111 protein-coding genes (2 of these 111 cut by a window edge) are annotated in these 113,203 nt (G+C 59.4%); 88 read left to right on the top strand and 23 right to left on the bottom strand.

Going from position 1 to position 113,203, the window contains the following annotated elements:
- The 8 genes from QZR14_RS05350 to QZR14_RS05315 all read left to right on the top strand — a co-directional run.
- Position 1, top strand: partial view of a response regulator gene (locus QZR14_RS05350; protein WP_250607461.1) — a 1-nt sliver only. Its footprint begins 1,001 nt before the window's first position; only 1 of the gene's 1,002 nt is visible here; its start codon lies beyond the left edge, outside the window; its stop codon straddles the left edge of the window (only 1 of its three bases is visible, at position 1).
- 312 nt (positions 2 to 313) lie between these two features.
- Positions 314 to 1,409, top strand: a protein-coding gene (prfB, locus tag QZR14_RS05345; protein ID WP_311996061.1) for a peptide chain release factor 2 whose coding sequence is annotated in 2 segments (ribosomal slippage) — positions 314 to 385 and positions 387 to 1,409 — 1,095 coding nt in all. Because the reading frame shifts where the segments join, the coding sequence is not laid out codon by codon here.
- Between the two features lie 111 nt (positions 1,410 to 1,520).
- Complete coding sequence (gene lysS / locus QZR14_RS05340) at positions 1,521 to 3,023, top strand: lysine--tRNA ligase (RefSeq protein ID WP_194933266.1); 1,503 nt, start codon at positions 1,521 to 1,523, stop codon at positions 3,021 to 3,023.
- Positions 3,024 to 3,128: 105 nt separating this feature from the next.
- Positions 3,129 to 3,839: a TetR/AcrR family transcriptional regulator gene (locus tag QZR14_RS05335; protein ID WP_250608233.1), complete on the top strand. Its 711-nt coding sequence runs from the start codon at positions 3,129 to 3,131 to the stop codon at positions 3,837 to 3,839.
- A 151-nt stretch (positions 3,840 to 3,990) separates the two neighbouring features.
- Entirely contained in the window at positions 3,991 to 4,545 is a 555-nt protein-coding gene (locus QZR14_RS05330) for a hypothetical protein (RefSeq protein WP_311996060.1), read from the top strand.
- Positions 4,546 to 4,596: 51 nt separating this feature from the next.
- The gene (locus tag QZR14_RS05325; RefSeq protein WP_311996110.1) at positions 4,597 to 5,847 is read left to right on the top strand and encodes a flavohemoglobin expression-modulating QEGLA motif protein; all 1,251 of its coding nucleotides are present in this window, start codon (positions 4,597 to 4,599) and stop codon (positions 5,845 to 5,847) included.
- A gap of 166 nt (positions 5,848 to 6,013) precedes the next feature.
- Positions 6,014 to 6,919 (top strand): alpha/beta hydrolase, encoded by a 906-nt coding sequence (locus QZR14_RS05320; protein ID WP_311996059.1) that lies wholly within the window; start codon positions 6,014 to 6,016, stop codon positions 6,917 to 6,919.
- Positions 6,916 to 7,245, top strand: a complete 330-nt coding sequence (locus tag QZR14_RS05315; RefSeq protein WP_128615722.1) for a hypothetical protein — start codon at positions 6,916 to 6,918, stop codon at positions 7,243 to 7,245. Before QZR14_RS05320 ends, QZR14_RS05315 begins: the two co-directional genes overlap by 4 nt.
- 251 nt (positions 7,246 to 7,496) lie before the next feature.
- Here QZR14_RS05315 and QZR14_RS05310 read toward each other — a convergent pair whose 3' ends face one another.
- From QZR14_RS05310 to QZR14_RS05295, 4 genes are all read right to left on the bottom strand, one after another.
- A complete protein-coding gene (locus QZR14_RS05310) occupies positions 7,497 to 9,461 on the bottom strand; it encodes a hypothetical protein (RefSeq protein WP_311996058.1) in 1,965 nt (654 codons plus the stop codon).
- Positions 9,462 to 9,661: 200 nt separating this feature from the next.
- On the bottom strand, positions 9,662 to 10,450 hold the full coding sequence (locus QZR14_RS05305; protein ID WP_123452004.1) for an OmpA family protein: 789 nt from the start codon (positions 10,448 to 10,450) through the stop codon (positions 9,662 to 9,664).
- A gap of 55 nt (positions 10,451 to 10,505) precedes the next feature.
- Positions 10,506 to 10,910, bottom strand: a complete 405-nt coding sequence (locus QZR14_RS05300; protein WP_093436697.1) for a DUF4398 domain-containing protein — start codon at positions 10,908 to 10,910, stop codon at positions 10,506 to 10,508.
- Between the two features lie 364 nt (positions 10,911 to 11,274).
- On the bottom strand, positions 11,275 to 11,619 hold the full coding sequence (locus QZR14_RS05295) for a pilin assembly protein (RefSeq protein WP_250608241.1): 345 nt from the start codon (positions 11,617 to 11,619) through the stop codon (positions 11,275 to 11,277).
- 213 nt (positions 11,620 to 11,832) lie between these two features.
- Between QZR14_RS05295 and ppc the strand changes: the two genes are divergently transcribed.
- From ppc to QZR14_RS05255, 8 genes are all read left to right on the top strand, one after another.
- A complete protein-coding gene (gene ppc / locus QZR14_RS05290) occupies positions 11,833 to 14,463 on the top strand; it encodes a phosphoenolpyruvate carboxylase (protein WP_311996057.1) in 2,631 nt (876 codons plus the stop codon).
- A gap of 10 nt (positions 14,464 to 14,473) precedes the next feature.
- A complete protein-coding gene (locus tag QZR14_RS05285; protein WP_311996056.1) occupies positions 14,474 to 14,764 on the top strand; it encodes a hypothetical protein in 291 nt (96 codons plus the stop codon).
- Positions 14,764 to 15,411 (top strand): adenylate kinase, encoded by a 648-nt coding sequence (adk, locus tag QZR14_RS05280; protein WP_311996055.1) that lies wholly within the window; start codon positions 14,764 to 14,766, stop codon positions 15,409 to 15,411. Before QZR14_RS05285 ends, adk begins: the two co-directional genes overlap by 1 nt.
- An 87-nt stretch (positions 15,412 to 15,498) precedes the next feature.
- Positions 15,499 to 16,173 carry a tRNA (adenosine(37)-N6)-threonylcarbamoyltransferase complex dimerization subunit type 1 TsaB gene (tsaB, locus tag QZR14_RS05275; protein ID WP_311996054.1) on the top strand — a complete coding sequence of 225 codons (675 nt, stop codon included), beginning with the start codon at positions 15,499 to 15,501 and terminating at the stop codon, positions 16,171 to 16,173.
- A gap of 221 nt (positions 16,174 to 16,394) precedes the next feature.
- A complete protein-coding gene (locus tag QZR14_RS05270) occupies positions 16,395 to 16,703 on the top strand; it encodes a hypothetical protein (protein WP_123452015.1) in 309 nt (102 codons plus the stop codon).
- Positions 16,703 to 17,563, top strand: a complete 861-nt coding sequence (locus QZR14_RS05265) for a DUF72 domain-containing protein (protein WP_311996053.1) — start codon at positions 16,703 to 16,705, stop codon at positions 17,561 to 17,563. The genes QZR14_RS05270 and QZR14_RS05265 overlap by 1 nt, the downstream gene beginning before the upstream one ends.
- Positions 17,564 to 17,595: 32 nt before the next feature.
- On the top strand, positions 17,596 to 18,417 hold the full coding sequence (locus QZR14_RS05260; RefSeq protein WP_311996052.1) for an isocitrate lyase/PEP mutase family protein: 822 nt from the start codon (positions 17,596 to 17,598) through the stop codon (positions 18,415 to 18,417).
- Between the two features lie 2 nt (positions 18,418 to 18,419).
- Entirely contained in the window at positions 18,420 to 19,112 is a 693-nt protein-coding gene (locus QZR14_RS05255; protein WP_250608255.1) for an extensin-like domain-containing protein, read from the top strand.
- A 3-nt stretch (positions 19,113 to 19,115) separates the two neighbouring features.
- On the opposite strand, the gene QZR14_RS05250 is transcribed toward QZR14_RS05255, so the two are convergent.
- Positions 19,116 to 19,736 carry an energy transducer TonB gene (locus QZR14_RS05250; protein WP_311996051.1) on the bottom strand — a complete coding sequence of 207 codons (621 nt, stop codon included), beginning with the start codon at positions 19,734 to 19,736 and terminating at the stop codon, positions 19,116 to 19,118.
- Positions 19,737 to 19,828: 92 nt separating this feature from the next.
- Between QZR14_RS05250 and QZR14_RS05245 the strand changes: the two genes are divergently transcribed.
- A complete protein-coding gene (locus tag QZR14_RS05245; protein ID WP_284677008.1) occupies positions 19,829 to 20,611 on the top strand; it encodes a class I SAM-dependent methyltransferase in 783 nt (260 codons plus the stop codon).
- Between the two features lie 132 nt (positions 20,612 to 20,743).
- Here QZR14_RS05245 and QZR14_RS05240 read toward each other — a convergent pair whose 3' ends face one another.
- The gene (locus tag QZR14_RS05240; protein ID WP_095119312.1) at positions 20,744 to 21,379 is read right to left on the bottom strand and encodes a TetR/AcrR family transcriptional regulator; all 636 of its coding nucleotides are present in this window, start codon (positions 21,377 to 21,379) and stop codon (positions 20,744 to 20,746) included.
- 94 nt (positions 21,380 to 21,473) lie between these two features.
- Here QZR14_RS05240 and QZR14_RS05235 point away from each other — a divergent pair, with 94 nt between their 5' ends.
- From QZR14_RS05235 to QZR14_RS05225, 3 genes are all read left to right on the top strand, one after another.
- Positions 21,474 to 22,586 (top strand): efflux RND transporter periplasmic adaptor subunit, encoded by a 1,113-nt coding sequence (locus QZR14_RS05235; protein WP_311996050.1) that lies wholly within the window; start codon positions 21,474 to 21,476, stop codon positions 22,584 to 22,586.
- A gap of 6 nt (positions 22,587 to 22,592) precedes the next feature.
- Positions 22,593 to 25,661 carry an efflux RND transporter permease subunit gene (locus tag QZR14_RS05230; protein WP_311996049.1) on the top strand — a complete coding sequence of 1,023 codons (3,069 nt, stop codon included), beginning with the start codon at positions 22,593 to 22,595 and terminating at the stop codon, positions 25,659 to 25,661.
- 1,051 nt (positions 25,662 to 26,712) lie between these two features.
- Positions 26,713 to 26,970 (top strand): DUF6124 family protein, encoded by a 258-nt coding sequence (locus QZR14_RS05225; RefSeq protein ID WP_160038485.1) that lies wholly within the window; start codon positions 26,713 to 26,715, stop codon positions 26,968 to 26,970.
- A 60-nt stretch (positions 26,971 to 27,030) separates the two neighbouring features.
- On the opposite strand, the gene QZR14_RS05220 is transcribed toward QZR14_RS05225, so the two are convergent.
- The 3 genes from QZR14_RS05220 to plsB are packed head-to-tail and all read right to left on the bottom strand — an operon-like array spanning position 27,031 to position 30,716.
- Positions 27,031 to 27,720, bottom strand: a complete 690-nt coding sequence (locus QZR14_RS05220; RefSeq protein WP_311996048.1) for a DUF4197 domain-containing protein — start codon at positions 27,718 to 27,720, stop codon at positions 27,031 to 27,033.
- 40 nt (positions 27,721 to 27,760) lie between these two features.
- A complete protein-coding gene (locus tag QZR14_RS05215; protein WP_250603031.1) occupies positions 27,761 to 28,159 on the bottom strand; it encodes a YbaY family lipoprotein in 399 nt (132 codons plus the stop codon).
- Between the two features lie 55 nt (positions 28,160 to 28,214).
- Positions 28,215 to 30,716: a glycerol-3-phosphate 1-O-acyltransferase PlsB gene (gene plsB / locus QZR14_RS05210; RefSeq protein WP_311996047.1), complete on the bottom strand. Its 2,502-nt coding sequence runs from the start codon at positions 30,714 to 30,716 to the stop codon at positions 28,215 to 28,217.
- Positions 30,717 to 30,954: 238 nt separating this feature from the next.
- Here plsB and QZR14_RS05205 point away from each other — a divergent pair, with 238 nt between their 5' ends.
- A complete protein-coding gene (locus tag QZR14_RS05205) occupies positions 30,955 to 31,164 on the top strand; it encodes a cold-shock protein (protein WP_007908870.1) in 210 nt (69 codons plus the stop codon).
- 91 nt (positions 31,165 to 31,255) lie between these two features.
- On the opposite strand, the gene QZR14_RS05200 is transcribed toward QZR14_RS05205, so the two are convergent.
- The 4 genes from QZR14_RS05200 to QZR14_RS05185 all read right to left on the bottom strand — a co-directional run bounded on the left by QZR14_RS05200 (position 31,256) and on the right by QZR14_RS05185 (position 36,462).
- A complete protein-coding gene (locus tag QZR14_RS05200; RefSeq protein ID WP_250603034.1) occupies positions 31,256 to 31,633 on the bottom strand; it encodes a hypothetical protein in 378 nt (125 codons plus the stop codon).
- Positions 31,634 to 31,708: 75 nt separating this feature from the next.
- Positions 31,709 to 32,518 carry a putative RNA methyltransferase gene (locus tag QZR14_RS05195; RefSeq protein ID WP_311996046.1) on the bottom strand — a complete coding sequence of 270 codons (810 nt, stop codon included), beginning with the start codon at positions 32,516 to 32,518 and terminating at the stop codon, positions 31,709 to 31,711.
- A complete protein-coding gene (dapE, locus tag QZR14_RS05190) occupies positions 32,518 to 33,669 on the bottom strand; it encodes a succinyl-diaminopimelate desuccinylase (RefSeq protein WP_311996045.1) in 1,152 nt (383 codons plus the stop codon). The genes QZR14_RS05195 and dapE overlap by 1 nt, the downstream gene beginning before the upstream one ends.
- A 204-nt stretch (positions 33,670 to 33,873) precedes the next feature.
- The gene (locus QZR14_RS05185) at positions 33,874 to 36,462 is read right to left on the bottom strand and encodes a glycosyltransferase (RefSeq protein WP_311996044.1); all 2,589 of its coding nucleotides are present in this window, start codon (positions 36,460 to 36,462) and stop codon (positions 33,874 to 33,876) included.
- Between the two features lie 214 nt (positions 36,463 to 36,676).
- Between QZR14_RS05185 and tcdA the strand changes: the two genes are divergently transcribed.
- A complete protein-coding gene (gene tcdA / locus QZR14_RS05180; RefSeq protein ID WP_250603038.1) occupies positions 36,677 to 37,495 on the top strand; it encodes a tRNA cyclic N6-threonylcarbamoyladenosine(37) synthase TcdA in 819 nt (272 codons plus the stop codon).
- A gap of 115 nt (positions 37,496 to 37,610) precedes the next feature.
- Here tcdA and QZR14_RS05175 read toward each other — a convergent pair whose 3' ends face one another.
- The 4 genes from QZR14_RS05175 to QZR14_RS05160 all read right to left on the bottom strand — a co-directional run bounded on the left by QZR14_RS05175 (position 37,611) and on the right by QZR14_RS05160 (position 40,778).
- Positions 37,611 to 38,015 (bottom strand): SufE family protein, encoded by a 405-nt coding sequence (locus QZR14_RS05175; protein ID WP_311996043.1) that lies wholly within the window; start codon positions 38,013 to 38,015, stop codon positions 37,611 to 37,613.
- Positions 38,012 to 39,217: an aminotransferase class V-fold PLP-dependent enzyme gene (locus tag QZR14_RS05170; RefSeq protein ID WP_311996042.1), complete on the bottom strand. Its 1,206-nt coding sequence runs from the start codon at positions 39,215 to 39,217 to the stop codon at positions 38,012 to 38,014. The genes QZR14_RS05175 and QZR14_RS05170 overlap by 4 nt, the downstream gene beginning before the upstream one ends.
- A gap of 131 nt (positions 39,218 to 39,348) precedes the next feature.
- Complete coding sequence (dapD, locus tag QZR14_RS05165; RefSeq protein ID WP_011332675.1) at positions 39,349 to 40,383, bottom strand: 2,3,4,5-tetrahydropyridine-2,6-dicarboxylate N-succinyltransferase; 1,035 nt, start codon at positions 40,381 to 40,383, stop codon at positions 39,349 to 39,351.
- A gap of 32 nt (positions 40,384 to 40,415) precedes the next feature.
- Complete coding sequence (locus tag QZR14_RS05160; protein WP_003222107.1) at positions 40,416 to 40,778, bottom strand: ArsC family reductase; 363 nt, start codon at positions 40,776 to 40,778, stop codon at positions 40,416 to 40,418.
- A 292-nt stretch (positions 40,779 to 41,070) separates the two neighbouring features.
- Between QZR14_RS05160 and QZR14_RS05155 the strand changes: the two genes are divergently transcribed.
- A complete protein-coding gene (locus QZR14_RS05155) occupies positions 41,071 to 42,702 on the top strand; it encodes a Na+/H+ antiporter (RefSeq protein ID WP_311996041.1) in 1,632 nt (543 codons plus the stop codon).
- Positions 42,703 to 42,748: 46 nt separating this feature from the next.
- Here the strand turns inward: QZR14_RS05155 and dapC are convergent, their stop codons facing one another.
- Genes dapC through map form a run of 3 tightly spaced genes read right to left on the bottom strand, consistent with a single transcriptional unit; the run spans position 42,749 to position 47,518 of the window.
- Positions 42,749 to 43,948 carry a succinyldiaminopimelate transaminase gene (dapC, locus tag QZR14_RS05150; RefSeq protein ID WP_311996040.1) on the bottom strand — a complete coding sequence of 400 codons (1,200 nt, stop codon included), beginning with the start codon at positions 43,946 to 43,948 and terminating at the stop codon, positions 42,749 to 42,751.
- A gap of 43 nt (positions 43,949 to 43,991) precedes the next feature.
- Positions 43,992 to 46,694, bottom strand: coding sequence for a [protein-PII] uridylyltransferase (locus QZR14_RS05145; RefSeq protein WP_250603084.1), 2,703 nt, complete (start codon positions 46,692 to 46,694; stop codon positions 43,992 to 43,994).
- Positions 46,695 to 46,735: 41 nt separating this feature from the next.
- Positions 46,736 to 47,518 carry a type I methionyl aminopeptidase gene (map, locus tag QZR14_RS05140; RefSeq protein ID WP_250603086.1) on the bottom strand — a complete coding sequence of 261 codons (783 nt, stop codon included), beginning with the start codon at positions 47,516 to 47,518 and terminating at the stop codon, positions 46,736 to 46,738.
- 373 nt (positions 47,519 to 47,891) lie between these two features.
- Between map and rpsB the strand changes: the two genes are divergently transcribed.
- From rpsB to ispD, 23 genes are all read left to right on the top strand, one after another.
- Positions 47,892 to 48,629, top strand: a complete 738-nt coding sequence (gene rpsB, locus QZR14_RS05135; RefSeq protein WP_003222119.1) for a 30S ribosomal protein S2 — start codon at positions 47,892 to 47,894, stop codon at positions 48,627 to 48,629.
- Between the two features lie 190 nt (positions 48,630 to 48,819).
- On the top strand, positions 48,820 to 49,683 hold the full coding sequence (gene tsf, locus QZR14_RS05130; protein WP_250603088.1) for a translation elongation factor Ts: 864 nt from the start codon (positions 48,820 to 48,822) through the stop codon (positions 49,681 to 49,683).
- A gap of 208 nt (positions 49,684 to 49,891) precedes the next feature.
- Positions 49,892 to 50,635, top strand: a complete 744-nt coding sequence (gene pyrH / locus QZR14_RS05125) for a UMP kinase (RefSeq protein ID WP_003222124.1) — start codon at positions 49,892 to 49,894, stop codon at positions 50,633 to 50,635.
- The gene (gene frr, locus QZR14_RS05120) at positions 50,632 to 51,189 is read left to right on the top strand and encodes a ribosome recycling factor (RefSeq protein ID WP_047291868.1); all 558 of its coding nucleotides are present in this window, start codon (positions 50,632 to 50,634) and stop codon (positions 51,187 to 51,189) included. The genes pyrH and frr overlap by 4 nt, the downstream gene beginning before the upstream one ends.
- A gap of 14 nt (positions 51,190 to 51,203) precedes the next feature.
- Entirely contained in the window at positions 51,204 to 51,959 is a 756-nt protein-coding gene (gene uppS, locus QZR14_RS05115) for a polyprenyl diphosphate synthase (RefSeq protein ID WP_250603091.1), read from the top strand.
- Positions 51,959 to 52,765, top strand: coding sequence for a phosphatidate cytidylyltransferase (locus QZR14_RS05110; RefSeq protein ID WP_311996039.1), 807 nt, complete (start codon positions 51,959 to 51,961; stop codon positions 52,763 to 52,765). The genes uppS and QZR14_RS05110 overlap by 1 nt, the downstream gene beginning before the upstream one ends.
- Entirely contained in the window at positions 52,762 to 53,952 is a 1,191-nt protein-coding gene (gene ispC / locus QZR14_RS05105; protein ID WP_311996038.1) for a 1-deoxy-D-xylulose-5-phosphate reductoisomerase, read from the top strand. Before QZR14_RS05110 ends, ispC begins: the two co-directional genes overlap by 4 nt.
- Before the next feature lie 54 nt (positions 53,953 to 54,006).
- A complete protein-coding gene (rseP, locus tag QZR14_RS05100; RefSeq protein ID WP_250603097.1) occupies positions 54,007 to 55,359 on the top strand; it encodes a sigma E protease regulator RseP in 1,353 nt (450 codons plus the stop codon).
- A 74-nt stretch (positions 55,360 to 55,433) separates the two neighbouring features.
- The gene (gene bamA / locus QZR14_RS05095) at positions 55,434 to 57,809 is read left to right on the top strand and encodes an outer membrane protein assembly factor BamA (protein WP_250603099.1); all 2,376 of its coding nucleotides are present in this window, start codon (positions 55,434 to 55,436) and stop codon (positions 57,807 to 57,809) included.
- Positions 57,810 to 57,854: 45 nt separating this feature from the next.
- Positions 57,855 to 58,358, top strand: a complete 504-nt coding sequence (locus QZR14_RS05090; RefSeq protein ID WP_007908849.1) for an OmpH family outer membrane protein — start codon at positions 57,855 to 57,857, stop codon at positions 58,356 to 58,358.
- A 3-nt stretch (positions 58,359 to 58,361) separates the two neighbouring features.
- Positions 58,362 to 59,417 carry a UDP-3-O-(3-hydroxymyristoyl)glucosamine N-acyltransferase gene (gene lpxD, locus QZR14_RS05085; RefSeq protein ID WP_250603101.1) on the top strand — a complete coding sequence of 352 codons (1,056 nt, stop codon included), beginning with the start codon at positions 58,362 to 58,364 and terminating at the stop codon, positions 59,415 to 59,417.
- A 106-nt stretch (positions 59,418 to 59,523) separates the two neighbouring features.
- The gene (fabZ, locus tag QZR14_RS05080; protein WP_003222142.1) at positions 59,524 to 59,964 is read left to right on the top strand and encodes a 3-hydroxyacyl-ACP dehydratase FabZ; all 441 of its coding nucleotides are present in this window, start codon (positions 59,524 to 59,526) and stop codon (positions 59,962 to 59,964) included.
- Positions 59,961 to 60,737 (top strand): acyl-ACP--UDP-N-acetylglucosamine O-acyltransferase, encoded by a 777-nt coding sequence (gene lpxA / locus QZR14_RS05075; RefSeq protein ID WP_311996037.1) that lies wholly within the window; start codon positions 59,961 to 59,963, stop codon positions 60,735 to 60,737. Before fabZ ends, lpxA begins: the two co-directional genes overlap by 4 nt.
- 2 nt (positions 60,738 to 60,739) lie before the next feature.
- On the top strand, positions 60,740 to 61,870 hold the full coding sequence (gene lpxB, locus QZR14_RS05070; RefSeq protein ID WP_311996036.1) for a lipid-A-disaccharide synthase: 1,131 nt from the start codon (positions 60,740 to 60,742) through the stop codon (positions 61,868 to 61,870).
- Between the two features lie 11 nt (positions 61,871 to 61,881).
- A complete protein-coding gene (rnhB, locus tag QZR14_RS05065) occupies positions 61,882 to 62,508 on the top strand; it encodes a ribonuclease HII (RefSeq protein ID WP_038357914.1) in 627 nt (208 codons plus the stop codon).
- Between the two features lie 76 nt (positions 62,509 to 62,584).
- On the top strand, positions 62,585 to 66,106 hold the full coding sequence (gene dnaE / locus QZR14_RS05060; protein WP_250603108.1) for a DNA polymerase III subunit alpha: 3,522 nt from the start codon (positions 62,585 to 62,587) through the stop codon (positions 66,104 to 66,106).
- Positions 66,107 to 66,245: 139 nt separating this feature from the next.
- A complete protein-coding gene (locus tag QZR14_RS05055) occupies positions 66,246 to 67,193 on the top strand; it encodes an acetyl-CoA carboxylase carboxyltransferase subunit alpha (RefSeq protein ID WP_108225216.1) in 948 nt (315 codons plus the stop codon).
- Positions 67,194 to 67,315: 122 nt separating this feature from the next.
- Positions 67,316 to 68,644 (top strand): tRNA lysidine(34) synthetase TilS, encoded by a 1,329-nt coding sequence (tilS, locus tag QZR14_RS05050; protein ID WP_311996035.1) that lies wholly within the window; start codon positions 67,316 to 67,318, stop codon positions 68,642 to 68,644.
- A gap of 274 nt (positions 68,645 to 68,918) precedes the next feature.
- The gene (locus QZR14_RS05045) at positions 68,919 to 70,550 is read left to right on the top strand and encodes a CTP synthase (RefSeq protein ID WP_093436570.1); all 1,632 of its coding nucleotides are present in this window, start codon (positions 68,919 to 68,921) and stop codon (positions 70,548 to 70,550) included.
- 5 nt (positions 70,551 to 70,555) lie between these two features.
- Complete coding sequence (gene kdsA, locus QZR14_RS05040; protein ID WP_123452079.1) at positions 70,556 to 71,401, top strand: 3-deoxy-8-phosphooctulonate synthase; 846 nt, start codon at positions 70,556 to 70,558, stop codon at positions 71,399 to 71,401.
- Positions 71,402 to 71,558: 157 nt separating this feature from the next.
- A complete protein-coding gene (eno, locus tag QZR14_RS05035) occupies positions 71,559 to 72,848 on the top strand; it encodes a phosphopyruvate hydratase (protein WP_003222156.1) in 1,290 nt (429 codons plus the stop codon).
- Between the two features lie 171 nt (positions 72,849 to 73,019).
- On the top strand, positions 73,020 to 73,298 hold the full coding sequence (gene ftsB / locus QZR14_RS05030; protein WP_007908838.1) for a cell division protein FtsB: 279 nt from the start codon (positions 73,020 to 73,022) through the stop codon (positions 73,296 to 73,298).
- Positions 73,295 to 74,002, top strand: a complete 708-nt coding sequence (ispD, locus tag QZR14_RS05025) for a 2-C-methyl-D-erythritol 4-phosphate cytidylyltransferase (protein WP_311996034.1) — start codon at positions 73,295 to 73,297, stop codon at positions 74,000 to 74,002. Before ftsB ends, ispD begins: the two co-directional genes overlap by 4 nt.
- 140 nt (positions 74,003 to 74,142) lie before the next feature.
- Here ispD and QZR14_RS05020 read toward each other — a convergent pair whose 3' ends face one another.
- Positions 74,143 to 75,039, bottom strand: coding sequence for a LysR substrate-binding domain-containing protein (locus tag QZR14_RS05020; RefSeq protein ID WP_311996033.1), 897 nt, complete (start codon positions 75,037 to 75,039; stop codon positions 74,143 to 74,145).
- 116 nt (positions 75,040 to 75,155) lie between these two features.
- Between QZR14_RS05020 and QZR14_RS05015 the strand changes: the two genes are divergently transcribed.
- The 8 genes from QZR14_RS05015 (at position 75,156) to rpoS (ending at position 82,391) form a co-directional block, all read left to right on the top strand.
- Positions 75,156 to 76,268 (top strand): S-(hydroxymethyl)glutathione dehydrogenase/class III alcohol dehydrogenase, encoded by a 1,113-nt coding sequence (locus QZR14_RS05015; protein WP_007908835.1) that lies wholly within the window; start codon positions 75,156 to 75,158, stop codon positions 76,266 to 76,268.
- 95 nt (positions 76,269 to 76,363) lie between these two features.
- Positions 76,364 to 77,209 (top strand): S-formylglutathione hydrolase, encoded by an 846-nt coding sequence (gene fghA / locus QZR14_RS05010; protein ID WP_311996032.1) that lies wholly within the window; start codon positions 76,364 to 76,366, stop codon positions 77,207 to 77,209.
- A 43-nt stretch (positions 77,210 to 77,252) separates the two neighbouring features.
- A complete protein-coding gene (ispF, locus tag QZR14_RS05005) occupies positions 77,253 to 77,726 on the top strand; it encodes a 2-C-methyl-D-erythritol 2,4-cyclodiphosphate synthase (RefSeq protein WP_038979164.1) in 474 nt (157 codons plus the stop codon).
- Positions 77,723 to 78,781 (top strand): tRNA pseudouridine(13) synthase TruD, encoded by a 1,059-nt coding sequence (gene truD / locus QZR14_RS05000; RefSeq protein ID WP_311996031.1) that lies wholly within the window; start codon positions 77,723 to 77,725, stop codon positions 78,779 to 78,781. The genes ispF and truD overlap by 4 nt, the downstream gene beginning before the upstream one ends.
- Entirely contained in the window at positions 78,769 to 79,518 is a 750-nt protein-coding gene (gene surE / locus QZR14_RS04995; RefSeq protein ID WP_311996030.1) for a 5'/3'-nucleotidase SurE, read from the top strand. Before truD ends, surE begins: the two co-directional genes overlap by 13 nt.
- A gap of 41 nt (positions 79,519 to 79,559) precedes the next feature.
- On the top strand, positions 79,560 to 80,195 hold the full coding sequence (locus QZR14_RS04990; RefSeq protein WP_172828219.1) for a protein-L-isoaspartate(D-aspartate) O-methyltransferase: 636 nt from the start codon (positions 79,560 to 79,562) through the stop codon (positions 80,193 to 80,195).
- Positions 80,196 to 80,407: 212 nt separating this feature from the next.
- Entirely contained in the window at positions 80,408 to 81,277 is an 870-nt protein-coding gene (locus QZR14_RS04985) for a peptidoglycan DD-metalloendopeptidase family protein (protein WP_250604202.1), read from the top strand.
- Positions 81,278 to 81,383: 106 nt separating this feature from the next.
- Positions 81,384 to 82,391 carry an RNA polymerase sigma factor RpoS gene (rpoS, locus tag QZR14_RS04980; protein ID WP_250603125.1) on the top strand — a complete coding sequence of 336 codons (1,008 nt, stop codon included), beginning with the start codon at positions 81,384 to 81,386 and terminating at the stop codon, positions 82,389 to 82,391.
- A gap of 624 nt (positions 82,392 to 83,015) precedes the next feature.
- Here rpoS and fdxA read toward each other — a convergent pair.
- Entirely contained in the window at positions 83,016 to 83,339 is a 324-nt protein-coding gene (fdxA, locus tag QZR14_RS04975) for a ferredoxin FdxA (RefSeq protein ID WP_007908827.1), read from the bottom strand.
- A gap of 163 nt (positions 83,340 to 83,502) precedes the next feature.
- On the bottom strand, positions 83,503 to 86,085 hold the full coding sequence (mutS, locus tag QZR14_RS04970) for a DNA mismatch repair protein MutS (RefSeq protein ID WP_311996029.1): 2,583 nt from the start codon (positions 86,083 to 86,085) through the stop codon (positions 83,503 to 83,505).
- Between the two features lie 211 nt (positions 86,086 to 86,296).
- Here mutS and QZR14_RS04965 point away from each other — a divergent pair, with 211 nt between their 5' ends.
- The 34 genes from QZR14_RS04965 to QZR14_RS04800 form a co-directional block, all read left to right on the top strand.
- Complete coding sequence (locus tag QZR14_RS04965; RefSeq protein ID WP_123374600.1) at positions 86,297 to 87,031, top strand: XRE family transcriptional regulator; 735 nt, start codon at positions 86,297 to 86,299, stop codon at positions 87,029 to 87,031.
- Between the two features lie 512 nt (positions 87,032 to 87,543).
- Positions 87,544 to 87,945 carry a tail fiber assembly protein gene (locus QZR14_RS04960; protein ID WP_250603129.1) on the top strand — a complete coding sequence of 134 codons (402 nt, stop codon included), beginning with the start codon at positions 87,544 to 87,546 and terminating at the stop codon, positions 87,943 to 87,945.
- Positions 87,946 to 88,044: 99 nt separating this feature from the next.
- Positions 88,045 to 88,620, top strand: coding sequence for a DUF642 domain-containing protein (locus QZR14_RS04955; protein ID WP_007908819.1), 576 nt, complete (start codon positions 88,045 to 88,047; stop codon positions 88,618 to 88,620).
- 108 nt (positions 88,621 to 88,728) lie between these two features.
- Entirely contained in the window at positions 88,729 to 89,067 is a 339-nt protein-coding gene (locus QZR14_RS04950) for a phage holin family protein (protein WP_250603131.1), read from the top strand.
- 70 nt (positions 89,068 to 89,137) lie between these two features.
- Positions 89,138 to 89,659 (top strand): hypothetical protein, encoded by a 522-nt coding sequence (locus QZR14_RS04945; RefSeq protein ID WP_311996028.1) that lies wholly within the window; start codon positions 89,138 to 89,140, stop codon positions 89,657 to 89,659.
- A gap of 3 nt (positions 89,660 to 89,662) precedes the next feature.
- Complete coding sequence (locus tag QZR14_RS04940; RefSeq protein WP_250603135.1) at positions 89,663 to 90,271, top strand: phage baseplate assembly protein V; 609 nt, start codon at positions 89,663 to 89,665, stop codon at positions 90,269 to 90,271.
- Between the two features lie 14 nt (positions 90,272 to 90,285).
- The gene (locus tag QZR14_RS04935) at positions 90,286 to 90,618 is read left to right on the top strand and encodes a phage baseplate protein (RefSeq protein WP_250603137.1); all 333 of its coding nucleotides are present in this window, start codon (positions 90,286 to 90,288) and stop codon (positions 90,616 to 90,618) included.
- Positions 90,615 to 91,610 carry a baseplate J/gp47 family protein gene (locus QZR14_RS04930; protein ID WP_311996027.1) on the top strand — a complete coding sequence of 332 codons (996 nt, stop codon included), beginning with the start codon at positions 90,615 to 90,617 and terminating at the stop codon, positions 91,608 to 91,610. The genes QZR14_RS04935 and QZR14_RS04930 overlap by 4 nt, the downstream gene beginning before the upstream one ends.
- A complete protein-coding gene (locus tag QZR14_RS04925) occupies positions 91,607 to 92,242 on the top strand; it encodes a phage tail protein I (protein WP_160056257.1) in 636 nt (211 codons plus the stop codon). The genes QZR14_RS04930 and QZR14_RS04925 overlap by 4 nt, the downstream gene beginning before the upstream one ends.
- Complete coding sequence (locus tag QZR14_RS04920; protein WP_311996026.1) at positions 92,243 to 94,090, top strand: phage tail-collar fiber domain-containing protein; 1,848 nt, start codon at positions 92,243 to 92,245, stop codon at positions 94,088 to 94,090.
- A gap of 9 nt (positions 94,091 to 94,099) precedes the next feature.
- Complete coding sequence (locus tag QZR14_RS04915; protein ID WP_311996025.1) at positions 94,100 to 94,645, top strand: DUF4376 domain-containing protein; 546 nt, start codon at positions 94,100 to 94,102, stop codon at positions 94,643 to 94,645.
- Between the two features lie 96 nt (positions 94,646 to 94,741).
- On the top strand, positions 94,742 to 94,927 hold the full coding sequence (locus tag QZR14_RS04910) for a hypothetical protein (protein WP_095050422.1): 186 nt from the start codon (positions 94,742 to 94,744) through the stop codon (positions 94,925 to 94,927).
- A 2-nt stretch (positions 94,928 to 94,929) separates the two neighbouring features.
- Positions 94,930 to 96,096, top strand: a complete 1,167-nt coding sequence (locus QZR14_RS04905) for a phage tail protein (protein ID WP_095119266.1) — start codon at positions 94,930 to 94,932, stop codon at positions 96,094 to 96,096.
- Positions 96,096 to 96,602, top strand: a complete 507-nt coding sequence (locus QZR14_RS04900) for a phage major tail tube protein (protein ID WP_204895009.1) — start codon at positions 96,096 to 96,098, stop codon at positions 96,600 to 96,602. Before QZR14_RS04905 ends, QZR14_RS04900 begins: the two co-directional genes overlap by 1 nt.
- Positions 96,603 to 96,774: 172 nt before the next feature.
- The gene (locus tag QZR14_RS04895) at positions 96,775 to 97,356 is read left to right on the top strand and encodes a phage tail assembly protein (protein ID WP_250603147.1); all 582 of its coding nucleotides are present in this window, start codon (positions 96,775 to 96,777) and stop codon (positions 97,354 to 97,356) included.
- A 129-nt stretch (positions 97,357 to 97,485) separates the two neighbouring features.
- Positions 97,486 to 99,702, top strand: coding sequence for a phage tail tape measure protein (locus QZR14_RS04890; protein WP_311996024.1), 2,217 nt, complete (start codon positions 97,486 to 97,488; stop codon positions 99,700 to 99,702).
- Positions 99,702 to 100,085 carry a phage tail protein gene (locus QZR14_RS04885; RefSeq protein WP_311996023.1) on the top strand — a complete coding sequence of 128 codons (384 nt, stop codon included), beginning with the start codon at positions 99,702 to 99,704 and terminating at the stop codon, positions 100,083 to 100,085. Before QZR14_RS04890 ends, QZR14_RS04885 begins: the two co-directional genes overlap by 1 nt.
- Complete coding sequence (locus tag QZR14_RS04880; RefSeq protein ID WP_250603153.1) at positions 100,078 to 100,290, top strand: tail protein X; 213 nt, start codon at positions 100,078 to 100,080, stop codon at positions 100,288 to 100,290. The genes QZR14_RS04885 and QZR14_RS04880 overlap by 8 nt, the downstream gene beginning before the upstream one ends.
- Positions 100,291 to 100,299: 9 nt before the next feature.
- On the top strand, positions 100,300 to 101,331 hold the full coding sequence (locus QZR14_RS04875; protein WP_250603155.1) for a phage late control D family protein: 1,032 nt from the start codon (positions 100,300 to 100,302) through the stop codon (positions 101,329 to 101,331).
- 140 nt (positions 101,332 to 101,471) lie between these two features.
- Positions 101,472 to 102,056, top strand: a complete 585-nt coding sequence (locus tag QZR14_RS04870; RefSeq protein WP_250603157.1) for a phage tail terminator protein — start codon at positions 101,472 to 101,474, stop codon at positions 102,054 to 102,056.
- Entirely contained in the window at positions 102,053 to 102,232 is a 180-nt protein-coding gene (locus tag QZR14_RS04865) for a DUF2635 domain-containing protein (protein WP_093436496.1), read from the top strand. Before QZR14_RS04870 ends, QZR14_RS04865 begins: the two co-directional genes overlap by 4 nt.
- Complete coding sequence (locus QZR14_RS04860) at positions 102,232 to 103,728, top strand: phage tail sheath subtilisin-like domain-containing protein (RefSeq protein ID WP_250603159.1); 1,497 nt, start codon at positions 102,232 to 102,234, stop codon at positions 103,726 to 103,728. Before QZR14_RS04865 ends, QZR14_RS04860 begins: the two co-directional genes overlap by 1 nt.
- Positions 103,729 to 103,795: 67 nt before the next feature.
- Positions 103,796 to 104,143, top strand: a complete 348-nt coding sequence (locus tag QZR14_RS04855) for a phage tail tube protein (protein WP_085697365.1) — start codon at positions 103,796 to 103,798, stop codon at positions 104,141 to 104,143.
- Positions 104,140 to 104,436: a phage tail assembly protein gene (locus QZR14_RS04850; protein ID WP_007908778.1), complete on the top strand. Its 297-nt coding sequence runs from the start codon at positions 104,140 to 104,142 to the stop codon at positions 104,434 to 104,436. Before QZR14_RS04855 ends, QZR14_RS04850 begins: the two co-directional genes overlap by 4 nt.
- 130 nt (positions 104,437 to 104,566) lie before the next feature.
- Entirely contained in the window at positions 104,567 to 106,552 is a 1,986-nt protein-coding gene (locus tag QZR14_RS04845; protein ID WP_311996022.1) for a hypothetical protein, read from the top strand.
- Positions 106,539 to 107,774, top strand: a complete 1,236-nt coding sequence (locus QZR14_RS04840; protein WP_250603163.1) for a DNA circularization protein — start codon at positions 106,539 to 106,541, stop codon at positions 107,772 to 107,774. Before QZR14_RS04845 ends, QZR14_RS04840 begins: the two co-directional genes overlap by 14 nt.
- Positions 107,775 to 107,777: 3 nt before the next feature.
- Positions 107,778 to 108,824: a phage baseplate assembly protein gene (locus QZR14_RS04835; RefSeq protein ID WP_311996021.1), complete on the top strand. Its 1,047-nt coding sequence runs from the start codon at positions 107,778 to 107,780 to the stop codon at positions 108,822 to 108,824.
- Between the two features lie 114 nt (positions 108,825 to 108,938).
- Positions 108,939 to 109,448, top strand: a complete 510-nt coding sequence (locus tag QZR14_RS04830; RefSeq protein WP_311996020.1) for a phage baseplate assembly protein V — start codon at positions 108,939 to 108,941, stop codon at positions 109,446 to 109,448.
- Positions 109,448 to 109,846, top strand: coding sequence for a phage GP46 family protein (locus QZR14_RS04825; RefSeq protein WP_093436478.1), 399 nt, complete (start codon positions 109,448 to 109,450; stop codon positions 109,844 to 109,846). The genes QZR14_RS04830 and QZR14_RS04825 overlap by 1 nt, the downstream gene beginning before the upstream one ends.
- Positions 109,836 to 110,882, top strand: coding sequence for a baseplate J/gp47 family protein (locus QZR14_RS04820; RefSeq protein ID WP_250603169.1), 1,047 nt, complete (start codon positions 109,836 to 109,838; stop codon positions 110,880 to 110,882). Before QZR14_RS04825 ends, QZR14_RS04820 begins: the two co-directional genes overlap by 11 nt.
- Positions 110,870 to 111,469, top strand: coding sequence for a YmfQ family protein (locus tag QZR14_RS04815; protein ID WP_095112473.1), 600 nt, complete (start codon positions 110,870 to 110,872; stop codon positions 111,467 to 111,469). Before QZR14_RS04820 ends, QZR14_RS04815 begins: the two co-directional genes overlap by 13 nt.
- A 14-nt stretch (positions 111,470 to 111,483) precedes the next feature.
- On the top strand, positions 111,484 to 112,365 hold the full coding sequence (locus QZR14_RS04810) for a gp53-like domain-containing protein (RefSeq protein WP_311996019.1): 882 nt from the start codon (positions 111,484 to 111,486) through the stop codon (positions 112,363 to 112,365).
- A gap of 17 nt (positions 112,366 to 112,382) precedes the next feature.
- On the top strand, positions 112,383 to 112,802 hold the full coding sequence (locus tag QZR14_RS04805) for a tail fiber assembly protein (protein WP_311996018.1): 420 nt from the start codon (positions 112,383 to 112,385) through the stop codon (positions 112,800 to 112,802).
- 70 nt (positions 112,803 to 112,872) lie between these two features.
- A protein-coding gene (locus tag QZR14_RS04800; RefSeq protein WP_311996017.1) for a phage tail protein crosses the window boundary here: on the top strand, positions 112,873 to 113,203 show its beginning. Its footprint extends 827 nt past the window's final position; only the first 331 of its 1,158 coding nucleotides appear in the window; the start codon lies at positions 112,873 to 112,875; its stop codon lies beyond the right edge, outside the window.

The following is a 113,203-nucleotide window of genomic DNA, read 5'->3' as shown; positions in this document are numbered from 1 at the left end:
ACGGCTTTCCCCTCACCCCAGCCCTCTCCCCGAGGGAGAGGGGGCCGACGGAGGTGTCTGGCGCTGTACATCGACCTGATCGAACGAGTCGATTATGGATCTTCAAGCTTGGCAGTTCCGGATTCGGCAAGGCCATTTCAGGTCGGCGTACCTCCCGAATATCCCCCAATCGGTCCCCTCTACCTCTGGGAGAGGGTTAGGGTGAGGGCACAAGGGTTTAATGATCCCCACACCCGCCAGACGGGCTGCCGTGACAGCCTGATTACGTTATACTCGCCGGCTTTCAAAAGTTCGCCAACGAGTGCTGCCCGTCATGGAAATCAACCCGATCCTGAACACCATCAAGGACCTGTCCGAGCGCTCCGAAACTATTCGGGGGTATCTTTGACTACGATCAAAAGCATGAGCGTCTGACCGAAGTCAATCGCGAGCTTGAAGATCCGAGTGTCTGGAACAAACCTGAATACGCCCAAGAACTGGGCCGCGAGCGCGCTGCGCTGGCGCAGATCGTCGATACCCTCGATGAACTGAACGGCGGTCTGGCCGATTGCCGTGACCTGCTGGACATGGCCGTCGAAGAAAACGACGAAGGCGCAGTGGGCGATGTCGTCGCCGAGCTGGCCCGTCTCGAGGAAAATCTGGCCAAGCTGGAATTCCGCCGCATGTTCAGCCATGAAATGGACCCGAACAACGCGTACCTGGACATCCAGGCCGGTTCCGGCGGCACCGAAGCCCAGGACTGGGCCAACATCCTGCTGCGCATGTACCTGCGCTGGGCGGATAAACGCGGTTTCGACGCGACCATCATGGAACTGTCGGCCGGTGAAGTCGCCGGCATCAAAGGTGCGACCGTGCACATCAAGGGCGAATACGCCTTTGGCTGGCTGCGTACCGAGATCGGCGTGCACCGTCTGGTGCGCAAGAGCCCGTTCGACTCCGGCAACCGTCGCCACACCTCGTTCTCTGCGGTTTTCGTCTCGCCAGAGATCGACGACAAGGTGGAAATCGAAATCAACCCGGCAGACCTGCGGATCGACACCTATCGTTCCTCCGGTGCCGGTGGTCAGCACGTAAACACCACCGACTCGGCCGTACGTATCACCCACGTACCGACCAACACCGTGGTCAGCTGCCAGAACGAACGTTCCCAGCACGCCAACAAAGACACCGCCATGAAAATGCTGCGGGCCAAGTTGTACGAGCAGGAAATGCAGAAACGCAACGCCGCGTCGCAAGCGCTGGAAGACACCAAGTCCGACATCGGCTGGGGTCACCAGATTCGCTCGTACGTGCTCGATGCGTCGCGGATCAAGGATCTGCGCACCAACATCGAACGCAGCGACTGCGACAAGGTACTCGACGGCGATATCGACGATTACCTGGAAGCCAGCCTGAAATCGGGGCTGTAAAAGACGCACACAGGATCGCTGCTGCAACGCGATCCCTGTAGGAGCCAGCCTGCTGGCGATCCCCGGGCTGCAAGGCCCGGGGGCAACGAACCTGATGGAATATCTAAAGACATGAGCGACCAACAACTCGACCCGCAAGCCCTGCAACAGGAAGAAAACTCCCTGATCGCGCTGCGCAAGGAAAAGCTGGCTGCCGAGCGCGCCAAGGGCAACGCCTTCCCGAACGACTTCCGCCGCGACAACTACTGCGATGCTCTGCAAAAACAGTACGCGGACAAGACCAAGGAAGAGCTGGCAGAGGCTGCAATCCCGGTCAAGGTTGCCGGTCGCATCATGCTCAACCGTGGCTCGTTCATGGTGATTCAGGACATGACCGGTCGCATCCAGGTCTACGTCAACCGTAAAACCCTGTCCGAAGACACCCTGGCCGCGGTGAAAACCTGGGACATGGGCGACATCATTGCCGCCGAAGGTACGTTGGCGCGTTCCGGCAAGGGCGACCTGTACGTTGAAATGACCAGCGTGCGCTTGCTGACCAAGTCGCTGCGCCCGCTGCCGGACAAGCACCACGGCCTGACCGATACCGAACAGCGCTATCGTCAGCGCTACGTTGACCTGATCGTCAACGAAGACGTGCGCCAGACCTTCCGCGTGCGTTCGCAAGTGATCGCGCACATCCGCAGCTTCCTGATGAAGCGCGACTTCCTTGAAGTCGAAACGCCGATGCTGCAGACCATTCCGGGCGGCGCCGCAGCCAAGCCGTTCGAAACCCACCACAACGCGCTGGACATGGAAATGTTCCTGCGTATCGCGCCAGAGCTGTACCTCAAGCGTCTGGTCGTTGGTGGTTTCGAGAAGGTCTTCGAAATCAACCGCAACTTCCGTAACGAAGGCGTTTCGACCCGTCACAACCCTGAATTCACCATGTTGGAGTTCTACCAGGCGTACGCCGACTACGAAGACAACATGGACCTGACCGAAGAACTGTTCCGCGAACTGGCGCAACTGGTGCTGGGCAGTACCGACGTGCCGTACGGCGACAAGGTGTTCCATTTCGGCGAGCCGTTCGTGCGTCTGTCGGTGTTCGACTCGATCCTCAAGTACAACCCTGAGCTGACCGCCGATGACCTGAACGACATCGACAAGGCCCGCGCCATCGCCAAGAAGGCCGGCGCCAAGGTGCTGGGCTTCGAAGGTCTGGGCAAGCTGCAGGTGATGATTTTCGAAGAGCTGGTCGAGCACAAGCTGGAGCAGCCGCACTTCATCACTCAGTACCCGTTCGAAGTGTCGCCGCTGGCCCGTCGCAACGACGACAACCCGAACGTCACCGACCGCTTCGAGCTGTTCATTGGCGGCCGTGAAATCGCCAACGCCTACTCCGAGTTGAACGACGCGGAAGACCAGGCCGAGCGCTTCATGGCGCAGGTGGCCGACAAGGACGCTGGCGACGACGAAGCCATGCACTACGACGCTGACTTCGTCCGTGCGCTGGAGTACGGCATGCCGCCAACGGCCGGTGAAGGTATCGGCATCGACCGTCTGGTGATGTTGCTGACCAACTCGCCGTCGATCCGCGATGTGATCCTGTTCCCGCACATGCGACCGCAAGCGTAAACGTTTCAGTTAAAAAGCCGCCTAAAACAGGCGGCTTTTTATTGCCTGTCTGGTACAAATGTATCAATTGGTTAATTTTGCAATAGCAGAGGAAGTTCTGTCGTGATGGGTGCAATAGCTCAAGAGGGTGCAGCGGGTATCGCCACTGCGGTCGCTGAAAGTGTTCAGTACCAGGGTCGCAAGGCCAGCCGACAGGGCAGTGAGCAGCGTCGACAGGACATTCTCGACGCGGCGATGCGCATTGTCGTGCGTGACGGCGTGCGTGCCGTGCGCCACCGCGCGGTGGCGGCCGAGGCCGGAGTGCCGCTGTCGGCGACCACCTATTACTTTAAGGATATCGACGATCTGCTCACCGATACCTTCGCCCAGTATGTCGAGCGCAGCGCGGCGTACATGGCCAAACTGTGGATCAACAACGAAGGTCTGCTGCGCGAGATGGTGGTCAGCGGCGACGGCAGCCCCGAGTCGCGCTCGCAACTGGCCGACGACATTGCGCGGTTGATGGCCGACTACGTGCATCGTCAACTGGTCAACCGTCGCGAGCATTTGATGGCCGAGCAGGCGTTCCGTCAGGAAGCGTTGCTCAACCCGCGTCTGGCGATTCTGGTGCGTTCACATCAGCAGATTCTGTTGCAGGGCACTTGCCAGTTGTTTCAGGTATTGGGCTCGCGTGAACCGCAACAGGATGCCAAGGTGTTGACGGCGATTATCGGACGGATGGAATATCAGGGCCTGCTCAATGCCGAGCCTTTGGCCGAAGAGGACATGCTCGGCATCCTGACGCGCTATATGCACCTGGTGCTCGCGTCGGTGTAACGCAATCGTTGCCGCCTGACGCCGATCCCAATGTAGGAGCTGCCGAAGGCTGCGATCTTTTGATCTTGCTTTTAGAGACCAAGATCAAAAGATCGCAGCCTTCGGCAGCTCCTACAGGGGAAAGGTGTTTCAGATTCATAGGGAGTTTTGAATGAAAGCCTGGCGTGGCGTGCTGATCGCCTTGTCGTTCCTGCTGCTCAGTGGCTGTCTGGTGACCTTCAAGGAGCCATTGGCCGCCAGTGACCCGGCGCCCAAGGGCCTGCTCGGCAAATGGTCGAGCACCAATGCCTGGGGCGAGCCGATGAATCTCGAGCTGACGCGACTGGGCAATAGCCGCTACCAGGCCGTGACCTATTTCAAGGCCAAACCCCACGAACGCGAAGCCTATCCCTTCACCGTGTCGCGTCATGGCAGCCGCTGGTATCTGTCGGCGAAGGTGCCGGCGCGCTTCGGCGGCCACTTCACCATCGCCGGTTTCGAGCTCACCGATAAACGCGAACTGGTGGTCTACAACCTCGATCTCGAGCAGATCAATCAAGCAATCAAACAGAAAACCCTCGACGGTCAGGCTTTCCAGACCGACGATGGCGACGGCGTGCAAGTCGACAGCAACCTCGACCAGGTCTTTGCTTACCTCGACGATCCGGCCAATTCCGATGTCTTCGTTGAAGCCGTGCGTTACCAGCGTCAGGCCAGCGGCAAATAATTCAGTTTTCTACAGGAGTTCCGGGTGGACGATTACCAGCAGACGATACGCATGTTGTCCGATCGCATTGTGCTGGCGCAGACACCGATTCGCGTCCTCGATGCGGTGAAGTGGGACGAGAACATTCGCAAGGGCTTTCTCAAGGCCAAGGGCAAGGAAATGCCCGCCGTCGATCGCGACTACTACCTCAATCGGCCGCTGACCTTCGATTCGAGCAAGGTCAAACTGGAATTCCAGAACATCGAGCGCGACATTACTCGCCAGCTCGGCCAGTTCAACCCGGTCGGGCAGATCATGCGGCGCATGTGCAAGGAATACCGCATGGTGGTGCGCATGCTCGAAGCGCGCGGCACCGAGGATTTCGGCCTGATCTCGCAAGAGCTGTACGGCGCCGCCTCCGATGCGTTTCACGCTGGCGACCCGACCTTGGCCGACCTCGGCTTGATGATGTCCGACTACCTGAACAACATCGATGGCCGTGGCGATCTGAAGGACGAGCCGAAGATCCTCACCGCCAAGGACGCCGTGCATCTGCTGCAAACCCGTCTGAACAAAGTCTTTGGCGAGGCCGAGGAAACCATCCGCGTCTTCGAGTCCGACGGCATCGTTGCTGACGCAGCGGCGGGCGCTGACTACATCAAGATCCGCACCGACGCGATGTTCAACAACCGCGACGTGCGCGCGCTGGAAGTCCACGAAGGTCTGGTGCACGTCGGCACCACGCTCAACGGTTTGAACCAGCCGATCTGCACCTTCCTGTCCAAAGGCCCACCGTCGTCGACGGTGACCCAGGAAGGCCTGGCGATTTTGATGGAGATCATCACCTTCGCCTCCTACCCGAGCCGCCTGCGCAAACTGACCAATCGCACCCGCGCCATTCACATGGTCGAGGAGGGCGCCGACTTCCTGCAGATCTTCGAGTTCTTCCGCGAGCAGGGCTTCGAGATGGCGGAAAGTTACGGCAACGCCAGTCGGGTTTTCCGTGGCTCGACGCCGACCGGTCTGCCATTCACCAAAGACTTGTCCTACCTCAAGGGCTTTATCATGGTTTACAACTACATTCAGTTGGCCGTGCGTAAGGGCAAGCTTGAGCAGATTCCGTTGTTGTTCTGCGGCAAGACCACGCTGGAAGACATGCGTACCTTGCGTCAGTTGGTGGATGAAGGATTGGTGGTGCCACCGAAGTACCTGCCGGATCAGTTCCGCGATTTGAATGCGTTGTCGGCGTGGATGTGCTTCTCCAACTTCCTCAACCATTTGAGCCTGGACCGGATCGAAGCCGACTACTCCAATATCCTTTGACCCGAACACAATCCCCTGTGGGAGCTGGCTTGCCAGCGATTGCATTCTGTCAGTCAATATTGATGTTGGCTGACCCACCGCCATCGCTGGCAAGCCAGCTCCCACAGGGTTATTTGTTTTTCTCTGAATCGTTTGTTTGCCAATTTCCTTCGCGAGGTTTCACCGGATGAGAATCCTCGGCATCTTTTGCCTGCTCCTGACCCTTGGCGGTTGCAGTTCCCTGTTGTTCTACCCCGAACCCGGCCAGATTTTCACCCCGGAAAAAGCCAAACTCGAATACCGCACTGTCACCCTGGTCACGGCCGATGGCTTGAAGCTCAACGCTTGGTGGCTAGCGGCTAAACCCGGCGTCGAGGTCAAAGGCACCGTCCTGCATTTGCACGGCAACGGCGGCAATCTGCCGATGCACTTGGGCGGCAGTTGGTGGCTGCCGAAAAACGGCTATCAAGTGCTGCTGGTCGACTATCGCGGTTATGGCTTGTCCGAAGGCAAACCGAGCCTGCCGGCGATCTATCAGGACATCGACGCCGCGTTCGCCTGGCTGGACAAGGCGCCCGAGGTCAAAGGCAAGCCGCTGATTCTGCTCGGCCAGAGCCTTGGCGGTTCGATGGCGGTGCATTGGCTGGTGCAGCATCCCGAGCGGCAGAAACAGCTCAAGGCTTTTGTGCTCGACGGCGTGCCCGCCAGTTACCGCAGCGTCGGCCAGTATGCGCTGAGCACCTCGTGGCTGACCTGGCCGTTCCAGGTGCCGCTGTCGTGGCTGGTGCCCGATGGCGACAGCGCGATCAACTCGATGCCGCAACTTAACGGTGTGCCGAAACTGATTTTTCACAGCATCGACGATCCGCTGGTGCCGCTGTCCAACGGCATTCGTTTGTATCAAGCGGCGCCGCCGCCGCGCGTGCTGCAACTGACCCGTGGCGGCCATGTGCAAACCTTCGGCGACCCGGTGTGGCGCCAAGTGATGCTGCGCTACCTCGACGATCCCGAGCACTTCAACGGCCTGCGCCGCCTCGGCGAAATCCCCAATTACCCGCAACCTCCGAATTCTGAAGACGAGAGTCCGCAATGACTGAAGAACGTAACGCCATCCCGCTGATCATCACCGGTATCTGCAGCATCCTCGGCACCGTCGGGGCGCTGTGGTACTACGGCTACCTGCACTTCGCCAAACCCGAGGATGCGTTGCTGCTCAACGAATTCACCATGCTCAAGACCGTGCCGGGCGAAGACTACAAAGTCTCCCTCGACCCGGCGCCGCAAGTGGCGCAGTGCATTGATGGCGTGCTGGTATTGTTCGATACCGAGCAGAAAGGTTTGACCGGTGTGTTGATCAACGCACAGAAAAAAGCCGTGCGTTGCATGGGTGAGGAGACTCCGCAGAAGCTGGAGGAGTGATTCTGCAGGACCAGCCCTCACCCTAACCCTCTCCCAGAGGGAGAGGGGACTGATCGAGTTGTTCTTGCGAGTTACGCCGACCTGAAAGATTGCGTTGATTATGGATTCGGCGAAGTACTTTCAGGTCGACGCCGCTACTGAACACCCCCCATTCGGCCCCCTCTCCCTCGGGAGAGGGCTGGGGTGAGGGGCCGCGATTTCAGCTCCCACCAAAAAAGCCTCGCCATCTTTGAACGACGGACCTTCTACCGCTAAGGGCCGGCTGTCACCGTGATTTTTCGATTAGCACTCCATGGCGAGCGCTTACCGTCGATGCTTTGCCATGCCGTCATGGAAAAAGTTCCCGGAGGTAAGCTCCAGACACTTCGCACCGACCAGTTGCCATAGGCATCGGCGTCTGTTTCCGCCAGTACCTCGTAAGGGCCGTAGACCTTGGACACACGGATATGTGCGCCCGGAAGAGCTTTGCCGGAGAGCAGAGGGTTTTGACCGCTGTCACTACCCTCTAGTGGGGTTTCTATGACTGGCGCGTCGAGCGTATCAATTACCTTGATTGTTCGATTGGCACTCCACGGCGAGCGCTTACCATCAATGCTTTGCCAGGCTGTCATGGAAAAAGGCCCTGAGGGTAAGGTCCAGACACTTCGCACTGACCATTTGCCATAGGCATCAGCGTCTGTTTCCGCCAGTACTTCGTAAGGGCCGTAAACGCGGGTTACGCGAATATGGGCGCCAGGCAATGCTGTGCCTGAAAGCAAAGGGTTGTAACCGGAGTCAGTGTTTTCCACTGGCGTAGAGATAACCGGGGGAGGCACATCCACGATATCAACAACGTTGAATAAACGCTGCTCGGACGGCCCCGAGACTCTGTCGCCAAAGTACTGCCGAAGCACAAGTGCATTGGAGCCTGACGGCCTATCGGTAGGAGCGGTTATTGACCACCTGCCTTGTACATCCGCGATAGCTGTTGCGAAGAAACTCTCCGGGGTTGCGGCTTCTGCTACCTTGATCGTTGCTCCCGGTCGCGCCGTTCCAGTGATCAAGGGTTTCAGCGTTGTTGTAGCGTTCTGCTCGGGTGTCATGACCAGTGGTGGCACGACTGTCGTTGTGCAATACGGGAGGCCTTGTCCATTGATTGCAATTGCGAGCGATGCACCAGCCTTATCCGTCGCACAGACTTTGACTTTGATTTTTGCCGTCGCGTCTTCCAGCGTCCTTCCTGGCTGCAGGGTAGGATCGTCCGTTGTGGCAGTCTCTGGCGTGGCATCCAGTTGTACGTTGCGCACTGTCCCGTTCAATGACGAGTATCTGACCCAGACGCCGGTCACGCGATTATCGGTGGCGGCAAATTCATTGAAGGGTGTCGGTTGGCGGTACTCAAGCGTTATCAACTGCGGTTCTGTCGGTCGATTGAGAAGGTAAAGTTGAGGTCCCGCCCCTCCAAGTACGCCCAGTCGATACAGACCTGTCTTGTTGATCACGGCGGCTTGTGAGTCATCTAGCCAGCCGGAAAACCATCGGTTAATTGCCGGATAGAGTGTTGCGCCGCCAGATACTGAATCTCCAGTATCACCATACCCTACCTGCTTGCACTCTTCAGGAGCCTGAACAATGTCGTTACTCACCGCACATTTGGTATAGGTGCCACCATGTAGGTAACCCAGATTGTGGCCGAATTCGTGCTTCCAGACATGCGGCGAGCCCGGCATACCTTTAACCCAAATCCAGCTTCCCGGCACAGTAGCGATTGCGCCCCCGCCACAAGGAACAGCTACAAACAAGAACGCAAAAGCGGCAGGATCAATGTTCTGTGCAAGTGCCGCCTTGCGCCCCGCATCAAGACTGCCTGAGGCACTACAGGTCACAGGTTTCGGGCCGAAATCAGCTTCAATTTGTGTGCCCTCCAGTTTCAGCTTATTGCCTGACGCGGACAGGATATAAGAGCGCAAGGAGTTCCAGTGCGTTGAGACGGTTTGCTCAGCAATTTTTTTGGTGTCCAGGCCCGGCTCGCCAGACCAGTGCCCGACCACCAGTAATACCTTTTGAAAGCCTGTGATCGGACGTGTTCTCACGGGAACGAGCGCTTCAGGATCGGTGCTGATGATCATGTCATCCGGATCGAGTAATCGTTCAGCTTGGGGCGGCGGGTTACTCCAGCTATTCGCTGCATGTATTAGTGTCGACAACAACCCGATAGCGATGAGTGATTGTTTCATTGGCGGCTTCCTTGTCATGGGAGGGATGACAGGTAACAGCCTCTTCTACGAAAGCATCCTCGTCTACTGTCAGAGTTGACAGTAGACATCGCTTTCTTAAGGTGAAAAGCCTCATGGATATTGAGCAATCACATTTCACACTCGCATGAAAAAGCCCCGCCTGATCACTCAGGCGGGGCTTCTGTGTTACTGCGTGGGGCTTAGTTCGAGCTGACCGCCGAACGTGGCATCACTGGCTGGTTGTCGTTGGAAATGGTCACTTCCACACGACGGTTCATCGCACGGCCGGAAACGCTGCCGTTATCGGCAACCGGATATTCCTTGCCATAACCCTGGACCACGATGCGCGAAGGATCTACGCCCATCTTGATCAGCGCAACCTGCACCGAAGTCGCACGACGCTCAGAAAGCGATTGGTTGTACGAAGCAGCACCGGTGCTGTCGGTGTAACCCTCGACAATTACTTTGCGATCCGGGTTTTCCTGAAGGAACTGCGCCAGTTTGTTGATGTTCACCAGACCGCTGGATTTCAGGTCGGCCTTGTTGGTGGCGAACAGCACGTCACCAAAAGTCACCAGCGTACCGCGATCGGTCTGCTTGGCATTCAAGCTGTCCTGCAGCTGTTTGATCTGCTGATCACGCGCATCCAGACGCGCCTGGGCACGTTGGGCGGCGGCGTTCTTCAGATTGTTTTCAGCGGTGCGCAGGGCGATGGTCTGCTTGGCCACCTCCACACGCTGGTTGGTCAGGTAAGCCAGTTGGTCAACCTTGGCCGCGTCTTGCTTGTCCAGGTAAGCCTTGTCGGCCTTGTCCAGGTAATCGCTGGCGTCTTTGGTTTCCAGCGCCGCGACTTTGCTCGCTTGCGGGTTGGCTTGCAGGCCGGCGTAGTTGGTGCGCGCCTGCTCCAGGTTCGGGTTAGGCGGGGTGGAGCAGGCAGCCAGAGCAACGCTTGCAGCGAGGAGAGCGGGAATCATCAATTGCTTACGCATAATTTGTCGTCCTTTCTATCGGTAAGAGATTCAGCTTTGCGGTCGGGATGCGCGCTTACTGCACGGTGCGCTGACTTTCCTGACGCAGTTCCTGAACACCTTTCTGGGAATCCTTCACAGCCTGTTCGGCTTTTGCTGCCTGAGCCTTGCGTTCAGCGACGCGAGCGTCCCACTCGGCTTGCTCGGACAGGATGCGAGCTTCGTCATACTTCTTGTCGTGCATGGCGATTTCAGCTTGTTTCAGTTTGTCCTGCGCTTGCTTCATCTCGACGGCAGCAAACTCGGTACCGCCGGCGCTGACAGCGCTGTTCACAGCCGACTGGGTCACGGCGTACTGCTCGGTTGGTGGGTTACCGGCGCAACCGGCCAGTACGAAGCTGGTGCCGATGGCCAGAGCGGCCAGTTTCAGACCGCGCAGGTGGGTAAACGAGGTTTGGTTTTTCATGGTCTTCAACTCCATTAGGCATCTCCTGAAAACAACTGAATCCATCCTGGTCGAGGAGCCGAAAGCATCGCTTGTCAACGCGAATTGAAACGCTCGTTCCAGGCGTGGTTACTGGTTCCGACCGGCGGGATTTTTCAAAAGTTCAGAAAAGATGGCCTATCGCCAAAAAAAAATTTGACCGAATGGACAAGGCTCTGGGACGGGAACTTTGGCGGGATGGAGTGGTACGCGCGGGTAAAAACAACGTGATTCTTGAGGGGAAATACGGTCCTGTGGGAGCTGGCTTGCCAGCGATGGGGCCGTCAGATTCAATACCACGGTGACTGAACTGACGCCATCGCTGGCAAGCCAGCTCCCACAGGTTTAAAGCAATTGGGTGTCAGTGTTTCTGTTTGTCGGCAGTGGCCGAGAGGTCATGCAAATGCCGGCGCGAAAGGGCCAGAAAACGCGGGGTCGGCCCGACGTCTTCGTACAGCGGATCACCTTCTTCATCGGTCGCCACCACGGTCGACCCCTTCACATACGGCAGGCTTGCCTCAAATTCCTCAAGCGCCGCGCCAATCAGTTCCCCAAGCAGTTCTTCAACATGACGTTTGGGGTACATCTCGGTAATCGCTGCCAGACGCGCAGCGGCTTCAACGTCCAGATGAATCGCGTAGCCAGTGTCGGTCAGGCGACCCTTGGCGTTTTCTTCCCAATGCTGGGCGAGTTCACGAATTTTCATGATGACCTCATTTCGCACCTGCTCATGGCAGGTCTGGGTGAGTGTCCGGCAGTGCCGGCGACAAGCCGTTGTGCGGCTTACTGTTGAGACTAGCTTTCACGCACAAGGTTTAACGTCCCTTCGTCGGCTGCTTGTAAGAAGCGTCGTAGAGCGGCACTCTCTAGGTCATGCACTCGTTTCTAAGCCGTCCGGATTACTGCTGGGGAATTGCTGATGACCGATATTGATGCACGCTTGCGCGAAGACGTTCACCTGCTCGGAGAGCTGCTGGGCAACACCATTCGAGATCAATACGGCGAGGCCTTCCTCGACAAGATCGAGCAGATACGCAAGGGCGCCAAGGCTGACCGGCGTGGCTCGATGGACGCCGAACTGAGCGCCAGCCTCAATCAATTGAGCGAAGACGAATTGCTCCCGGTGGCGCGGGCGTTCAACCAGTTTCTCAATCTGGCGAACATCGCCGAGCAATACCAGTTGATTCATCGGCGCGAGGAGTCGCAACCGGCGCCGTTCGAATCCCGTGTACTGCCGCAATTGCTCGCGCGTTTGCGCAATGAAGGCCACAGCGCCGAATCATTGGCGCGGCAACTGGCGCGGCTGGAAATCGAGCTGGTGCTGACCGCGCACCCGACCGAAGTCGCGCGGCGCACGCTGATCCAGAAGTACGACGCCATCGCCGGGCAACTCGCCGCGCAGGACCATCGCGACCTGACCACAGCCGAACGCGAACAGATTCAAAACACCCTGCAACGTCTGATCGCCGAAGCCTGGCACACCGAAGAAATCCGCCGCACGCGCCCGACGCCAGTCGATGAAGCCAAGTGGGGTTTCGCGGTGATCGAACATTCGCTGTGGCAAGCGATCCCCAACCATATGCGCAAGGCCGACAAGGCGTTGTATGAAGCGACCGGCCTGCGCCTGCCGCTCGAAGCTGCGCCGATCCGCTTCGCGTCGTGGATGGGCGGCGACCGTGACGGCAACCCCAACGTCACCGCTGCAGTGACCCGCGAAGTGTTGCTGCTGGCGCGCTGGATGGCCGCCGATCTGTACTTGCGCGATGTCGATCATTTGGCTGCCGAACTGTCGATGCAGCAGGCCAGCGATGCCCTCAAAGCCAAGGCCGGCGACAGCGCCGAACCCTATCGTGCGGTACTCAAGCAACTGCGTGAACGCCTGCGCGCCACGCGCAACTGGGCACACGCCGCGCTGACTGCACCAACGCCAGCGCCGGCCGATGTCTTGCACAACAACCGCGACCTGCTCGATCCACTGGAGCTGTGCTTCAACTCGCTGCACGAGTGCGGCATGGGCGTGATCGCTGATGGTCCGCTGCTCGATTGCTTGCGTCGGGCGGTGACCTTCGGCCTGTTCCTTGTGCGTCTGGATGTGCGCCAGGATTCGTCGCGCCACAGTTCGGCGATGACTGAAATCACCGATTACCTCGGCCTTGGTCGCTATGAAGACTGGGATGAAGAGCAGCGCATCAGCTTCCTGACCCGCGAACTGAGCAACCGCCGGCCATTGCTGCCAGCACATTTCAAACCGTCCGCCGACACCGCCGAAGTGCTCAACACCTGCAAGGAAATCGCAGCCGCACCGGGCGCTTCGCTCGGTTCCTACGTGATCTCCATGGCCGGTGCAGCTTCCGATGTGCTCGCCGTACAACTGCTGCTCAAAGAGTCCGGCGTGCTGCGGCCGATGCGCGTGGTGCCACTGTTTGAAACCCTCGCCGACCTCGATAACGCCGGGCCGGTGATGGAGCGCTTGTTGCTGCTGCCGGGTTACCGCGCACGGCTGCAAGGCCCGCAGGAAGTGATGATCGGTTATTCCGACTCGGCAAAGGATGCTGGCACCACGGCGGCGGCCTGGGCGCAATATCGTGCGCAGGAACGCCTGGTGGAGATCTGCCGCGAGCAACAAGTCGAACTGCTGCTGTTCCACGGTCGCGGCGGCACCGTGGGCCGTGGCGGTGGTCCGGCGCATGCGGCGATTCTGTCGCAACCGCCAGGTTCGGTGGCGGGACGATTCCGCACCACCGAGCAGGGGGAAATGATTCGATTCAAATTCGGCCTGCCGGACATCGCCGAGCAAAATCTCAATCTGTATCTGGCGGCGGTGCTTGAGGCGACATTGCTGCCGCCTCCACCGCCAACGCCCGAATGGCGTCATCTGATGGATGAATTGGCAGCTGATGGTGTCAGCGCTTATCGCCAGGTCGTGCGGGAAAATCCGCAATTCGTCGAGTACTTCCGCCAGTCCACTCCAGAGCAGGAATTGGGTCGCTTGCCGCTCGGCAGTCGCCCAGCCAAACGCCGCGCCGGCGGCATTGAAAGCCTGCGGGCGATTCCGTGGATTTTCGGCTGGACACAAACGCGGCTGATGCTGCCGGCGTGGCTCGGCTGGGAATCGGCGTTGAGCAAGGCGCTGGAGCGCGGTGAAGGCGAGTTGCTTGGGCAGATGCGCGAGCAGTGGCCGTTCTTCCGCACCCGTATCGACATGCTGGAGATGGTGCTGGCCAAGGCTGACGCGGATATTGCGCTGTCCTACGATCAGCGTCTGGTCGAACCAGATCTGCTGCCATTGGGCGCGCAGTTACGCGACCTATTGTCGCAGGCGTGCACCGTGGTGCTCGGCCTGACCGGGCAGTCGCAGCTGCTGGCACATAGCCCTGACACCCTTGAATTCATCCGTTTGCGCAACACCTACCTCGACCCGCTGCATCTATTGCAGGCCGAACTGCTGGCCCGTTCGCGGCAGCAGGATGTCGAGCAGGGCAGCCCGGTGGAACAGGCGTTGCTGGTGTCTGTGGCGGGGATTGCCGCCGGTTTGCGAAATACCGGCTAACGTTTTTGTCGTGGCGCGCGGCACCGGCAACCTGCACCGGATGCCGCTTTGCCTGACGGCGGAAAGTGCCGCCAGGCGACAGTTAATGATGGGGTTGCGACTTGGGTTACCGCGTCGCAAGGTGGCGGGGGGCGCCGGTTTCTCCGACTTTTGGCGTCTTGTGTGGGCGCAGCCTGCTGTGTATCTTGATCAGCCTTTGGCCGTTTGTGCGGCCACGACCCGTATTTTCAGGATTCGTCCCAAGCGGCGAATCCCTTGTTTTGTAAAAGCTTTTTATAAAAAAATTGAGGAGCACATCTAATGCGCGTCATTCTGCTGGGAGCTCCCGGGGCCGGTAAAGGTACTCAGGCTAAGTTCATCACCGAAAAATTCGGCATTCCGCAAATCTCCACCGGCGACATGCTGCGTGCAGCGGTCAAGGCTGGCACGCCACTGGGCGTTCAAGCCAAGAGCATCATGGATGCCGGCGGCCTGGTGTCGGATGACCTGATCATCGCACTGGTAAAAGATCGTATCGCTCAGCCTGACTGCGCCAACGGCTTCCTGTTCGACGGCTTCCCGCGCACCATTCCGCAGGCTGAAGCACTGGTTACCGCCGGCGTCGAGCTGGACGCTGTGGTTGAAATCGCTGTTGAAGACGAAGAAATCGTTCAACGCATCGCCGGTCGTCGTGTTCACGAAGCCAGCGGCCGCGTTTACCACATCGTCTACAACCCGCCGAAAATCGCTGGCAAAGACGACATCACCGGCGAAGAGCTGGTACAGCGCAAGGACGATACTGAAGAAACCGTGCGTCATCGCCTGTCGGTTTACCATTCGCAGACCAAACCGCTGGTGAAGTTTTACAAAGAGCTGTCGGCTGCCAACGGCAAACCGAAGTACAGCCACGTTGAAGGTGTTGGCTCGGTTGAAGCGATCACCGGCAAAGTGCTTGAAGCACTGAGCTAAAAAAACGCTTCATCTTCTACGGCCCGCTTGCGGGCCGTAGTTGTTTATACTGACGCCCTTTTTCCCACACCTGTTTTGGAAACATCGATGAGCACCTTGCTGGCCCTGGACACCGCGACTGAAGCTTGCTCCGTTGCCTTGCTGCATGACGGCAAGGTCACGAGCCATTACGAGGTGATCCCGCGCCTGCACGCGCAGAAGCTGCTGCCGATGATCCAGCAATTGCTTGCAGACGCCGGCACCACGTTGCAGGCGGTCGATGCGATTGCTTTCGGTCGTGGGCCGGGTGCGTTTACCGGTGTGCGGATCGCCATTGGCGTGGTGCAGGGGCTGGCGTTTGCGCTCGATCGGCCGGTGTTGCCGGTGTCCAACCTCGCGGTGCTGGCGCAGCGTGCGTTGCGCGAGCACGGTGTGAGCCAGGTCGCAGCGGCCATCGATGCGCGGATGGATGAGGTGTATTGGGGCTGCTACCGCGAGACGACAGGGGAGATGCGTCTGGTTGGCGCTGAAGCGGTGTTGCCACCGGAAGTCGCCGCGCTGCCGGCTGATGCCAGTGGCGACTGGTTCGGTGCTGGCACGGGTTGGGGCTATGGCGAGCGTATTGCGGTCAAACTGACGGGCTCCGACGCCGGCATGCTGCCCCACGCTGAAGACTTGCTGACTCTGGCGCGTTTTGCCTGGGAGCGCGGTGAGTCGATCCCGGCGGATGACGCGCAACCGGTTTACCTGCGCGATAAAGTCGCCACCCCCAAGGCCCGCTGAGCCTTTAAAAGATCGCAGCCTTCGGCAGCTCCTGCAGGGATCACATTCCAACTGCAGGAGCTGCCGAAGGCTGCGATCTTTTGATTTTCAAAACACCAATCGTCAGTTTCCGCCCCTCGCTTTAAACCTTTTGCGCTTTATGTGTTCTAGTTATCACTCGGCAGTTTGCTAAGTCGGTCAAGTGCCGCTAAATTGCCATCATCGATACCGAGCATGAAATTATGCGTATAGACGGCCTCTCCTCTCAGTCCTACCCCATCAAGCGCAAGCCTCGCAAAGGCAATGCAGCGCTGGATGAATCCGTCGACGATATCGACGGCGAGCTGGAATTCCCGACTGAAGCGCAATTGGCCGCCCGCGCTGCCAAAGCCTCGGCACAACGCCTGAGCAATCTGCCTGCCCGTCAGCAAGACATGATCTATCACCGTGCGATGAAAAAGAGTGTAGCGATGGCCCTCGCCAGCTACCTGAGCACTGCCGGTTTTGTCGATTGGGATGCAGACGTGCTGGGCCTCGATCTGTACATCTGATGGATCTGCCTTACTACCTCGGTTGCCCGTCCTGGAGCGAAAACGCCTGGCGCGAGTATCTGTACCCGGTAGATGCCAAAACCTCCGAATTCCTCGGTCTCTATTCGCAAGTATTCAACGCCGTTGAAGGCAACACGACCTTCTACGCCAGCCCGTCGCCCGCCACAGTGCAGCGTTGGGCCGAGGTCATGCCCGAGCACTTTCGTTTCACCGCCAAATTCCCCGGCGACATCAGCCATAGCGGTGATCTGCGCGATCAACTGACCGCCGCCGAGACCTTCCTGCAATTACTCAAGCCCCTCGGTGAACGCGTTTCGCCGCTATGGCTGCAACTGTCGAAAAGCTTTACGCCGCAGCGGCTACCGGAACTGACGGCATTCATTGATGCGCTGGATTGCCCGTTGGCAGTGGAAGTGCGCCATGAACAGTTCTTTGCCAAGGGCGAGAGCGAACGTCTGCTTAATCGCCTGCTGCTGGACCGAGGCGTGGAACGCATCTGCCTCGACCCGCGTGCGCTGTTCAGTTGCTTGTCGACCGAATCCTCGGTGATCCACGCGCAATCGAAAAAGCCGCGAGTGCCGACGCGCCCGGCAGCGTTCACCCAGTTTCCGCAAGTGCGCTTCATTGGCCATCCTGAGCTCGAGGCCAACGACACGTTCCTGCTGCCGTGGGTGGCGAAAATCGCCGAGTGGATCGAAGAGGGGCGCACGCCGTACATCTTCCTTCATACGGCCGACAACCTGTTGGCTGCAAAGCTGGCGCAACGTTTTCACGCACAACTGATGCAACGTTTGCCTGGCCTGCCAGCGCTGCCTGAGCTATACAGAGAACCCGCCGCGGAGCAACTTGGCCTGCTCTGAGGCGGATTTTTTTCCTGCTCAGGAGCCTGCCGATGGATGCCCAAGCCCGTAAAGCCCACGCCTTCAAAGCCCTGCATGAACGTCCGGGGATTTTCGTCATTCCCAATCCGTGGGATGCCGGGTCGGCAAAAATGCTCGCCAGCCTCGGCTATCAGGCCCTCGCGACCACCAGCGCCGGTTATGCGTTTTCCCAAGGCAAGGCCGATGGCGCGCTGAGTCTTGATGAGACCTTGGCCAATGTCCGCGCCATCGTCGCCGCTACCGATCTGCCGGTGGCGGTGGATCTGGAAAACGGTTTTGCCGATGACCCGGGCGAGGCCGCGAAAAGCTTGCTGCGTGCTGCCGAGGCCGGCGCAGTCGGCGGTTCGATCGAAGACGCCACGGGCCGCGCGGATGCGCCGATCTATTGCTTCGAACACGCCGTGGCGCGCATCGAAGCCGCCGTCGCCGCTGTGCGCACGCTGCCATTCCCATTCATCCTCACTGCGCGTGCGGAAAACTATCTGCACGGCAATCCCGATATCAACGACACCATTCGCCGCTTGCAGGCCTTCGCCGAGGCTGGCGCTGACGTGTTATACGCGCCGGGTTTGCGCAACGCCGAAGAAGTACTCGCCGTGGTGCGCGCGGTGGCGCCGAAACCGGTCAACGTTTTGATGTCCGGCGGTTTGAAACTGACCGTGCAAGAGCTGCAAGAAATGGGGGTGCGGCGTATCAGCACCGGTTCGGCGCTGGCGTTGGCGGCGTTCGGTGAGTTCTTCCGCGCCGCTGAAGAGATCCAGCATTCCGGCACCTTCGGCTTTACCGCGCAGTCGATGCCGTACGCCAAGGCCAATCAATTCTTCAAGGGCTGAGCATGGGGCGGTGGATTGCGCTTACCGTGCTGCTGATCATTGGCGGTGCGTTGATCAGTGTCTGGCGCGGTTGGCTGGACGTGCCGCCCGAGTGGAATCCGTGGGCGCCGCTGGATGTGCAGGCCTCGCCCAACTGGCTGACCGGCTACAAACTGATGCGCTTACGCAGTGACCCCGAACTCTGTGCCCAGGCCTTGAGCAGTTCCGATCTGCGCGTTACACGGCAAGCCGATAGTCCCGACGCCAAGTGCCCGCTGATCGGCGCCTTGCGTGTGCAGGGCGGCGAGGTGGCGCTGAGCAGCAGTTTCCTCGCCAGTTGTCCGTTGGCGGTGGCTTACGCGATGTTTGAACAACACACGCTGCAACCCGCCGCACAATCCGTTTACGGGCAGAAGGTCGCGCGGATAGATCACCTCGGCAGCTTCGCCTGTCGCAATGTCTACAACCGCGAAAGCGGGGCGCTCAGTCGCCATGCCAGCGCCGCTGCTCTGGATATTGCCGGGTTTCGCCTGGCGGATGGCCGCACGGTCAGCGTGCTCAAGGACTGGCCGAAGCAAAATCAGGACGCGCAGTTTCTGCGTCAGCTGCGCGATGGCGCCTGCGAGGCGTTCAGTGTGGTGTTGAGTCCGGATTACAACGCCGCCCATCGCAATCACTTTCATGTCGATGTCGGACGCTGGAGCGTGTGTCGCTGAGGGTCAGGCGGCGAGACGCAGGTTCTGCAGAACGATCGGGCGCGCCCAGCCGTTATCGAAGTCCAGGGCTTTCTGTTGCTCGACGATTTCTTCCGGCGGGAACGGCGGGTAAGGCTTCTGCAGCAGATCCAGATCGAATTCGGCAATCGGCAAGTACAGCGGCTTCTTCTGCGGCGCCGGGCCAGGCTCTGGAACGGGTTGACCATTGTTGATCACTACCGGGCGCACCCAGCTGCTGTCGAAATCCTGTTGGGCTTGCTGAGCCTTGAGTTCTTCTGGCGGGAACGGTGGGAATGGCTTGTCCAGCAATTCCATTTCAAATTCGGCGATCGGCAGGAACAATGGTTCTGGCGGACGCACTTCGGTTTCCACCACATCGCACTCGCGCTGGCTGACGATGTGCGCGTGCAACTCGCTGCCGATGGTCGGCTCTTCCGGGCTGCTCAGGTCAACCGGCGGAAATGTACCGCAGGCAGGCACCACTTCACTCGTCTGTTCGGCCATCGCCTGGGCAAAGAAATCCTGCCACAGGTGACTGACGCCGCTCAGTGCTTGAGTGTTGTGACGGCTAAAGTCGCCATGGGGCGAGATGTAGCCAATCGATGTGGGAAGAATGCCTGACATTTTTTTCGGTTGACGCTCAGCTCTGGCAAAATGCGCGTTGAATGAATTATCGGCGGTTTTTGCCGATCCTTGAATTTTTGAGCGTGTTTTCCATGATCGAGCAACCTGCGGCCTGCCGCATCCATGTCGAAGCCCTCGGCGCGACGTTTGAAGCGCAAGCCGAGCAGTGGGCTGAACGCCTGGGATTGCCGCGTGAAGTGGCGGACGGCGAGTTTGCCTTGCAGGTTGGCGAGCAGGGTTTGCAGCTGCAGCAGCTCGGCCCGGACGCACCGGGGCCGGTGCGGGTCGACTTTGTTGAGGGCGGCGCGGCACATCGGCGTTTATACGGCGGCGGCAGTGGGCAGATGATCGCCAAGGCTGTCGGCATCGCTCAAGGTGTGCGCCCGCGAGTGCTGGATGCCACGGCGGGGTTGGGCAAGGATGCGTTCGTGCTGGCGAGCCTCGGTTGCGAGATGAGCCTGATCGAGCGCCAGCCGCTGATTGGCGCGTTGCTGGAGGATGGTCTGGCGCGGGCGGCGGAAGATTTCGACGTGGCGCCGATTGTGGCGCGGATGAAATTGCTCAAAGGCAATTCCATCGAGGTCATGCAGAACTGGGAAGGTGAGCCGCCGCAGGTGATCTATCTCGACCCGATGTTTCCGCATCGCGAGAAGACCGCACTGGTGAAGAAGGAAATGCGTTTGTTCCGGCCGCTGGTGGGCGATGATCCGGATGCACCGGCGCTGTTGCAGGCCGCTTTGGCCCTGGCCACGCACCGAGTAGTGGTCAAGCGCCCGCGCAAGGCGCCGTGTATTGATGGGCCGAAACCGAGTCATGCGCTGGATGGCAAATCCAGCCGCTATGACATTTACCCGAAGAAAGCGCTCAAGGCTTAATACCGAGTCGCGCCAATCGCTGGCAAGCCAGCTCCCACAGGGTTCAGTGGTGTGCACAGAATTTGTGATTACACCCGAATCCTTTTGGGAGCTGGCTTGCCAGCGATGGCGTCAGTGCCGACGCCGCAGAAATCAGGGCCGATAGGCGCGCATAAACAACGCTACAACTTCCTGCACATGGCTTTCCGCTGCCTCTTCAGTCAACGGCTCACCACAGCCATACAACAATCGAAAATTCCCCGCACCCTTGATCAGGCAAAAGAAATGTTCGGCGGCATTGCGCGGCAGATCGATGCTCAGCGCGCCGGTTTCGTGAATGCGCGTCAACAACCGCTCCATCCCTTGCACCATGCGCTGCGGACCCGCCTCGAAGAAGATCAGCGACAGCTTCGGATCCTGACTGCCCAGCGCCATGATCAAGCGGTGCAGATTCACCGATTCATCACTGTTGATCAGGTGATGAAAGCCGCGCGCAATGTTCAGCAACACATTTTCCACGGCAATGCCTTCGGGCAATTCGAAGAACAATGGCGGTAATTGCTCCTCGCATTTGGCCACCACGGCGGCGGAGAACAGCGTCTCCTTGTCGTTGAAATGGCTGTACACCGTCAGCTTCGACACGCCCGCCTCGCTGGCCACCGCGTCCATGCTGGTGTTGGCGTAGCCATGACTCAGAAAAAGGATTTTCGCCGCGTCGAGGATTGCCTGGCGCTTGGCCAGATCCTTGGGGCGGCCCGGACCGTTTGGAGCTGAAAGATTGTTCGACATTCTTCGCTTTTAATACTGGACTGGTGAGTTTGCTATTAATAACATACCCGCCAGTATAATTATTCCAAGCACCATTAGCGAAAGGTCCGTCACCATGTTCCGTCATGCACTGCACCTCACGTGGCCCTTTGCGTTGCCAGTCAGTCTGGCGTTTTTGTTGTCCGCATGCGGTCAGGAAGAGGCGACGCAAGTCACCGTGCGACCGGCCATGGTGGTGCAGCCAGAGCCTTCGGCACAGGCCATGGAAAGTTATCCGGGCGAGGTGCGCGCCCGCTATGAGCCCGATCTGGCCTTCCGCATTGGCGGCAAAGTCAGCCGACGACTGGTCGATGAAGGTCAGCGCGTGAAGGCTGATCAGCCACTCGCCGAACTCGATCCGCAGGACGTGCGCCTGCAACTGGAAGCCACCCGCGCCCAGGTCGCTGCCGCCGAAGCCAATCTCAATCTGGTGCGTGCCGAGCGTGATCGCTACAAGACCTTGATGGATCGGCAGATGGTCAGCCGCTCGGCTTACGACAATGCCGAAAACCTTTACCGCTCCGGTGAAGCCCGCCTTAAACAGATCAAAGCTGAATTCAACGTGTCGACCAATCAGGCCAGTTACGCGGTGCTGCGTGCGCCGCAGGATGGCGTGGTGGCCAAGCGTTCGGTGGAAGTCGGTCAGGTGGTTGCCGCTGGGCAAACGGTGTTTACCCTCGCCACCGACGGCGAGCGCGAAGTGCTGATCAGCCTGCCGGAACAAAGCTTCGGGCGCTTCAAGGTCGGTCAGCCAGTGACGGTCGAGCTGTGGACGCAACAGAACCAGCGCTTTGCCGGGCAGATCCGCGAACTGTCGCCCGCCGCCGATCCGCGCTCGCGCACCTTCGCCGCACGCATCTCCTTTACCAGCGGCAAAGTCCCGGCCGAACTGGGCCAGAGCGCCCGGGTGTTTGTGCAATCGGCCGACAGCGTTTCCCTCTCGGTGCCGCTCTCGGCACTCACTGCCGAAAACGGCGCGACCTACGTCTGGGTCGTCAGCGCCAACAATACTTTGAAGAAAACCCCGGTACGCATCGGCCCGTTCGGCGAGAAAACCGTGCCGGTGCTCGAAGGCTTGAACGCCAGCGACTGGGTGGTGGCTGCCGGCGTGCATGTGTTGCTCGAAGGTCAGCAGGTGCGTCCGGTGGATCGCTCCAATCGCGTGGTCAATCTGGCGAACAAGGAGTAAGCCCCGATGCGCTTCAACCTTTCCGAATGGGCGTTGCGTAATCGCCAGATCGTACTGTTCCTGATGCTTCTTCTGGCCATCGTCGGTGCGTTGTCCTACACAAAACTCGGCCAGAGTGAGGACCCACCGTTCACGTTCAAAGCCATGGTGATCCAGACTCGCTGGCCGGGGGCGACCGCGCAGGAAGTTTCGCGTCAGGTCACCGAACGCATCGAAAAGAAGCTGATGGAAACCGGCGAATACGAACGCATCGTGTCGTTCTCGCGCCCCGGTGAATCGCAGGTCACGTTCATTGCCCGCGACTCGATGCATTCCAAGCAAATCCCTGACCTCTGGTATCAAGTGCGCAAGAAGGTCAGTGATATTCGCCAGACCTTGCCGCCGGATATTCAGGGGCCGTTTTTCAACGATGAGTTCGGCACCACGTTCGGCAATATCTATGCGCTGACCGGTGACGGCTTCGATTACGCGGTGCTCAAGGATTATGCCGATCGCATCCAGATCCAGCTGCAACGGGTCAAGGATGTCGGCAAGGTCGACTTGCTCGGTTTGCAGGACGAGAAGATCTGGGTCGAACTGTCCAACGTCAAACTGGCGACCCTCGGCTTGCCGCTGGCGGCAGTGCAACAGGCGCTGCAAGAGCAGAACGCGGTCTCTACCGCCGGGTTCTTCGAAACCGGTAGCGAGCGCTTGCAGCTACGGGTCTCGGGGAATTTTCAGACAGTCGAGGAGATAAAGAACTTTCCGATCCGCGTCGGCGATCGTACGTTCCGTATCTCCGATGTCGCCGATGTGCGTCGCGGGTTCAACGATCCACCGGCGCCGCGCATGCGCTTCATGGGCGAAGACGCGATTGGTCTGGCCGTGGCGATGAAGGATGGCGGCGATATTCTGGTGCTCGGTAAAGCGCTGGAAGGCGAGTTCTCGCGCATCCAGAAAAACCTCCCGGCCGGCATGCAATTGCGTAAGGTTTCCGATCAGCCGGCGGCGGTGAAAACCGGGGTCGGCGAGTTCGTCCAGGTGCTGGTCGAGGCGCTGGCGATTGTCTTGCTGGTGAGCTTCTTCTCCCTCGGCGTGCGTACCGGCATGGTCGTGGCGCTGACCATTCCGCTGGTGCTGGCGATGACCTTTGCCTGCATGTATTACCTCGGCATCGGCCTGCACAAGATCTCCCTTGGCGCGTTGGTGTTGGCGTTGGGTTTGCTGGTGGATGACGCGATCATCGCCGTGGAAATGATGGCGATCAAAATGGAGCAGGGCTTTGATCGCATCCGAGCAGCGAGCTACGCCTGGACCAGCACCGCGTTCCCGATGCTCACCGGTACGTTGATCACCGCCGCCGGTTTTTTGCCGATTGCCACGGCGCAATCCGGCACTGGCGAATACACCCGTTCGATCTTCCAGGTGGTGACCATTGCCTTGCTCGCGTCCTGGGTGGCGGCGGTGATGTTCGTGCCGTATCTGGGGGAAAAACTCCTGCCGGATCTGGCGAAAATTCACGCGGCCAAACACGGTACCGGCGATGGTCAGGCTGATCCGTATGACACGCCGTTCTATCAGCGTGTTCGGCGGCTGGTGGAGTGGTGCGTGGCGCACCGCAAAACCGTGATTGTACTGACGGTGGGGCTGTTCATCGCTTCGGTGATGTTGTTCCGTTTCGTCCCGCAGCAGTTTTTCCCGGCCTCCAATCGACTGGAGTTGATGGTCGATCTGAAACTCGCCGAAGGCGCGTCGCTGGCCAATACCACTGGCGAGGTCAAACGTCTGGAAGCGATGCTCAAGGATCACGCCGGCATTGATAACTATGTGGCGTATGTCGGCACCGGATCACCGCGTTTTTATCTGCCGCTTGATCAGCAGTTGCCGGCGGCGAGCTTCGCGCAGTTTGTGGTGTTGGCGAAAACCATTGAGGAGCGTGAAGCGCTGCGCAGTTGGTTGATTGAAACCCTCAACGAGCAATTCCCGGCGCTGCGTTCGCGGGTTACGCGCCTGGAAAACGGTCCGCCGGTTGGTTATCCGGTGCAGTTCCGCGTCACCGGTGAACACATCGAAGAGGTCCGTGCTTTGGCGCGCCAAGTAGCGGCCAAGGTTCGCGAGAATCCGCACGTGGCCAATGTGCATCTGGATTGGGAAGAGCCGAGCAAGGTCGTGTACCTGAATATCGATCAGGATCGCGCGCGGGCGTTGGGTGTGAGTACGGCCAATCTGGCGAAATTCCTGCAGAGTTCGTTGACCGGGTCGAGTGTCAGCCAGTATCGCGAAGACAACGAATTGATCGAGATTCTGCTGCGCGGCACGGTGCATGAGCGTACCGAGTTGTCGTTGCTGCCGAGTCTGGCGGTGCCGACGGACAACGGCCGCAGTGTGGCGTTGTCGCAGATTGCCACGCTGGAATACGGCTTTGAGGAAGGCATTATCTGGCACCGCAATCGCCTGCCGAACGTGACCGTGCGGGCGGATATTTATGGCAAGGAGCAGCCGGCGACATTGGTGAAACAGATCATGCCGACGCTGGATTCGATTCGCGCCGAGTTGCCCGATGGTTATCTGTTGGATGTCGGCGGTACGGTGGAGGATTCCGAGCGTGGGCAGAAGTCGGTGAATGCCGGGGTGCCGATGTTCATCGTCGTGGTGCTGACGCTGTTGATGGTGCAGTTGCGCAGTTTTTCGCGCACGGCGATGGTGTTTTTGACGGCGCCGTTGGGGTTGATCGGGGTGACGCTGTTTTTGATGGTGTTTCGGCAACCGTTCGGGTTTGTGGCGATGTTGGGGACCATCGCGTTGTCCGGGATGATCATGCGTAACTCGGTGATTCTGGTGGATCAGATCGAGCAGGATATTGCTTCGGGGCTTAAGCCTTGGCAGGCGATTATCGAGGCTACGGTTCGACGCTTCAGGCCGATTGTGTTGACGGCGCTGGCGGCGGTATTGGCGATGATTCCGTTGTCGCGCAGTGTGTTTTTCGGGCCGATGGCGGTGGCGATCATGGGGGGGTTGATTGTTGCGACCGCGTTGACGCTGTTGTTTTTGCCGGCGTTGTATGCGGCCTGGTTCAGGGTGCGTAAGGACGCTTGATTCTTTTGTGACGTGGCGGCCTTTGGGCCGACCATGTTCTTGGGGTTTGGGTGAATATCCGTTTGTGCGGGTGTTGCTGCTGGCGGTTTCGCCCTTACGGCGAGTCACCTTTTCCAAACGCCGAAAAGGTAACCCAAAAGGCTTTGCCCTGACGTTCGGCCCGCTCGCTGAGGCTCGGGGTTCCTTCGCTCCGGGATCGATCCGGGGGCATCGCCTACGGTTTGCTTCGCTGCACCTCCTCTCGATGTGTTCGACTTCGTCGAACGGTCGCTGCGCTCCCACCCCCGGATCAATCCCTCCACTCAGCCTGCCGACGGGCCTTCAGATCAAGATCAAAAGCTGCAGCCGAGCTAACGCTCATCCTGTTGAGTGGTGAGGAGCAGAAGCGGTCTGCTCTTGCTCTTCTGTGGGAGTGAGCCTGCTTGCGATGACGCCCTGACAGCCGCCCAATCTCTACCTGCATACACCCAATCCAATTGTGGGAGCTGGCTTGCCAGCGATGGCGGCCTGACAGCCGACCTGTTTTCTGCAGGTGTACTCAATCCAACTGTAGGAGCGAGCCTGCTCGCGAAGGCGGCCTGATAGCCGACCTGTTTTCTGCAGGTGTACTCAATTCAACTGTGGGAGCGAGCCTGCTCGCGAAGGCGGCCTGACAGCCGACCCGTTTTTTGCAGGTGTACTCCATTTAACTGTAGGAGTGACCCTGCTGGCGATGACGATCGGACAGGCAAAATTGTTTAACCGTGTTGCGAAAATACAGAACCTTCCCACAAGGTTTTCAGGTTGTCCGTCGGAAGCGCGATCTCTAGGCTAGGTCTGTCGCTGCAAAAATCAGCGACCGGGTTTCGCAGCCCGGTTAAACGTCAGACGCACAGCGTCCACCATCCGAAAGCGGGCGCTTTTTTATGCCTGTGTCATGGCGGTTGTGCGCGGGATACCTTCGGGTATGCCGGGTGCCTGAAGTCCCGGTCTGCGAACCTGCGTACAGCTGCCACCTAACTTTCGTTTCGCAGCGAACGGTGGCGGCTCCACTACTTCAGGAGATTTCGCCATGTTCAAAACCACACCCAATCCCCCCAAACCCGTCAGCCATCCCAGCACAATTTTTACCGTCCTTCCCGAAGTCGATTCCGAAACATTACTCGCTCACGCCTGTGAAACCCTGGCCTCAGCCAACATCATGGCCAGCGAACTGGCGTTCACCCTGAATGGCCCGACATGTAGTCAGCTTCTGGGTATTCAGCAGATGATTTCCCTCGCTGAGCTGTCGGTGAATCGCGTCCTCGATCAAGTCGATCCGCAAAACTGACGCCCACAAAAAAGCCCGCTGAACCGGTAAAGGTCAGCGGGCTTTTTGTCGTTCAGCACATTACAACGTGCCGAACACCTTCTTCGCCAAACTGGTCGCCGCAGCAGCCGGGTTCTGGCGGATGGTTTCTTCCTGTTTGCCGATCATTTCGAACAAGCCATTCAGCGCTTGCTCGGTGACGTAGTTTTCAACGTTGGCGCTCTTCGCATCGACAACGCCAAACGCAGCAGCCTGACCGGCGAACGAGTTGTACTTCTGCGCTACGCCAACCTTGTCAGTCGCCTGTTTGACGATCGGCAGGAACTTGGCGCGGATCTGTTCGCGGCTGGATTTGTCGAGGTATTGCGTGGCCGAGTCCTTGCCGCCGCTGAGGATGCCTTTGGCGTCTTCCACGCTCATTTTCTTCACGGCGTCGACGAGGATTGGCTGGGCCTGGATCACGGCGGATTCGGCAGCCTTGTTCATCGCGGTTTCCAGTTCTTCAACCTGGGCGCCCATGCCGAAGGCTTTCATCTTGCTCGCGGCTTTGCCGAGTTTGCCCGGTAGTTCGATTTTCACGTCCGGGTTGTTGCTGAAGCCGCCGGGGGTGCCCAGTTGCTTGACGGCGATTTGCGCGCCTTGGGTCAGGGCATCCTTGAGACCGCCGGTGGCGTCTTTTTGCGACAGGTCACTCAGCGACAATGCCATGGCGCTGGCGGAGATCATCAGGCCTGCGCACAGGCCGGCGAAGCGAAGGGTAGGGCGGAGCATGGCGGCTTCCTTGTTGCGGAGAAGGGTTGCGGACAATGAATCAGCGAACGGCGTCGACGCGGATTTTCAGCGGCTGCGGGTCGTTGCCGTCTAGTTTCACGGCGTGGTTTTCGGTGGTGATGAACATCAACTCACCGTTGACTTCAATGCGCGCGCTAACCGAATAACGGTGGCCGGGTTTGACCTGCGCCGGATCGTAGCTCAAGTGGAAGGGCAGTGGCACCTGACCTTTGACCGGGCCTTTTTGCTCGTCCAGCACCACGGCTGGCGCGTCGGCCAGCGAAACGTCCTGCAGGCTGACGCTGAGGGTCGCGCTTGGTGGCAGGGCGATGCGCTGCAGATAGAACACTTCACCGTCGAGGCCGACCTTGCCGGCAGGTGTGGTCGATTGGCAGGCGCTCAGCAACGTGGCGGCGGCAAGCAGAGTCAGTTTTTTCATGGAAAATCTCCTTTTCAATGTGGGAGCGAGCCTGCTCGCTCCCACCAGGTTTGCATCAGGCCTCGGGTTGGGCGACGACCTGGTCTGCAGCGTCTTCGCTGCGATGCAGTGCGACCTGGCGGATCGACAAGCGAATCTCTGCCGGCAACACGCGTTTGGCTGCACCTTCGGCAAGCTCGCCGAGCAGCTCGTGATAACTCAGTTTGCCGGCCTCGTCGCGACGCAGCACGTCGAGGTCGAGCATCGTCTGGATGAAGTGGCGGAACAGGCTCTTGTCGAAGAACTCCGGGGCATTCAGGCCATGGAGGATCGACAGGCGCTGGGCCATGACTGTGCAGAGGTCTTCCAGCTCTTCGGCGCTGATGCTGTTCTGGCCGCTGTTGAGCAGCAAGGACACGGTCATGTAGAAGCGCTGCAAGGTCTGGGCGATGCTCTTCGACAGCAGCGTCAGCAGGACGAAATGCCGCGAGCTGGGTGCCGGGCGCAGATAGACGTCTTTCTCGAAACGCAGCAGGCCTTGTTCGACGAACGCGTCCAGCCACTGATCGACCACACTGTCCAGTTCGTCCAGCGTCCAGCGAATGAACAGCTCCGATTGCAGGTACGGATACAGCGCACGGGTGTAGCGCAGGATCTGTTCGCGGCTCATGCGCGAGGTGCTCTGGAAGAAGCTCGCCAGCAGCGCCGGCAGCGCGAAGATGTGCAGGACGTTGTTGCGGTAGTAGGTCATCAGGACGGCGTTCTGCTCGTCCAGATAAAGAATTTTGCCCAACGCGTCGTTCTGCTCGGCGAGCAGGTCCATGTCTTTCACATGCTCGATCAGCGCGCGGCCGTCGCCTTCCGGCAGCGTGGTGTGCGGCGAGTACGGGACTTTGCGCAGCAGCGCCAGATACAGATCCAGCACCCGCGCCATGGCGCGATCATCCAGCGCCAGACGCGTGGTCGACAGCAGCGCCAGCGCCACCAGGTTGACCGGGTTGATCGCCGCCGCTTCGTTCAAATGCTGCGCGACTTTTTCGCCGAGGCGATTGGTGGTTTCGTTGAGCCACGCCGGTTTGTACTGCGGGCCAAGTTCCTGCTGGCGCCAGTCCGGTTGCTCGGCGTCGAGGAATTCCGCCAGTTTGATCGGCTCACCAAAATTCACCGCAACCTGACCGAAACGCTGCTTGAGCGCGCCGATGACTTTGAAAATGTCGAAGATCGATTCTTTCTTCTTGCTCGCACCACGCAATTCGCCGAGATAAGTGCGACCTTCCAGCACGCGCTCGTAACCGATGTACACCGGCACAAATACGATCGGCATCCGCGACGAACGCAGGAAACTGCGCATGGTGATCGCGAGCATGCCGGTTTTCGGCTGCAGCATGCGCCCGGTGCGCGAGCGGCCGCCTTCGACGAAGTACTCGACCGGGAAGCCTTTGGTGAACAGGGTATGCAGGTATTCGTTGAACACTGAGGTGTACAGCGGATTGCCCTTGAACGTGCGGCGCATGAAGAACGCGCCGCCACGGCGCAGCAGGCTGCCGATCACCGGCATGTTCAGGTTGATCCCGGCGGCGATGTGCGGCGGGGTCAGGCCGTTGCGGAACAGCAGGTACGAGAGCAGCAGGTAGTCGATGTGACTGCGATGACAAGGCACGTAGATCACTTCGTGACCCTGGGCGACCTTCTGCACGCCTTCGATGTGGTTGACCTTGATGCCGTCGTAGATCTTGTTCCAGAACCAGCTCAGCACCACTTCCAGAAAGCGGATCGCGGTGTAGGTGTAGTCCGAGGCGATCTCGTTGCCGTAGCGCAGGGCCTGGGCCTTGGCCTTCTCCGGGGAGATGTTTTCGCGCTCGGCTTCATCGAGGATCGCTTGCTTGACCAGCGGCTGGTTGAGCAGGCCTTTGACCAGGTTACGGCGGTGAGAAATGTCCGGGCCGATGACGGCGGCTTTCAGATTGCGAAAGTGCACCCGCAGGATGCGCTGGGCCATGCGCACGGTGCGTTCGTGGCCCTTGTTGTGCTCGATCAGCTCGCGCAGGTGAATCGGTGCGGAGAACTGCACGCGGGTTTTGCGCCCGAGGACGATGATGCTCAGCAGGCGACGCAGGCGCCCGGTAACGGCCCAGCTGTCGGCGAACAATAGCTTCCACGGACTGTTTTCGCTGTCCGGCGACTGGCCCCAGAACACGCTGACCGGAATGATCTGCGCGTCTTCGGCAGCGTTCTGGGTCAGGGCGCTGACCAGTCGGGTCAGGGTCGGCGGTGCGCCGCGTTTGTCCTGGCGACCGAGCCAGTCCGGATCCGGCGTCAGGTAGAAAAACGCCGCCGGTTCGATCAGCGAACCCACTGACACCGGCAGCACCGGGCGCGGCAGGCCGGCCTTGGTGCATTCTGTGTCGACCACGGCGAGATCGGTCAGCGAAGGGTTTTGCAGGACGTAGAACACCGGACGACTGCGGTCGAGGTTGAGGGTGAGCGACGACTGGTTGATCGTCTCCGAGCGAACCCAGAGGTACAACAGTCGGCGCAAGGTGCCAAACACTAGACGGCGGAACGGGGAACGGGTCATACGGCTTCTGCGTGAGTGAATAAAACCGAGCAAGTGCTCGGGCGGTCGACAGTTTGCCGTATTCACCGAAAATCGGCAAAAAAGCGGCGAAGTAATCTCCTGTTGAGACTTTTCGCACCTGTCATATACTCGGCGGTCTGTCGCCGGGGCCCTTGTATGGACGTCGGACGCAGGCTGACGTTCCTCTAAGGCTTTCCTGCGAAAAGCCTGTTCAATAATAAAAAAGGAGTATGAACAGATGGCAACACGTGAAACCGGCAACGTGAAGTGGTTCAACGACGCCAAGGGCTACGGCTTTATCCAGCGCGAAGACGGGGTGGACGTGTTCGTGCACTACCGCGCGATTCGCGGCGAAGGGCACCGGTCGCTGACCGAAGGCCAGCAGGTAGAATACGCAGTGATTACTGGCGAGAAGGGTTTGCAGGCTGAGGATGTTGTAGGCCTGTAACCTTGAAGATCAAAAGATCGCAGCCTTCGGCAGCTCCTACGGGTGTACACATGACCCTGTAGGAGCTGCCGAAGGCTGCGATCTTTTGCTTTTAGGCGGTTTTCCAGGTGATTTCTTCTTCACCGTCTGCGCTGATGCGAATCCAGCGATCCGCTGTCTCCTCACCTTCTTCTTCAACCCATGTGCCCGGTGCGCAACGCACTTCGACGTTCAGCGCAGCAAAGGCTGCGCGGGCGCAGGCGATGTCGTCGTCCCATGGCGTCTGGTCGCTTTCCAGGTACAGGCTGTTCCACTTGCCCACGGCTTTCGGCAGCCAGGTCACCGGCACGTTGCCGGCCGTGCACTTGTAAGTCTGGCCTTTCTGTACCCAGTCGCTGCACGGGCCCAGTGCTTCGCCGAGCCAGGCGGAAATGGCCTTGTGGTCGACGTCGGCGTCTTTCAGGTAAATCTCGATGTCCGGTTGGCGCATGGATGTCCTCACTGCGGGTCTGAAAAATCCATTCGCGGATTTAGCCGGCCCCGGGCACTCGCCCGGAACCAAAAGTTATTGAAGAACGAAATAATCGTAGCGCATCGACACGGTGGTCACGAACGGCTCGGCCTGTTCGATTACCGCCGCACGACGCTCGGCACTGGCGCGCCAGCCGTGGGGTGTCATCGCCAACAGGTTGGCGCGATCCTCGGGCTTGTTTAGCGTCAGCTTGAATTCCAGGGTTTCACTGTGCGCCAGCGCCATGCCTTCCGGCACCAGGGCCAGATGCTTGTCGTCGGTGTACTCGCGCACTTCGTCGTACAGGCGTTCGCGCAGTTCCATCAAGTGGCCGCTGGTCGGGCCGACTTTCATCAGACCGCCGCCGACACTGAGCAGACGCTTGGCTTCGTCCCAGTCCAACGGACTGAAAACGCTGGCGAGAAACTGACAACTGCCCGACGCCAACGGCACGCGGGCCATGCTGGCGATCAACCAGCTAATCGCCGGATTTCTTTTGCAGGCGCGTTTGACCGCTTCACGGGAAATGTCCAGTGCGTAGCCGTCAGCGTTCGGCAAGGCCTCGGCGATTTGCGCGGTGTAATAACCCTCGCCACAACCGATGTCGACCCAGCGATCCGGCGCATAACTCGCTGCCAGTTCGGCCAGACGTTTGGCCACCGGCGCGTAATGCCCGGCGTTCAAGAAGTCCCGGCGTGCTTCGACCATAGCCTGGTTGTCGCCAGGATCGCGGCTGTTCTTGTGCTGCACCGGCAACAGGTTCAGGTAACCCTGCCGCGCACGGTCGAAGCGATGGCCGGCAGGACAGACCACGCCATTGTCCACCGCATTCAGCGGTTCACTGCAGATGGGGCAAGCAAGCATCAGGCGAGCAACTTGATCAAGGTCTGGTAGTAGATCTCGGTCAGCACATCGAGATCGGCCGCCAGCACGCGTTCGTTGACCTGGTGAATGGTCGCGTTGACCGGCCCCAGTTCAACCACTTGCGTGCCCATGGTCGCGATGAAACGGCCATCGGAGGTGCCGCCGCTGGTGGACGCCTTGGTCTCGCGACCGGTGATGTCCTTGATGCTCGCCGACACCGCGTCGAGCAGCGCGCCCGGTTCGGTGAGGAACGGCAGGCCGGACAGCGCCCAGTCGATGTGCCAGTCCAGATCGTGCTTGTCGAGGATGTCAGCCACGCGTTTCTGCAGGCCTTCGACGGTCGATTCGGTGGAGAACCGGAAGTTGAACACCGCCACCAGATCACCCGGAATCACGTTGGTCGCGCCGGTGCCGGAATTGACGTTGGAGATCTGGAAACTGGTCGGCGGGAAGAAATCGTTGCCGTGATCCCAATGCTCGGCGGCCAATTCAGCGAGGGCCGGAGCGGCGAGGTGAATCGGGTTCTTCGCCAGATGCGGGTAGGCCACGTGACCCTGAACACCTTTGACGGTGAGCTTGGCGCCCAGCGAGCCACGACGGCCGTTTTTCACGACGTCGCCGACCAGAGTGGTGCTCGACGGTTCGCCAACGATGCACCAGTCCAGACGCTCGTTGCGTGCTGCCAGACGCTCGACCACAGCCTTGGTGCCGTGGTGCGCCGGGCCTTCTTCGTCGCTGGTGATCAGGAACGCGACCTTGCCTTTGTGGTTCGGGTAGTCGGCGACGAAACGCTCAGCGGCGACGGTCATCGACGCCAGGCTGCCTTTCATGTCCGCCGCGCCACGGCCGCAGAGCATGCCGTGTTCATCGATCACGGCGTTGAACGGGTCGATCTGCCACGCCGTGACCGGGCCGGTCGGCACCACGTCGGTGTGGCCGGCGAAGCACAACACCGGGCCGTCGTTGTTGCCGTGGGTGGCCCAGAAGTTATCCACATCTTCGATGCGCATCGGTTCGAGGTTGAAACCGGCATCGCCCAGGCGCTGCATCATCTGCTTCTGGCAATCGGCGTCGACCGGCGTCACGGACGGACGGCGGATCAGGTCGATGGCGAGTTGGAGGGTCGGCGAAAGGTCGGCGTGGGCCGTCATGTAAATAACTCCGGGTGCGCACGGTAAACCTGTAGGAGCTGCCGAAGGCTGCGATCTTTTGATTTTGTTTTTTAAAATCAACAGCAAGATCAAAAGATCGCAGCCTTCGGCAGCTCCTACCGAGTTTGTTGGCATTGAAAAAGGCGGTCATTCTAAAGCAAAACGGCGGCCCGAAGGCCGCCGTTTGACGTTATCCGTTACCGATTATGCGGCTGCCGGCTCCGGTGCCGCCGCCGGTTTCGGCAGCGACGACAGGAACGCCATGATCAGCGCCGCCAGATAAGGAAGCGACTGCACCAGCAACATCACCACCCAGAAACGCATGTCGTTGCTCGGCATGCCGTTGACCAGGAAGATCCCCAGCGCCGCGCCCCACAACAGCAGCATGATGAACAGCTCTTCCCGGGCTTCGGAAATCGCCACCCAGAAGCCATGGTTGTCGGCGTTTTTCGGCGTGCGGAAGAACGGAATGCTGCTGGTGAAGAAGCCGTACAGCACCGCTTTGGCGATGGTGTGCGACAACGCCAGCCCGGCCAATGCCGCGCAGAACGCATCTTTCAGGTTCACGCCGACGGCGCGACGATAGAGGAAGATGATCTTGCCGACCTTGAACACGAACAGCGCCAGTGGCGGGATCGCGAAGATCAGCAGCGGCGGATCGACCCGTTGCGGCACGATGATCATCGCCGCCGACCACAACAGCGCGCCGATGGTGAAGAAGATGTTCATGCCGTCCGCGACCCACGGCAACCAGCCCGCGAGGAAGTGATAGCGCTGGCCACGGGTCAGCTCGGTGTCCTTGCCGCGTAGCAGGCTGCCGGTGTGGCGCTTGATGATCTGGATCGCGCCGTACGCCCAACGGAACCGCTGCTTCTTGAAGTCGATGAAGGTGTCCGGCATCAGACCCTTGCCGTAGCTGTCGTGGTAATACGCCGCCGACAGGCCTTTTTCGAACACGCGCAGGCCGAGTTCGGCATCTTCACAGATGCACCAGTCAGCCCAGCCCAATTCTTCCAGCACCGAACGCCGGGTCATGGTCATGGTGCCGTGCTGGATGATCGCGTCACGGTCGTTTCGAGTGACCATGCCGATGTGGAAGAAGCCTTTGTATTCGGCGTAGCAGAGCTTCTTGAAGGTGCTTTCGTTCTGGTCGCGGTAATCCTGCGGCGACTGCACCACGGCGATTTTCGGGTCGGCGAAGTGCGGCACCATGTGCTTGAGCCAGTTTGGGTGCACGCAGTAATCGGAGTCGATCACCGCGATCACTTCGGCATCCTTGGCGGTGTGTGGAATCAGGTAGTTCAGCGCGCCGCCCTTGAAACCGGCCAGAGGCGAGACGTGGAAGAACTTGAAGCGCGGGCCGAGGGTTTCGCAGTAATCGCGTACCGGTTCCCACACCGCCGGATCCTTGGTGTTGTTGTCGATGATCAGGACTTCGTAGTCCGGGTAATCGAGGGCGGCCAGTGCGTCGAGGGTCTGTTTGACCATCTCTGGCGGCTCGTTGTAGCACGGTACGTGGATCGAGACTTTCGGGCGATAGCTGGAGTCGCCCTCGACTGGCAGGAACTCGCGCCGACGCTTGTGAATCCACACCGCTTCGGCCAGTTCATGGGCCTCCGTCAGCAAGACGATAAACACCCCGAGCGCACCCAGCGCCAAGAGGAAACCGACCGTCAAACTGAACCACGTGCTGTATTGCAGGCTGTAGTCGTAACCGATCCACACCAGCACCGAGCCGCAGAGGAACGCGATAAAGGTCAGGAAGATCCGCCCACGCTGGCGCAGCGCGGAGCCGTCGATCATCAGCAGGGTCAGCGACAGCAGGGCCAGCACCACCGAGCCAACGGCCAGCACACGCCATTGCGGAATCGCCACCACCGGGCCTTCGAAGTTGAATTTCTGTTGGCGCGCGGCGTTGAACACGCCCCAGTAGGCGCCGACCGAGCCTTCGTCGCTGGCCTTCCACGGTTGGTCAAACGCTTCGATCACGAAGTAGTTGAAGCCTTGGCGGTTGAGCTTGTTCACCAGGTTACGCAGGTAGATCGCCTGATCCGCCGGCGACGCATCGGCGCCACCGCGCATGCGGCCGTTGCTCGGCCAGCCGACTTCGGAGAGCAGCAGCGGTTTTTTCGGGAACAGCTTTTTCAGATCGCGGGCACGATCGAAAACGAACTGGCCGGCCTTGTCGACCGGAATGAACTCCCAGTACGGCAGAATGTGGGCGGCGATCAGATCGACGTGTTTCGCCAGTTGCGGGTACTTCTCCCAGATGTGCCATTGCTCGGATGTGGTGACCGGTACTTTGACGGCGGCGCGCACTCGGTCCAGCAGAACGATAAGGGCCTCAGGGGTAATCTCTTCGCGAAACAACGCCTCGTTGCCGACTACCACACGCACAACGCTGCGCGAGGTATTGGCCAGTTCGATGGCGCGGGTGATTTCCCTCTCGTTGCGCTCCTGATCCGGACTGATCCAGATGCCGAGGGTGACCCGCAAACCGAACTCCTCAGCCAGTTTCGGGATGTCTCCCAAGGAGCCGTCGACCGAGTAGATGCGGATGTTGTCCGTCAGCTTGCTCATGATCTCCAGGTCGCGGCGCATTTCGTCGTCAGACGGATACTGATCCTTCTGCGGGAATTGTCCCTGCTGGAACGGCGAATAGGAGAAACCGGAGATCTGCTGCGGCCAGTTCGGCGCGGAGACCGGGCGATTGATCAGCGCCCAGAAACCGGTGAACAGGGCGGCGATTGCCAGAACCACCACCAGGTTGAGTCCAAATTTACGCGATGACATAGCTATTTCGGGTTCCAAAGGCTGTGGAACGGAGGATCGGTCGGCTAGACGCCCGAGGGGCGCGCATCCTACACCGGCAGTTCGCAAGTCGTACATCAGACAGGGAAATGCCCGACATTGGGCAGCCGACTTTGACTTAAGTTCTTACACTTGTAGCTTGAAGCTTAAAACTTGTCGCTGTGTAGCCCTATAATGCGCGCCGGTTTTTGGGGTAATGGTCATGAGTACAGAAGATCCGCGGTTTGCAGGCATCGCCCGTTTGTATGGCATCGAAGGCATGGAGCGTTTGCGCGCGGCCCATGTGGCGATCGTCGGCGTCGGTGGCGTCGGTTCCTGGGCAGCGGAAGCCATGGCCCGCTGTGGCGTCGGCGAGATTTCGCTGTTTGACCTCGATGACGTCTGTGTCAGCAACGCCAACCGCCAGTTGCACGCGCTGGACAGCACCGTCGGCAAGCCCAAGGTCGAAGTGATGGCCGAGCGCCTGCGCGGGATCAATCCGGATTGCACGGTGCACGCGGTGGCGGATTTCGTTACCCGCGAGACCATGGCCGAATACATCACGCCGAACATCGACTGCGTGATCGACTGCATCGACGCGGTCAACGCCAAGGCTGCGCTGATCGCCTGGTGCAAACGCCGCAAGATCCAGATCATCACCACTGGCGGGGCGGGCGGGCAGATTGATCCGACGCTGATTCAGGTGTGCGATCTCAACCGCACGTTCAACGATCCGTTGGCGTCGAAAGTGCGTTCGACGTTGCGTCGCGACTATGGCTTTTCGCGTACCGTAACCCGTCATTACAGCGTGCCGTGCGTGTTTTCCACGGAGCAACTGCGTTATCCGAAACCGGATGGCAGCATTTGCCTGCAGAAGAGTTTTGTCGGTGATGGCGTGAAGCTCGACTGCGCCGGTGGGTTTGGCGCGGTGATGATGGTCACGGCCACGTTCGGCATGGTCGCGGCGACCAAGGCTGTGGACAAGATTGTTGCGGGGGTTCGGCGTCCGGCTGACCGAGTTAAACCTCAGGCTTGATGCTGGGGCTTATGCCCTCATCGCTGGCAAGCCAGCTCCCACAGGTATTGGGTAAGTTCACTGCATCTATGAACACCATAGAACCCTGTGGGAGCTGGCTTGCCAGCGATGGCGATTAACCAGCCAACTCATTCATTCGCTGGAGCACTGCATTGAGGCCATTGCTGCGCGATGGCGATAGCTGCCGCGAAAGGCCGAGCTGATTGAACCAGTCCGGCAAATCAATTTGCTTCAGATCAGCGCCCGACAAGCCATTTGCCCGCAACAAGAGCAACGCCACCAACCCGCGAATCATCCGCGCATCGCTACTCGCCGCAAATTGCCAATGGCCGTCGCGCAATTCCCCAACCAGCCACACCTGACTCTCACAGCCATGCACCCGGTTGGCGTCGCACTTATCCGCGTCATCCAGCGCCGGCAAACGATCACCAAACTGCATCAACAACCGCGCCCGTTGTTCCCAGCCAGCCGCGTTCTGAAAGATCTGCAGCGCCTCAGCCGCTTCAACCGGCAAGCTCATCGCAACAACTCCAGCGCCTGATCCAGTGCTTCAAAGAAACGCTCCAGATCTTCCGAGTCGTTGTACAGCGCCAGCGACACCCGAATCGCCCCGGCCAGTTCAAAGCTTTTGAGTAGCGGCATCGCGCAGTGATGCCCGGCGCGCACGGCGATGCCTTGTTCGGTCAGCAAGTGCGCCAAATCAGCGTTATGCACACCGTCAACGACAAAACTCGCCAGCGCCAATTGCGGCTTGCCGAGCAAGCGAATGCCGTTACGGGCGGCGAGGCCGCGCAGCAAATAGTCATGCAGCGCAGCTTCGTGAGCGGACACCGCGTCTTGATCCAGACCCGACAGATAATCCAGCGTCGCACCGAGGCCGATCACACTGGCAATCGGCGGCGTACCCGCCTCGAACCCCAGCGGCGCCGGGCGGAAACGCGCGTCGTGATAGTTGGCTTCCAGGACCATTTCGCCGCCGAATTGCCATGGCTTCAGTTGCTCAAGCGCAGCATTGCGCCCAAACAGCACGCCGAGGCCATCGGGGCCGTAGAGCTTGTGGCTGGAAAACACATAGAAGTCGCAACCCAGCGCCTGCACGTCATGCCGACCGTGAACAACGCCTTGTGCGCCGTCGACTACAGTCAGCGCGTTCTGCGCCTTGGCCATGCCCAGCAACGCCGACAATGGCTGCCACGAACCGAGCACGTTGGACAACTGACTGACCGCCAGCAACCGCGTGCGCGGGCCGATCAGATGCACAGCGGCGGCGAGGTCGATCAAGCCGTCGGCGTCCAGCGGCAGGATCACCAGTTTAAGACTGCGCCGTTGCGCCAGTTGCTGCCACGGCAACAGGTTGGCGTGATGCTCCAGGGCGCTGATGACAATTTCATCGCCCGGTTGAAAAAGAGATTCCAGGCCATAAGCCAGGAGATTCAGCGCACTGGTGGCGCCGTGGGTGAAGATGATTTGCCCGCTGTCACCGGCATTCAGCCACTGGGCCACCTTCAGCCGACTGTCCTCGAACGCCTGCGTCGCGTGAGCGCCGGGCAGGTGTTGCGCACGATGCACATTGGCCGCGCCGTTGGCGTAGTAATGCGTCAGTGCGTCGAGCAGGGCTTGGGGTTTTTGCGTGGTGGCGGCGTTGTCCAGATAAGTCTGGTCTTGCCGTTGCAGCGCGGCGATGGCCGGGAAATCGGCACGCCACGGGGAGGGAATCATCATTTGTTCAGCCCTGTGAACTTGGGCGGGATGTACACAAGACACTGTGGGAGCGAGCCTGCTCGCGAAGGCGTCCTCGAGGACGCTAAAAGCTTCGCGAGCAAGCTCGCTCCCACAGGTTATCAATGTGCTGCTTAGTTGTGAGCGTGCAGCGCTTCGTTCAGTTCGATCGCCGATTTGTGGGTTTTGCATTCCACAGCACCGGTTTCCGAATTGCGACGGAACAGCAGGTCAGTCTGACCGGCCAGCTCGCGCGCCTTCACAACCTTGACCAGGTTGTTGTTTTCGTCGAGCAACGCAACCTTGGTGCCGGCGGTCACGTACAGGCCCGACTCAACCGTGTTGCGGTCGCCCAACGGGATGCCGATACCGGCGTTGGCGCCGATCAGGCAGCCTTCGCCGACCTTGATCACGATGTTGCCGCCGCCCGACAGGGTGCCCATGGTCGAGCAACCACCGCCCAGGTCCGAACCCTTGCCGACGAACACGCCAGCCGATACGCGGCCTTCGATCATGCCCGGGCCTTCGGTGCCGGCGTTGAAGTTGATGAAGCCTTCGTGCATCACGGTGGTGCCTTCACCGACGTAAGCGCCCAGACGCAGACGTGCCGCGTCAGCAATACGCACGCCAGCCGGAACCACGTAGTCGGTCATTTTCGGGAACTTGTCCACCGAGAACACTTCCAGCAGCTCGCCACGCAGACGCGCTTCCAGTTGCAGTTCAGCCAGTTCGCTCAGGTCGATGGCGCCCTGGCTGGTCCACGCGACGTTCGGCAGCAGCGGGAAGATGCCGGCCAGGCTGACGCCGTGTGGCTTGACCAGACGGTGCGACAGCAGGTGCAGCTTGAGGTAGGCCTCAGGTGTCGAGGTCAGTTGCGCGTCTTCGGCCAGCAGGGTGGCGACCAGCGGCTTGTGGCTTTCCGCCAGACGGGTCAGCAGCTTGCCTTGCACGGCGTCGATGCCTTTCACGGCTTCAGCCAGTTGCGCCGCTTGGGCGGTGGTGAAGGTGATGGCCTGGTTGCCTTCGGTGTAACCGAGGATCGGCGCAACGGCAGCGACCAGTTCGGCCGACGGGTTGAGCAGTGGCTGGGCGTAGAAAACTTCCAGCCAGGCGCCTTGACGGTTTTGAGTGCCGACACCAAAGGCGATGCTGAACAGGGAGTTGGACATGTGAATACCTCTAGCAATAAGTGACGGGCTGCTTATTTGAGTGCGGCCGCGTAGATGTCTGGCTTGAAGCCAATCAGGGTTCGGTCACCGAGATCGAGCACCGGGCGCTTGATCATCGAGGGTTGAGCGAGCATCAGTTCGATGGCTTTCGACTGGTCGAGATCGGCTTTGCGTTCGTCGTCGAGTTTGCGAAAGGTCGTGCCTGCGCGGTTCAACACCGTTTGCCAGCCGTGTTCGTCACACCATTGGGTCAGGTGTTCACGGTCGATGCCGGCGGTTTTGTAATCGTGAAAGTCGTAGCTGACAGCGTGTTCATCGAGCCAGGTGCGCGCCTTCTTCATGGTGTCGCAGGCTTTGATGCCGAAAAGGTGCAACGTTTTACTTGAAACGGTCAAGGAATCGCCCCCTTTACAGGTGCTGGAGAAAAATGGTGTCGGATTATGCCATGACCAAACGGTTTCGTCGGCCACGGTTGTCGTAACGCTGCAAAACCTGTGGGAGCGAGCCTGCTCGCGAAGGGGCCGTATCAGGCAATATCTCTGTTGAATGACGGAGCGCATTCGCGAGCAGGCTCGCTCCCACAAGGAGACTGCGTTGCAGCAGTGCGACATAGGTGCAACGGTCAGATCCATCCTAAGCGGCTAATATGGCAGTTCAACGCTGTCGATTGTCTGAGATTTCCGCTTTATGCAAACCGCTTACACCGTCCTGATCCTGCTGATGCTGGTCAGCGTCTCGCGGCTGGTCGGACGGGTCATCCCGTTGCCGCTGCCATTGGTCCAGATCGCCGCCGGCGCCTTGCTCGCCTGGCCGACCCTCGGTCTGCACGTTGCCCTCGATCCCGAATTGTTCCTGTTTCTGTTCTTGCCGCCCCTGTTGTTTTCCGATGGCTGGCGCATGCCCAAACGCGAGTTCTGGCAGCTGCGCGGGCCGATTCTGACGCTGGCCGTCGGGCTGGTGCTGTTCACCGTGGTCGGCGCCGGGTACTTCATTCATTGGTTGTTGCCGTCAATTCCGTTGCCGGTGGCCTTCGCCTTGGCGGCGGTGTTGTCGCCGACGGACGCGGTCGCCGTTTCGGCCATTTCGCAAAACCGCTTGCCGACCCCGCTCATGCATATCTTGCAGGGCGAGGCACTGATGAACGATGCCTCGGGTCTGGTGACGTTCAAGTTCGCACTGGCGGCGGCTATCACGGGCGTGTTCTCGCTGACCAACGCCAGTCTGACGTTTGTCCTGGTGGCGCTTGGCGGGTTGGCGGTCGGTGTGGCCTTGAGCTGGCTGGTCGGGCGTTTGCGGGCGTGGATGATCGCCCGTGGCTGGGATGATCCGGCGACGCACGTGGTGTTCATGTTGCTGTTGCCGTTCGCGGCTTACGTGTTGGCCGAACGCCTTGGCGTGTCAGGCATTCTCTCGGCCGTGGCGGCGGGGATGATGCAGAGCTGGCTCGATCTGTTGCCCCGGCAGACCAGCACGCGCTTGCTCAATCGCAGCGTCTGGTCGCTGCTGGAGTTTGCTTTCAACGGTTTGATCTTCCTGCTGCTCGGCCTGCAATTGCCGGACATCATCAAAGCCGTGGTCAGTCACGAGCCGACGTTGTGGCCAACACTGTTCTACCGCTGCCTGGATGTCGTGGCGATTTTCCTCGCGCTGGTGTTGCTGCGGTTTATCTGGGTGCAAAGCATCTGGCGTTTGTCGGTGCTGTTGCGCCGCTTGCGTGGCAAGGGCGAGCTGACGCAAGTCCCGACCGCACGCTCTTGCTGGCTGCTGACTGTCGGCGGTGTGCGCGGTGCAGTAACGCTGGCCGGCGTGATGTCGGTGCCGATGTTGATGGGCGCGGATGCGTTTCCCGAGCGTGACTTGCTGATTTTCATCGCCGCCGGGGTGATTCTGTTGTCGCTGATTTCGGCATGCATCGCGCTGCCGCTGTTGTTGCGCGGGATTGAAAAAAGCCCGGACGACAAGCGGCGCCAGGAAGTGCGCGATGCCTGGCGCAAAACCGCAGAAGCGGCGATTCATGCGCTTGAAACGGAGGAGATCACCCCGCAGGACGCCGCTCAGGCTGCTTTGTCGGCCGAGCTGAAGGCGCGGATCATGTCCGAGTATCGTCATCAGCTGGATGTCTTCAACGACTCCGCCGAAGCCCAGGCCCTCGCGTTTCAAATGGATTTACTCGAGCGTCGCATGCGCCTGAAAGCGCTCAGGGCGCAGCGTCTGGAACTCTATAACCTCAGTCGTCATCACCAGATCGGTGATGACGTCCTCAGAGAAGTGTTGGCCGATCTGGATTTGAGTGAGGCCAATCTGGGGCAGGTGAAATAATCCATCGTGATGCCCGCACAAGATTGCCTGATGCGGGCACGACGATTTACTTCTGGCGAGTGATGAATGCGCGAATCCGTTCAGCGGCTTCGACACATTCGGCCAGCGGCGCGACCAGTGCCATGCGCACACGGCCGGCACCTGGGTTGACGCCATCGACGTCACGGGACAGGTACGAACCCGGCACCACGGTCACGTGCTCCTGCTCAAACAGATCGCGGCAGAACGCTGCGTCATCACCTTGCACGTTCGGCCACAGGTAGAAGCTGCCATCCGGGCGCTGCACGTCCATCACCGGGCTGAGGATCTCCAGCACCGCATCGAATTTCTCGCGGTACAGCGCACGGTTGGCGCGAACGTGCACTTCGTCATTCCACGCCGCCACGCTGGCCAGTTGCGTTTGTACCGGCATCGCGCAGCCGTGATAGGTGCGATACAGCAGGAAGCCTTTGAGGATGTCGGCATCGCCGGCGACGAACCCGGAGCGCAGGCCCGGCAGGTTGGAACGCTTGGACAAACTATGGAATACCACGCAACGCTTGAAGTCTTTGCGGCCCAGTTCGACACAGGCAGTCAGCAGGCCCGGCGGCGGGGTTTGTTCGTCGAAGTACAGCTCGCTGTAGCACTCGTCGGCGGCGATCACGAAATCGTACTCGTCGGCCAGGGCGATCAGTTTCTTCAGGGTGTCGACCGGGATCAGCGCGCCGGTCGGGTTGCCCGGCGAGCAGAGGAACAGGATCTGGCAGCGCTTCCAGATGTCCGGCGAAACGGCATCGAAGTCCGGGTTGAAACCATTCTCGTCCAGGCACGGCAGGTAATGCGGCTTGGCCCCGGCGAGGAACGCGGCGCCTTCGTAGATCTGGTAGAACGGGTTCGGGCTGACCACCAACGCGTCGTCGCCACGGTTGACCACGGTCTGGGTGAACGCGAACAGCGCTTCGCGGGTGCCATTGACCGGCAATACGTTGCGCGCCGGATCGATCCAGCCACTCGGCACGCCGAAACGACGCTCGCACCAGCCGCCAATGGCTTCACGCAGCGCCGGGATGCCGAGGGTGGTCGGGTACACGGCCATCTGATCCAGACTGTTCGCCAGCGCTTCGGCGACAAAGCTTGGCGAGCGGTGTTTCGGCTCGCCGATCGACAGGGCGATCGGGCGTTTTTCCGGGTTCGGCGTTACGGTGCCGAGCAGGGCGCGGAGCTTTTCGAACGGGTACGGCTGGAGCTGGTTCAGAGCGTTGTTCATTGGGGCAGGGTCTCTCGCAAAGCCATTTGAATCCGGGGCGCCATCAAATACTGAGGCGCGACAGTTTGATATCGGGTTCCTGATTGACGCTCAGTTGCTCAACGATCGCATCCTGCAAACGGCTGCACAGCAACGGGTCGGACAACGGTTGGTTGTGGGCGTCGGTGATGAAGAACACGTCTTCGACCCGCTCGCCGAGGGTCGCAATCTTGGCGTTCTGCAGCGACAGGTCGAACTCAAGGAAAATCCCGCCGATCCGCGCCAGCAGTCCCGGGCGATCCGGGGCGGTCAATTCCAGAACCGTCACCGGACGCTGCGCATCGTTGTGAATCGTCACCTGCGGCGCAAAGGCGAAATGCTTGAGCTGACGCGGCACGCGGCGCTGGATGATCGTCGGGTAATCGTCCGGGTTGCGCAGGGCTTCGGTCAGGCCTTCGCGGATCTGCTTGACCCGTGCCGGGTTGTCGCCGATCGATTCGCCTTCGTTGTCGAGCACGATGTAGGTGTCGAGGGTGAACTGGCTGCTCGAGGTGATGACCCGGGCGTCGTGAATGTTCAGGTTGAGCTGGTCCATCGCGGCCACGGTCACGGCGAAGAAATCATGCTGGTCCGGTGCATAGATGAAGATCTGCGTGCCGCCCTCGAACTCGCGCTGGGTGGTTTCCTTGATCAGCACGAGCGGCCCGCCATCGACCGGTTGCTGCAGGATCGCATCACTGTGCCAGGCCACGTCGCCGGCGGTGTGGCGCAGGAAATAGTCATCGCCCAACTGCGCCCACAACTGCTCGACATCGTCCGGGTCGGTGCCGCCACGCACCAGAATATCCAGCGCGGCGCTTTGGGTCTGGCGGATCTGCTCTTCGCGGTCCACCGGGTTTTCCAGGCCACGGCGCAAGGCGCGCTTGGTCTCGGTGTAGAGCTGGCGCAACAGGCTGGCGCGCCACGAATTCCACAGCGTCGGGTTGGTCGCGTTGATGTCGGCCACCGTCAGCACGTAGAGGTAATCGAGGCGGGTTTCGTCGCCGACGGCCAAGGCAAAGTCGTGGATCACTTGCGGGTCGGACAAGTCCTTGCGCTGGGCGGTGGTCGACATCACCAGATGGTTCTGCACCAGCCAGACGATCAGGCGACTGTCCCACACTGGCAGTTGATGACGCTGGCAGAACGCCTCGGCATCGACCGCGCCGATTTCCGAGTGATCGCCATGCCGGCCTTTACCAATGTCGTGATATAGGCCCGCCATGTAGATCAGTTCGGGCTTGGGCAGTTTGGCCATGAGCTTGGCCGCCAGCGGAAATTTCTCCGAGACCTGGGTGTACTGCAATTTGCGCAGGTGCTTGATCAGGTTCAGCGTGTGCGCATCGACCGTATAAATGTGGAACAGGTCGTGCTGCATTTGCCCGACGATAAAGCCGAACTCCGGCAGATAGCGCCCGAGAATGCCGTATCGGTTCATCCGGCGCAGGTTACGGTGGATGCCGATCTTGCACTTGAACAGCTCGATGAACAGGCTGGTATTGCGAATATCGTTGCGGAAGTTGTCGTCGATCAGGTGACGGTTTTCCCGCAGCAATCGAATGGTGTCGGCGCGCACGCCTTTGATTTCCGGCTGCTGGGCCATCAGCACGAATATTTCGAGCATGGCGAACGGCGTGCGGCGAAACACGTTGTCGTTGCGCGCCTCGATATAGCCGTCGTGGAGCTGGAAGCGCGAGTTGATCGGCTGCGGCGGCGCTTCGTCTTCCGGGGCGAGGATGACTTCCTCGAAATGCTGAATGATCAGGTCGCTGAGCTGGGCGATGCTCATTACCACGCGGAAATACTGTTGCATGAAGTTTTCGACGGCCTGTTTGGCGTCGTCGCCTTCAAAACCGAGCAGGCCGGCGATGGTGCGCTGATGATCGAACAACAAGCGGTCTTCCGAGCGACCGGCGAGCATGTGCAGCGCATATCGCACTTTCCAGAGGAATTCCTGGGAGGAGGCGAGCAGGGCGTTTTCGCTCTCAACCAGAAAACCTTCGCCGGCGAGGGCGCGCAGGTTCAGGGTGCCGTACTGACGCCGGGCCACCCACAGAATCGTCTGGATATCCCGCAAGCCGCCGGGCGAGCCTTTGACGTTGGGTTCCAGGTTGTATTCGGTGTCGTTGTACTTGTGGTGACGGGCCTTCTGCTCGGCACGCTTGGCCAGGAAAAACTCCTTGGCCGGCCACATGTGTGCGGTGCTGGTGACGTCGAGCATGCGCTGGCGCAGACGCTCGGGGCCGCAAATGGTGCGGCTTTCCATCAGGTTGGTGACAACCGTGAGGTCAGCGCGAGCCTCTTCGGCGCATTCGTCGACCGAGCGCACGCTCTGACCGACTTCCAGGCCAATGTCCCACAGCAGTGTCAGAAAACGCTCGATGGAGTCGCGGAAAACTTCGTGATCGGCGCTGTCCAGCAGGATCAGCAGATCGATGTCGGAATACGGGTGCAGCTCACCGCGACCGTAGCCGCCGACTGCGACCAGCGCGATGTCGGCGTCCTCGCTCCAGTTGAACTGCTCCCAGGCCTTTTGCAGGATGTTGTCGACGAACCAGGCACGGTCTTCGATCAGGCGGCGAATGTCGCGACCCTGGCGAAAACGCGTGTCGAGCACCTCGCGAGCCTGGCGGATCGCCTTCTTGAACGCCGCGATAGGACTCGCTTTCAGGGCCAGTTCAGCCTGGAACTGGCCGCGGTCGAAGAGTTCGGGATCCACCTGCGGCATCGATTGGCTTTCCTTCTATAAGGCTGGGAACGTTGTGTGGATCAGGCCGAGACGCGCGGGATGGTGTCATCGGCGCGCAGGGTAAAGATCTCGTAACCGGTGTCGGTGACCAGCAGGGTGTGTTCCCACTGGGCCGAGAGCTTGCGGTCCTTGGTGATTGCGGTCCAGCCGTCGCCCAGTACTTTGGTGTCGGCCTTGCCCTGGTTGATCATCGGCTCGATGGTGAAAGTCATGCCGGCCTTCAGTTCCATGCCGGTGCCGGCGCGACCGTAGTGCAGAATTTGCGGTTCTTCGTGGAAGACCTTGCCGATGCCGTGGCCGCAGAATTCGCGAACCACCGAGAAACCATTCTTCTCGGCGTGCTTCTGGATAACTTCGCCGATGTCGCCGAGGCGGCAGCCGGGTTTGACGATCTCGATCGCCTTGTACATGCATTCCTGGGTGATCTGCGACAGACGCTCGGCCCAGACCGGCACTTCGCCGACGTGGAACATACGGCTGGTATCGCCGTGGTAGCCGTCCTTGATCACGGTCACGTCGATGTTCAGGGTATCGCCGTTTTTCAGCGGCTTGTCGTTCGGGATGCCGTGGCAGACCACGTGGTTGATCGAGGTGCAGATCGACTTCGGGTAGCCCTTGTAGTTGAGTGGGGCAGGGATGGCTTGCTGCACGTTGACGATGTAGTCGTGGCAGATCTGGTTCAGTTGATCGGTGGTGACGCCCGGTTTGACATGTTCGGCAATCATTTCCAGCACATCGGCGGCCAGTTTGCCGGCGACGCGCATGCCAGCGATGTCCTCGGGGGTTTTGAGGGTGACGGTCATACAGGCTCTCTCTGCGCTCGGCGGCGCTTGCTGATACGAATAGGGTGGCAGGTGTTCGATTGGCCACCCTGAAAAACGCGATTCTAACAGACGCACGGCGCAATTCAGCGCCCGCGTGCATCGCTTCTCTCTATACAATGGTGCGCTCGGGGCCGATTCCAAGGGGGCTGCGCCCATGTCCTTGGTGCGAATACAGATTCCGGGTTCCGTTTCTGCGCACCCTGTGGTATAAAATGCGCCGCTTTCCGGGGATGCTCCGAAAAGCTTAAATCCACACACGTGTCGACACGATGACCTGGGTGCTTTTGGCTTTATGCCACTGGTTGGTCATTGGGATACGTGGAGGCCAAACCCGACTTATCAAGGAACTATCATGTCCCAAGTCAATATGCGCGATATGCTGAAGGCCGGTGTGCACTTCGGTCACCAAACCCGTTACTGGAATCCGAAAATGGGTAAGTACATTTTCGGCGCGCGTAACAAGATTCACATTATCAACCTTGAAAAAACCCTGCCAATGTTCAACGAAGCTCTGACTTTCGTAGAGCGTCTGGCCCAGGGCAAAAACAAGATTCTGTTCGTCGGCACCAAGCGTTCCGCTGGCAAGATCGTTGCTGAAGAAGCAGCACGTTGCGGTTCGCCGTACGTCGATCACCGCTGGTTGGGCGGCATGCTGACCAACTTCAAAACCATTCGTGCTTCCATCAAGCGTCTGCGTGACCTTGAAGTTCAAGCCGAAGACGGTACTTTCGCCAAGCTGACCAAGAAAGAAGCGCTGATGCGCTCCCGTGACCTGGAAAAGCTGGATCGTTCGCTGGGCGGCATCAAGGACATGGGCGGTCTGCCAGACGCACTGTTCGTGATCGACGTTGACCACGAGCGCATCGCGATCACCGAAGCCAACAAGCTGGGCATCCCGGTAATCGGCGTTGTCGACACCAACAGCAGCCCGGAAGGCGTTGACTACATCATCCCAGGCAACGATGACGCAATCCGCGCTATCCAGCTGTACATGGGTTCGATGGCTGACGCAGTAATCCGCGGTCGCAACAATGTTGCTGGCGGCACTGTAGAATTCGCAGCTGAAGAAACTCAGGCTGCAGCTGAGTAATTAGCGCCCTGGCGTTAACTCAGTAAGCAAAAAGGGGGCTTGGCCCCCTTTTTGCCACCTCGAAAACCATTTGTCGGCAGCGCAGCTACAGCATCTGTAACGTGCAGCGGCTACAAGCTGGTTCGGGAAGAATTGAACGCCCGTTCGATCGGGTGGAATGGTTGAAAACCTATCCAAGAGGAATTTGAAAATGGCAGCAATTACTGCAGCGTTGGTCAAAGAACTGCGCGAGCGTACCGGCGAAGGCATGATGGACTGCAAGAAAGCCCTGGAAAAGGCTGGCGGCGACATCGAAAAAGCCATTGATGACATGCGTGCTTCGGGCGCGATCAAGGCTGCCAAGAAAGCGGGCAACGTTGCCGCTGAAGGCGCAATCGCCATCAAATCGAACGACAAGGCAGCCGTGCTGCTGGAAGTCAACTCGCAGACCGACTTCCTGGCCCTGCAAGATGACTTCAAGAACTTCGTTGCTGCCAGCGTAGAAAAAGCCTTCGACGAGAACCTGACCGATGCAGCTCCGCTGATCGCCGCTCAGGAATCGGCTCGTGAAGCTCTGGTTGCTAAAGTTGGTGAAAACGTCAACATCCGTCGTCTGGTCCGCGTAGAGGGTGACGTTGTCGGCACCTACCTGCACGGTAACAAGATCGGTGTTGCTGTTGTCCTGAAAGGCGGTGACGTCGAGCTGGCCAAAGACATCGCGATGCACGTAGCTGCAAGCAACCCTGAGTTCCTGCTGCCTTCGCAAGTTTCGGATGAAGCGATCGAGCGTGAAAAAGCTGTGTTCCTGCAGCTGAACGAAGAGAAGATCAAAGGCAAGCCAGAAAACATTGTTGAGAACATGGTCAAGGGCCGTATCAGCAAGTTCCTGGCAGAAGCAAGCCTGGTTGAGCAGGCGTTCGTCAAGAACCCTGAAGTCAAGGTTGGCGAGCTGGCCAAGAAAGCCGGCGCAGAAATCGTTTCCTTCACTTACTTCAAAGTAGGCGAAGGCATCGAGAAGCCGGTCGACAACTTCGCTGAAGAAGTTGCTGCCCAGCTGGCTGCCGCCAAGCAATAAGACGGTTTTTCAACTGTCGCCCGAAAGAGGCTGCCCGCTTACGCGCGCAGCCTCTTTTCAGATGGGGTTGCCAATTTTTATTGGTTTCCACTTGGAACTGACTTACAAAGCCATGTTCCGATGGCGCTGAAGCAGCGCCAAGCTAGAGTGAACGCCAGCTGTAAACAGCTCGCAAAGAATTTTTAATACGCCGCAGGAGAGATTCGCAATGGCTCAGCAGGGCAGTGGTTATCAGGCTCGCTATAAACGCATTCTACTCAAGCTTAGCGGCGAGGCCCTGATGGGCTCGGAAGAGTTCGGGATCGATCCAAAAGTGCTGGATCGGATGGCGCTGGAAGTCGGCCAGCTGGTCGGCATCGGCGTACAGGTCGGTCTGGTGATCGGCGGTGGCAACCTGTTCCGCGGCGAAGCCTTGAGCAAAGCCGGTATGGATCGGGTGACAGGTGACCACATGGGCATGCTGGCCACTGTGATGAACGCCCTGGCCATGCGCGACGCGCTGGAACGTGCCAATATCTCGGCCATCGTGATGTCGGCCATCTCCATGGTTGGCGTGACCGATCACTATGATCGCCGCAAAGCCATGCGTCACCTGAACTCCAAGGACGTGGTGATTTTCGCCGCCGGTACCGGTAATCCGTTCTTCACCACGGATTCGGCAGCCTGCCTGCGTGCAATCGAAATCGATGCCGACGTCGTGCTCAAAGCGACCAAGGTCGATGGCGTCTACACCGCTGACCCGTTCAAAGACCCGCATGCCGAGAAGTTCGATCATCTGACTTATGATGAAGTGCTGGATCGCAAGCTGGGCGTGATGGATCTGACCGCTATTTGCCTGTGCCGCGACCACAAGATGCCGCTGCGCGTATTCAACATGAACAAGCCCGGTGCCCTGCTGAACATTGTGCACGGCGGCGCTGAAGGGACTTTGATCGAGGAAGGCCAACAATGATCAACGAAATCAAGAAAGACGCCCAAGCGCGTATGCAGAAATCCCTGGAGTCTCTGAACCACGCGTTCGGCCAGATTCGTACCGGTAAGGCTCACCCGAGCATTCTCGGCAGTGTCATGGTGCCTTACTACGGCACTGACACCCCGCTGAGCAGTGTGGCCAACGTCACCGTAAAAGACTCGCGCACCCTGCAGGTCGTGGCGTTCGAGCGCAACATGCTCGCTGCCGTCGACAAGGCGATCCAGAGCGCCGGTCTGAACCTCAACCCGACCAACCTGGGCGAGTTGCTGTTGATTCCTATGCCTGCCCTCACCGAGGAAACGCGTAAAGGCTTCACCAAGCAGGCCCGCAGCGCAGCTGAAGATGCGCGTGTTGCCGTGCGCAATATTCGTCGCGATGCCTTGGGCGAGCTGAAAAAACTGGTCAAGGACAAGGAAATCAGCGAAGACGAAGAGCGTCGTGCCATCGCTGATATCGATAAGTTGACCAAAGAATCCGAGGCCCAGATCACCAAGGCCACGGACGAGAAAGAAAAAGACCTGATGGCCGTATAAGGGTCGAGCTTTAAATGGACAAGACCAAGCAGACTGCGCCGTCCGCGGTGCCGCGCCATGTCGCGATCATCATGGATGGCAACAATCGCTGGGCGAAAAAACGCTTTATGCCGGGTGTCGCCGGGCATAAAGCGGGCGTGGATGCTGTGCGGGCCGTCATCGAGGTGTGCGCCGAGGCCAAGGTCGAGGTGCTCACCCTGTTCGCGTTTTCCAGTGAAAACTGGCAACGCCCGGCCGAAGAAGTCAGTGCCTTGATGGATCTTTTCTTCAAGGCATTGCGTCGTGAGGCCAAGCGCCTCAACGAGAACAACATCAGCCTGCGCATCATTGGCGATCGTTCGCGCTTCCATCCGGAACTTCAGGCAGCAATGCGTGAAGCCGAAGCGATGACGGCGGGTGCCAACCGTTTCATCCTGCAAATCGCCGCCAATTACGGCGGTCAGTGGGATATTGCACAGGCTGCCCAGCGTCTGGCACGTGAAGTCCAGGCCGGGCACCTGCGTCCGGAAGACATTACCCCGGATCTGCTGCAAACCTGTCTGGCGACCGGCGATCTGCCATTGCCGGACCTGTGCATCCGTACCGGTGGCGAACACCGCATCAGCAACTTCCTGCTGTGGCAACTGGCTTACGCCGAGTTGTACTTCTCCGACCTGTTCTGGCCGGACTTCAAACACGATGCCATGCGCAATGCGCTGGCCGATTTCGCTTCGCGCCAGCGTCGCTTCGGTAAAACGAGCGAACAGGTCGAAGCTGGAGCCCGGGTTTAATGCTTAAACAACGAATCATCACTGCGCTGATCCTGCTGCCGATCGCCTTGTGCGGTTTCTTCTTGCTCGAAGGTTCGGGTTTTGCCCTGTTCATCGGCATGGTCGTGAGTTTGGGCGCCTGGGAATGGGCGCGTCTGGCAGGCTTTACCGCTCAATCGTTCCGCGTCGGTTATGCCGCGGTCGTCGCATTGATGTTGTTCGTCATGTATGTACTGCCCGGCCTGGCGCCGTGGGTGCTGGGGGCTTCGGTGCTCTGGTGGGCGGTGGCGACCTATCTGGTGCTGACGTATCCGCGCTCCAGCGAGCGTTGGTCCACGGCCGCCACCAAACTGGTCATTGGCCTGCTGATTCTGTTGCCTGCCTGGCAAGGCCTGGTGCAGATCAAGCAATACCCGCTGGGTAACTGGCTGATCATGGCGGTGATGGTGTTGGTCTGGGGTGCCGATATCGGTGCTTACTTCTCCGGACGCAGATTCGGCAAGCGCAAGCTGGCCCCGCAAGTCAGCCCGGGCAAAAGCTGGGAAGGTGTCTACGGTGGTCTGGCACTGAGTCTGCTGATCACCGCGATTGTCGGCCTGGTGCGTGACTGGACCGTCGCCGAGCTGCTTAAAGGCTTGATTGGCGCCGCGCTGATCGTGTTCATTTCTGTTGTTGGCGACCTGACCGAAAGCATGTTCAAGCGTCAGTCCGGCATCAAGGACAGCAGTAATCTGCTGCCGGGTCATGGTGGTGTGCTTGACCGTATCGACAGTCTGACCGCAGCCATTCCAGTGTTCGCCGTACTGCTGTGGATGGCTGCACCGTGAGTCGGCCACAACAGATTACCGTTCTGGGTGCGACGGGCTCGATCGGCCTGAGCACGCTGGATGTCATTGCTCGTCATCCTGAGCGTTATCAGGTCTTCGCGTTGAGTGGTTTCACGCGTCTGAGCGAGCTTTTCACCCTGTGCGTGCGCCACGTGCCGCAATTTGCTGTGGTGCCTGAGGCGGCTGCCGCGCGCGGCTTGCAGGATGATTTGCGTGCCGCCGGTTTGCCGACTCGCGTGCTGGTGGGGGAGGAGGGCCTGTGTCAGGTTGCTGCTGCTCCGGAAGTCGATGCGGTGATGGCGGCAATCGTTGGTGCGGCAGGGCTGCGTCCGACCCTGGCCGCTGTCGAAGCGGGCAAGAAAATTCTTCTGGCCAATAAAGAGGCGCTGGTGATGTCCGGCGCCTTGTTCATGCAGGCGGTGCGCAAGAGTGGTTCGGTGTTACTGCCGATCGACAGCGAACACAACGCGATTTTCCAGTGCATGCCACAGGATTTTGCCCGTGGATTGAGCTCCGTCGGCGTCCGTCGGATTTTGCTCACAGCCTCTGGCGGCCCGTTCCGACAGACGCCCATGAGTGAATTGGCGCATGTTTCACCTGATCAGGCATGTGCGCACCCGAACTGGTCCATGGGGCGCAAGATTTCGGTCGATTCGGCCAGCATGATGAATAAAGGGCTCGAGCTGATCGAGGCTTGTTGGTTGTTCGATGCAAAGCCTTCCCAGGTCGAGGTGGTGATTCATCCGCAGAGCGTGATTCACTCGCTGGTCGATTATGTCGACGGTTCGGTGCTGGCGCAGTTGGGCAATCCCGATATGCGTACACCGATTGCCAATGCCCTGGCCTGGCCGGAGCGTATTGATTCCGGTGTAGCACCGCTGGATCTGTTCGCCATCGCGCGTCTGGACTTCGAGGCGCCGGATGAACAGCGCTTCCCTTGCCTGCGTCTGGCGCGGCAAGCTGCCGAGGCGGGCGACAGTGCTCCGGCAATGCTCAATGCGGCCAATGAAGTCGCGGTGGCAGCGTTTCTCGATGGACGGGTCCGTTATCTGGAAATCGCGAGTATCATCGAGGAAGTCTTGAACCTCGAACCGGTTGTTGCGATGGCCGATCTCGAAGCCGTGTTTACGGCAGACGCCAAGGCACGAATCCTGGCCGAGCAATGGTTGAAGCGTCACGATCGATAAAATTTGCAACACAATGGCTACACGCGGCACTGAACAGGATTGCGGAGAAAGTAGATGAGCGCGCTCTATATGATTGCCGGCACCCTGATCGCCTTGGGTGTGCTGGTCACCTTTCACGAATTCGGCCACTTCTGGGTCGCGCGTCGCTGTGGCGTCAAGGTTCTGCGATTTTCCGTAGGCTTCGGCATGCCGTTGCTGCGCTGGCATGACAAGCAAGGCACTGAGTTTGTCATCGCGGCGATACCGTTGGGTGGCTACGTCAAGATGCTCGATGAGCGCGAAGGCGAAGTTCCAGTCGATCAGCTTGATCAGTCGTTCAACCGCAAAACCGTGCGTCAGCGTATCGCCATTGTCGCTGCAGGTCCCATTGCCAACTTCCTCTTGGCGTTGGTGTTCTTCTGGGTGTTGGCCATGCTCGGCAGCGAGCAGGTGCGTCCGGTCATCGGTGCGGTTGAATCCGGCAGTATCGCGGCCAGTGCCGGTTTGAGCTCAGGCCAGGAAATCGTTTCTATAGATGGGGAGCCGACTACCGGTTGGGCAGCCGTCAATTTGCAATTGGTCCGGCGCCTTGGCGAAAGCGGTTCTTTGCAGCTGCTGGTGCGTGAGCAAGGTACGACTGTCGATTCGCCGCGTGAGCTGAAGCTGGATAACTGGCTCAAAGGCGCAGATGAGCCGGACCCGATCCGCTCCCTGGGGATTCGTCCGTGGCGCCCGGCCCTGCCGCCGGTACTTGCCGAACTGGATCCGAAAGGTCCGGCCCAGGCGGCCGGCCTGAAGACTGGCGATCGTCTGTTGGCGCTCGACGGTCAGGCGCTGAATGACTGGCAGCAGGTCGTTGATACGGTCCGTACGCGTCCTGATACCAAAATCATGCTGCGCGTCGAGCGCGACAATGCTCAAATCGACGTCCCTGTGACCCTGGCAGCGCGTGGCGAAAGCAAGACGCCAAGCGGATATCTGGGGGCTGGCGTAAAAGCTGTCGACTGGCCACCGGAGATGATTCGCGAGGTCAGTTATGGGCCGCTGGCTGCAATTGGCGAGGGTGCCCGTCGCACTTGGACCATGAGCATTCTGACGCTCGATTCACTGAAGAAAATGCTGTTCGGCGAGCTCTCGGTAAAAAACTTGAGTGGACCGATAACCATTGCTAAAGTGGCGGGCGCTTCTGCCCAGTCGGGCGTCGCTGATTTCCTGAATTTCCTTGCTTATCTGAGTATTAGCCTGGGCGTTCTGAATTTGCTGCCCATTCCTGTACTGGATGGGGGGCATTTGTTGTTTTATCTGATCGAGTGGGCGCGTGGTCGTCCCTTGTCGGATCGGGTGCAAGGTTGGGGGATACAGATCGGTATCAGTTTGGTGGTCGGGGTGATGTTGCTTGCTCTGGTCAACGATCTGGGTCGTCTGTAACGCTTCGCTGAATTGCGAATCTGCCGCATTTTGCGGCAGTTTGTTTATTGCCAGTTGGAATAAGAAAGGACTTCATGAAACGTCTGCTGCTAACTGCGGTTCTCACCGTATTGATGATCGCCGAAGTTCACGCCGAGTCCTTCACTATCTCTGATATTCGCGTCAATGGCCTCCAGCGGGTCTCCGCGGGTAGCGTCTTTGGTGCCTTGCCGTTGAACGTCGGTGAGCAGGCGGATGATCGTCGCCTGGTGGAATCCACTCGTGCGTTGTTCAAAACCGGTTTCTTTCAAGATATCCAGCTGGGCCGCGAAGGCAACGTTCTGGTAATCACGGTCGTTGAACGTCCGTCGGTCGCCAGTATCGAGATCGAAGGCAACAAGGCGATCTCCACTGAAGACTTGATGAAAGGTCTCAAACAGTCCGGTCTGGCCGAAGGCGAGATCTTCCAGCGCGCCACCCTTGAGGGTGTGCGTAACGAACTGCAACGTCAGTACGTCGCGCAAGGTCGCTACTCGGCTACCGTTGATACCGAAGTGGTCTCGCAGCCGCGTAACCGCGTGGGTCTGAAAGTGAAGATCAACGAAGGTACCGTTGCGGCCATTCAGCACATCAACGTGGTGGGCAACACGGTTTTCCCTGAAGAAGACCTGACCGACCTGTTCGAACTGAAAACCACCAACTGGCTGTCGTTCTTCAAGAACGATGACAAGTACGCCCGTGAAAAGCTTTCCGGTGACCTGGAGCGTCTGCGTTCCTACTACCTGGACCGTGGCTATATCAACATGGATATCGCTTCGACCCAGGTGTCCATCACCCCGGACAAGAAGCACGTCTACATCACTGTCAACGTCACTGAAGGCGAGAAGTACACCGTTCGTGACGTCAAGCTCAGTGGTGATCTGAAAGTCCCTGAAGATCAGGTCAAGTCCCTGCTGCTGGTGCAGAAAGGCCAGGTGTTCTCGCGCAAGCTGATGACCACCACATCCGAGCTGATCACCCGTCGTCTGGGTAACGAGGGTTACACCTTCGCCAACGTCAACGGCGTACCTCAGCCGCACGATGATGATCACACCGTCGATATTCTGTTCGCTGTTGATCCGGGCAAGCGTGCCTACGTCAACCGCATCAACTTCCGTGGCAACACCAAGTCGGAAGACGAAGTGCTGCGTCGTGAAATGCGTCAGATGGAAGGCGGCTGGGCTTCGACTTACCTGATCGACCAGTCTAAAACCCGTCTTGAGCGTCTGGGCTTCTTTAAAGAAGTCAACGTTGAAACCCCGGCTGTTCCGGGTGTGGACGATCAGGTTGACGTGAACTACGCCGTTGAAGAGCAGGCTTCCGGTTCGATTACCGCCAGCGTCGGTTTCGCCCAGAGTGCCGGTTTGATCCTCGGTGGTTCGATCACCCAGAACAACTTCCTCGGTACCGGTAACCGCGTCAGCGTCGGCCTGACCCGCAGTGAATACCAGAGCCGCTACAACTTCGGCTACGTTGACCCGTACTGGACCGCCGATGGCGTGAGCCTGGGTTACAACGCGTTCTATCGCACCACTGACTACAAAGACCTCGACGTCGACGTCGCAAGCTATGCGGTAGACAGTCTGGGTGCTGGCGTGAACGTTGGTTACCCGATCAGCGAGACTTCGCGTCTGACCTTTGGTCTGTCGGTTCAACAGGACGAGATCAAGACCGGTACCTACACCGTTGACGAGATTTTCGACTTCGTTAATAAGGAAGGCGACAAATACCTGAACTTCAAGGCTTCGGCCGGCTGGTCCGAGTCGACCCTGAACAAAGGCGTACTGCCAACCCGTGGTCGTTCCCAGAGCCTGACTCTGGAAACCACCGTGCCAGGCAGCGACCTGTCGTTCTACAAACTTGATTACCGTGGTCAGTTGTTCCAGCCGATCAGCGAGAACTACACCCTGCGTCTGCACACAGAGCTGGGTTATGGCGACGGTTACGGCGGGACTGATGGCTTGCCGTTCTATGAAAACTACTATGCTGGTGGTTTCAACTCGGTTCGTGGCTTCAAGGACAGCACCCTCGGCCCGCGCAGCACGCCGAGCCGTGGTACCAACCCGGGCACTCTGGCTGACCCGGACCAGGATCCACTGCCGTTCGGTGGTAACGTCCTGATCCAGGGCGGTGTCGAGGTTCTGTTCCCGCTGCCGTTCGTGAAAGATCAGCGTTCCCTGCGCACCTCGGTATTCTGGGATGTGGGTAACGTTTTTGACTCGCAGTGCAAGGACACTACCAATGCGAACGGCTCGACGTCGAACACCAAGTGCAACGACATCAGCCTGAGCAACATGGCCAGTTCCGTGGGTGTGGGTGTGACCTGGGTCACCGCACTGGGTCCTCTGAGCTTCGCGTTGGCCATGCCGATCAAGAAGCCGGATGAGGCTGAAACTCAAGTGTTCCAATTCTCCCTCGGCCAGACGTTCTAAGCGTCTGACCCAAGATAACGACAATGGATTTTGTAGGAGTGCATCGTGCGTAAGTTGACTCAATTGGTTCTCCTGGCCTCTTTGATGGTCGCAGGCCCGGCATTTGCCGACATGAAAATTGCCGTTCTGAACTATCAGATGGCCTTGCTTGAATCCGACGCGGCCAAGAAATACGCGGTAGATGCCGAGAAGAAGTTCGGTCCGCAACTGACCAAGCTGAAGACGCTGGAAAGCAGCGCCAAGGGCATTCAGGATCGTCTGATGGCCGGTGGCGACAAAATGCAGCAAGGTGAGCGTGAGCGTCTGGAGCTGGAATTCAAGCAAAAGGCCCGTGACTTCCAATTCCAGTCCAAGGAATTGAACGAAGCCAAAGCTGTTGCCGACCGCGAAATGCTCAAGCAACTGAAGCCAAAACTGGATAGCGCAGTGGAAGAAGTCATCAAGAAAGGTGGTTTTGACCTGGTGTTCGAGCGTGGCGCAGTCATCGATGTCAAACCTCAGTACGACATCACGCGCCAGGTTATCGAGCGCATGAATCAGCTGAAGTAACCCATGACCGTGACTATCAAGCTCGGCCAGTTGGCCGAGTTTCTCGGCGCCACCTTGCGTGGCGACCCTGAGACGAAAATTACTGGGCTAGCCACTTTGCAAGAGGCTGGCCCAGCTCAGTTGAGCTTTCTGGCAAACCCTCAATATCGCAAATACCTGGCGGGCTCGCAGGCAGCAGCACTGTTGCTCAAAGAAGCCGACGTCGAAGGGTTTGCCGGTAATGCGTTGGTGGTGCCTGATCCTTACCTGGCGTATGCGCGTATCTCCCACCTGTTCGATCCGAAGCCAAAAGCCACTGCCGGTATCCATCCGTCAGCGGTGATTGCGGCGGATGCGGTGGTTGATCCAAGCGCCAGCATCGGCCCTTTCGTGGTGATCGAAGCCGGTGCGCGAATTGGTGCGCAGGTGACATTGGGTGCGCATTGCGTTGTCGGTGCCCGCAGCGAAATCGGTGAAGGCGGCTGGCTCGCCCCGCGCGTGACGCTGTATCACGATGTGCGCATCGGCAAGCGAGTGGTGATTCAGTCCGGTGCCGTGCTCGGTGGCGAAGGCTTCGGTTTTGCCAACGAAAAAGGCATCTGGCAGAAAATCGCCCAGATTGGTGGCGTGACCATCGGCGACGATGTCGAGATTGGCGTGAATACCGCCATCGACCGCGGCGCGCTGGCCGATACCGTGATCGGCAATGGCGTGAAGCTCGACAACCAGATCCAGATCGCCCACAACGTTCAGGTCGGTGATCACACCGCCATGGCGGCGTGCGTCGGGATCTCCGGCAGCACTAAAATCGGCAAGCATTGCATGCTCGCCGGTGGTGTCGGTCTGGTCGGCCACATTGATATTTGCGACAACGTTTTCCTGACCGGGATGACCATGGTGACCCACTCGATTACCGAGCCGGGTGCCTATTCTTCCGGTACAGCCATGCAACCGGCGGCCGAATGGCGCAAAAGCGCGGCCCGCATCCGTCAGCTCGATGACATCGCGCGACGTTTGAAACAGCTGGAAAAGCGCGTAGGGGAAGTGACCCCTGACGGCAATGCTTCATCAGATGGCTGATACCATTTCCATATCAAGTGTGCACAGCCTCTAGACTGCCTCCTTGATTTGCTAGAGGAGTGCGCGTCAGTCGCGCTCCCAATCTTTACATAGGCTTCCCCCCGAAATGATGGACATCAACGAGATTCGCGAATACCTGCCTCACCGTTACCCGTTCCTGCTGGTGGACCGGGTGGTGGAACTGGACACTGAAGGCAAGCGCATTCGCGCCTACAAGAATGTCAGCATCAATGAACCGTTCTTCAATGGTCACTTCCCGGCGCACCCGATCATGCCGGGCGTGCTGATCATCGAGGCGATGGCTCAGGCTGCCGGGATCCTCGGTTTCAAAATGCTCGATGTGAAGCCTGCCGATGGCACGCTTTATTACTTCGTCGGCTCCGACAAGCTGCGCTTCCGCCAGCCTGTGTTGCCGGGCGATCAGTTGATCCTTGAAGCCAAGTTCATCAGCTGCAAGCGTCAGATCTGGAAATTCGAATGCCAGGCTTCGGTCGATGGCAAGCCGGTCTGCTCGGCTGAAATCATCTGTGCGGAACGCAAGCTATGAGTTTGATTGACCCTCGCGCAATCATCGATCCGTCGGCCGTTCTGGCTGATGGCGTCGAGGTCGGCCCGTGGTCGATCATCGGCGCAGGTGTGGAAATCGGCGAGGGTACCGTGATCGGGCCGCATGTAATCCTCAAAGGCCCGACCCGCATCGGCAAGCACAATCGCATCTACCAGTTTTCCTCGGTAGGCGAAGACACACCCGATCTGAAATACAAAGGTGAAGAAACCCGTCTGGTGATCGGTGACCACAACGTCATCCGTGAAGGCGTGACGATTCACCGCGGCACCGTGCAGGACCGTTCGGAAACCACGTTGGGCGATCACAATCTGATCATGGCCTATGCGCACATCGGGCATGACAGCGTTATCGGTAACCACTGCATTCTGGTCAACAACACCGCGTTGGCCGGCCATGTGCACGTGGATGACTGGGCGATCCTCTCCGGCTTCACTCTGGTTCACCAGTATTGCCACATCGGCGCCCACAGTTTTTCCGGTATGGGCACCGCCATCGGCAAGGACGTTCCGGCGTTCGTCACCGTGTTTGGCAACCCGGCCGAAGCGCGCAGCATGAACTTCGAAGGCATGCGCCGTCGCGGTTTCAGCGAGGATGCGATTCACATGCTGCGTCGCGCTTACAAAACCGTCTATCGCCAGGGCCTCACGGTCGAGCAGGCGCTGGCCGAACTGGCCGAACCTGCTGCGCAGTTCCCGGAAGTTGCGATATTCCGTGACTCCATTCAGTCGTCGACCCGCGGCATCACTCGCTGATCATGGCCAATCTGCGTATTGCGCTGGTGGCCGGTGAAGCTTCCGGTGACATTCTCGGCGCCGGCCTCATGCGTGCGCTCAAGGCTCAGCATCCGGCGGTCGAGTTCATCGGTGTCGGTGGCCCGTTGATGCAGACCGAAGGGCTGACGTCCTACTTTCCCATGGAGCGCTTGTCGGTCATGGGGCTGGTGGAAGTTCTTGGACGGCTGCGCGAACTGCTCAAGCGCCGCAAGGACCTGATCGCTACGCTGATCGCCGAGAAGCCGGACGCGTTCATTGGTATCGACGCACCGGACTTCAACCTCAATATCGAACTCAAGCTGCGTCAGGCCGGGATCAAGACCGTGCACTACGTCAGTCCGTCGGTGTGGGCATGGCGGCAGAAGCGTGTGCTGAAGATCCGCGAAGGCTGCGACCTGATGTTGACGCTGCTGCCGTTCGAAGCAAAATTCTACGAAGAAAAAGGCGTGCCGGTGCGGTTCGTCGGCCACACGCTGGCCGATACCATTCCGCTGGAGGCTGATCGCGCTGCGGCGCGTGCCGAGTTGGGACTGCCCGACGGCCCGCTGGTGGCGTTGATGCCCGGCAGCCGTGGCGGCGAAGTCTCTCGTCTGGGCGCGCTGTTCCTCGATACCGCCGAACGTCTGCGGGCGATGCGCCCAGGTTTGCGCTTTGTCATCCCGTGCGCCAATCCGGAACGTCGCGCGCAACTTGAAGAGCTGCTCGCCGGTCGTGATTTGCCGGTGACCTTGCTCGACGGCAAATCCCATCTGGCCCTGGCTGCGTGCAACGCCGTGTTGATCGCCTCCGGCACCGCCACCCTTGAAGCGCTGTTGTACAAGCGGCCGATGGTGGTGGCGTATCGCTTGGCGCCGCTGACGTTCTGGATTCTCAAGCGTATGGTCAAGAGCCCGTATGTGTCCTTGCCGAACCTGTTGGCCCAGCGTCTGCTGGTCCCGGAATTGTTGCAGGATGATGCGACGGTCGAAGCACTGGCGCAGACGCTGTCGCCATTGATCGAAGGCGGCGAAGAACAGACCCGCGGCTTCGATGAGATCCATCGCACGTTGCGGCTGGATGCCTCCAATCAGGCGGCGGACGCCGTCCTCAACCTGATCGGTCAGACACGATGAGCAAGACAAGCATGCAAATGGGCCTGGATTTCACCCTGGTCGCCGAAGTTGAAGAACTGGTTGCCGGCGTCGATGAGGTCGGTCGCGGCCCGCTGTGCGGTGCGGTGGTGACGGCGGCGGTGATCCTCGATCCGAACCGGCCGATCCTCGGGCTTAACGACTCGAAGAAACTCACCGAAGCCAAGCGCGAAAAGCTCTACGACGAAATCATCGAGAAGTCCCTGAGCTGGTGCATCGCCCGCGCTGAAGTCGAGGAAATCGACGAGCTGAATATTTTGCACGCGACCATGCTGGCCATGCAGCGCGCGGTTGCCGGGCTGCACATCCAGCCGAAACTGGCGATGATCGACGGCAACCGCTGCCCGCAACTGCCGATGCGCGCCGAAGCGGTGGTGCAGGGCGACGGCAAGGTTCCAGCCATCGCTGCCGCATCGATTCTGGCCAAGGTCAGCCGCGACCGCGAAATGGCCGCCTTCGAATTGATCTACCCGGGTTACGGCATCGGTGGCCATAAAGGTTATCCGACGCCCGTTCATCTGGAAGCGTTGGCGCGTCTTGGCCCGACGCCGATTCACCGGCGCTCGTTCGCCCCGGTGCGCCTGGCTTACGAAGCGCTGGAAGGTCTGACGCAGGTTTAGTCGCAAGGCTGATGTTTTGTTCGAGGCCCGGTACAATCCGGGCCTTGTTGTCTCTATGTAACTGGACAGGATCACTATGCCGGCTTCATTCGTTCATCTACGCCTGCACACTGAATACTCCCTGGTCGACGGGCTGGTGCGGATCAAGCCGCTGGTCAAGGCGCTGACGGCCATGAACATGCCGGCGGTCGCGGTCACCGACCAGAACAACATGTGTTCCCTGGTCAAATTCTATAAAAACACCATGGGCGCCGGGATCAAGCCGATCTGCGGCGCCGACCTGTGGCTGTCAAACAAAGACCCGGACGCGCCGCTGAGCCGGCTCAGCCTGTTGGTGATGAACGCCAAGGGCTATCGCAATCTCACTGAGTTGATCTCGCGCGGCTTTATCGAAGGTCAGCGCAACGGCATGATTATTGTCGAGCGTGAGTGGGTTGCTGAAGCCAATGAAGGCCTGATCATGCTGTCCGCCGCCAAAGAAGGCGAAATCGGCATGGCCATGATCGGCGGCAACCCGGCCGAAGCCGAAGCGCTGGCGCGTGAATGGATGGCGGTGTTCCCGGATCGTTTCTATCTGGAAATCCAGCGCACCAATCGCCCTAACGATGAAGAACAACTGCACGGTGCGGTAGCGCTCGCCGATAAACTTGGTGCGCCGCTGGTGGCGACCAACGATGTGCGCTTCATCAAGCAGGAAGACTTCGCCGCCCACGAAACCCGCGTGTGCATCGGTGAGGGCCGCGCCCTCGACGATCCGCGGCGTTCGAAGAATTACAGCGATCAGCAATACCTGAAAAGCGCCGAGGAAATGATCGAGCTGTTCAGCGACATTCCCGACGCTATCGAAAACACCGTCGAAATTGCCAAGCGCTGCAACATCGAAGTAAAGCTGGGCACGCACTTCCTGCCCAACTTCCCGATCCCCGATGGCATGACCATCGACGAATATTTCCGCAAGGTCTCCTTCGACGGTCTCGAAGAACGCTTGGCGGTGCTGCTGCCCAAAGACACCACCGAAGACTACGAAGCCAAGCGCCAGGTCTATGTCGACCGCTTGAATTTCGAGCTGGATATCATCATCCAGATGGGCTTCCCCGGTTACTTCCTGATCGTGATGGACTTTATCCAGTGGGCCAAGAACAACGGTGTACCAGTAGGTCCTGGCCGTGGGTCGGGTGCCGGTTCGCTGGTGGCTTATGTGCAGAAGATCACCGACCTCGACCCGCTCGAATACGACCTGCTGTTCGAACGTTTCCTTAACCCGGAACGGGTCTCGATGCCCGACTTCGACGTCGACTTCTGCATGGACGGTCGTGACCGGGTGATCGACTACGTGGCCGAGAAATACGGCCGCAACGCGGTAAGCCAGATCATCACCTTCGGTTCCATGGCCGCCAAGGCTGTGGTGCGCGACGTGGCGCGGGTACAGGGCAAGTCCTATGGCCTGGCGGATCGTCTGTCGAAGATGATTCCGTTCGAAGTCGGCATGACCCTGGAAAAAGCCTACGAGCAGGAAGAAATCCTGCGGGACTTCATCAAGGTCGATGAAGAGGCTGCGGAAATCTGGGAGATGGCGCGCAAGCTCGAAGGCGTTGTGCGTAACGTCGGTAAACACGCCGGTGGTGTGGTTATCGCGCCGACCAAACTGACCGACTTCTCGCCGATCTATTGCGACGAGGCCGGTGACGGCCTGGTAACCCAGTTCGACAAGGACGACGTTGAAGCGGCCGGTCTGGTGAAGTTCGACTTCCTCGGTCTGCGGACCCTGACGATTATCGACTGGGCGCTGAAAACGATTAACCGCGACCGCGCCAAGGTCAACGAGCCGCCGCTGGATATCGCGTTTATCCCGCTGGACGACAAACCGACTTACACGCTGTTGCAGAAAGCTGAAACCACTGCGGTGTTCCAGCTTGAATCCCGCGGCATGAAAGAGCTGATCAAAAAGCTCAAGCCCGACTGCCTGGAAGACTTGATCGCACTGGTGGCCCTGTTCCGTCCGGGCCCGCTGCAGTCCGGCATGGTGGACGACTTCATCAACCGTAAGCACGGCCGCGCCGAGCTGGCGTATCCGCACTCGGATTACCAGTACGAAGGCTTGAAGCCTGTTCTGGCACCGACTTACGGCATCATCCTGTATCAGGAACAGGTGATGCAGATTGCTCAGGTCATGGCCGGTTACACCCTCGGCGGTGCGGACATGCTCCGTCGCGCCATGGGTAAGAAAAAGCCCGAGGAAATGGCCAAGCAGCGCGGCGGTTTCATTGAAGGTTGCGCGACCAACAATATTGACGCCGACCTCGCCGGTAACATTTTCGACCTGGTGGAAAAATTCGCCGGTTACGGCTTCAACAAATCCCACTCTGCCGCCTACGGCCTGGTGTCGTACCAGACCGCCTGGCTGAAAGCTCACTACCCGGCGCCGTTCATGGCCGCGGTACTCTCGGCGGATATGCACAACACCGACAAGGTCGTGACCTTGATCGAAGAAGTGCGCACGATGAAGCTGCGCCTCGACGCGCCGGACGTGAACACGTCGGAGTTCAAGTTCACGGTGAACGACGACGGTCGCATCGTCTACGGTCTCGGCGCGATCAAAGGTGTTGGTGAAGGCCCTGTTGAGGCCATTACCGAAGCGCGTCAGGAAGGTCCGTTCAAGGATCTGTTCGACTTCTGCGCCCGTGTCGACCTCAAGCGCATCAACAAACGTACTCTCGACGGCTTGATCCGCAGCGGTGCGCTGGATCGTCTGGGGCCGTACTTCCACGACGAACAAAAGGCTTATCAGGCCAATATCGACCGTAACCGCGCCGTGCTGCTGGCGGCGATGGAAGAGGCGATCAAGGCGGCCGAACAGACCGCGCGTACTCACGATTCTGGTCACGCCGACCTGTTTGGCGGGCTGTTCGTCGAGGAAGACGCCGACGTTTATGCGTCGCATCGCAAGGCCAAGGAGCTGACCCTCAAGGAACGCCTGAAGGGTGAAAAAGACACTCTGGGCCTGTACCTGACCGGTCACCCGATCGACGAATACGAAGGCGAGATCCGCCGTTTTGCCCGTCAACGCATTATCGACCTGAAGCCGGCGCGCGATACGCAAACCGTGGCGGGGATGATCATTGCCCTGCGCGTGATGAAGAACAAAAAGGGCGACAAGATGGGCTTCATCACCCTCGACGACCGCTCGGGGCGGATCGAGGCGTCGCTGTTCGCCGATGCGTTCCATTCGGCACAATCGCTGTTGCAGACTGACGCGATGGTGGTGGTCGAAGGCGAAGTCAGCAACGACGACTTCTCCGGCGGCCTGCGCCTGCGGGTCAAGCGCGTGATGAGCATGGAAGATGCGCGTACCAACCTCGCCGAAAGCCTGCGCCTGAAGCTTCAAACCCAGGATCTGAAAGGCGATCAGCTACGCTGGTTGGGTGAATTGCTCAAACGTCATCGCGGCGCGTGCCCGATCACCATGGAGTACACCAGCCCGGATGCGAAGACCTTGCTGCAGTTCGGCGAGACGTGGCGAATTGATCCGGCGGATGCGTTGATTCAAGCCCTGCGTGACCAGTTCGGGCGAGACAACGTCTTCCTCCAATACCGTTGACCGGCAAGTGCCATTATTGCGCTTGCCCGCAACCTGAATTTTTAATCTCGACCTCAGCGCGCCTCTCCCTTAAGGTAGGGCGCGAATAGACAACCGGCCGGCCCAAGCTCATTTGGGACACGACCCAAGACGGACGCCTATGAACCCGAATTTTCTAGATTTCGAACAGCCGATCGCCGACCTGCAAGCCAAGATCGAAGAGTTGCGCTTGGTCGGTAATGACAATTCGCTGAATATCGGCGATGAGATCTCCCGCCTGCAGGACAAGAGCAAAACGCTGACCGAAGACATCTTCGGCAAGCTGACCAGCTGGCAGATCGCACGCCTGGCGCGTCACCCGAAACGCCCGTACACCCTCGACTACATCGAGCACATCTTCACCGAGTTCGACGAACTGCACGGCGACCGTCACTTCTCCGACGACGCGGCCATCGTTGGCGGTATCGCCCGTCTGGAAGACCAGCCGGTGATGATCATCGGCCACCAGAAGGGCCGTGAAGTGCGCGAGAAAGTGCGCCGCAATTTCGGCATGCCGCGTCCGGAAGGCTACCGCAAGGCTTGCCGCCTGATGGAAATGGCCGAGCGTTTCAAAATGCCGATCCTGACTTTCATCGACACCCCGGGCGCCTACCCGGGTATCGACGCTGAAGAGCGCAACCAGAGCGAAGCGATCGCCTGGAACCTGCGCGTGATGTCGCGTCTGAAGACCCCGATCATCGCCACCGTTATCGGTGAAGGTGGTTCCGGTGGTGCACTGGCCATTGGCGTCTGCGATCAGTTGAACATGCTGCAGTACTCGACCTACGCAGTGATTTCGCCGGAAGGTTGCGCTTCGATTCTGTGGAAAACCGCCGAAAAAGCGCCGGATGCTGCTGAGGCGATGGGCATCACCGCCGAGCGCCTGAAAGGCTTGGGCATCGTCGACAAAGTGATCAGCGAGCCTCTGGGCGGCGCCCACCGTGATCCGGCCGCTGCTGCTGCATCGATCCGTGCCGAGCTGAGCTCGCAACTGGCGATGCTGAAGAAGTTCGATAACGAAGCGTTGCTGAAGCGCCGTTATGATCGACTGATGAGCTACGGTCTCTAAGCCGAACGCAATACCCCTGTAGGAGCTGCCGAAGGCTGCGATCTTTTGACTTTGTTTTTCAAGATCAAAAGATCGCAGCCTTCGGCAGCTCCTACAGGGATCTTTGAGAAGCGGCCCTCTCCATGAATTCATCGAAGAGTGATTTGCCTTCACGGCTTCTGCCGCACCTTGAGCCTTGGCTCAACGCCGCTCATTGGCGCATCGCGTTTTCCGGTGGTCTCGATTCCACCGTCCTCCTGCACCTGCTTGCCGATCTGGCAAAAACCGAATCACTTCCTGCGCTGAGCGCCATCCATATCCATCACGGCCTCCAGGCTGCGGCTGATGCGTGGCCGCAACATTGTCAGTCCGTGTGTGATGCGCTGGGGGTGCCGTTGCTGATCAAGCGGGTGCAGGTGCAACCGGGTGCCAGTCTGGAGCGGGCGGCGCGGGATGCGCGTTACGCGGTATTTGGTACGCAGACACAAGCCAATGACGTATTGCTCACTGGTCAGCACCGTGATGATCAGGCGGAAACCCTGCTGTTCCGGCTGCTGCGTGGAGCGGGAGTGCGCGGATTGTCGGGAATGCCACAGCAAAGGCCCGTGGGGCAGGGCACGATGATTCGTCCGTTGCTGGATGTCAGTCGCGCCGAGCTGGAACGTTACGCCCAGGCTCATTCGTTAAGCTGGATCGAGGACCCATCGAATCAGGATCGGCAATTCTCGCGCAACTACCTGCGCCATCAGATCCTGCCCTTGCTGACCGGGCGCTGGCCGCAAGTGCAGGCGAGTATGGCGCGCAGCGCAGCGCATCTGCGTGAAGCGCAGGGGCTGCTCGATGAGTTGGCGCAGATCGATCTGGCAAACGCCGTCACCGCACATGATTTCGCATGGCTGGGGCTGCCATCGCTGGAATTGGCGCCAATGGCTGCGCTGTCTGCCGCCCGACAACGCAACGCCCTCAGTCACTGGCTGGAACCGCTGACCCGCTTGCCCGACACCGACCATTGGTCGGGTTGGGCAAATCTGTGTGATGCCGCTCCTGATGCGGCGCCAATCTGGCGTCTGGCCGATGGCGAGCTGCACCGCAGCGCCGGACGCCTCTGGTGGCTGAGTGGCGACTGGTTGCACACGCCGATGATCGGCGCCGAGTGGCAGAGCCCGGCGTCAGCGCTACGCTTGGCCGATAACGGACATGTCACGTTCAGCGGGCAGACTCCCGTCGGGCCTTTGCGCATTGGCTATCGTCAGGGCGGTGAAGTCATGCTGGTGGCGGATCGCGGTCGCCGTGACCTCAAGCGCCTGCTCAATGAGCGCGCGGTGCCGGGCTTCGTGCGTGGCAGATTGCCGCTGCTGTTTCGCGGCGATGAATTGCTCGCGGTGGCGAACCTGCCGGGACTTGATGGCCATGGGCAGGACGGCTGGAAATTACATTGGCAGCCAACAGACGAAGATCAAGGTTTGAGCTGAAAGGAGCATTCCGGTAGACTACGCTCCCTTCTTGATACAACTTCTGTGGATTCGCCTGAATTGCAGGAGTTGCCGATTACCAAGCAGTCTTTGCTGGGCGATTCCAAAAAATGTGTAGCGAGCAACGTACCGGTGTTTCACCTGCCGGTCTGTCCCAACGCGGCGGTTTTTTTGAAAGGTGCACTGTGATTAATGCAGGTGATCGGGGGCTTCGGCCTTCCTTCGCTTTCCCCGGCGGCTCGTACCGCTTTAACGCAGACTTCTAGGGTTTTTCATGACGCGCTACATATTCGTCACGGGCGGTGTTGTTTCTTCATTGGGGAAAGGCATTGCATCGGCTTCATTGGCAGCCATCCTGGAGGCGCGGGGACTTAAGGTCACCATGCTGAAGCTGGATCCGTACATCAACGTCGATCCGGGCACCATGAGCCCGTTCCAGCACGGTGAAGTGTTCGTCACCCACGACGGCGCCGAGACCGACCTGGACCTGGGTCACTACGAGCGGTTCATCCGCACGACCATGACCCAGAACAACAACTTCACCACCGGTCGTGTCTACGAGCACGTGCTGCGCAAAGAGCGCCGTGGTGACTACCTGGGTGCAACCATCCAGGTGATCCCGCACATCACCGACGAAATCAAGCGCCGCATCATCAAGGGTGCCGGTGACGCTGACGTGGCAATGGTTGAAATCGGTGGCACCGTCGGTGACATCGAGTCGCAACCGTTCCTCGAAGCCATCCGTCAACTGCGTTTCGAAGTCGGCGCCAAGCGCGCGATGCTGATGCACCTGACACTGGTGCCGTACATCGCCACTGCTGGCGAGACCAAAACCAAGCCAACCCAGCACTCGGTAAAAGAGCTGCGTTCGATCGGCCTGCAGCCAGACGTGCTGGTGTGCCGTTCCGATCACCCGATCGACATCTCGTCGCGTCGCAAGATCGCTCAGTTCACCAACGTTGAAGAGCGTGCGGTAATCGCGCTGGAAGACGCCGACACCATCTACAAGATCCCGGGCATCCTGCATTCGCAGGGTCTGGACGATTTCGTTGTCGAGCGTTTCGGCCTGCAATGCGGCAGCGCTGATCTGTCCGAGTGGGACGCAGTGGTTGACGCCAAGCTGAACCCGGAACACGAAGTGACCATCGCCATGGTCGGCAAGTACATGGAGTTGCTGGACGCCTACAAATCGCTGATCGAAGCGATGAGTCACGCCGGCATCAGCAACCGCACCAAGGTCAACCTGCGTTACATCGATTCCGAAGACATCGAAAACCAGGGCACTGCGCTGCTCGAAGGTGTCGACGCGATCCTCGTACCGGGCGGCTTCGGTCTGCGTGGCGTGGAAGGCAAGATCACTGCCGTTCAGTACGCTCGTGAAAACAAGGTTCCATACCTGGGTATCTGCCTCGGTATGCAGGTGGCGGTCATCGAGTTCGCCCGTAACGTGATGGGCTGGAAAGACGCCAACTCCACTGAGTTCGATCGCGCCAGCGGTCATCCTGTGGTCGGTCTGATCACCGAGTGGGAAGACGCCACTGGTGCCGTTGAAGTGCGTACCGAATCGTCCGACCTGGGCGGCACCATGCGTCTCGGCGCTCAGGATTGCCTGCTGGAAGCCGGTTCCAAGGTCCACGATTGCTACGGCAAGGACGTGATCGTCGAGCGTCACCGTCACCGTTACGAAGTGAACAATAACCTGCTGCCACAGCTGATCGAAGCCGGCCTGAAAATCTCCGGTCGCTCCGCTGATGCTGCGCTGGTTGAAGTGGTTGAAGCGGCCGATCACCCATGGTTCGTTGCTTGCCAGTTCCACCCTGAGTTCACCTCGACACCACGTGATGGCCATCCGCTGTTCAGCGGTTTTGTCAAAGCAGCGTTGGCTCAACACCAGAAGAAGGCGTAACCCCGATGGCACAGAAGATCATCCGCGTCGGCGACATCGAGATTGCCAACGACAAACCCATGGTGCTGTTCGGCGGCATGAACGTGCTGGAAAGCCGTGACATGGCCATGCAGGTTTGCGAAGAGTACGTAAAGGTCACCGAAAAACTCGGTATCCCTTACGTGTTCAAGGCCAGTTTCGACAAGGCCAACCGTTCTTCTGTGACCTCCTATCGTGGTCCTGGCCTGGAAGAGGGCATGCGCATCTTCCAGGACATCAAACAAGCCTTCGGCGTGCCGATCATCACCGACGTCCACGAGCCTGCGCAGGCCGCGGTCGTCGCTGAGGTCTGCGACATCATTCAACTGCCGGCCTTCCTGTCGCGCCAGACCGATCTGGTCGTCGCGATGGCCAAGACCAATGCAGTCATCAACATCAAGAAAGCCCAGTTCCTCGCGCCTCAGGAAATGAAACACATCCTGAACAAGTGCGTCGAAGCGGGTAACGATCAATTGATCCTCTGCGAGCGTGGTTCGAGCTTCGGCTACAACAACCTCGTGGTCGACATGCTCGGCTTCGGCATCATGAAGCAGTTCGAGTATCCGGTATTCTTCGACGTGACCCACGCGCTGCAAATGCCTGGCGGTCGTGCCGACTCCGCCGGCGGTCGCCGTGCCCAGGTTCTGGATCTGGCCAAGGCCGGCATGAGCCAGTCGCTGGCGGGTCTGTTCCTCGAAGCGCATCCGGACCCGGACAACGCCAAATGCGACGGCCCTTGCGCCTTGCGTCTGGACAAACTGGAGCCATTCCTGGCCCAGCTCAAAGCTCTGGACGAACTGGTGAAGAGTTTTCCGACGGTAGAAACCGCGTAACACTCAATTCTCCGGTAAAGTACCGCACGATTTGTCGCTCATGCCCTCGGGCATGAGCGTTATCGTCTGCAAGCCTGCCCGCTGCACACCCCTTGCCGACGGTAAAAAGATTTCCTCTAGCTGCGTCGTTTTCGTCAACTTTGGAGTGTTTACAACAATGGCAAAAATCGTCGACATCAAAGGTCGTGAAGTTCTCGACTCCCGTGGCAATCCCACCGTGGAAGCGGACGTGCTTCTCGACAACGGCATCATCGGCAGCGCTTGCGCGCCGTCCGGTGCATCCACTGGCTCGCGTGAAGCGCTCGAGCTGCGTGATGGCGACAAGAGCCGTTACCTGGGCAAGGGCGTGCTCAAAGCGGTAGCCAACATCAACGGTCCGATCCGCGATCTGCTGCTGGGCACTGACCCAAGCGACCAGAAAGCCCTGGATCACGCGATGATCAAGCTCGACGGTACCGAAAACAAAGCGACCCTGGGCGCCAACGCCATCCTCGCCGTGTCCCTGGCTGCGGCCAAGGCGGCTGCCCAGGATCAGGATCTGCCGCTGTACGCACACATCGCCAACCTAAACGGCACCCCAGGTGTTTACTCGATGCCGGTACCGATGATGAACATCATCAACGGTGGCGAGCACGCCGATAACAACGTCGACATCCAGGAATTCATGGTGCAGCCGGTTGGTGCCAAGACCTTCTCGGAAGGTCTGCGCATGGGCACCGAGATTTTCCATCACCTCAAAGCTGTGCTGAAGGCCCGTGGCCTGAGCACTGCCGTTGGCGACGAAGGCGGTTTCGCACCGAACCTGGCCTCCAACGAAGACGCGCTGAAAGTGATCTCCGAAGCAGTGGCCAACGCCGGTTACAAGCTGGGCACCGACGTGACCCTGGCCTTGGACTGCGCGGCCAGCGAATTCTACGAAGACGGCAAGTACAACCTGTCCGGCGAAGGCCAGGTGTTCACCGCTGAAGGTTTCGCCGATTACCTCAAAGGCCTGACCGAACGTTATCCGATCATCTCGATCGAAGACGGTCTGGACGAGTCCGACTGGGCTGGCTGGAAGATCCTCACCGACAAGATTGGCGAGAAGACCCAACTGGTTGGCGACGACTTGTTCGTGACCAACACCAAGATCCTGAAAGAAGGCATCGATAAAAAGATCGCTAACTCGATCCTGATCAAGTTCAACCAGATCGGCACCCTGACCGAAACCCTGGAAGCCATCCAGATGGCCAAGGCTGCCGGTTACACCGCAGTGATCTCGCACCGTTCGGGCGAAACCGAAGATTCGACCATTGCCGACCTGGCCGTGGGCACCTCGGCTGGCCAGATCAAGACCGGTTCGCTGTGCCGTTCCGACCGCGTTTCCAAGTACAACCAACTGCTGCGTATCGAAGAGCAGTTGAATGGCAAGGCCAAGTACAACGGTCGCAGCGAGTTCCGCGGCTAAGTACAAATCGATGGAAGGACACCGGATTGTGTCGAAAAAGTCGTGACAGCGATGGATTTGCCACTAATCTGATGCCTTAACAGCACAAGCCTGGGTCTTCCAGGCTTCGTGCTATCAGATGCTTCAAAGTTTTGGCGTGGCTGTCTTTTTTCACTGGATACCTGATATTCGATGCGCAGTCCTTACTGGTTGTTTCTCGTTTTGCTCTTGCTACTGGCCGGTCTGCAGTACCGCCTGTGGGTGGGCAATGGCAGTCTGGCGCAAGTCGCCGAGCTGAATCAGCAGATAGCTGATCAACACGCCGAGAACGAAGGTTTGCTGGAGCGTAATCGCGTGATGGACGCTGAAGTCAGTGAGTTGAAAAAGGGCATGGAGACCGTTGAAGAGCGGGCTCGTCACGAACTGGGCATGGTCAAGGACGGCGAAACCCTTTACCAGTTGGCCCAATGATCAATTCCCTGCCGGCCTTCTGGGCCGTGATTCCTGCCGCGGGCGTCGGTGCCCGAATGGCCGCGGACCGTCCCAAGCAATATCTGCAATTGGGCGGGCGCACAATTCTTGAACACAGCCTCGGCTGTTTCCTCGATCACCCAAGCCTCAAGGGCCTGGTGGTCAGTCTTGCTGTTGATGATCCTTATTGGCCGAACCTGGCCTGCGTCAACGATTCGCGTATTCAGCGGGTTGAAGGCGGGGCCGAGCGTTCCGGTTCGGTGCTCAATGCCTTGCTGCACCTCCATGCGCAGGGTGCCGATGATGAAGATTGGGTGCTGGTACACGATGCGGCACGGCCGAATCTGAGTCGCGATGATCTTGATAAGTTGCTTGCTGAACTGGCAGATGATCCGGTCGGCGGCCTGCTCGCCGTCCCTGCACGCGACACCTTGAAGCGAGTCGACAAGCACGGTCGTGTGCTGGAAACCGTCGATCGCAGCGTGATCTGGCAGGCTTACACGCCGCAGATGTTCCGCCTCGGTGCGCTGCATCAGGCGTTGGCGGACAGTCTTGTGGCGGATGCTGTGATTACCGATGAAGCATCTGCGATGGAGTGGGCCGGTCTCAAGCCGCGTTTGATTGAAGGGCGGGCGGATAACCTCAAGGTGACCCGGCCTGAGGATCTGGAATGGTTACGCCAGCGTTGGGCGAATCGCCGCTGAGTGCTGTGGTGCTGGTCAGATTGCCTTCGCGAGCAGGCTCGCTCCCACCTTTGAATTACGCCGAACACGAATTTTGTATCCACTGAAGATCCCCTGTGGGAGCGAGCCTGCTCGCGAAGGCGGCCGCACAGACAACACACTCAGCGCCGATATTCGGGCCGTTCGGCCAACCCCTCCTTCAAAAAATCCACCAACTTGCGCACTTTCGGCGACAGGTGCCGCTGCTGCGGATACAGCGCCCACACCGCAGTATTCGGCGGCTGATGCGCCTCCAGCAACGAAATCAACGCGCCACTGTGCAAGTGCTCCAGCACGTAATAATCCGGCAACTGACACAACCCCACCCCTTGAAGCGCCGCATCCAGCACCGCTTGCCCACTGTTGCAGCGCCAGTTGCCCTGCACGCGCTGGGAAAATTCCCGCCCGTTCTGTTCCAGTTGCCACAGGTCCGAGCTGCCGATCAGGCAATTGTGCCGACTCAATTCCGACAAGCTATGTGGGCGACCATACCGTTCCAGGTAGGACGGAGACGCGCACAGGTACATACGCCGTGGCGCCAGCCGCGTAGCGACCAGTCGCGAATCCTGCAGCCGACCCAAGCGGATTGCCAGATCAAGCCCCTCATGCACCAGGTCCAGTTGGCGATTGCTCAGTTCGATGTCGACGCGCAATTGCGGGTATTGCCCCATAAACCGCGTCACTAACGGCACGATGAACCGCTCGCCGTAGGCGACCGCGCAGGTCATGCGCAGCATGCCTTTCGGTTCGCTGGTCAGGTCACCGACCGCACGTAAAGCCTCTTCGCGACCGTCCTGTAAGCGTTGGCAATGTTGCAAAAACGTTTGCCCCGCCTCGGTCAGCGTCACTCGACGGGTACTGCGATAGAGCAGACGCGTCTGAAGTCTTTCTTCCAGTCGTACGATTTGTCGACTGATGTGCGAGGACGAAACCCCAAGGCGTTCGGCAGCAGCGGTGAACTGGCTGCATTCGGCAACGGCAACAAACTCGTCAATGCCTTCCCAGCGGTTTTCAGACATCGGGATTATCCCTGTATGGCAATAATGTTTTGCTTTTGTCCGGATTATTCATCGTTAGGCCGTGTATTACACTCCTTGTCTGCTTTTTTATTCAATGGATTCACTGGAGAGTCAGCATGATCAAGTCGCGCGCCGCCGTAGCTTTCGAGGCCAAGAAGCCGCTGGAAATCGTAGAAGTCGATGTCGCCATGCCCAAGGCCGGTGAGGTTTTGCTGCGCGTGGTGGCTTCCGGTGTTTGCCACACGGATGCCTACACCCTCTCCGGTGCTGACCCGGAAGGTATTTTTCCGTCGATCCTTGGCCACGAAGGTGGCGCCATCGTTGAAGCCATCGGCGAGGGCGTGACCTCGGTTGCGGTGGGCGATCACGTCATTCCGCTGTACACCCCGGAATGCGGTCAGTGCAAATTCTGCAAGTCGGGCAAGACCAACCTGTGTCAGGCGATTCGCGCGACCCAGGGCAAGGGTTTGATGCCGGACGGCACTTCGCGTTTCTCCTACAAGGGTGAAACCATTTTCCACTACATGGGCACTTCGACGTTCTCGGAATACACCGTGTTGCCGGAAATCTCCGTGGCCAAGATCTCCAAGGATGCGCCACTGGAAAAGGTCTGCCTGCTGGGCTGCGGCGTCACCACCGGTATCGGTGCGGTGCTCAATACCGCCAAGGTCAAACCGGGTGACACCGTGGCCATCTTCGGTCTGGGCGGTATCGGTCTGTCGGCGGTGATCGGTGCGGTGAAAGCCAAGGCTGCGCGCATCATCGCCATCGACATCAACCCGGCCAAGTTCGAAATCGCCAAACAACTGGGGGCCACCGACTGCGTAAACCCGAAAGACTTCGATCGTCCGATCCAGGAAGTGATCGTCGACATGACCGATGGCGGCGTCGACTTCTCCTTCGAGTGCATCGGCAACGTGCAATTGATGCGTGCCGCGCTTGAGTGCTGCCACAAGGGGTGGGGCGAGTCGGTGATCATCGGCGTCGCGGGTGCCGGTCAGGAAATCGCTACCCGTCCGTTCCAACTGGTGACCGGTCGCGTCTGGCGCGGTTCGGCGTTCGGCGGCGTGCGCGGTCGTACCGAGTTGCCAAGCTACGTCGACATGGCCCAGAGCGGCGAGATCCCGCTGGATACGTTCATCACCCACACCATGGGCCTGGAAGACATCAACAAGGCGTTCGACCTGATGCACGAAGGCAAGAGCATCCGTACCGTCATTCATTTCTAAAAGCAGCGCCAAGCTAAAAGCTTCAAGCTGCAAGTAAGGGAGTCTCTGCCTTGTCTTGAAGCTCGAAGCTTGCCGCTTGTAGCTGGGAGAATCCCATGAGTCTGGAAAACATCTCCTGTCAGAAGAGTTTCGGCGGTTGGCACAAGCGCTATCGCCATCGCTCCGATGTGCTCGGTTGCGACATGGTGTTTGCCGTGTACCTGCCGCCGCAGGCGGAGCAGGGCGGCAAGCTGCCGGTGCTGTACTGGTTGTCCGGCCTGACCTGCACCGATGAGAACTTCATGCAAAAGGCTGGCGCGATGCGCATGGCCGCCGAACTGGGTTTGATCATCGTTGCGCCGGACACCAGCCCGCGTGGGCCGGATGTGCCGGATGATCCGGATGGCACGTGGGATTTCGGCCTCGGTGCCGGGTTTTATCTGAACGCCACTCAGGAGCCTTGGTCGCGGCACTATCGGATGCATGACTATGTCGTGCAGGAATTGCCTGCACTGGTTGAAGCGCATTTCCCGGCATCGGACAAACGCAGCATCAGCGGTCACTCCATGGGCGGTCACGGTGCGTTGGTCTGTGCGTTGCGCAATCCTGGGCGTTATCAATCGGTGTCGGCCTTTTCGCCGATCAACAATCCGATCGATTGCCCGTGGGGGCAGAAAGCATTTTCGCGTTATCTGGGCGAAGACCGTTCGAAGTGGAAGGAGTGGGATGCCTGCGCACTGATTGCCGAGGCGGACGAAAAACTGCCGCTGCTGGTCGATCAAGGGGATCGCGATGATTTTCTCGCCACCCAGCTCAAACCTGAAGCCCTGCAACAAGCGGCAAAACAAGCGGGCCATCCGCTGACGTTGCGCCTGCAACCGGGCTACGACCACAGCTATTTCTTCATCTCAAGCTTTATAGACGACCACTTGCAGCATCACGCACGCGCTCTGCGCGGTTAATGCAGGTAGAATCACGCCCTGACAAAAATCGGGGCGTTTTTTTATGCGTATTGGCCACGGCTATGATGTGCACCGTTTCGCTGAAGGCGATTTCATTACTCTGGGCGGCGTGCGCATCGCACACAGCTTCGGGCTGCTCGCTCATTCCGACGGTGACGTCCTGCTGCACGCCTTGAGCGATGCCTTGCTCGGCGCCGCTGCGCTGGGTGATATCGGCAAACATTTCCCGGACACCGACCCGCAATTCAAGGGCGCCGACAGCCGTGTGCTGCTGCGTCATGTGGTCGCGCTGATCCACGCCAAAGGCTGGAAAGTCGGCAACGTCGATAACACCATCGTCGCCCAGGCGCCAAAAATGGCCCCGCATATCGAATCGATGCGCGCGCTGATCGCGGCGGATCTCCAAGTTGAGTTGGATCAAGTGAACGTGAAAGCTACCACCACCGAAAAGCTTGGCTTTGTCGGTCGCGAAGAAGGCATCGCCGTGCACTCCGTTGCCTTGTTGCTGCGCGCATGAATGAACTGCAATTGCTCGGCCCGCGGGCCTATGGCGAACCCCTCGGCACCGCAGTACTGAAAGCTATCGCTGAAGACTTTCAGGTCGATGAAGTCCTCGATATCCCGTTCAGCGGCGATGGCGAACATCTGTGGATCTGGGTGGAAAAACGCGGCCTGAACACTGAAGAAGCCGCGCGGCGTATCGCCAAGGCTGCCGGCGTGCCGTTGCGCACCGTCAGCTATGCCGGCCTCAAGGATCGCCAGGCGCTGACCCGCCAGTGGTTCAGTGTGCAATTGCCGGGCAAGGCCGATCCGGATCTGTCGGCGGCGGAAAACGACACGCTGAAGATCCTCAAGACCACTCGCCACAAACGCAAACTGCAACGCGGTGCGCATTCGGCCAACGGTTTCACGCTGCGCCTGACTCAGTTCGATGGCGATAAGGCGGCGATTGAACAACGTCTGCAGTTGATCGCCAAACAAGGTACCCCCAACTATTTCGGCGCCCAGCGATTCGGCCACGACGGCGGCAACGTTGTCGATGCCCGTTCGTGGGCGGCGCGCAAGGCTTTGCCGGAGCAGCGCAACGTGCGTTCGCGTCTGCTCTCGACCGCGCGCAGTTTCCTCTTCAACAAGGTGCTGGCGGCACGGGTTGCCGATGGCACCTGGAACACCGCGCTGGTTGGTGATCTGCTGGCGTTCACCGACAGCCGCAGTTTTTTCCCGGCAGGTGAAGCTGAGTGCAGTGACCCGCGTCTGGCGATTCTCGATCTGCATCCGACCGGCCCGCAGTGGGGTGAAGGTGACTCGCCCACCACTGGTGCAGTCCATGAGCTGGAGCAGGAGATCGCCGCCCGCGAAGCGGATCTGCGCGACTGGTTGATCCACGCCGGCATGAGCCACGAACGTCGCATCCTGCGGCTGCCCATTGGCGGGTTGACGTGGCATTATCCCCAACCTGACATTCTGCAACTGGAATTCGTCCTCCCGGCCGGATGCTTCGCCACCGTATTGGTGCGCGAACTCGTTGATCTGGTGCCGGTGGGGCAGACGGACAGCCCATGCGTATTCTGATTTCTAACGACGATGGGGTAACCGCACCCGGTCTCGCCGCGCTTTATGCTGCGCTGGCGGATTACACCGAGTGCGTGGTTATCGCCCCGGAGCAGGACAAAAGCGGCGCCAGCAGTTCGCTGACGCTCGACCGTCCGTTGCATCCGCAATACCTGGCCAACGGCTTTATCAGCCTCAACGGTACACCGACCGACTGCGTGCATCTGGGCCTCAATGGCTTGCTGGAGCGCGAGGCGGACATGGTGGTTTCCGGGATCAACCTCGGCGCCAACCTTGGCGATGACGTGCTGTATTCCGGGACCGTGGCGGCCGCCCTTGAAGGGCGTTTTCTCGAACGTCCGTCATTCGCTTTTTCGCTGGTCTCGCGGCAGGTGGATAATCTGCCGACAGCGGCGTACTTTGCGCGCAAACTGGTTGAGGCCCATGCCGGGCTCGACCTGCCGCCACGCACGGTGCTCAACGTGAACATTCCCAATCTGCCGATCGACCACATTCGCGGTATTCAACTGACTCGCCTGGGCCACCGCGCCCGGGCGGCGGCGCCGATGAAAGTGGTCGATCCGCGTGGCAAGGCCGGGTACTGGATTGCCGCTGCCGGCGATGCTGAAGATGGCGGCCCGGGCACTGACTTTCATGCGGTGATGCAGGGATTTGTGTCCATCACGCCGTTGCAGCTTGATCGCACCTTCAACGATGCGTTCAGAAGCCTTGATGGCTGGCTGGAGGGACTGCGCTGATGGCACGTGAACACGAAGACAGGCTGCGCAGCGGGATCGGCATGACCTCTCAGCGTACCCGCGAGCGGCTGATCCAGCGCCTCTACGAAGAGGGCGTGTCCAACGCCAAGGTGCTGGAAGTGATCCGGCGCACACCTCGTCACCTGTTCGTCGACGAAGCGCTGGCACACCGCGCCTATGAAGACACGGCGTTGCCGATCGGCAACAACCAGACCATTTCCCAGCCTTATATGGTGGCGCGCATGAGCGAGTTGCTGCTGGAGGCGGGGCCGCTGGATAAGGTGCTGGAGATCGGCACCGGGTCCGGTTACCAGACAGCGGTGTTGTCGCAACTGGTCGAGCGAGTGTTCTCGGTTGAGCGCATCAAAGTGCTGCAGGATCGCGCCAAGGAACGTTTGGTTGAACTGAATCTGCGCAACGTGGTGTTCCGCTGGGGCGATGGCTGGGAGGGCTGGCCGGCTTTGGCCCCGTATAACGGCATTATCGTCACCGCCGTAGCCACGGATGTTCCGCAAGCCTTGCTCGATCAACTGGCTCCGGGAGGACGCATGGTGATCCCGGTGGGTTCCGGAGAAGTGCAGCAATTGATGCTGATCGTGCGTGAGGAAAACGGCTTTTCCCGGCATGTGCTGGGGGCGGTCCGTTTCGTGCCGTTGCTCAATGGGCCACTGGCCTGAGCATTTGTTTGCGTGCGCTGAATTCCTTTCGTTCGCCTGTGTCTTACCTCGGCAGCGATGGTTTAAACGCAGCAGATTGCCAACTTGCAAACGTGTGCGCGAAGCGATTTCGCTTCATTGAAGGTAAAGCCGATTCGGCCCGTTATACTGGCGACACCTTATGCCGAAATCCGGCATTCCACATTTTTCAGCCACCACAAAGGGAGCGGCGGGTGAGTCTCACAGTCATTGCGCAGCGTATGGGTAACACGAGCTTTCAGCGCCTGGTGACTGGCCTTGTCTTGAGCACCTTGCTGGTCGGTTGCTCCAGCACCAAATCGAGCAATGTGCGGGTGGTCGACCGCAACAACGCGGTGGCCCAGCGTCCTACGGTGACGACCGGGCAGTATGTAGTCCGTCCGGGCGATACGATGTTTTCGATCGCGTTTCGCTACGGCTGGGACTACAAAGCCCTCGCGGCCCGGAACAATATTCCTACGCCGTATACGATCCATCCGGGTCAGACAATTCGCTTTGATGGTCGTACCGGTTCAACGCCGACAGCGGTTGTGAGCAACAGCAGTTCTGCACCTTCCTCGTCGAGCAAAACCACGGTAATCCGGCGCCAGGCAAATGGCACGACAACCACTACAACCACCGGTTCTACGGGGGCTGTACCGTCCGTCGCCAACAAGCAAGCACCCGCGCCGCTGCCTCCGGCGGGCCCGGCCCCGACCGGCTGGGGATGGCCATCTAATGGCATTCTGATTGGAAAATTCTCTTCAAACGGTAGTTTGAATAAAGGAATTGATATCGCCGGAGATTTGGGACAGCCTGTTTTAGCTGCGTCTGATGGGACGGTGGTATACGCCGGGAGTGGCTTAAGGGGCTACGGCGAATTAGTCATCATCAAACACAGCGAAACCTACGTCAGTGCCTACGGACATAACCGCAGGCTGTTGGTTCGGGAGGGGCAGCAGGTCAAGGTCGGACAGACAATTGCCGAAATGGGGTCAACGGGTACAGACCGGGTGAAACTGCATTTTGAGATTCGCCGCCAAGGTAAACCTGTAGATCCGCTGCAGTTCCTGCCAAGACGTTGATTTGTAGGCCAGCCTGTTCCGTCGCGTAGAGGGGACAGGCTCCAGCGCTGCCAAGGATAAAGGCGTCGCTTGAGCTTGGGGTCGAACTCACCAAAGGACTATAACAATGGCTCTCAGTAAAGAAGTGCCGGAGTTTGACATCGACGATGAGGTTCTCCTTATGGAGGCCGGCATCGAGTCGGATTCGATGTCGAATGATGAAGGGGCTGCTCCACCTTCCGTTCGTTCCAAATCCAAACACTCCGCTTCACTTAAACAACATAAGTACATCGACTACACGCGTGCACTTGATGCCACGCAGTTGTATCTCAACGAAATCGGCTTTTCCCCATTGCTCTCCCCGGAGGAAGAAGTTCATTTTGCGCGCTTGTCGCAAAGTGGCGATCCGGCCGGGCGCAAGCGCATGATTGAAAGTAACCTGCGGCTGGTGGTCAAAATCGCCCGACGTTACGTCAATCGGGGGCTGTCGCTGCTGGATCTGATCGAAGAGGGCAACCTCGGGCTGATCCGGGCGGTGGAAAAGTTTGATCCCGAGCGCGGCTTCCGCTTCTCGACCTACGCGACCTGGTGGATTCGTCAGACCATCGAGCGCGCGATCATGAACCAGACCCGGACCATCCGGTTGCCGATTCATGTGGTCAAGGAGCTCAACGTGTACCTGCGGGCTGCAAGGGAGCTGACGCAAAAGCTCGACCACGAACCTTCACCCGAAGAAATCGCCAATCTGCTGGAAAAACCGGTGGGCGAGGTCAAGCGCATGCTCGGCCTGAACGAGCGGGTTTCTTCGGTCGACGTCTCGCTGGGTCCGGATTCGGATAAAACCCTGCTGGACACTCTTACCGATGATCGTCCGACCGATCCTTGTGAACTGCTACAGGACGACGACCTGTCGCAGAGCATTGATCAATGGCTGTCGGAGCTGACTGACAAGCAACGCGAAGTGGTCGTACGCCGCTTCGGCCTGCGCGGTCACGAGAGCAGCACGCTGGAAGATGTAGGCCTGGAGATCGGCCTGACCCGTGAACGGGTCCGACAAATCCAGGTAGAAGGCCTCAAGCGCCTGCGTGAAATCCTTGAAAAGAATGGCCTGTCGAGCGAGTCGCTGTTCCAATAAGCGTCCCATACGCCTGCCCGCAAAAAGCCCCGACTGGTTCGGGGCTTTTTGTTGCCTGCTCAAGTAGCGAATGTGATTTCCTGTGGCGAGGGGCTTGCTCCCGCTGGGGCACGAAGTGGCCCCACTTTATCTGGAACGAGGCCTGCTGCGCAGTCCAGTGGGGCACGCTGCCTCGCCGTGCTGCTCATCACCAGACATACGGTCGACATTTCCATCGTTTGTAGTCTTGCGGTGTAAGCCTTGTCTTACTCTGTCGTAAGTCTTCCCTATTTTTACAGGCCGGCAGACGTCGATTCCTTCTTGGGGCTATGGCTAACCATATGATTTATAAGTTTATTTTTTTATATGAAGTGCTTATTACAGGGTTTTCAGTCCGCCATGGTCGATTGCTCTTGTCAGGGAACTCTCTAGTATCTGGGTTGTGTCGACGGACAGACACGCCCTTCAAGGAAGAGGGGAACGGACATCGCAGGACGCGATTCATCAGGACGATGAAAAGGAATACAGGGAATAGGGAAAAAATGTGGGCGGGTCATACCGCCCCTTTTTTTTGCCCGCAGAAAAGCAATACATGGAAAAGCAAAAAGGCCCACAAGGGGCCTTTTGTTTCGAGCGCGCGACAGATCAGCGTTCGAGGTCTTTGATCTTGCCTTTGACGCCATCCCACTCTTCGGCGTCCGGCAGCGATTCTTTCTTCTCGGTGATGTTCGGCCAGATTTCAGCCAGCTCAACATTGAGTTGAATGAACTCCTGCATCTCTTCCGGAACTTCGTCCTCGGAGAAGATGGCTACAGCCGGGCATTCCGGTTCGCACAGGGCGCAGTCGATGCACTCGTCCGGGTGAATCACCAGGAAATTCGGGCCTTCGTAAAAGCAGTCCACCGGACAGACTTCTACGCAGTCGGTGTACTTGCACTTGATGCAGTTGTCGGTGACGACGAAGGTCATTTCTAATTTTCTCCTCAGGCGGCGGCAGCGTAGCCCCTTCACGGTTGGGGTCGCCAGGTTCGGGAGCGATGCCTGCTGGCCAGGCTATTAGCCAGCAGCATCCCAAACCGCGCGAGATTCTAACAGCTTGAAGCCGTTTGCGTTATATCCGCTTCTTCAGTGCTTATATCCGGTTCTTCAGTGCATAGAGCATTTCGAGAGCACGACGCGGCGTCAGATCATCAAGATCCAGTTTTGCCAGCTCATCGAGCACCGGGTGCGGCAGGCTGGCGAACATGTCGCTTTGCTGCGGCGCGGCCGGTTTGCCTTTGGCGGCAGGCTTGGGTGCTTCATGCGGCAATGCAGTGTCTTCCAGTCGGCTCAGGTGCTCGCGGGCACGCAGGATCACTTCGCTTGGCACTCCGGCCAGTTGCGCCACTGCCAAGCCATAACTCTGGCTGGCCGGTCCCGGCAGCACGTGGTGCAGGAACACGATGCGTTCGTTGTGCTCGGTGGCGTTGAGGTGGACGTTGGCCACCAATGGCTCGGCTTCCGGCAACACGGTCAGTTCGAAGTAGTGCGTCGCGAACAAAGTATAGGCGCGTAAATGAGCCAGGCGCTCGGCGGCTGCCCACGCCAGCGACAGACCATCGAAGGTGCTGGTGCCGCGACCGACTTCGTCCATCAACACCAGGCTGCGCTCGGTAGCGTTATGGAGGATGTTGGCTGTTTCGCTCATCTCGACCATGAAGGTCGAACGGCCACCGGCCAAGTCATCGCTGGAGCCGATCCGCGTGAAGATGCGGTCGACCAGCGACAGTTCGCAACTGGCCGCCGGCACGAAGCTGCCGATGTGCGCGAGCAGCACGATCAATGCGGTTTGGCGCATGTAGGTGGATTTACCGCCCATGTTCGGGCCAGTGATCACCAGCATGCGCGTGTTGTCGTCCAGGCTCAGGTCGTTGGCCACGAACGGTGTGGTGAGTACTTGCTCGACCACCGGGTGACGACCCTGGGTGATGCGCATGCACGGTTCGCTGACGAAACGCGGGCAGTTCAGGTCGAGGTTCAATGCACGCTCGGCGAGGTTGCTCAATACGTCCAGTTCGGCCAGCGCGCCGGCAGTGTCCTGCAACGGTGGCAACTGGCTGATCAGGTCTTCCAGCAGTGCCTCGTACAGCATCTTCTCGCGAGCCAGAGCGCGGCTCTTGGCCGACAGAGCCTTGTCTTCGAACTCTTTCAGTTCCGGCGTGATGAATCGCTCGGCGCCTTTCAGCGTCTGACGCCGGATGTAATCCGCCGGCGCCGATTCGGCCTGCTTGCTCGGCAACTCGATAAAGTAGCCGTGGATGCGGTTGTAACCGACTTTCAGGTTGGCCAGGCCGGTACGCGCTTTCTCGCGCGCTTCGAGATCGATCAGGAATTGACCGGCGTTTTCGCTCAGCGATTGCAGCTCGTCGAGTTCGCTGTCGTAACCGGTTTTCAACACGCCGCCGTCACGGATCACTGCGGGCGGGTTGTCGATGATGGCTTTTTCCAGCAGTGCTGCCAGTTCGGGGTAGGTGCTGGTGGTCGTCGCCAGACTCTGCAGGTGCGGCGCTTCGAGATCGGTCATCGCCACTTGCAATTGCGGCAGAGCGCCAAGGGCATCGCGCAGGCGGGCGAGGTCACGGGGCCGCGCATTGCGCAGGCCGATCCGCGCGAGAATCCGCTCGATGTCGCCGATTTCCTTGAGCTGCGGTTGCAGTTTTTCGAAACGGTAGCCGTCGAGCAGGCACGTGATCGAGGTCTGACGCGCCAGCAGTACGGTCAGATCGCGCAGCGGGCGATTCAGCCACCGGGTCAGCAGGCGACTGCCCATCGCGGTCTGGCAGCGATCGACGACGGATTGCAGGGTGTTGTCGCGACCACCGGCAAGGTTGGTGTCGAGTTCGAGGTTGCGACGGCTCGCACCGTCCAGCACCACCGTGTCATCCAGGCGTTCGTGACGCAGGCTGCGCAAGTGGGGCAGGGCAGTGCGCTGGGTTTCCTTGGCGTAGGCCAGCAGGCAGCCTGCGGCGCCGATGGCCAGGGTCAGGGTTTCGCACCCGAAGCCTTTCAGGTCCTGGGTCGAGAATTGCTGGCAGAGGCTTTTCAGCGCCGAGTCGCGCTCGAAATCCCATGGCGCACGACGGCGCACGCCACGGCGTTTTTCCGCCGGCAGGTCTTTCGGCCAGTCATCCGGGATCAACAGCTCAACCGGGTTGACCCGCTCCAGTTCCGCCAGCAGGTTTTCCCAGCCCTTGATCTCCAGCACGGTGAAATTGCCGCTGGTGATGTCGAGCACCGCCAGACCGAACAGACGTTCGTCACCCAACACCGCCGCGATCAGGTTGTCGCGACGTTCATCCAGCAACGCCTCGTCACTGACCGTGCCCGGGGTGATGATGCGCACCACCTGACGTTCCACCGGGCCCTTGCTGGTGGCCGGATCGCCGACCTGCTCGCAGATCACCACCGACTCGCCAAGCTTGACCAGTTTCGCCAGATAGCCTTCCGCCGCGTGATACGGAATCCCGCACATCGGAATCGCCTGCCCAGCCGACTGCCCGCGCGCGGTCAGGGTGATGTCGAGCAACTTGGCCGCCTTCTTCGCGTCTTCGTAGAAGATCTCGTAGAAGTCGCCCATGCGGTAGAACATCAGCTGATCCGGGTGCTGATTCTTCAAGCGCCAGTATTGCTGCATCATCGGGGTGTGGGAGGACAGGTCGGAGACGGCTTTATTCATCGGATTGTCAGGCAACTCGTTAAAAGATGTAGGGCAAAAGCAGGGGCATCAGCCGGGCTTTTCCGCGATGGGCGCAAGGTTACCATGGGCAGTCTGTCGGACGCAGGCATCGCGGCCGGGTGACGGGTTTGTTCATCGAAAAGTGTGTTTATGCATGATTTATGCAAATCAGCATTTGTCTTCGCGAATAACTTCAAGCACTATGCGCGTTATGCAAAAACGCAACGTAGCCTCCGTCTTAAGAGCACTGCTCGACCAGCACGGGATCTCCCCCACGGAGCTCCACCGTCGCACCGGCGTGCCTCAATCCACTCTCTCGCGGATTCTCAGCGGGAAGATCGTCGATCCCTCGGATAAACATATCTCGAAGATCGCCGAGTACTTCGCCGTGAGCACCGATCAGTTGCGCGGGCGCGCGGATGTCGCGCCGTCGGCCGGTGCCGTGCGTGATGACGTACATGCGGAACTCAAGGACATAATGCTGTGGGACGACGATACGCCGGTCGATGATGACGAAGTATCGGTGCCGTTCCTTCGCGAGGTTGAATTGGCTGCTGGATCAGGAAGATTCGTCATCGAAGAGAGCGAACGCTCTAGCCTGCGCTTCGGCAAGCGCAGCCTGCGCCATAACGGTGTGCAGTTCGACCAGGCAAAATGCGTGACAGTGCGCGGCAACAGCATGTTGCCGGTGTTGCGTGATGGTGCCACCGTCGGCGTCAATGCGGGCAAGTGCGGCATCGGCGACATCATCGATGGCGACCTGTACGCGATCAATCACAACGGCCAGTTACGCGTAAAGCAGCTTTACCGCTTGCCGACCGGCATTCGTCTGCGCAGCTTCAATCGCGATGAACATCCGGACGAGGACTATAGCTTCCAGGAGATTCAGGAAGAGCAGATCGTCATCCTCGGTCATGTTTTCTGGTGGGGCATGTACGCCCGCTAACCCGAACCTCTTCAGATAAACCCGCCCATCGGCGGGTTTTTTTTCGCCTTGAGGAAACCGCCAACCCCTTGAGTTGCGGGGATTTCATGCGCCCGTGCATTTCTCATGCATAAATAAATGCATTTGCGCATTGACTGTATATGCATAAATGCATATTCTTGCCACCAAGCCGCTCGACAAAGCGGCTGGCAACAAGCTCTTTAGTTCCACAAGAACAGGCAGCGATGAACCGGCCTCAACGGTTCAGAGGGTTGGCAACTGACCCGGGTGTGCAGCGTAAAGCACCAGAAGCAGTTATCCGGCGGGCAGGGACCGCGGTCGGAAAAACAATTTGAATGGACTCGTACCGCGCCAGTAGCGCCGAAAAGTCAGCTTCCTTCATGGATACAGGATTTGAAGGAAGGCGAAGGAGCGCATTACTGAAAAGCCCGGCGTGCAAGCGCCGGGCTTTTTGGAATGCCTGCCTGATCAAACACGACATGCATTGAAAAAACACACATCGAGGAATGCACATGAGTCTGTATGCACTGGTCGAATACAACAGAGTGGTCCAACTGAAAGAGAGCGAAATCGCTCCTGAAGCACCGGCTTCGCCAGCCTCCGTCTGGGTTGATGTCACCGGCTCGGATGTTCGAGTGGGGTGGGGAGCTACATTCAACGGAATCTGGACCTTTTCTCCACCGACCGAGGAAGACCTGCGAAATGAAGCCGAACAGCAGAAATGGCAACTGCTGAATGCGGCCGCCAACTGGCTGTTGATGAACTCGTTGCAGTTCAAGGTTGACCTGGCCATGGCCACGGCAGAAGAGCAGGCCCGGCTGCTGGCTCACAAACAGTACTGCATCGCTCTCAGCGACATCGATAAACAGTCGGGTTATCCGGCAAACATCATGTGGCCGGTCGCTCCTTACTGACGCATCAAGTCTGCTGTGAAAGCAGACCCATCGTGCCTGGTTCCTTGAGCCAGAAGACCACAACCAATTCCGAAATTTATCAGGGATGAAAAACAAACCATGTTGAACAATAAAATCGCTGCGCTTTTCACGACTTTTGTACTGCTCGGCACAGGTACCCACGCACTGGCTGCCAATCTGTTGGTGAACGGCAGTTTCGAGCAATCAACCTGCGGGGCAGGCTGCATTCTGGACACTCCCGCAAAAGCCAACGCCATCACAGGCTGGACGACATTTCTGTCTGGTGCCGAATATTTCAATATGCCCAATGCGATTGGCGGCTCCGTTGCAGCAGATGGCGTGATGATCGTTGACTTGGCCAACTACGTGTACGGCAACGGCGGTGGAATACAGCAAAACTTTGCAACGACTGTCGGCGCCAAATACCGAGTGACCTTCAGTGCGGGCAATTCGCGGTTTGCCAGCCGCTCGGGCGACGGCGTCATCCAGATGAAAGTGGCAGGACAAACCGCGACCTTCAACACGCCGACCGCCAAAGGCGTTGCAGTTGAATGGGCCACCCTGACCTACGATTTCACCGCAACCACGCCGCAGACAACGCTGGCGTTTTCCAACGAGCAGAACCCGTACGCCAACTTTGCCTTTATTGATGACGTCATTGTCGAGCGTTTGTAACGCCTGTAGACGGGGAGCGCTGGTTTTACTCAAACGTGAGAAATGACCTCAATGCATCGGGTCTGCTCACAATTTCTTGTTTCCTCAACGCTACCCCGGAGGCGTGACATGACAAATGAGCAACAAGCCCTGGCCGACATGCCGATCTGGCTGGTCATCCTCCTTGCCGTAGTGGGCGGGGTGTCCGGCGAAATGTGGCGCGCCGACAAGGAGGGCGCTCGCGGCTGGTCATTGCTGCGGCGCCTGGCCCTGCGCTCGGGCGCCTGCATGATCTGCGGCGTGTCGGCGATCATGCTGCTGTATGCCGCCGGCATGTCGATCTGGGCCGCCGGCGCCTTCGGTTGCCTCACCGCAATGGCCGGCGCCGACGTCGCTATCGGTCTGTATGAACGCTGGGCGGCCAAGCGCATCGGCGTCTGCGAAATCCCCCCTCGCGACCACCCTTAACCTTAGTACTTCTCCGTGCCGCCATTTTGGCGGCAGGGCTGCGCGTGGACGATTGAAAAGGAGGTCATGTATGCCCACACCGATCCAGCAGCCGTCGCAGCTGTTCACCGCCATCGCGACGACGCTGCGCAACACTGCCGGGCTCAACCTCAACGTCGGTAATCACGATGATTTCACTGCGCCGGGGGACCATGCCTGGGCGTTGATCAACTTCGACCGCAATGGACCGGGAGTGCGCGCCGCTGATGGGCGAATTGCTCATGTCATGACGGTGTCCCTGCAAGTCATCCCGGCCCTTGCCGCCAGCGCATTTGCAGCGTGCGATCTGATCGCGGTGCTGAAAAACCTGATCACCGATAACCGCTGGAACCTGCCTGGCGATCAATGCGATCTGCCGATGAATATCGATGGCTTGCCGTCATTGCTCATCCGTGGCGATCAGCAATACAAGGCCTGGACCCTGACGTTCAACCAGACCCTCTACCTCGGCCCGACCTTGCTCGACGATCCGCTGGGCACGCCGAAATTCGCTCGCACCTGGGAAGTCAGCAACATCGACGATCCGGACCAATACACTCCGCTGGAGGCCTGACTGATGTTCGACGCATTACTGCGCATGCAACTCGGCCCGATCATCGAACGCCTGGCCGAGATGGAAGCGGAAATCGACGACCTGCACCGTCGCGCCGAAAGCTTTTGTCGCATCGGCATTTGCCAGACCGTCGATGCCGCGAGCAACACCTGTCAGGTCAGCCACGGTGGCTTGCTCACGCCAGCCATCAAGTTTTTCAACCCGAGTGCCGGCGCACAAAGCGAGTCGCGGATTCCGACGGTAGGCGAGCAGTGTTTGCTGTTCAACTACGGCAGCGGCGAAAGCGGCGCACAGAGCGTGGCGTTGTTTGGTTTGAACAGTGACCGTTTTCCACCAGCCTCTACGATCCCGACGCTGACCCGTCGAGTGCATCAGGATGGCAGCGAAAGCGGGTACGACGACGCCACACACACCTTGCATTGGCAAAACGGTCCGGCAACGTTCAACGGTTCTCGTGAATCGCTGGAATTGAGCATCGGCCCGGCGCAACTGGTGCTGACGCCACAGCTGATCACTCTGCAACTGGGGGCAGTCGGCTTGAGCATTGACGCCTCCGGCGTGCACTTCAGCGGCCCGTTGGTCGATCACCAGGGCCGTGTCATCAGCCCCTGATTCAAGAGCTTCCCATGATCGGAATCGATAGAGACAGCGGGGCCACGGTCGACGACTGGCTGCAGTTTGTGCAGCGCGCGACCAGGGCCCTGACCACGCCGCTGGGCACCCGGCAAAAAAGGCCCCTTTATGGCTCGCTGATCCCGTCGCTGCTGGGGCAGAACCTCGGCGATGACGTCCTGCTTCTGGCCCAGAGCCACGCGGCGCAGGCGTTCTACAACGCACAGAACGGGATCAGCGATTTTCAGCCGAGCGTGATCGTCGCCAGCCGTCAGGGCGCAGGTCTGCTGCTGCGCTTTGCCGGCACCTGGAAAAACCGTCAACAAACCTTCGAGGTCGTGACATGAGCATGTTGATCCCCGGCCAGAACCAATTGGCCGAACCCGCGCTGATCACCGTTGAAGCCTTTGAAGACTTGCTCGCCGAGTTCAAGACTTTCGTCATCGAATACGTCGGTGCGCGCTCGCCGGACAGTGCCGCAAAACTCAAGACCAGCCTGGAAAACGAGAGTGAACTGCTGACCCTCGCGCTTGAGGCTTTCTGTGTGCGGTTGCAAACCCATGAGCGCAAATACAACGCTCGCATCAAACAGATGCTGGCGTGGTGGGCGACCGGCAGCAACCTCGATGCGCGGCTGGCCGACATGGGGCTGGAGCGGCAGTTGCTCGATCCGGGCGACCCGGCGGCATTCCCGCCGGTGCCGGCGATTTATGAAAGCGACGACGATGCTCGCTTGCGTTATTACCTGGCGCCCCATGCGCCGGCAGCCGGTTCGCGGATGCAGTATCGCCGCGAAGTTTTCACCCTCGGCGAGCGTCCGACGGTGCAGGTCGAATCCACCGAGTCGGGTGTGGTGAACGTCACGTACACCTTCAACCCGGACGGTTTCGCCGCGCAGGTCAAGGATGGCAACGCTCGACGCACCGCACCCGGCGAAGTGCAGGTCACTGTGCTGTCCCGCGAAGGCGATGGCACGCCGTCCGCAGCATTGCTTGAGGGCGTGCGTCAGCACTTCGCGCGGCCTGATGTGCGACCGGAAACCGACCTTGTCACGGTCAAGGCTGCCGACATCCAGCGCTACAAAATTCGTGTCGTCGCCAAGATCAATTCCGGCCCCGATTCGGGCCTGACCAAAGTCGCCGCGCAACAGCAATTGCAGGCTTATGCCGACAGCTGTCATCGCCTCGAAGGTCGAGTCGATCCGAGCTGGATCGACTACACACTGCACAGCGCCGGTGCCGTGCAACTGCAGATTCTCGAACCACTGGCGCCGATCGTGACCACGGCGTTTCAAGCGCCGTATTGCACGGCGGTCGAGGTCGAGGTGCTGACGCTATGAGTGAAAAAACTCAGCGCCCGACGCTGCTGCCGGCGAACAGTTCAGCACTCGAACGAGGGCTGGATCTGGGCTTCGGCGCACTGCTTGATCGCATCGCGCCGCCGTTCCCCGAACTGATGAACCCGAGCGAAACGCCGGTCGCGTTTCTGCCGTATCTGGCAGCGGATCGCGGTGTTGCTGAATGGAGCACTGCCGCCCCGGAAGCGGAAAAACGCCTGACCGTCGAACTGGCCTGGCCCACCGCGCGCCAAGCCGGCACTCGCAAGGCGCTGGAAAACGCCGCCAAGGGTTTGCAACTGCGCCCGGAAATCCGCGCCTGGTACGAACAGACACCGCCCGGCGCGCCGTACAGCTTTTCCGTACGAGCCTTCAGCGACCAGCCCTACAGCGAAGAAATCGACGCCCGTCTCGACCGACGTCTGGCGGATGCCAAGAGCGAGCGCGATGTGCTGACGGTCTCCGTTGGCTTGAGCGCTTTCGGCAATCACGTCATCGGCGCCGCGACGTTCTGCGGCGAACTGACCACGGTTTATCCGGTGTTCATCGAAGGCCTTGAAACCTCGGGAGAGGCGTTCATGGCTGCCGGCATGTACACCGTCGAAACATCCACTATTTATCCTCAGGGGGCCTGAATGGCTGACTATTACACCCTGCTCACCAACGCAGGGATTGCCTACGAAACGGCGTGCAAGGCCGCAGGCGTGCCGATCAAGTTGACGCAGATTTCTGTCGGCGATGGCGGCGGCTCGGTCTACAACCCGGCTGCGACTGCCACTGCGCTGAAACGCGAAGTCTGGCGCGGGCCGCTCAATGCGCTGTTCCAGGACGAGAAGAATCCGAGCTGGCTGCTTGCCGAAGTGACCATCCCGCCGGATGTTGGCGGTTGGTATGTGCGGGAAGCGGGGCTTTGGACTGACACCGGCGTTCTCTATGCCATCGTCAAATATCCGGAGTCGTTCAAACCGGTGCTGGCCACGTCGGGTTCGGGTAAAGAGTTCTACATTCGCTCGATTTTCGAGACCAGCAATGCGTCCTTGGTGACGTTGTTGATTGATGACACCGTGGTTAAAGCCACCCGTGCCTGGGTCATGAGTTATCTGGCCGAAGAACTCGGCAAGCTGGATGGCAAGCAGTCGGTGCGTGTTGCTGCATCCAGCAACATCGTATTGAGTGGTGCGCAGCAAATTGACGGTGTCGCAGTGATTGCTGGCGACCGCGTGCTTGTTGCGAACCAGACCCTGGCCAAGGACAACGGCCTGTGGATTGTCGCCAATGGTGACTGGGTGCGGGCAACCGATGCCAATACCAGCGCCAAGGTCACGCCGGGCCTGACGGTCATGGTCGAGGAAGGCACGGCGAACGGTGATTCGCTGTGGCATTTGACCACCAATGCGCCGATCACCCTCGGCACGACTGCGCTGACGTTCAAGATGCTCGCGGGGCGAACCGGGATTGCGGCCGGGACTTACAAGAGTCTGACGGTTGATGAGTATGGCCGGGCGACTGCCGGTGCCAACCCTGAAACATTGGCCGGGTTTGGCATCAAGGATTCGTACACCAAAGCTGAAGTTGAGGCGCTGATTGCCAAGGCCTCAGCGTTGCCGGTGGGTTCGATTGTGGCGTTCCCGGTCAATTCGCCACCGCCGGGTTTTCTGGAGCTGGATAACAGTGTTCAGAGCAGTGCACTTTACCCAGACCTTAGCGCTTATCTGGGTGGCAAGTTCAACAAGGGGAATGAGGGGGTCGGTAATTTCCGCTTGCCGGAAACTCGCGGGGAATTTTTGCGCGGTTGGGATCATGGACGTGGCAGCGATGTCGGGCGCGCAGTAGGCAGCTGGCAATCTGACGAAGTAAAAGCGCACGCTCATACAACCGTTTACGAATTAGTCACAGACTTGTTTGCGGCAGGAACGGTTACTCGCAACTTCGTTCAGGATTATGGAACGTCGAATAATGTGCAAACAAATGCGGCTGGTGGGGCTGAAACCCGCCCGCGTAACGTCGCCGTCATGTGGTGCATCAAAGCCTGGAACGCCCCGGTCAATCAGGGAAACATCGATATCGCCGCGTTGGCCGTTCTCGCACAGCAAGCCTCGGAAATTAATCAAGGTACAGCGAAAGTAGCGACCCAAGCGCAGACCAATACCGGCGCCGATGACAGCGTTATCGTCACGCCGAAAAAATTGACGTGGGGCTTTCAGTTTCAGAAAAGTGGCATCGGCTACTGTGTTTTTCCGTCCTGGCTGGGTGGTTTCACTATTCAGTGGGGCGTGTACAGCATTGTCTCCAGTACGACTGATCAAACAATTAGTTTTCCTCTCACGTTTCCTAATGCCGCGTTATCAGCCGTCGCGCTCAGTGACTATACCCCTGGTTCCGGGTCGGTCGGATTCGTCGCGATGGGGGCGTTGAACAAGAACGGCTTTACGGTTCGCTCGTCTTCCGGAACTTCAACGCGATGGCTCGCAGTCGGTTGCTAAGGGAAAAACATGACTAAAAAATATATGACGTTCGATGAGTCAGGCTCCATTAAAGACCGCCTGATTCAGGGGGTTTGCGACATTCCTGAGGGCGCGATATGCATCAGCGAAGAACTTTGGCTGCAGTCTGCAACAGACCTTACAGGACATTGGTGCCTAATCGACGGAACGCTGACCAAGGTTCCTTTTGAAATCAAACCAGACTTCGCGAAGTTAATTGCTGCAGAGCGCTTTCGCCGGGAAACATCTGGTGTCGTATTTGAAGGCTTCGTCGCTGATACCACTCGAGACGGCCAGGCATTGATCGCCGGTGCTGCGGTAGCCGCGTTGCTTGATCCGACTTATAAATGTGCATGGAAGTTTGCTGAAGGTTTCGTCGAGTTGCAGGCTGCCCAAATAATCGCATTGGCAACCTCGATTCGAACCTACGTTCAGGATTGTTTTGATCGTGAACGAGCTTTGTTGTCAGCAGTTGAGTCTGGTGAGTGTTCTGAGGACATGATCCTGCAAGGTTGGCCGAATTCGGGCCCTCTGCAAAAAGCGACTCAATCATAACGCCCCGCATTGCCGGCTTTTTTGCATACATAAAACACTCAACACCCGCCAAGCCCCTCCCCATGAGGGGCTTTCCCGTTTATGGAGAAACGAAAAATGGCAACCCGCCAAACCTACACCGTGCTCGTTCCATTCCCCACCGGCGGTGGGCACTGGTCGAGCGTCGGTCAAGACCTTGATCTTCTCGACGTCGAGGCCAGTGCCCTGCACTTCGCCGGTCGACTGGAACTGAAAACCCCCTCCACCCAGGCCAAAAAGGCCGCTGCCAAGAAGGCTGACTGAACATGGCTGAGGTTCTGAACTTCGAGCACAACGGCATTACCGTCAATGCCACCGAATCCCCCGAGGCCATGGGTGGCCTGGGTGACAACGTTATCGGTCTGGTCGGTACTGCGCCGAAAGCCGATCCGCTGATTCCGCGTAACGCACCGTTCCGCATCAACAGCTTCACCACCCACGCGCTGCTCGATCCGACCGGTTCGGAAGAGGGCACCCTGTATCACGCGGTTTACCAGATCCTCAAAGTGGTTAAGGTGCCGGTCTACGTGGTGATCGTCGAAGCGGGCGCGACCCCGGCCGACACCGTTAACGCAGTGATCGGCGGCGTTGATCCAACCACCGGCCGCAAGCTCGGTCTGGCCGCACTGGGCAGTGTCCCGGAAGACCTGACCATCATCGGCGCGCCGGGCTTCACCGGCACCAAAGCGGTGGCCGGCGAGTTCGCCTCGTTCGGCAAGCGCATCAAGGCCCGTGTGGTACTGGACGGCAAGGACGCCTCGGTTGCCGATCAAGTGCTGTACAGCCAGGAATTGGGCGGCGCCGACCTTGGTTTCGACCGTTGCCTGGTGGTGCACAACATGCCTGCGGTGTACTCGAAAGCGGCGAAGAAAAACGTCTTCCTGTCGCCGTCGAGTCTGGCGATTGCTGCGCTGGCCAAGGTCAAGCAGTGGGAAAGCCCGGGCAATCAGGTGACCTACGCCGAAGACGTCTCGCGCGTCGTCGAGTACAACATTCTCGACACCTCCACCGAAGGCGATCTGCTCAACCGCTACGGCGTGAGCTACTACGCCCGCACCGTGCTCGGCGGCTTCTCGCTGCTGGGTAACCGCTCGATCACCGGCAAGTTCATCAGCTACGTCGGCCTCGAAGATGCGATCAGCCGCAAGCTGGTCAAGGCCGGTCAGAAAGCCATGGCGAAAAACCTCACCAAATCCTTCATGGATCAAGAGGTCAAGCGCATCAACGACTGGCTGCAAACCCTGGTCGCCGACGAAACCATTCCTGGCGGCAGCGTGTATCTGCACCCGGAACTCAACAGCGTCGAAAAGTACAAGAACGGCACCTGGTACGTGGTCATCGACTACGGCCGCTACGCGCCGAACGAACACATGGTTTATCAACTCAACGCCCGCGATGAAATCATCGAGCAGTTCCTGGAGGACGTTCTCTAATGTTTACCAACCGCGTAAGACAGGCCATCGCGGCCACCCTGCAAGGCCTGCCATTGTCGGCGACCGTTGAGGAATTCACACCGCCGAAGATCGAATTCGACGTGGAAGAAATGCGTGGCGGCCGCTTCATCGTCGAAGAAATGGCCAAGGGCGGCAAAGCGCTCAACGCCAAGCTGACCCTGCAAGGCCTCGGCGCCGAAGTCATGCTCGCACTGGGTGTGAAGCTGGGCGACGACATCCTGCTGAACGTTCGTGAAGCCGGTCAGGATCAGGATGGCAACACCTGGTTCACCTATCACACCGTGGGCGGCAAGCTGAAATCCCTCGAAGAAACCGCCGTGAAAATGGGTGAAAAACCCAAGACCAATCTGGAGCTGTCCTGCCGCACCTACAATCGCCTGGAGAACGGCATCCCGGTGATCGACATCGACGTGCGCACCCAGAAGTTCGTGCTCAACGGCGTCGACATCCTCGGTGATGCGCGGCGTGCGGTGCTGATGCCGTAACCCTTCCCAGCACCACAAAAACCTGTGGGAGCGAGCCTGCTCGCGAAGCCTTTGGCACATGCAACATCAATGTGACTGAACCGCCGCTTTCGCGAGCAGGCTCGCTCCCACAGTGGGCCAGTGTGACTGGCAGAAATTGAGTAACCCCCAAGAATCACCAAGGAATTCATTCATGTCGTGGATGCCACCCCAGCATGAGCTGCTATCGCCGATCACCGGCGACGACGGTTCGCAGATTGAAACGATCCAGCTCAAACCGCTGTTCTACGCTGCGCAGAAAGAAGCGCTGGAGCGCGCCGGCGATGATGAAGACGATCAGTTCTTCGAACTCGCGCTGCTCGCCACCGGCCTGTCGGTCAAGGAACTCGACCAGCTCAAGCGCCCGGACTACGTGACCATCGCCCAGTACGTGCACGAGATGTCGACCCGTCCGGCCTCGCACTTTCTCGACCAGGTCGAAGACGCGCAAAAGTCTGACGATCCCGATCAGGTGCAATTGCTGCAACCGCTCGCCGTGACCGGCCGCACTGTGACCTCGCTGTCGCTGGAAATGCCTGCACTGCGCGCCACCAAAGTGATGAAGAAACTGAAAACGGCCAAGGAACGCGCCGAGTTCATCACCGCCCATTGCACCGGCCTGATGATCCCCGATCTGGCCCAGATGACCGTCCCTGACTGGACCCAATTGCAGGTGCGCATCGACGATTTTTTAAACCAGCCGGCGGCCTACTTTCGGAACGCGACATCGAAGTAATCCTCGATATCGTCCCGCTCATTTACCCGGTAAGTGAAGCGGAGATTCTGGAATGGGACGCCGAAAAGGCGTTGCGCCGCTACGACATAGCGATCACTCGCCTTGGCGTAAAACAGGAGTAGAGCGGCAATGGCAGAGAACAGATATGCGCTCACGTACGCCGGTGAGGGCGGCAATGCAACGGGCGGATTTTCGTTGCCCGACAACCTCGGCAAACCGCTGCAGGATTTGAATCTGACGCTAGCGTTGGCAAGCGTGGACATTCGTTTGCTGACCCAAGAGCAGATCAAGCTGCGCGAACTGTTGGTGAGCCAGCAATCGCTATTCAAGGTTGTGGCGGCAGCCCCTGCTGCAAACAGTGAGCCGAAGTCAAAGCTCAAGGCAGAGGTCGAGCAGCGCTCCCCCCCCAAAGCCATGCTAGCGACGATGGCACAGCAGACCTCTTTGTCTGAACTCAATCGAGTGCTGAAACTGGACAAGGATCAACTTCAGGCGCTTTCACAAGAAACCCTGAGGATGGCCAGCGAGAAACAGGTTGCTCCCAGTGGCGCCACCAGCGTGGATCTGCTGCAGGTGCAACTGGCTGCGGCCAAATCGGGGGTAGGTGAAGGCCTTCAACCCGAGCTTAAAGTTGCCGCCTTGACCGATTTCGCCCGCGATGCGGCGATCAACGCTTCGGCGTTCGGCGTTGATGTGAAATCAGCCGGCGAGATGATGCTGGCCTGGCAATCAGCGATGAATCTTGATCGCGGTAAAAGCCAAAGCCTGGCCGATGCGACCAACTATCTGGGGCACAGCACGCTGGACGCGACATCGGCGGACATCGGCTCAGTTGTACAGAATGTTGGTGAAAAAGCCGTCGCCGGCGGACTCACGCCGGAGCAGGTCGCGGCACTGGCCGCAGCGTTTTTGAACAGCGGTGTTGACAAGTCTGCTGCGGGAGCCGGGCTCAACAGTCTGTTGACGGTGCTTGCCAAGGCCGACACGGCCACGGATGAGCAGCGCACTGCCTGGGCTTCACTGGGCAATGGACTGGGGCCGGAGGCAGTCGCCACAGGCATGAAGACCGATGCGTCGGCGACCATCATCAAGGTCATGGAAGCCCTCAAGGACAAGAAGCCCGAAGAGAAGGAGGCTTTGACCAAGACCCTCTTCAGTGGCAACGACGCCATTCTCAAGTTGCTGAAAAAACCTGAGGACGTGACCAAGGCGTTCGGTCTGCTGACTGCGCCGAATCCGCAAGCCCCGTCGAAGCTCGATTACGCCGGCTCAGTCAGCAAAGACGCTGAGCAATTGGGGGGCACCTCGCAAGGACGCGTCAATGCGCTGGACGCGAGTGTCACACGGTTGTTTACAGCCGCTGGCGGTGCATTCACCAATGCGTTCGATGGTGTGGTGGTCTCTCTGGATGCTGTCGCCAGTGGCATGGCCCGCTTTGCCGAGGAGCAGCCAAGGGCGACGGCGGCCTTGCTCACGCTGGGTGGCGTTATTGCCTTGTCCCGGGGCGCGCAAATCAAAGCTGCCACGACCTCGGTCATTCGCGGTGCGGCGACAAAATTGCTGACGACGGCAGGCGCCGGTCCTCTTATCGATGTTCTGGATCAGCCTGCCAGCGCTGGCGACACCGGCAAGTCCGACAAGTCCGACAAACCCGACAAGCCTGAAAAAACTGACAAACCCGAAAAAACCGGCAAGCCCAAAAAACGCCGAAACCCGGCCAAACTCAAAGCCTCCGTCAGTCCCCCATCTGTCGAGCCGCTAGCACCTGAGCAACCACGCCCGACATTGCGCAGCCGTTTCACCGACGCCAAAGCTCTGGCCAAGGGATTCAGCAAAACCAATGCACTGCTGACCGTGGCCGCTGCGGCTCCCGATGTGTTGAAGGGGTTGGAGGAAGGCGATAACAAACTGGTCGGCGGTGCGCTGGGTTCAGCCGGTGGCAGTCTGGCCGGTGGTTATGCCGGTGCGGTTACCGGCGCGATGATCGGCAGTTTCATTCCCGTCATCGGCACGGCCATCGGTGGCGTGGTGGGCGGTATCGTCGGCAGTACGATGGGCAGCATGGGCGGTTCTTGGCTCGGTGAAAAACTGGCACCGGCCTCCGACAAACTCGCCCCGCCGGCAGACGTCGCCAAAGAACTGCCGAGCGCGCAGACGCAAAATCAGCAGGTGAGCTTTTCACCGTTGATCCAGGTCACCTGTCCGGCTCCGGACACGGCTGAACAAATCCGCACAATCATCGGGCAGCAACTGAGTGGACAATTCCACGGCCAGTTCCTGCCGCTGTTGACCAACAACCCACTCGCCACCCGCCGTGACGCAGCCCTGACCGATGGAGCCGCCTGATGAAACAACAAATGGCATTAGGCAGCTTCATCTTCGGCCTGTCGCGCCAATTTGCGTACCACTCGTTGTTGCGCAAGTCCGATGGCGGCTGGAGCGAAATACAGATCCTCACCAGCAAACCGAAATCCAGCCAGACCGGCCAGAAAACGGAAACCCTGACCATCACCGGCAAATCGATGTACGCCGTGGCCATGGATCGGCTCGATGAACTGCGCGCCTTGCAGGCGCTGCGTATTCCGCTGCCGCTGATCGATGGCATCGGTCGCAACTGGGGTCTGTGGCGGATCAACAACGTTCAGGAAACCCAAACCTACATCATCGATGACGGTACGGCGATGGTGGTCGATTGGGTCATCGAATTGGCGGAGTTCAACAATGCGTAAGGTTCGAAGCGTGGCCGGTGATTCGGTGAATCTGCTGCTCTACCGCGAAACCGGGCGCAGCGACGATGCCGCTGAAGAAGCCCTGTGGAAGCTCAACCCGACCCTGGCCGAGCACGGCCCGGTTCTGCCCGCTGGCATCTGGGTCGTGCTGCCTGAACTCAACAACAAACCTGCTGCGATCAAAGCGCTCACGGCCTGGGATTAGGGAGGTTGTATGGCATTGGGTTTTACCCCGGTCGTTCAGATTTATGGCGCAAACGCGGACCTGCTCAACCAGCGTCTTATCAGTTGGGAGCACATTGATGCCGCCGGTATCGAGTCGGATCAACTGACCCTGACCATTGATCTGGAAGGTCTCGAAGGGCTGCCAAATCTGGGCGGGAAAATCGGCCTGCTGGTGGGTTACCTGGAAATGGAAGAAATGGTCGACAAGGGCCAGTTCAAAGTCACTCGCCTGACACCGACGCTGTTTCCGTTTCGCCTGACCCTGGTGGCCACTGCAGCGCCTTTCAGCAAGGATGACGAGACCGGCTTCAAGCAGCGGCGCACCGCCAGTCATGGACCAACGACGCTCGGTCAGTTGTTTAGCAAACTGGTGTCGCAGCACGGTTTTTCATCGCGTGTCGCTGCGGACGTGTCGATGATCAAGATCGCCCACGTCGACCAGTCCAATGAAACTGACATGGGCTTTCTGACGCGGCTGGCAAAGAAGTACAACCTGGTCGCCAAACCTTATGGCGATGCGTATGTGCTGGCGCGGCCCGGTCAGATCAAATCAATCTCGGGGCAGAAACTGCAGGATGTGACGTTGTCGGTCACCCACGACAATCGTCCCGGCGATCACGCCTTCATCAGCGCCACGCTGGAAGAGGCCGCCCGCGAACAGGCCAATGGCTGCAAGACCTGTTTTGTCGATGCTGTTACAGGCGTTTTGCATTGGGTCGAGACGGGACTCGCGCCGTTCAAGACCATCCGCCAGAAGCAACCCAATGAAGCGGATGCCATCGCCGTTGGCGAGGGCGAAGTGCGCAAGATGTTGCGCCACAAATACAAGGTGAAGATCACCTGTCCTGGTGATCCACGGCTGGCTGCCGAGGGCCTGCTGCTGCTCGATGAAACCTGGCCGGATTTTATGCGGGGGCGCTGGTCGATCGACAAGGTCACCGCCAGTGGCAATCGCGAGAACAGCTATCGCTGCCTGATCGATGCCAGCGGCCTCGATCCAAAGGCTGAATCCAAAGACTGACGACACAACTCCCTGTGGGAGCGAGCCTGCTCGCGAAGAGGCCGGAACATCCAACATTGAAGGCGACTGAGACACCGCTTTCGCGAGCAGGCTCGCTCCCACATGGGCCTGTGGTCATTTTCATAATCTGGAACACCACCATGAAGATCACCCCGATCCTCACGCAACTGCGTGCGCAATGCCCTGGCCTTGCCAACCACATTGCCGTTGGTGTCGATCTGGCCTTGCTGCAAGGCAACCCCGATCTGCCAACACCTTCGGCCCACGTGCTGCCTATCGCCGATCTGGCCAGCAACAGTACCTCCCAAAACCTCACCACCCAACCGATCCGCGACCGCTTCGAAATCGTCCTGGTGCTTGACGCCACGGATGCCACAAAAGCGCTGGATCTGTTGCACGACCTGCGCGCCGAACTGTGGCGTGCGCTGGTGGGGTTCAAGCCCGATTCCGACTACAGCGCCATCGTTTACGACGGCGGCGAAATGGTCTCGATCAACAGCAGCCGCGCCTTCTACCGGCTGCGCTTTTTTGCCGAGTTCCAGCTCGGCCGCAATCTGCCGAGTCAGCCTGCGGAGAGTTGGCACGAACGCGAACTGGACGGTTTGTCGTCCTTTACCGGGGCCACCGTACGGGTCGATGCGATCGATCCGGCCGACCCCAACCTGAAACGCCCGGGCCCCGATGGGCGCGTGGAAATGACTTTCTCTGGAGACGTAACCCCATGAGCAATCGCATCACCGTACTGCCGGCCGCTGGCCGCGTCGTACCTGACCCGGAAGCGGGCGATCTGCTGCCGGCCGAAGGCCGTGAAGTGCTGGACAGCGCCTGGTGGCGCCGACGTCTGGCCGACGGCGATATCACCCTCAAAACCGCACCAGCCAAACAAAAGGGAGCCAAATAATGGCGATCGGATTCAGCAACATCCCTGCGGACATTCGTGTACCGCTGTTCTATGCCGAAATGGACAACTCGGCCGCCAATAGCGCGAGTTCGACCCTGCGTCGTTTGATCGTCGCTCAGGTCAACGACAACATTGCGCCGACCGAAGTCGGCAAACTGGTTTTGGTCTCCAGCGTTGCGCTGGCCAAGAGCATCGGTGGCCAAGGTTCGATGCTCGCCTCGATGTACGAGACCTTCCGCAAGGCTGACCCGATCGGTGAGATCTGGTGCCTGCCGCTGCACAACACCGAAGGCGCGATCGCCAAAGGCGTGCTGACCCTGACCGGCACTGCCACTCAGGCCGGTGTGCTCAATCTGTATGTCGGCGGCGTGCGTGTGCAAGCCACCGTGGTCAACGGTGCTACTGCCGCACAAGCGGCCACTGCACTGGCGCAGAAAATCAACGCAACCGCCGATCTGCCGGTGAGCGCGGCCGCGGCTGAAGGCGTGGTCACCCTGAGTGCCAAGTGGACCGGTGACAGCGGCAACGACATCAGTCTGCAGTTCAATCGACTGGGCAAGAGCAACGGCGAAGAAACCCCGGCCGGCCTGACCACTGCGATCACCGCCATGACCGGCGGTGCCGGCGTGCCGGATCAGGTGGCGGCGATTGCCGCACTGGGCGACGAGCCGTTCGAGTTCATCGCACTGCCATGGTCGGATCTGTCGACCCTCAACACCTGGCAAGCGGTCATGGATGACAGCACCGGTCGCTGGTCGTGGGCCAAACAACTGTTCGGTCACGTCTACAGCGCCAAGCGCGGCACCGTCGGCACTTTGGTTGCAGCCGGTCAGGCGCGTAATGACCAGCACATGACCATTCAGGCGCTGGAGCCAGGCGTACCGCAACCGTTCTGGGTACAAGCTGCAGCACTGGCTGCGCGCACTGCGGTGTTCATCTCCGCCGACGCTAGCCGTCCTACCCAGAGCGGCAGCCTGCCGGGTGTTGATCCGGCACCGGCGAGTGAGCGCTTTACCCTGACCGAGCGTCAGTCGCTGCTCAACTATGGCATCGCCACTGCCTACTACGAAGGCGGTTACGTGCGCATCCAGCGCTCGATCACCACCTACCAGAAAAACGCTTACGGTCAGGCCGACAACTCCTACCTGGACAGCGAAACCATGCACCAGTCGGCGTTCATCGTGCGTCGTCTGCAAAGCGTGATCACCAGCAAATACGGGCGCCACAAACTGGCCTCCGACGGCACCCGTTTCGGCGCCGGCCAGCCGATCGTGACACCTGCGACCATTCGCGGTGAGCTGATCGCGCAGTACGCCAAGCTCGAACTGGAAGGCCACGTCGAGAACGCCGAGTTGTTCGCCGAGCACCTGATCGTCGAGCGCGACGTGCAGGATCCGAGCCGCGTGAACGTACTGTTCCCGCCGGATTACATCAACGGTCTGCGCGTGTTCGCACTGCTCAACCAATTCCGTCTGCAATACGACGACGCGGCCTGATCGCCGCATTTGGCCGTAAGCATTCAGCCCACCTCGCGTGGGCTTTTTTATTCAAGGGAGTAACACCATGGGTCAACTGATTGCAGGCACCTGCTACGTCAAAGTCGACGGTGCACAACTGACTATCAACGGCGGCTGCGAAGCCCCGCTGATGGCCGTCAAACGCGAAACCGTCGTACCGGGTTTCTACAAGGAAACCGACGTCGCGCCGTCGTTCAAAGTGACCGCGCTGCACACCGCCGACTTCCCGCTGAAGAAGCTGATCGAAGGCACCGACATCACCGTCACCTGCGAATTCAGCAACGGCAAAGTCTACGTGCTGGCCGGTGCCTACCTGGTCGAAGAGCCGGTTTCCAAAGGCGATGACGCCACCATCGAACTGAAATTCGAAGGCATCAAGGGGACCTGGCAATGAGCGGCGCCGTGAAGCTTCAAGTTGCGATCGAAGCTCACGGCGAGCCCCTGACCGAACTCGTCCTGCGCCGTCCGACGGTGCAGGAAGTGCGAGCGATCAAGGCGCTGCCGTACAAGATCGACAAGAGCGAAGAAGTCAGCCTCGACATGGACGTGGCGGCCAAGTACATCGCCGTGTGCGCCGGTATTCCACCGTCGTCGGTCAACCAGTTGGATCTGGCTGACCTCAACGCGCTGAGCTGGGCCGTTGCGAGTTTTTTCATGAGTGCGGCGTCGGCGCCATCACCGACCTGATCGCCGTCGCCTATGACCTGGCCTGGTTCTGGAAGGTTGACCCCGAACAGATGATGGCCAGGCCACTGGATGTGCTCCGCGAATCGCTGGAGCACGCGCAACGGATCAATGCGATGCAGCAGGTGCAGTGATGGCGAATACAAATTTGAGCCTGATCCCGCAGAACTTTCCCGTCACGGTCAACATGCTCGTGGTGCTCAAGGGCGCCGAGAAGATGGAGACCGAGATGAAGGGGCTGCGCGGCAAGGTCGCAGCATTCAAGAAAAGCATGGAAGACAGCGGCCTTGAGCCGCTGGACGTCGCCGGTTTCATTGCCGAAGGTGGTCTGCTCAAGCCGTTTCAGGACGGCATCAAAAAGGCCATCGAAGCGCAGGATGCGTTGGCGAAAAAAGCCAGGGCACTCAAGGGGCTGAAAGTGCCGAAAGTGGTGCAGGGGGAAACCTCGGCCAACCTGGAGAAATTCAACAAGGCGCTGGACAACATCTCGCTGAAAATCGGTCAGGCGTTGTTGCCAGCGGTCAACGGCATCGTCACTGCGCTGACACCGGTGATGACGTCCATCGGCCAGTTCGTCGCCAACAATCCGTATCTGGTTGAAGGGCTGGCAGCCGCTGCTGTGGCGTTTACGGTGGTCACGGTCGGCGCGATGGGACTGGTCGCGGTGCTGGGAATTCTGACCTCGCCCATTGGCCTGATTGCGGCCGGGATAGCGGCAGCTGTGGCCGTGATTGTGATCGGCGCACGGCTGATCACCAATAACTGGGGGGCGATCTCGGGCTTCTTCAGCCGAACCTGGCAATCGATTGGCGATGCGACCCGACGCGGCATCGACGACGTGCGCCAAGGCTGGGATGAGATGGTTGCGGATGGAAGGCAACGGTTCGAGTCGATGCGTGCCACAGCTTCGCTGAAGTGGCAAGAGATGCGCGCCGATGCTATCGCAGGTGCCAGCCGTATTGCGGCGGGAGCGTCCGAACGTCTGCACGCATTCGGCGCGTCCATCGAGCAAACCTGGGATTCGGCTCGCACCTCTGTCGGCGCTTACTGGGACAGTGCAGCTGCCAGCACTGCGGCTGGATTGCAAAGCCTCAAGGCCCGGTTGTACACCTCGCCACTGGAGAAAATGAACGCACTCTGGGACTCGGCCGATGAGTCCGTCACCGGTTACTGGAATCGTAGCTATGCAGCTACGCTGTCCGGTTGGGAATCGGTCAAGTCGACGTTTGACGGCACGCTGACAGCAAAAATGTCAGGCGTATGGGATTCCGCACAAAGCGCGGTCTTCACGGCCATCGACGATATGAGCACCAGGGTTGCTAACGGTTGGTCGAGCATCACATCGCTGTTCGATGGCACGCTGACAACGAATATGTCGAGGGCCTGGGGTTCCGCGCAAAGCACGGTTTTCGATGCGGTTGGCAGCATGCACAGCATTGCGGCGAGCGGATGGGAGCAACTCAAGTCGACGTTCTCCTGGTCTCCGACCGCTATGGTCGAAAGCGCCTGGCAACCCTTGGCGCCGGTTTTTTCAGCGCTGTGGGACGTTCTCCGGGCAGGTGCCCAGCCATTGAAGAGCGAGTTTCAGAACCTGTTCGGCAACGCTCCCGTGGAAACGGTCATAGCGAAATGGAATGGCGTCACGGAATATTTTTCCGGTTTGTGGGCAACGCTGAACACAGACGCACAATCGGTGAAAGCAACCTTGGGTGATCTGTTCAGTCAGTCGCCGCTGGAATCTATCCAGCAGAAGTGGCAGCCCGTTCTCGTCTGGTTCAGTGATATGTCGACAAGACTCCAAGGTATTTTCGGACAGATCAAAGAACTGCTCGGCGGCAATGTCTCCGGGTTCTTCGCCACAATCACCGGCACCAGCGCTGCGGCGCCTGCCGGGGCGCCAGGAATGAGCAGCACATTGCCACAAACCTCTGGCGCACTGATTCAACAAAGCGCAATCAACAACCGCACACAACTCGAAGGCGGCCTGACCGTGCGCTTCGAAAATGCGCCGGCAGGGCTGCGCACCGATCAACCGCAAACCAATCAACCGGGCCTGGCGCTGTCTTCGCGCATTGGCTATCGCTCGTTGTCGGCAGGAGGTTCCAATGAACTGGCGTGACCGTTTGTTGCCGGCATCGTTTCGCGGTGTCGGGTTCTGGATCGATCAGGCGAAAACCCCGGTCGGTCGCAAAGGTCAGTTGCACGAATACCCGCAACGCGACCTGCCGTATTTCGAGGATCTGGGCCAGCAGGCCAAGACTCACGACATCACGGCGTTCATCATCGGCGCCGATTGCCTGGAGCAGCGCGACAAGCTGCTCAAGGCGCTGGAACAGGGCAGTGGCGAGCTGGTGCACCCGTGGCTGGGACGCCTGCAAGTCAAGGTCGGCGAATGCGACATGACCCACACCCGCCAGGACGGCGGGCTGGTGACGTTCAGTCTGAAGTTCTACCCCGACCGGCCGCTGCCGTTCCCGACCGCTACTGTCAGTACGCAAAAAGTCCTGTTGGCCAAGGCCGACACGCTGCTGGGTTCGGCAGTGGCGCGCTTCGAACAGGCGATGACGTTGATCAAGGCTGCGCGGATCGGCATCGCCAATCTGCGCAACAGCCTGACCGGTGTCTATGAGGTGATCAAAGAGCAGCTCAAACCGCTGATCGAGCAGTACAGGCAAATCACTGAACTGGTCAAAGCGGTCAAGGAGTTGCCCAAGGAAGTGGCGGCGGAGTTCAAAGGTCTGCTCGGCGATATCAAAGAACTCAAGGCGTTCGCGAAGGAGGGCTACCGTGGCGTGATTGCCGACGTGTCCCAACAACTCGAAGCGATCCGCAAGGCTGATGCGCCGAAGATCACCACGGGCAAGGACACCAATGCGGCGGCGCAAGCCATGGCCGATCTGGTGCAGGACACGATGCTGGTCAAAGTCGCGCAATGGGTCGCGTCGATGCCGGTGGCGACCCCGGCGGTAAAACTGACGTCGACACCATCGGTGGCGCATCAGGCGGATCAACCGGTGACCCGTCAGGAAGTACCGGTGACCGACGAAATGAAAGCGCTGCAGAAAGCGGTCGGGGTGGCGATTGACCCGATGCTGGACAAAGCCGATCCCAAGCATCACCAGGCAATCAACGACGTGAAGGAAGCGTTGATTGCGCATCTCAAGGCAGTGGCGTCATCCGGTGTGCGACAGGTCACTAAATCGTTCCAGGAAAGCCTGCCGGCGCTGGTTGTGGCCTACAAGCAATTTGCCGATGCCACACGGGTGACCCAGGTGACTCAGAGCAACGCGATGAACCATCCGGGCTTTTCACCCAACGACGTGAAAGTGTCCAGGGAGTGAGCCATGAGCGAGATGGATAACCATGTCACGCTGACCGTCAACAACATGGAATACGGCGGCTGGAAAAGCGTGGAAATCACCGCTGATCTGGAGCGCCAGTTCCGCACCTTCAAACTCGACATCACCTGGCAATGGCCGGGGCAGACGGTGGATCAACGGATCAAACCGGGTGACCCCTGCGAAGTGAAAATCGGCCAGGACCTGGTGCTCACCGGCTATGTGTTCAAAGCACCGATCAGCTACGACGGGCGCCAGATCAGCCTGAGCATCGAGGGCAGTTCCAAGACTCAGGATCTGGTCGATTGCGCGGCCACCAACCGGCCGAATCAATGGCAGGAGCAACCGTTGCTGAGCATCGTTCAGGCGCTGGCCATGGACTACTCGCTGATGGTGGTCAATCAGATCCCCGAGACCGCAAGGCTCGCCAAGCACACCATCGTGCCGGGCGAAACGGTGTTCCAGTCGATCGACCGCCTGCTCTCGCTGTTCCGGGTGTTTTCCACCGATGACGAGCAGGGTCGGCTGGTGCTGGCCAAACCCGGTAGCGGTGGGCGGGCCAGTGATGCGCTGGAGTTGGGCAAGAACATTCTGTCGGCCAACGCGCCGATGGATCAGAGCCAGGTGTTTTCCGAATACCGGGTAATCGGCCAGCAGAAAGGTTCGGACAAGAAGAGCGGGGCGGCGGTCAGCGAGGTTGAATCCAGCGCGACCGACCTGAGTTTCAAACGTCGACGCACCACGATCATCAACGAGGGCACCGCGCTGACGTTCGAACTGGCTCAGCAGCGCGCCCAATGGGAAAGTGCCACGCGCATGGGCCGGGCGCAGACCACCACCTATCAGGTGCAGGGCTGGCGCCAGTCCAACGGCGATCTGTGGCGCCACAACACGCTGGTCAAGGTCAAGGATCCGGTACTCGGTTTCGATGGCGACATGCTGATTTCCAAAGTCACGTATTCGCTGTCGGCGCAAGGCTCGGTGACCACTCTGCAAGTGGCGCCGCCGCATACTTTCGATGCCAATCCCAGCCCTCCTAAAACAACCTCATAGGCCCGGAAAAGATCGCAGCCTTCGGCAGCTCCTACAGGTATACGCCGATCTTATGCAGGAGCTGCCGAAGGCTGCGATCTTTTGACCTCGGCCCGTTTCTTACAGGAACCAAGCATGAGCCTACTGACACGCCTGCTGGCGCGCGGCACTGTCGTGCTCGCCAACTCGGCATCCAAGCTGCAATCGCTGCAAATGCGCCTCACCGCCGGCGAAGTGAACGACGACATAGAACACTTCGAACCCTACGGCTTCACCAGTCATCCGCTGGCCGGCGCCGAAGGTGTCGTCACCTTTCTCGGCGGCGACCGCTCCCACGCCATCGCCCTGGTGATCGCCGACCGCCGTTATCGCCTGCAATCGCTGGCTGCGGGCGAAGTGGCGATCTACACCGACGAAGGCGACAAGATTCATTTCAAGCGCGGGCGGATCATCGACATTGAAACCGTCACGCTGAACATCCGCGCCAGCAGCGCGGTGAACTTCGATACGCCGGTGATCAACCAGACCGGCAAGATCGTCTCCACCGGCGATCAACTCGCCGGCGGCATCAGCCAGATCAAACACGTGCACGTCGGCGTACAGGCCGGCAGCGGCCAGACCGGCGCGCCGGCAGGAGGCCAGTGATGCTGATCAGCCCGAACCTCCACGCCGCGCTGACCCGCGCCGTACTCATCAGCCTGTTCACCTGGCGCCGCGCCGCCGATGACGACGCCCTCGACGACGAAGAACGTTTCGGCTGGTGGGGCGATACCTTTCCCACCGTCGCCGACGATCGCATCGGCTCGCGGCTATGGCTACTGAGGCGGGTGAAATTGACCCGACAAACGCAGATGGACGCCGAGTTCTATGCCCGCGAAGCCTTGCAATGGCTGATCGACGACGGCCACTGCAGCGCCATCGACATCATCAGCGAACGCCTCGACGCCCAGCGCCTGAACCTGCGCACGGTCCTGACCCTGGCTGACGGCGAACGTCTGGACATCAACCCCGATAACAGTTGGCAGGTGATCTATGCCGTTTGAAACCCCTTCGCTGCCGGTGCTGATCAAGCGCACCCAAAGCGACCTGGCCGGCGATTCGCTGCGCCAGTCCGATGCGCAAGTGCTGGCCCGTACTCTCGGCGGCGCCGCTTATGGCCTGTACGGTTATCTCGACTGGATTGCCGAGCAGATCCTGCCCGACAAGGCTGATGAGTCGACCCTGGAGCGCATTGCCGCACTGCGTCTGAACCAACCGCGCAAACCCGCGCAAGTCGCCACCGGCAGCGTCAGTTTTACCGCCACCGCCGGTGCCGTGCTGGATGTCGACACGCTGCTGCAAGCGAACGATGGCCGTACCTACAAAGTCACCGCCGCACGCACCACGGCCAATGGCAGCAACACCACCACCATCGCCGCGCTCGATGCTGGCAGCCTCGGTAATGCCGACGCCGGTCTGGCACTGAACCCGGTGCAGCCGATTACCGGCGTCGTCGGCAACAGTTTTGTGGTGCTGGCGCCGGGCCTCAGCGGTGGTGTGGCGCGGGAAAGTCTAGAATCGCTGCGCTCGCGGGTGATTCGTTCCTACCGTGTCATTCCCCATGGCGGTTCGGCCAGTGACTACGAGACCTGGGCGCTGGAAGTGCCGGGCGTGACCCGCGCCTGGTGTCGTGGTGGCTTGCTCGGGCCGGGCACGGTAACGGTGTTCATCATGCGTGATGAAGACCCGCAACCGGTGCCCAACGATGAGCAACTGGCGGAGGTTCAGGCGTACATCGAACCGCTGCGGCCGGTGACCGCAGAAGTGCACGTGCAGCGGCCGATTCAGGTGCCGGTGGTGTATCGCTTCAAGAGCGTCAATCCGGACACCAGCGCCGTGCGCGCCGCCGTTGAAGCGCAGTTGCGCGACCTGCACAACCGCGAGGCCGATCTGGGTGTGCCGTTGCTGATCAGCCATATCCGCGAAGCCATCAGCAGCGCCGGTGGTGAGTACGATCACACCCTGACCGCGCCGGCCGCTGACGTGCCTGCCGGGCAAAGCGAACTGCTCACCTTCGGAGGCTGCGTATGGGGGGCATAAGAACCGCCGCGCAATATCAGGCGCAACTGCGCGCCTTGCTGCCCAGTGGCCCGGCGTGGGACCCGGAACGCGTGCCGGAACTCGAAGAAGTGCTGCAAGGCGTCGCCGTCGAACTGGCCCGCCTCGATGCCCGTGCCGCTGACCTGCTCAACGAGATGGACCCGGCCGGCGTCAGCGAACTGGTGCCGGACTGGGAACGGGTGATGAACCTGCCCGACCCGTGCCTGGGCGCCACGCCACTGTTCGACGACCGCCGCCTCGCCGTCCGCCGCCGCTTGCTCGCGGTTGGCAGCCAGGCCGTCGGTTACTACCTCGACATCGCCAAAAGCCAGGGCTACCCCAACGCCACCATCACCGAACTCGAAGCCCCGCGTATGGGCCGCTCGCGTTTCGGCTCGGCGCATTGGGGCACCTGGGAGGCGCAGTTCATGTGGACGCTCAACACCGGCGGACGCTTGCTGCTTGGCCGGCGTTACGGCGCGAGTTATTGGGGTGAGCGCTTCGGCGTCAACCCGGGTTCGGCGCTGGAATGCCTGATTCACCGCAGTGCCCCGGCGCATACCAAGGTGCACATCAATTATGACTAGGGAGGAATGAGGGGATGGATTATCCGAAAAGCATGCCTGGTGTTGGTTTGCTCAACAGTCGTTTTGTCGATGAGAACCCGATCACCGGAACCCCTGGATCGTTGATTCCTGCGGAGTGGGGCAACGCCCTTACCGAAGAGGTTCTGGCGGTTATCAAGGCTGCCGGGATCGAGCCTACTGAGGGATTGAATACGCAGTTGCTGGAGGCGCTGCGTGGCAAGAAACTGTATGAAACGCCGCCCCAGTTCGATGCCAGTCAGAAGGTAGCGACGACAGAGTTCGTCCAGCGCGCACTGGGCAGTCTGGCGGGGCAGACCAACTATGTCGGTGATGTGGCGTTGACGGTTGCTGATGTTGGCAAGCTCTCGATCTTCACCAGCCCAGGTACGGTGACCCTGCCGGAATGGTCAACTGTGCCTGCAGGAGGCTTGGTGTCGCTGGTCGCAGGTTCCGGTGGTTTAAACGTGAAAGTCAGGAGTGGCGAGAGTCTGGGCACCGCCAGCGCTGGTGCACCGGATAACACGTTGTCATTTGTCGGTGGCAGCTACGTTACTTTTCGCCGGCTTCTGCTCGGTGGTGGCTGGGGCCTGGATTCTGGTGATGGTGCGCTCAAGTACTCGCCAGCGTTTACCGCTTCCTTGAACACTGCAGGTGGCTATCAGCGTTTGCCCAGTGGCCTGATCCTGCAATGGGGACTGGCCACGGGCGGCGCACTCAGCGAAACAATTACCTATCCGATTGCCTTTCCCAAAAGCGTGCTCTTCCTCTCGGGCGGCGATATTTCGCCAGGATTCGCTGATCTGCGCTTCTCTCTGTTCAGACTCTCGCAGAGCCAGTTTCAGCGCTTCTCCAATGCTGACCCTGGCGGCTGGAACTGGTTCGCCATCGGCTTCTGAAATCAACGGTGAATGAAATGAAATACATTGATTTTGATGCCCAGGGCGAACTGCTCGGGCGCTATGACTCGGCGATTCACACGCAGATGCCTGCCACTGCTGTAGAAATCTCCGATGAGCTGTTCCTGCGCACGATCGAGGAACGCGATGGCATCTGGAAGTGGACCGATGGCAAGGTCACCAAACATGCATTGCCGAACGCATCGCTGCTGGTTGAAAGCGAACAGCGAGCATCGGCCCTGGCGCAGCGTGATGAGCTGCTGGCTGAAGCCGATCAGCAGACCGTCGGTATGGCCGACGCCTACATTGCAGGATTGCTGGATGTCGAAGACATGCAGCGGTTCAAGGCGTATGCCTCCTACAAACTGGCGCTCAACAAGATCGACAGGCAGCCAGGTTATCCGCAGAACGTCGACTGGCCAGTGCTACCGGCTTGAAGCTCTTTCTGACGTGAAGCCTGCAAAACAGCTTCGCAAACAGTCACCCAGAATAACGGGAGGTCTCCGCGTGGATTATCCAAACAGTGTGCCCAGCGCCGGATTGGTGAATGGGAAGTTCGTTGATGAAAACCCGATGACCGGAACGCCCGGATCGCTGATTCCGGCGGATTGGGGGAATGGGGTCACGCAGGAAATTCTCAACGTGATCAATGCCGGGGGGCTGACCCCCGATGAGAAGAAATACGATCAGTTGTTGCAGGCGATTCAATCGGTGACGGCCAAGGGCTGGAATCAGGATCTGGCGTTGCCGCTATCGGCTTTGCCTTTGCCAACCGTTGCCACGATGGATGGCCGGTTAACCATCACGCCAGCCGCCGTTTCGAGCAGTGGCGGGCGAG

It is taken from the genome of Pseudomonas sp. rhizo66 (assembly GCF_031931925.1).
In the GTDB taxonomy this organism is placed as follows: domain Bacteria; phylum Pseudomonadota; class Gammaproteobacteria; order Pseudomonadales; family Pseudomonadaceae; genus Aquipseudomonas.
The sequence above is the reverse complement of the archived record's forward strand: the minus strand, read 5'-3'. Positions and strand labels throughout refer to the sequence as shown.

Coding starts and splice junctions, on each gene's coding strand:
- QZR14_RS05265 (WP_311996053.1), top strand. CDS start 16,703: ATGGATCTGCCTTACTACCTCGGTTGCCCGTCCTGGAGCGAAAACGCC.
- rpsB (WP_003222119.1), top strand. CDS start 47,892: ATGTCCCAAGTCAATATGCGCGATATGCTGAAGGCCGGTGTGCACTTC.
- QZR14_RS04940 (WP_250603135.1), top strand. CDS start 89,663: ATGTTCGACGCATTACTGCGCATGCAACTCGGCCCGATCATCGAACGC.
- kdsA (WP_123452079.1), top strand. CDS start 70,556: ATGGCACAGAAGATCATCCGCGTCGGCGACATCGAGATTGCCAACGAC.
- QZR14_RS04900 (WP_204895009.1), top strand. CDS start 96,096: ATGTTTACCAACCGCGTAAGACAGGCCATCGCGGCCACCCTGCAAGGC.
- QZR14_RS04935 (WP_250603137.1), top strand. CDS start 90,286: ATGATCGGAATCGATAGAGACAGCGGGGCCACGGTCGACGACTGGCTG.
- QZR14_RS05170 (WP_311996042.1), bottom strand. CDS start 39,217: ATGATGATTCCCTCCCCGTGGCGTGCCGATTTCCCGGCCATCGCCGCG.
- QZR14_RS05145 (WP_250603084.1), bottom strand. CDS start 46,694: ATGCCGCAGGTGGATCCCGAACTCTTCGACCGCGGCCAGTTCCAGGCT.
- QZR14_RS05055 (WP_108225216.1), top strand. CDS start 66,246: ATGAACCCGAATTTTCTAGATTTCGAACAGCCGATCGCCGACCTGCAA.
- QZR14_RS04960 (WP_250603129.1), top strand. CDS start 87,544: ATGAGTCTGTATGCACTGGTCGAATACAACAGAGTGGTCCAACTGAAA.
- QZR14_RS05270 (WP_123452015.1), top strand. CDS start 16,395: ATGCGTATAGACGGCCTCTCCTCTCAGTCCTACCCCATCAAGCGCAAG.
- QZR14_RS04885 (WP_311996023.1), top strand. CDS start 99,702: ATGAAACAACAAATGGCATTAGGCAGCTTCATCTTCGGCCTGTCGCGC.
- lysS (WP_194933266.1), top strand. CDS start 1,521: ATGAGCGACCAACAACTCGACCCGCAAGCCCTGCAACAGGAAGAAAAC.
- QZR14_RS04910 (WP_095050422.1), top strand. CDS start 94,742: ATGGCAACCCGCCAAACCTACACCGTGCTCGTTCCATTCCCCACCGGC.
- QZR14_RS04945 (WP_311996028.1), top strand. CDS start 89,138: ATGCCCACACCGATCCAGCAGCCGTCGCAGCTGTTCACCGCCATCGCG.
- QZR14_RS04840 (WP_250603163.1), top strand. CDS start 106,539: ATGAACTGGCGTGACCGTTTGTTGCCGGCATCGTTTCGCGGTGTCGGG.
- fdxA (WP_007908827.1), bottom strand. CDS start 83,339: ATGACCTTCGTCGTCACCGACAACTGCATCAAGTGCAAGTACACCGAC.
- QZR14_RS04915 (WP_311996025.1), top strand. CDS start 94,100: ATGACTAAAAAATATATGACGTTCGATGAGTCAGGCTCCATTAAAGAC.
- QZR14_RS04895 (WP_250603147.1), top strand. CDS start 96,775: ATGTCGTGGATGCCACCCCAGCATGAGCTGCTATCGCCGATCACCGGC.
- QZR14_RS05255 (WP_250608255.1), top strand. CDS start 18,420: ATGGGGCGGTGGATTGCGCTTACCGTGCTGCTGATCATTGGCGGTGCG.
- tsf (WP_250603088.1), top strand. CDS start 48,820: ATGGCAGCAATTACTGCAGCGTTGGTCAAAGAACTGCGCGAGCGTACC.
- QZR14_RS05295 (WP_250608241.1), bottom strand. CDS start 11,619: ATGAAAATTCGTGAACTCGCCCAGCATTGGGAAGAAAACGCCAAGGGT.
- QZR14_RS04990 (WP_172828219.1), top strand. CDS start 79,560: ATGACCTCTCAGCGTACCCGCGAGCGGCTGATCCAGCGCCTCTACGAA.
- QZR14_RS05185 (WP_311996044.1), bottom strand. CDS start 36,462: ATGTCATCGCGTAAATTTGGACTCAACCTGGTGGTGGTTCTGGCAATC.
- QZR14_RS05175 (WP_311996043.1), bottom strand. CDS start 38,015: ATGAGCTTGCCGGTTGAAGCGGCTGAGGCGCTGCAGATCTTTCAGAAC.
- mutS (WP_311996029.1), bottom strand. CDS start 86,085: ATGAATAAAGCCGTCTCCGACCTGTCCTCCCACACCCCGATGATGCAG.
- QZR14_RS05045 (WP_093436570.1), top strand. CDS start 68,919: ATGACGCGCTACATATTCGTCACGGGCGGTGTTGTTTCTTCATTGGGG.
- surE (WP_311996030.1), top strand. CDS start 78,769: ATGCGTATTCTGATTTCTAACGACGATGGGGTAACCGCACCCGGTCTC.
- QZR14_RS05240 (WP_095119312.1), bottom strand. CDS start 21,379: ATGTCGAACAATCTTTCAGCTCCAAACGGTCCGGGCCGCCCCAAGGAT.
- eno (WP_003222156.1), top strand. CDS start 71,559: ATGGCAAAAATCGTCGACATCAAAGGTCGTGAAGTTCTCGACTCCCGT.
- QZR14_RS04930 (WP_311996027.1), top strand. CDS start 90,615: ATGAGCATGTTGATCCCCGGCCAGAACCAATTGGCCGAACCCGCGCTG.
- QZR14_RS05305 (WP_123452004.1), bottom strand. CDS start 10,450: ATGCGTAAGCAATTGATGATTCCCGCTCTCCTCGCTGCAAGCGTTGCT.
- QZR14_RS04925 (WP_160056257.1), top strand. CDS start 91,607: ATGAGTGAAAAAACTCAGCGCCCGACGCTGCTGCCGGCGAACAGTTCA.
- dapE (WP_311996045.1), bottom strand. CDS start 33,669: ATGACGGCCCACGCCGACCTTTCGCCGACCCTCCAACTCGCCATCGAC.
- QZR14_RS05200 (WP_250603034.1), bottom strand. CDS start 31,633: ATGCGCCAACCGGACATCGAGATTTACCTGAAAGACGCCGACGTCGAC.
- QZR14_RS05320 (WP_311996059.1), top strand. CDS start 6,014: ATGAGAATCCTCGGCATCTTTTGCCTGCTCCTGACCCTTGGCGGTTGC.
- QZR14_RS05110 (WP_311996039.1), top strand. CDS start 51,959: ATGCTTAAACAACGAATCATCACTGCGCTGATCCTGCTGCCGATCGCC.
- rnhB (WP_038357914.1), top strand. CDS start 61,882: ATGCAAATGGGCCTGGATTTCACCCTGGTCGCCGAAGTTGAAGAACTG.
- ispF (WP_038979164.1), top strand. CDS start 77,253: ATGCGTATTGGCCACGGCTATGATGTGCACCGTTTCGCTGAAGGCGAT.
- QZR14_RS04905 (WP_095119266.1), top strand. CDS start 94,930: ATGGCTGAGGTTCTGAACTTCGAGCACAACGGCATTACCGTCAATGCC.
- QZR14_RS05205 (WP_007908870.1), top strand. CDS start 30,955: ATGGCAACACGTGAAACCGGCAACGTGAAGTGGTTCAACGACGCCAAG.
- ftsB (WP_007908838.1), top strand. CDS start 73,020: ATGCGCAGTCCTTACTGGTTGTTTCTCGTTTTGCTCTTGCTACTGGCC.
- map (WP_250603086.1), bottom strand. CDS start 47,518: ATGACCGTCACCCTCAAAACCCCCGAGGACATCGCTGGCATGCGCGTC.
- QZR14_RS04845 (WP_311996022.1), top strand. CDS start 104,567: ATGGCGAATACAAATTTGAGCCTGATCCCGCAGAACTTTCCCGTCACG.
- QZR14_RS04805 (WP_311996018.1), top strand. CDS start 112,383: ATGAAATACATTGATTTTGATGCCCAGGGCGAACTGCTCGGGCGCTAT.
- QZR14_RS05310 (WP_311996058.1), bottom strand. CDS start 9,461: ATGAAACAATCACTCATCGCTATCGGGTTGTTGTCGACACTAATACAT.
- QZR14_RS04870 (WP_250603157.1), top strand. CDS start 101,472: ATGAAGATCACCCCGATCCTCACGCAACTGCGTGCGCAATGCCCTGGC.
- pyrH (WP_003222124.1), top strand. CDS start 49,892: ATGGCTCAGCAGGGCAGTGGTTATCAGGCTCGCTATAAACGCATTCTA.
- QZR14_RS05260 (WP_311996052.1), top strand. CDS start 17,596: ATGGATGCCCAAGCCCGTAAAGCCCACGCCTTCAAAGCCCTGCATGAA.
- QZR14_RS05015 (WP_007908835.1), top strand. CDS start 75,156: ATGATCAAGTCGCGCGCCGCCGTAGCTTTCGAGGCCAAGAAGCCGCTG.
- QZR14_RS05335 (WP_250608233.1), top strand. CDS start 3,129: ATGGGTGCAATAGCTCAAGAGGGTGCAGCGGGTATCGCCACTGCGGTC.
- rpoS (WP_250603125.1), top strand. CDS start 81,384: ATGGCTCTCAGTAAAGAAGTGCCGGAGTTTGACATCGACGATGAGGTT.
- tcdA (WP_250603038.1), top strand. CDS start 36,677: ATGGTCATGAGTACAGAAGATCCGCGGTTTGCAGGCATCGCCCGTTTG.
- QZR14_RS05330 (WP_311996060.1), top strand. CDS start 3,991: ATGAAAGCCTGGCGTGGCGTGCTGATCGCCTTGTCGTTCCTGCTGCTC.
- bamA (WP_250603099.1), top strand. CDS start 55,434: ATGAAACGTCTGCTGCTAACTGCGGTTCTCACCGTATTGATGATCGCC.
- rseP (WP_250603097.1), top strand. CDS start 54,007: ATGAGCGCGCTCTATATGATTGCCGGCACCCTGATCGCCTTGGGTGTG.
- dapC (WP_311996040.1), bottom strand. CDS start 43,948: ATGAACAACGCTCTGAACCAGCTCCAGCCGTACCCGTTCGAAAAGCTC.
- QZR14_RS04820 (WP_250603169.1), top strand. CDS start 109,836: ATGCCGTTTGAAACCCCTTCGCTGCCGGTGCTGATCAAGCGCACCCAA.
- QZR14_RS05250 (WP_311996051.1), bottom strand. CDS start 19,736: ATGTCAGGCATTCTTCCCACATCGATTGGCTACATCTCGCCCCATGGC.
- QZR14_RS05300 (WP_093436697.1), bottom strand. CDS start 10,910: ATGGAGTTGAAGACCATGAAAAACCAAACCTCGTTTACCCACCTGCGC.
- QZR14_RS04865 (WP_093436496.1), top strand. CDS start 102,053: ATGAGCAATCGCATCACCGTACTGCCGGCCGCTGGCCGCGTCGTACCT.
- QZR14_RS05230 (WP_311996049.1), top strand. CDS start 22,593: ATGCGCTTCAACCTTTCCGAATGGGCGTTGCGTAATCGCCAGATCGTA.
- frr (WP_047291868.1), top strand. CDS start 50,632: ATGATCAACGAAATCAAGAAAGACGCCCAAGCGCGTATGCAGAAATCC.
- truD (WP_311996031.1), top strand. CDS start 77,723: ATGAATGAACTGCAATTGCTCGGCCCGCGGGCCTATGGCGAACCCCTC.
- QZR14_RS04830 (WP_311996020.1), top strand. CDS start 108,939: ATGAGCCTACTGACACGCCTGCTGGCGCGCGGCACTGTCGTGCTCGCC.
- QZR14_RS04965 (WP_123374600.1), top strand. CDS start 86,297: ATGCAAAAACGCAACGTAGCCTCCGTCTTAAGAGCACTGCTCGACCAG.
- QZR14_RS05155 (WP_311996041.1), top strand. CDS start 41,071: ATGCAAACCGCTTACACCGTCCTGATCCTGCTGATGCTGGTCAGCGTC.
- QZR14_RS04920 (WP_311996026.1), top strand. CDS start 92,243: ATGGCTGACTATTACACCCTGCTCACCAACGCAGGGATTGCCTACGAA.
- ppc (WP_311996057.1), top strand. CDS start 11,833: ATGACCGATATTGATGCACGCTTGCGCGAAGACGTTCACCTGCTCGGA.
- dnaE (WP_250603108.1), top strand. CDS start 62,585: ATGCCGGCTTCATTCGTTCATCTACGCCTGCACACTGAATACTCCCTG.
- lpxD (WP_250603101.1), top strand. CDS start 58,362: ATGACCGTGACTATCAAGCTCGGCCAGTTGGCCGAGTTTCTCGGCGCC.
- QZR14_RS04890 (WP_311996024.1), top strand. CDS start 97,486: ATGGCAGAGAACAGATATGCGCTCACGTACGCCGGTGAGGGCGGCAAT.
- ispD (WP_311996034.1), top strand. CDS start 73,295: ATGATCAATTCCCTGCCGGCCTTCTGGGCCGTGATTCCTGCCGCGGGC.
- QZR14_RS04815 (WP_095112473.1), top strand. CDS start 110,870: ATGGGGGGCATAAGAACCGCCGCGCAATATCAGGCGCAACTGCGCGCC.
- fabZ (WP_003222142.1), top strand. CDS start 59,524: ATGATGGACATCAACGAGATTCGCGAATACCTGCCTCACCGTTACCCG.
- QZR14_RS05195 (WP_311996046.1), bottom strand. CDS start 32,518: ATGCTTGCTTGCCCCATCTGCAGTGAACCGCTGAATGCGGTGGACAAT.
- QZR14_RS05315 (WP_128615722.1), top strand. CDS start 6,916: ATGACTGAAGAACGTAACGCCATCCCGCTGATCATCACCGGTATCTGC.
- uppS (WP_250603091.1), top strand. CDS start 51,204: ATGGACAAGACCAAGCAGACTGCGCCGTCCGCGGTGCCGCGCCATGTC.
- QZR14_RS04955 (WP_007908819.1), top strand. CDS start 88,045: ATGTTGAACAATAAAATCGCTGCGCTTTTCACGACTTTTGTACTGCTC.
- QZR14_RS04850 (WP_007908778.1), top strand. CDS start 104,140: ATGAGCGGCGCCGTGAAGCTTCAAGTTGCGATCGAAGCTCACGGCGAG.
- fghA (WP_311996032.1), top strand. CDS start 76,364: ATGAGTCTGGAAAACATCTCCTGTCAGAAGAGTTTCGGCGGTTGGCAC.
- QZR14_RS04810 (WP_311996019.1), top strand. CDS start 111,484: ATGGATTATCCGAAAAGCATGCCTGGTGTTGGTTTGCTCAACAGTCGT.
- tilS (WP_311996035.1), top strand. CDS start 67,316: ATGAATTCATCGAAGAGTGATTTGCCTTCACGGCTTCTGCCGCACCTT.
- QZR14_RS04880 (WP_250603153.1), top strand. CDS start 100,078: ATGCGTAAGGTTCGAAGCGTGGCCGGTGATTCGGTGAATCTGCTGCTC.
- lpxA (WP_311996037.1), top strand. CDS start 59,961: ATGAGTTTGATTGACCCTCGCGCAATCATCGATCCGTCGGCCGTTCTG.
- tsaB (WP_311996054.1), top strand. CDS start 15,499: ATGAGCACCTTGCTGGCCCTGGACACCGCGACTGAAGCTTGCTCCGTT.
- plsB (WP_311996047.1), bottom strand. CDS start 30,716: ATGACCCGTTCCCCGTTCCGCCGTCTAGTGTTTGGCACCTTGCGCCGA.
- QZR14_RS04835 (WP_311996021.1), top strand. CDS start 107,778: ATGAGCGAGATGGATAACCATGTCACGCTGACCGTCAACAACATGGAA.
- QZR14_RS05245 (WP_284677008.1), top strand. CDS start 19,829: ATGATCGAGCAACCTGCGGCCTGCCGCATCCATGTCGAAGCCCTCGGC.
- QZR14_RS05235 (WP_311996050.1), top strand. CDS start 21,474: ATGTTCCGTCATGCACTGCACCTCACGTGGCCCTTTGCGTTGCCAGTC.
- QZR14_RS05020 (WP_311996033.1), bottom strand. CDS start 75,039: ATGTCTGAAAACCGCTGGGAAGGCATTGACGAGTTTGTTGCCGTTGCC.
- QZR14_RS04855 (WP_085697365.1), top strand. CDS start 103,796: ATGGGTCAACTGATTGCAGGCACCTGCTACGTCAAAGTCGACGGTGCA.
- QZR14_RS05215 (WP_250603031.1), bottom strand. CDS start 28,159: ATGAAAAAACTGACTCTGCTTGCCGCCGCCACGTTGCTGAGCGCCTGC.
- QZR14_RS04825 (WP_093436478.1), top strand. CDS start 109,448: ATGCTGATCAGCCCGAACCTCCACGCCGCGCTGACCCGCGCCGTACTC.
- QZR14_RS05220 (WP_311996048.1), bottom strand. CDS start 27,720: ATGCTCCGCCCTACCCTTCGCTTCGCCGGCCTGTGCGCAGGCCTGATG.
- QZR14_RS05225 (WP_160038485.1), top strand. CDS start 26,713: ATGTTCAAAACCACACCCAATCCCCCCAAACCCGTCAGCCATCCCAGC.
- QZR14_RS04875 (WP_250603155.1), top strand. CDS start 100,300: ATGGCATTGGGTTTTACCCCGGTCGTTCAGATTTATGGCGCAAACGCG.
- QZR14_RS05325 (WP_311996110.1), top strand. CDS start 4,597: ATGTTGTCCGATCGCATTGTGCTGGCGCAGACACCGATTCGCGTCCTC.
- QZR14_RS04860 (WP_250603159.1), top strand. CDS start 102,232: ATGGCGATCGGATTCAGCAACATCCCTGCGGACATTCGTGTACCGCTG.
- lpxB (WP_311996036.1), top strand. CDS start 60,740: ATGGCCAATCTGCGTATTGCGCTGGTGGCCGGTGAAGCTTCCGGTGAC.
- dapD (WP_011332675.1), bottom strand. CDS start 40,383: ATGTCCAACTCCCTGTTCAGCATCGCCTTTGGTGTCGGCACTCAAAAC.
- adk (WP_311996055.1), top strand. CDS start 14,764: ATGCGCGTCATTCTGCTGGGAGCTCCCGGGGCCGGTAAAGGTACTCAG.
- QZR14_RS04950 (WP_250603131.1), top strand. CDS start 88,729: ATGACAAATGAGCAACAAGCCCTGGCCGACATGCCGATCTGGCTGGTC.